Annotated in this window: 60 protein-coding genes and 4 pseudogenes (1 of these 64 running past the window's edge); 38 read left to right on the top strand and 26 right to left on the bottom strand. The window is 71.4% G+C overall.

What is annotated here, in order from left to right:
- Positions 1-358 precede the first annotated feature (358 nt).
- Positions 359-433: pseudogene (locus LDL48_RS44980) on the top strand (hypothetical protein); the annotation flags it as partial.
- Between the two features lie 29 nt (positions 434-462).
- Positions 463-1,452 carry a transposase gene (locus LDL48_RS02575; RefSeq protein ID WP_225253306.1) on the top strand — a complete coding sequence of 330 codons (990 nt, stop codon included), beginning with the start codon at positions 463-465 and terminating at the stop codon, positions 1,450-1,452.
- 228 nt (positions 1,453-1,680) lie between these two features.
- Here LDL48_RS02575 and LDL48_RS02565 read toward each other — a convergent pair.
- A pseudogene (locus LDL48_RS02565) lies at positions 1,681-1,896 on the bottom strand (BON domain-containing protein); the annotation flags it as partial.
- On the opposite strand from LDL48_RS02565, the gene LDL48_RS02560 reads away from it, so the two are divergent.
- From LDL48_RS02560 to LDL48_RS02535, 6 genes are all read left to right on the top strand, one after another.
- A complete protein-coding gene (locus tag LDL48_RS02560; RefSeq protein WP_225253305.1) occupies positions 1,820-2,515 on the top strand; it encodes a cation transporting ATPase C-terminal domain-containing protein in 696 nt (231 codons plus the stop codon). The pseudogene LDL48_RS02565 and the gene LDL48_RS02560 overlap by 77 nt on opposite strands.
- 42 nt (positions 2,516-2,557) lie before the next feature.
- Positions 2,558-3,709 (top strand): low temperature requirement protein A, encoded by a 1,152-nt coding sequence (locus tag LDL48_RS02555; protein ID WP_225253304.1) that lies wholly within the window; start codon positions 2,558-2,560, stop codon positions 3,707-3,709.
- Positions 3,710-4,122: 413 nt separating this feature from the next.
- On the top strand, positions 4,123-4,479 hold the full coding sequence (locus tag LDL48_RS02550) for a tautomerase family protein (protein ID WP_225253303.1): 357 nt from the start codon (positions 4,123-4,125) through the stop codon (positions 4,477-4,479).
- 98 nt (positions 4,480-4,577) lie between these two features.
- Positions 4,578-5,714: a sensor histidine kinase gene (locus LDL48_RS02545; protein WP_225253302.1), complete on the top strand. Its 1,137-nt coding sequence runs from the start codon at positions 4,578-4,580 to the stop codon at positions 5,712-5,714.
- A complete protein-coding gene (locus LDL48_RS02540; protein ID WP_225253301.1) occupies positions 5,711-6,385 on the top strand; it encodes a response regulator in 675 nt (224 codons plus the stop codon). Before LDL48_RS02545 ends, LDL48_RS02540 begins: the two co-directional genes overlap by 4 nt.
- A gap of 60 nt (positions 6,386-6,445) precedes the next feature.
- Positions 6,446-7,225, top strand: coding sequence for a CPBP family intramembrane glutamic endopeptidase (locus tag LDL48_RS02535; RefSeq protein WP_225253300.1), 780 nt, complete (start codon positions 6,446-6,448; stop codon positions 7,223-7,225).
- A gap of 16 nt (positions 7,226-7,241) precedes the next feature.
- Here LDL48_RS02535 and LDL48_RS02530 read toward each other — a convergent pair.
- Positions 7,242-7,334: pseudogene (locus LDL48_RS02530) on the bottom strand (ATP-binding domain-containing protein); the annotation flags it as partial.
- Between the two features lie 330 nt (positions 7,335-7,664).
- On the opposite strand from LDL48_RS02530, the gene LDL48_RS02525 reads away from it, so the two are divergent.
- A complete protein-coding gene (locus LDL48_RS02525) occupies positions 7,665-8,288 on the top strand; it encodes an integrase (protein WP_225253299.1) in 624 nt (207 codons plus the stop codon).
- Between the two features lie 137 nt (positions 8,289-8,425).
- On the opposite strand, the gene LDL48_RS02520 is transcribed toward LDL48_RS02525, so the two are convergent.
- The 4 genes from LDL48_RS02520 to LDL48_RS44375 form a co-directional block, all read right to left on the bottom strand.
- Positions 8,426-9,856 (bottom strand): trypsin-like serine protease, encoded by a 1,431-nt coding sequence (locus LDL48_RS02520; protein ID WP_225253298.1) that lies wholly within the window; start codon positions 9,854-9,856, stop codon positions 8,426-8,428.
- A gap of 2,077 nt (positions 9,857-11,933) precedes the next feature.
- On the bottom strand, positions 11,934-12,086 hold the full coding sequence (locus tag LDL48_RS02515) for a hypothetical protein (protein WP_225253297.1): 153 nt from the start codon (positions 12,084-12,086) through the stop codon (positions 11,934-11,936).
- Positions 12,087-12,328: 242 nt separating this feature from the next.
- Positions 12,329-13,054: a GAF domain-containing protein gene (locus LDL48_RS02510; RefSeq protein ID WP_225253296.1), complete on the bottom strand. Its 726-nt coding sequence runs from the start codon at positions 13,052-13,054 to the stop codon at positions 12,329-12,331.
- 37 nt (positions 13,055-13,091) lie between these two features.
- Positions 13,092-13,796 (bottom strand): GAF and ANTAR domain-containing protein, encoded by a 705-nt coding sequence (locus LDL48_RS44375; protein ID WP_225253295.1) that lies wholly within the window; start codon positions 13,794-13,796, stop codon positions 13,092-13,094.
- A 302-nt stretch (positions 13,797-14,098) separates the two neighbouring features.
- On the opposite strand from LDL48_RS44375, the gene LDL48_RS02500 reads away from it, so the two are divergent.
- Together LDL48_RS02500 and LDL48_RS44975 are read left to right on the top strand one after the other, a co-directional pair.
- Positions 14,099-14,521 carry an STAS domain-containing protein gene (locus LDL48_RS02500; RefSeq protein ID WP_225253294.1) on the top strand — a complete coding sequence of 141 codons (423 nt, stop codon included), beginning with the start codon at positions 14,099-14,101 and terminating at the stop codon, positions 14,519-14,521.
- Between the two features lie 9 nt (positions 14,522-14,530).
- Positions 14,531-14,692: an ANTAR domain-containing protein gene (locus tag LDL48_RS44975; RefSeq protein ID WP_372472028.1), complete on the top strand. Its 162-nt coding sequence runs from the start codon at positions 14,531-14,533 to the stop codon at positions 14,690-14,692.
- 26 nt (positions 14,693-14,718) lie between these two features.
- On the opposite strand, the gene LDL48_RS02495 is transcribed toward LDL48_RS44975, so the two are convergent.
- The 4 genes from LDL48_RS02495 to tal all read right to left on the bottom strand — a co-directional run bounded on the left by LDL48_RS02495 (position 14,719) and on the right by tal (position 19,562).
- Entirely contained in the window at positions 14,719-15,699 is a 981-nt protein-coding gene (locus LDL48_RS02495; protein WP_225253320.1) for a diacylglycerol/lipid kinase family protein, read from the bottom strand.
- Between the two features lie 83 nt (positions 15,700-15,782).
- Entirely contained in the window at positions 15,783-16,079 is a 297-nt protein-coding gene (locus LDL48_RS02490) for a hypothetical protein (protein ID WP_225253293.1), read from the bottom strand.
- A gap of 144 nt (positions 16,080-16,223) precedes the next feature.
- Positions 16,224-18,422 carry a transketolase gene (gene tkt, locus LDL48_RS02485; RefSeq protein WP_225253292.1) on the bottom strand — a complete coding sequence of 733 codons (2,199 nt, stop codon included), beginning with the start codon at positions 18,420-18,422 and terminating at the stop codon, positions 16,224-16,226.
- A 39-nt stretch (positions 18,423-18,461) separates the two neighbouring features.
- The gene (tal, locus tag LDL48_RS02480) at positions 18,462-19,562 is read right to left on the bottom strand and encodes a transaldolase (RefSeq protein WP_225253291.1); all 1,101 of its coding nucleotides are present in this window, start codon (positions 19,560-19,562) and stop codon (positions 18,462-18,464) included.
- Between the two features lie 924 nt (positions 19,563-20,486).
- Between tal and LDL48_RS02475 the strand changes: the two genes are divergently transcribed.
- Positions 20,487-21,170: an alpha/beta fold hydrolase gene (locus LDL48_RS02475; protein WP_308016426.1), complete on the top strand. Its 684-nt coding sequence runs from the start codon at positions 20,487-20,489 to the stop codon at positions 21,168-21,170.
- A 288-nt stretch (positions 21,171-21,458) separates the two neighbouring features.
- Positions 21,459-22,715, top strand: coding sequence for a PP2C family protein-serine/threonine phosphatase (locus tag LDL48_RS02470; protein WP_225253289.1), 1,257 nt, complete (start codon positions 21,459-21,461; stop codon positions 22,713-22,715).
- A gap of 279 nt (positions 22,716-22,994) precedes the next feature.
- Here the strand turns inward: LDL48_RS02470 and LDL48_RS44970 are convergent, their stop codons facing one another.
- The 3 genes from LDL48_RS44970 to LDL48_RS02455 form a co-directional block, all read right to left on the bottom strand.
- Positions 22,995-23,354 (bottom strand): hypothetical protein, encoded by a 360-nt coding sequence (locus tag LDL48_RS44970; RefSeq protein ID WP_372472025.1) that lies wholly within the window; start codon positions 23,352-23,354, stop codon positions 22,995-22,997.
- Between the two features lie 249 nt (positions 23,355-23,603).
- Entirely contained in the window at positions 23,604-26,729 is a 3,126-nt protein-coding gene (locus LDL48_RS02460) for a helicase HerA domain-containing protein (protein WP_225253288.1), read from the bottom strand.
- Between the two features lie 13 nt (positions 26,730-26,742).
- The gene (locus tag LDL48_RS02455) at positions 26,743-27,366 is read right to left on the bottom strand and encodes a hypothetical protein (protein WP_225253287.1); all 624 of its coding nucleotides are present in this window, start codon (positions 27,364-27,366) and stop codon (positions 26,743-26,745) included.
- A gap of 317 nt (positions 27,367-27,683) precedes the next feature.
- Here LDL48_RS02455 and LDL48_RS02450 point away from each other — a divergent pair, with 317 nt between their 5' ends.
- The 4 genes from LDL48_RS02450 (at position 27,684) to LDL48_RS44170 (ending at position 33,491) form a co-directional block, all read left to right on the top strand.
- Positions 27,684-28,001, top strand: a complete 318-nt coding sequence (locus tag LDL48_RS02450) for a CU044_2847 family protein (protein ID WP_225253286.1) — start codon at positions 27,684-27,686, stop codon at positions 27,999-28,001.
- 12 nt (positions 28,002-28,013) lie between these two features.
- Positions 28,014-32,069, top strand: a complete 4,056-nt coding sequence (locus LDL48_RS02445; RefSeq protein WP_225253285.1) for a trypsin-like peptidase domain-containing protein — start codon at positions 28,014-28,016, stop codon at positions 32,067-32,069.
- Between the two features lie 270 nt (positions 32,070-32,339).
- The gene (locus tag LDL48_RS02440; protein ID WP_225253284.1) at positions 32,340-32,846 is read left to right on the top strand and encodes a hypothetical protein; all 507 of its coding nucleotides are present in this window, start codon (positions 32,340-32,342) and stop codon (positions 32,844-32,846) included.
- 249 nt (positions 32,847-33,095) lie between these two features.
- On the top strand, positions 33,096-33,491 hold the full coding sequence (locus tag LDL48_RS44170; protein ID WP_272492989.1) for an NAD(P)H-dependent oxidoreductase: 396 nt from the start codon (positions 33,096-33,098) through the stop codon (positions 33,489-33,491).
- Positions 33,492-33,629: 138 nt separating this feature from the next.
- Here LDL48_RS44170 and LDL48_RS02430 read toward each other — a convergent pair whose 3' ends face one another.
- Positions 33,630-34,694, bottom strand: a complete 1,065-nt coding sequence (locus LDL48_RS02430; protein WP_225253283.1) for an LLM class flavin-dependent oxidoreductase — start codon at positions 34,692-34,694, stop codon at positions 33,630-33,632.
- Between the two features lie 120 nt (positions 34,695-34,814).
- On the opposite strand from LDL48_RS02430, the gene LDL48_RS02425 reads away from it, so the two are divergent.
- Both LDL48_RS02425 and LDL48_RS44965 read left to right on the top strand, forming a co-directional pair.
- The gene (locus tag LDL48_RS02425; protein ID WP_225253282.1) at positions 34,815-35,018 is read left to right on the top strand and encodes a hypothetical protein; all 204 of its coding nucleotides are present in this window, start codon (positions 34,815-34,817) and stop codon (positions 35,016-35,018) included.
- Positions 35,018-35,401 carry a nitroreductase family protein gene (locus LDL48_RS44965; RefSeq protein ID WP_225253281.1) on the top strand — a complete coding sequence of 128 codons (384 nt, stop codon included), beginning with the start codon at positions 35,018-35,020 and terminating at the stop codon, positions 35,399-35,401. Before LDL48_RS02425 ends, LDL48_RS44965 begins: the two co-directional genes overlap by 1 nt.
- Here LDL48_RS44965 and chrA read toward each other — a convergent pair.
- The 5 genes from chrA to LDL48_RS02395 form a co-directional block, all read right to left on the bottom strand.
- Complete coding sequence (gene chrA, locus LDL48_RS02415) at positions 35,382-36,815, bottom strand: chromate efflux transporter (RefSeq protein ID WP_225253280.1); 1,434 nt, start codon at positions 36,813-36,815, stop codon at positions 35,382-35,384. The genes LDL48_RS44965 and chrA overlap by 20 nt on opposite strands.
- A gap of 16 nt (positions 36,816-36,831) precedes the next feature.
- A complete protein-coding gene (locus LDL48_RS02410) occupies positions 36,832-37,266 on the bottom strand; it encodes a chromate resistance protein ChrB domain-containing protein (protein ID WP_225253279.1) in 435 nt (144 codons plus the stop codon).
- Positions 37,263-37,778, bottom strand: a complete 516-nt coding sequence (locus LDL48_RS02405; RefSeq protein ID WP_225253278.1) for a Chromate resistance protein ChrB — start codon at positions 37,776-37,778, stop codon at positions 37,263-37,265. The genes LDL48_RS02410 and LDL48_RS02405 overlap by 4 nt, the downstream gene beginning before the upstream one ends.
- A gap of 132 nt (positions 37,779-37,910) precedes the next feature.
- On the bottom strand, positions 37,911-39,605 hold the full coding sequence (locus LDL48_RS02400) for a cellulose binding domain-containing protein (RefSeq protein WP_225253277.1): 1,695 nt from the start codon (positions 39,603-39,605) through the stop codon (positions 37,911-37,913).
- A 20-nt stretch (positions 39,606-39,625) separates the two neighbouring features.
- Positions 39,626-40,645 (bottom strand): LacI family DNA-binding transcriptional regulator, encoded by a 1,020-nt coding sequence (locus tag LDL48_RS02395; RefSeq protein ID WP_225253276.1) that lies wholly within the window; start codon positions 40,643-40,645, stop codon positions 39,626-39,628.
- Positions 40,646-40,893: 248 nt separating this feature from the next.
- Here LDL48_RS02395 and LDL48_RS02390 point away from each other — a divergent pair, with 248 nt between their 5' ends.
- Positions 40,894-42,111 (top strand): glycoside hydrolase family 27 protein, encoded by a 1,218-nt coding sequence (locus tag LDL48_RS02390; RefSeq protein WP_225253275.1) that lies wholly within the window; start codon positions 40,894-40,896, stop codon positions 42,109-42,111.
- An 83-nt stretch (positions 42,112-42,194) separates the two neighbouring features.
- Here LDL48_RS02390 and LDL48_RS02385 read toward each other — a convergent pair whose 3' ends face one another.
- The 3 genes from LDL48_RS02385 to LDL48_RS02375 all read right to left on the bottom strand — a co-directional run bounded on the left by LDL48_RS02385 (position 42,195) and on the right by LDL48_RS02375 (position 44,233).
- Positions 42,195-42,485, bottom strand: a complete 291-nt coding sequence (locus LDL48_RS02385; protein ID WP_225253274.1) for a hypothetical protein — start codon at positions 42,483-42,485, stop codon at positions 42,195-42,197.
- A gap of 146 nt (positions 42,486-42,631) precedes the next feature.
- Complete coding sequence (locus LDL48_RS02380) at positions 42,632-43,174, bottom strand: hypothetical protein (RefSeq protein WP_225253273.1); 543 nt, start codon at positions 43,172-43,174, stop codon at positions 42,632-42,634.
- Between the two features lie 138 nt (positions 43,175-43,312).
- Complete coding sequence (locus tag LDL48_RS02375; protein WP_225253272.1) at positions 43,313-44,233, bottom strand: glycosyltransferase; 921 nt, start codon at positions 44,231-44,233, stop codon at positions 43,313-43,315.
- A gap of 442 nt (positions 44,234-44,675) precedes the next feature.
- Between LDL48_RS02375 and LDL48_RS02370 the strand changes: the two genes are divergently transcribed.
- The 12 genes and pseudogenes from LDL48_RS02370 to LDL48_RS02315 all read left to right on the top strand — a co-directional run bounded on the left by LDL48_RS02370 (position 44,676) and on the right by LDL48_RS02315 (position 74,051).
- Positions 44,676-44,888 carry an MbtH family protein gene (locus tag LDL48_RS02370; RefSeq protein WP_225253271.1) on the top strand — a complete coding sequence of 71 codons (213 nt, stop codon included), beginning with the start codon at positions 44,676-44,678 and terminating at the stop codon, positions 44,886-44,888.
- 35 nt (positions 44,889-44,923) lie between these two features.
- The gene (locus tag LDL48_RS02365) at positions 44,924-52,846 is read left to right on the top strand and encodes a non-ribosomal peptide synthetase (protein WP_225253270.1); all 7,923 of its coding nucleotides are present in this window, start codon (positions 44,924-44,926) and stop codon (positions 52,844-52,846) included.
- On the top strand, positions 52,847-60,583 hold the full coding sequence (locus LDL48_RS02360; RefSeq protein ID WP_225253269.1) for a non-ribosomal peptide synthetase: 7,737 nt from the start codon (positions 52,847-52,849) through the stop codon (positions 60,581-60,583).
- Positions 60,584-60,596: 13 nt separating this feature from the next.
- Entirely contained in the window at positions 60,597-62,396 is a 1,800-nt protein-coding gene (locus LDL48_RS02355; RefSeq protein ID WP_225253268.1) for a carbamoyltransferase family protein, read from the top strand.
- Positions 62,393-65,809, top strand: a complete 3,417-nt coding sequence (locus tag LDL48_RS02350; protein ID WP_225253267.1) for a non-ribosomal peptide synthetase — start codon at positions 62,393-62,395, stop codon at positions 65,807-65,809. The genes LDL48_RS02355 and LDL48_RS02350 overlap by 4 nt, the downstream gene beginning before the upstream one ends.
- On the top strand, positions 65,806-67,044 hold the full coding sequence (locus LDL48_RS02345) for a cytochrome P450 (RefSeq protein WP_225253266.1): 1,239 nt from the start codon (positions 65,806-65,808) through the stop codon (positions 67,042-67,044). The genes LDL48_RS02350 and LDL48_RS02345 overlap by 4 nt, the downstream gene beginning before the upstream one ends.
- Positions 67,041-68,294 (top strand): MFS transporter, encoded by a 1,254-nt coding sequence (locus tag LDL48_RS02340; RefSeq protein WP_225253265.1) that lies wholly within the window; start codon positions 67,041-67,043, stop codon positions 68,292-68,294. Before LDL48_RS02345 ends, LDL48_RS02340 begins: the two co-directional genes overlap by 4 nt.
- Positions 68,291-70,006 carry a condensation domain-containing protein gene (locus LDL48_RS02335; protein ID WP_225253264.1) on the top strand — a complete coding sequence of 572 codons (1,716 nt, stop codon included), beginning with the start codon at positions 68,291-68,293 and terminating at the stop codon, positions 70,004-70,006. The genes LDL48_RS02340 and LDL48_RS02335 overlap by 4 nt, the downstream gene beginning before the upstream one ends.
- Positions 70,007-70,058: 52 nt before the next feature.
- Positions 70,059-71,107: pseudogene (locus LDL48_RS44960) on the top strand (AMP-binding protein); the annotation flags it as partial.
- Entirely contained in the window at positions 71,084-71,629 is a 546-nt protein-coding gene (locus LDL48_RS44955) for an AMP-binding enzyme (RefSeq protein WP_372472027.1), read from the top strand. The pseudogene LDL48_RS44960 and the gene LDL48_RS44955, both read left to right, overlap by 24 nt.
- Positions 71,630-71,667: 38 nt before the next feature.
- The gene (locus LDL48_RS02320) at positions 71,668-73,047 is read left to right on the top strand and encodes a cytochrome P450 (protein ID WP_225253261.1); all 1,380 of its coding nucleotides are present in this window, start codon (positions 71,668-71,670) and stop codon (positions 73,045-73,047) included.
- Complete coding sequence (locus LDL48_RS02315) at positions 73,044-74,051, top strand: terpene synthase family protein (protein ID WP_225253260.1); 1,008 nt, start codon at positions 73,044-73,046, stop codon at positions 74,049-74,051. The genes LDL48_RS02320 and LDL48_RS02315 overlap by 4 nt, the downstream gene beginning before the upstream one ends.
- 49 nt (positions 74,052-74,100) lie before the next feature.
- Here the strand turns inward: LDL48_RS02315 and LDL48_RS02310 are convergent, their stop codons facing one another.
- Positions 74,101-75,042 carry an alpha/beta fold hydrolase gene (locus LDL48_RS02310; RefSeq protein WP_225253259.1) on the bottom strand — a complete coding sequence of 314 codons (942 nt, stop codon included), beginning with the start codon at positions 75,040-75,042 and terminating at the stop codon, positions 74,101-74,103.
- Between the two features lie 167 nt (positions 75,043-75,209).
- Here LDL48_RS02310 and LDL48_RS02305 point away from each other — a divergent pair, with 167 nt between their 5' ends.
- Together LDL48_RS02305 and LDL48_RS02300 are read left to right on the top strand one after the other, a co-directional pair.
- Positions 75,210-76,346 (top strand): sensor histidine kinase, encoded by a 1,137-nt coding sequence (locus LDL48_RS02305; RefSeq protein WP_225253258.1) that lies wholly within the window; start codon positions 75,210-75,212, stop codon positions 76,344-76,346.
- A gap of 7 nt (positions 76,347-76,353) precedes the next feature.
- A complete protein-coding gene (locus LDL48_RS02300) occupies positions 76,354-77,046 on the top strand; it encodes a response regulator (protein WP_255627032.1) in 693 nt (230 codons plus the stop codon).
- 50 nt (positions 77,047-77,096) lie between these two features.
- On the opposite strand, the gene LDL48_RS02295 is transcribed toward LDL48_RS02300, so the two are convergent.
- The gene (locus LDL48_RS02295; RefSeq protein WP_225253256.1) at positions 77,097-77,933 is read right to left on the bottom strand and encodes an SDR family NAD(P)-dependent oxidoreductase; all 837 of its coding nucleotides are present in this window, start codon (positions 77,931-77,933) and stop codon (positions 77,097-77,099) included.
- A gap of 140 nt (positions 77,934-78,073) precedes the next feature.
- Between LDL48_RS02295 and LDL48_RS02290 the strand changes: the two genes are divergently transcribed.
- On the top strand, positions 78,074-78,673 hold the full coding sequence (locus LDL48_RS02290) for a TetR/AcrR family transcriptional regulator (RefSeq protein ID WP_225253255.1): 600 nt from the start codon (positions 78,074-78,076) through the stop codon (positions 78,671-78,673).
- A 264-nt stretch (positions 78,674-78,937) separates the two neighbouring features.
- Positions 78,938-79,285 carry a hypothetical protein gene (locus LDL48_RS02285; RefSeq protein ID WP_225253254.1) on the top strand — a complete coding sequence of 116 codons (348 nt, stop codon included), beginning with the start codon at positions 78,938-78,940 and terminating at the stop codon, positions 79,283-79,285.
- A gap of 148 nt (positions 79,286-79,433) precedes the next feature.
- On the opposite strand, the gene LDL48_RS02280 is transcribed toward LDL48_RS02285, so the two are convergent.
- Both LDL48_RS02280 and LDL48_RS02275 read right to left on the bottom strand, forming a co-directional pair.
- The gene (locus LDL48_RS02280) at positions 79,434-79,925 is read right to left on the bottom strand and encodes a hypothetical protein (RefSeq protein WP_225253253.1); all 492 of its coding nucleotides are present in this window, start codon (positions 79,923-79,925) and stop codon (positions 79,434-79,436) included.
- 17 nt (positions 79,926-79,942) lie between these two features.
- Positions 79,943-81,100: a NucA/NucB deoxyribonuclease domain-containing protein gene (locus tag LDL48_RS02275; protein ID WP_225253252.1), complete on the bottom strand. Its 1,158-nt coding sequence runs from the start codon at positions 81,098-81,100 to the stop codon at positions 79,943-79,945.
- A gap of 285 nt (positions 81,101-81,385) precedes the next feature.
- On the opposite strand from LDL48_RS02275, the gene LDL48_RS02270 reads away from it, so the two are divergent.
- Positions 81,386-82,267, top strand: coding sequence for a DUF4394 domain-containing protein (locus tag LDL48_RS02270; protein WP_225253251.1), 882 nt, complete (start codon positions 81,386-81,388; stop codon positions 82,265-82,267).
- Between the two features lie 322 nt (positions 82,268-82,589).
- Positions 82,590-82,896, top strand: the start of a protein-coding gene (gene lanKC, locus LDL48_RS02265) for a class III lanthionine synthetase LanKC (protein ID WP_225253250.1). The gene runs 2,318 nt beyond the window's last position; only the first 307 of its 2,625 coding nucleotides appear in the window; it begins with the start codon at positions 82,590-82,592; its stop codon lies beyond the right edge, outside the window.

The following is an 82,896-nucleotide window of genomic DNA, read 5'->3' as shown; positions in this document are numbered from 1 at the left end:
GATCCAACAACTCGAAGCGCTGGGCCTACAGGTCACCCTCACCCCCGCCGCCGCCTGAACACCTCTCCACCACCCGGGCCACCCCGGGCCATCACCCATGCCCCCACTCAAGTTGGTTTCCGGTCAGGCTCGGTCAGATGGCTGAGGTGGCGGCGTTCAAGTAGCGTTCTACACACGGTGATGGCGCTGCGTGGTGATCCGTGGGTGATCGGATGTCGGCGCCGTTTCAGCACGGGCGCGGCTATGGGCGTGTCTCAGATGGATAGTCGTTGATCTGCGGCATGATCTTCGGTTCGTGACGGATGACATGATCCGAACCTGGGCGCCGGATGACTCCTGGCAGGTCGTGCAACCGTAGATCCCCGAGCCGGCGAAGCGGCCGCAAGGCGGTGGGAAACGCCGGGCCGACGACCGGGCGGTCCTCGCAGCGATCGTGTACCTCGTCCAAGCAGGCTGTTCCTGGTGGAAACTACCGGCCGAGTTTTTCGGCTCAGCCGCGCCACGGCGCATCGCCGGTTCACCGAGTGGACCGCAGCCGGGCTGTGGGAACGCCTACATCACCGATTCCTGAATCAGCTCGGGGTCATCGGAGAGATCGACTGGTCGCGGGCCGTAATGGACTCCATCGCCGTCCGCGCCGAAAAAGGGGGGCCGCTCACCGGCCCGAACCCCGTCGACCGGGGCAAACCCGGGTCGAAGATCCACGTCCTGTGCGACCGCCGCGGCACACCCCTGACCGTGCTGATCTCCGCCGCGAACACCCACGACTCGCAGCTGATGGTGCCCCTGCTGGACTCGATCGCCCCGATCCGCGGCCGGCGCGGCAGGCCAGGGCACCGACCCGCGAAACTGCACGCCGACAAAGCCTACGACCAGCCTGTACCGCTCGGAAACAGGGTTCGGGGGTTGACCTGCGGTTCTGTGCGTCGCCGGTTGCTCGATGGACGGCAGGCTGACTGGCATGGTGGTGTCGTTCGGATACCTGGTCCTACGTCAGGTGCTGCAGTTGATCGTGCTGAGCCTGCGCGGGGCGAGCGGACGATGGAGATCGAGATACTGGTCCTTCGCCATCAGGTCGCGGTGCTGCGCCGTCAGGTCACACGACTGGATCTGGAACCCTCCGACCGGGCGGTGCTCTCGGCCCTGGCTCGGCTGCTGCCCAGACCGCGATGGGCAACGTTCCTGGTCACCCGGCCACCCTGCTGCGCTGGCACCGCACCCTGGTCGCCGGTAAGTGGACCTATCCCGACGCCGGCCGGGCCGTCCATCCATCCGAGCGGGGAGTGGGTGGCGCAGCAGGCCCGTAACCTGATGCTGGACCTGGGGGAGCGGGCCGGGCAGTTCCGGTTCCCTGGTCCTCCGGGGCCAGCCGTCGTCGGCCTCGCCTCGGCGTGGATCTGCCGTAGGAAGATCCTCAACGGACTGATGAACAAATACTCGCAGGCAGCGTAGCCCGAACCGCAATTTCGAGCGGTACACGCTGCGGCTGCAGAACACCATCGACATCACGACCCTGGTCCTGGTCGGCGTGTTCCAGCTTGCCGCCGCACCGGTCGCCGCACACATGGTCGGCCGGGCGGTGTATCGACGGGGTGAGCCGTCGACTCCCAACACGATCAGCGGGTGGTTCATCGCTTATCTCCCTTGGTGGCTCGCACACGGGCTCGGCGCGGCCGGCTATCAGGGGTCGAAGGGGTGGGCGCTGAACGGGTGCGTACGGCCGAGCCGGGAACCCGCCAGCTCGGTGTCGTCGAAGTCGTGGCCGAGCTTGTCGACGACGGACACCACCGCGGGAGTCTGCGAGACCAGCCGCACCGTGATGGCCGCGGTGGTGCGCCGGCCCACGGTGCCGGTGAGCGTGACGACCCCGTCGCTGACGGAGGCGCGTACCTGCCCTGCCGACCAACGTCGGCGAAGGCCTGATCATCCTCATCGCGGTACTGGCGTTCCCGATCGTCGACGGGCATCCGGTGCTACCCGTCGAGCCGGTCCAGATTCTCTGGATCAACCTGGTGGCCACGGTGGCGCTGGCCTGCCGCTGGCGTCGGAGGCCGCCGAGCCGGAGGTGATGCGCCGCCCGCCGCGCTCGTCGGGCGAGCCGCTGCTCACCCGCTTCGCGGTGGTGCGGACCCTCTATGTCGGCGTGCTGATGAGCGCGACGGCCGTCGTGCTGTTCCTGCTCACCGCCCCGCTGGGACACACCGATCCGGAGGCGACCGCGCAGGCCCAGACCCTGGCGGTCACGTCCGTCGCCTTCTTTCAGATCTTCTACGTCCTGACGTGCCGCACCTTCGTCGTCCCGGTCCGGTCGATCGGCTGGCTCTCCAACCCGTCGATCTTCACCGGCATCGGCGTCCTGTTGATCCTGCACGCCGGCTTCGTGCACCTGCCCGCCGCGCACGCGGTCTTCGGCACGGCTCACCTCACACCGGCGCAATGGGCGCTGGCGGCCGCCGCCGGAGCCCTGGTCGTCCCAGTGGTCGCGGCCGAGAAACACCGGCGCCGCCTCGGTTGATCCCGGCGGTGCGCAGTAGGCCCTCTACCGAAGGGACCGACCATGACCTCGCCCTCATGGAGCCGCCTGAGGCCAATGAGAGCGCGGCCGGCCGATGAGCCGCACCGCGCCGTCACCCCGCTGGAGCTGCTCTTCGACCTCTGCTTCGTCGTCGCCGTAGCCCAGGCGGCCGCCCCGCTGCACCACAGCCTCGCCGGCAATCATGTCGCCGATGGGCTGCGCGCCTACCTGACGATCTTCTTCTGCATCTGGTGGGCGTGGATGAACTTCACGTGGTTCGCTTCGGCGTACGACACCGACGACGACCTCTACCGAGTGACGACGCTCGTGCAAATCGCCGGGGCGCTGGTGCTGGCGGCGGGGGTCGCACCTGCCTTCGAGCGCGACGACTATCGCGTCATCACCGCGGGCTACGTGGTGATGCGGCTGGCGCTGGCATCGCAATGGCTCCGTGCCGCCAAGTCCGACCCGCCCCGCCGTCGCACAGCGATCCGCTACGCGGTCGGCGTGATCGGTCTGCAGGGCTGTTGGCTGCTGTGGCTGCTGCTGCCCGGGGAGTGGACACTCGGCGCCTTCCTCGTGCTGGCTCTGGCCGAGTTGGCGGTGCCGATCTGGGCGGAGCTGGCACCGGGCGGTCCCACCATCTACCACCGGCACCACATAGCCGAACGCTACGGCCTGTTCACCCTCATCGTTCTGGGCGAGGCGGTCGCCGCCGCCAGCATGGCCTTCCGCAGCGGGCTCGACGAGACCGGCCGGCACACGCCCGAGCTGCTGAGCCTGGCGGTCTCCGGCCTGGTCATCGTCTTCGCGCTCTGGTGGCTCTACTTCGACCAGCCGGTCCGCTGCCGGTTCGGCTCGCTCCGAGCGTCGACGGCCTGGGGCTACGGGCACTACCTGATCTTCGCGTCGGCCGCCGCCGTCGGCGCCGGCCTCGCCGCGGCGGTCGATCATGTCACCCACCACGCCGACGCCTCCGCAACGCTGAGCGGTTTCGCGGTAGCCGTGCCAGTGGCGACCTACCTGCTTACTCTGTGGTCGCTTTTCACATGCCCGCACCAGCGTCCTCGCACCCGCTGGATGTTGCCGGTGACGGTAGTACTGGCGCTTGGCACACCGCTGCTGCCGGGCTCGGTCGAACTGCTGGCCGCGCTGCTGGCCGCGCTGGTCCTCCTGACGGGGCCGCGTCGATGACCTCGAACGGCGCTGCTGTCCGAGCAGTGCCAAGGCCGCGTCCACACCCAACCACGAACCTGAACCCATTGACATGGATGTCCCGGAGCGGGCCAGGTATCGCCAGGTCGGCGTGCTGGCCCGCCACGCCATACTGTCCCCAGCGGCGGGCGCGCGTTGTTCGTCGATGCCCCAGTTCCGGTCGTACCTGTGCCGGCCCGACGCGAATCCGGGCACGTTTTCAGTCTGTTCGAAACGTCGACCGTCGCCTCGGCGGCACGAAGGCAAGGTCGGCGGCGTGCTGGCCGCTTTGACGGATCCGAACGATTCTGCGCGCTCCCATTCGGCGCCGCGGCTGTCCAACGGCCGCACCCCCGACCCGGACGCCCCCGGGCTGCGGTTCGACGCACCCCCTCGACCGGCAGGTGGCGCACGTGCCGGTCGAGGCGCCGGGCGCCCAGGAGCTCATCGACGCCGTGACCGACGCCTACGCCGACGTCTACGGCGAGCGCGCTCGCGCGACCACACTCGTGCTGGTCGACGAGGTCATCGAGGGCGGCTGGGGGCTCGGCGGCAACGTCCTGCTCGGCCGTGGCTGGCCCTGCCGGAGTGCGGCGGGTGGACACCCCGCCACACTCCGGCTCTCCCCACCGAAGAACCCCGGAGACCCCATGGCGCCGACCGGCCCCGCACTGCAGGTTCCCGGCAGCCACCGCGATCTACTCACCGCGGCCACCGTCGCGATGAGCACCCTCAACGCCGACGATACTGTCCGGACCACTGCCGTCTAGCTGCACCTGAACGCGGATGGCGTACTGCGCACCTCGCTGGCCGAACCTCACCTTCTGCGCCCCTGGGCGCACTTAAACACCAAGCTAAGATCGACGACGTGGTTTCCTTCGCTCCGAGCCGAAGCGCCACGTTCCGGGCGCTGGCGCGGTGGGTGACGGCCCGGCACCCGCGGGTCTGGGACGGCGCGATCGCGGTCGTCTGTTTCGTCGCCACGGTGGCCGAGCGCGGGGCGATCAGCGACCGCCGCCCGGTCGTGCTGGTCTGCGCGTTGGTGTCCGCGCTGCCGATTGTCTGGCGAAGGCGGGCGCCGTTCACGGTGGCCCTGGTTTGTGGCCTTGGCGCGGTCGGAGTGATCGCGGCGCACGGCGAGGTGAACTGGCCGTACGGTCAGCTCGTCGCCACGTACACGGTCGCCGCGAGCAGCCCGGTCGCCGCGCGTGCCGTCATCCTGGCGGCCACCGCTGCCGGAATCGTCTTCAACCAGCAGGCCTACGACAAGGATCCCGGCTCGATCCTCTACACCGGTGGGGTGTTCGCCACTGCGTTCGCCCTCGGCATCGGCGCCCGTGCACACCGGGACCGGATCGCGCTGCTGGAGGAGCGGGCGCTGCGGCACGCCGAGGAGCGGGCAGCCGCGGCCGCGCGGGAACGGGAGAGCATCGCCCGCGACATGCACGACATTCTGGCCCACTCGATCAGCCTGATCGCGGTGCAGGCCGAGGCCGGGCCGCTGCTGACGCACCGCACACCTGACCGGGCCGCCCGTTGTTTCGACACGATCTCTGAGACCGCGCACGACGCGCTGGCCCAGTTGCGAAACACGCTCGGCGTCCTGCGCGCCGGTCCGCCGCCGGACCTGGTGGGTATCCCGGCTCTCGCCGAACGCGCCCGCGAGACCGGTCTCGCCGTCGCCGTTGCCGAGCACGGCACGCCGGTCGAGGTCGGGCCGGAGGTCGCCGCGGCGGCCTACCGGGTGGTGCAGGAGTCGTTGACCAACGCCGTCCGGCACGCCGACGCCGAAGCTGTGACGGTCGAACTCGGCTGGTCCCCGGCTGGGCTGCGGGTCGAGATCGCCGACGACGGCCGAGGTGTCAACACCGTCCGCTTCGGGAACGGGCTGACCGGCATGCGTGAACGGGTCGTCGCTTGCGGCGGCGGATTCCACGCGGGTACGCCCGCCGGCGGCACCGGATTCGTCGTCACCGCCGCTTTCCCGATTCGAGGGCACCGATGAGCGGCCAGTTGCGCGTACTCGTCGCCGACGACCAGGCCCTCGTCCGCGACGGCTTCAGCGTGATCCTCGACGCGCAACCCGATCTGACGGTCGTCGGCGAAGCCGGCAACGGCGCGGAAGCGGTCCGCATCGCCCTGGAACTCCGGCCGCACGTGGTGCTGATGGACGTCCGCATGCCCGTCAAGAACGGTATTGAGGCCACCGCGGAGATCTGTGCCGCCACCGAGGCCCGGGTGTTGATGCTGACGACCTTCGACCTCGACGAGTACGTCTACGACGCGCTGCACGCCGGCGCCAGCGGCTTTCTGCTCAAGAACATGCGCCGCGCCGAGTTGGTCAGCGCCGTTCGGACGATCGCCACGGGGGACTCACTGCTGGCACCCAGCGTCACCCGCCGCCTGATCACCGACATGATCGAACGGAACCCGCCCACGCCGGGTACGGCCCGGCCGCTGACATTACTGACCCCGCGCGAGACCGACACGCTGCGACTGGTCGCCAGGGGTCTTTCCAACCTTGAGGTGGCCGCTGAGCTGCACGTCAGCGAGAACACCGTCAAGACGCACGTCAGCAACATGCTCACCAAGCTCCATCTGCGGGACCGGGTGCAGGCGGTGATCGCGGCGTACGAGTCCGGCCTGGTCGTGCCGGGACATCATCCTCAGGAATGAGGCGACAGATCACTCACGCCGGTGATCCGCGAGGGGTTGTCCGACCGGAAAGCTGTCGGCATGCTCCGTTTCCTGGCCTGCACGTTCGGATTCAGCTGGGGCCTCTGGGGTGTCTGTCTCCTGGCCGGTGACACCTCCGAGCCGCTCTTCACCGTCCTCTTCACGATCGCCGCGTGCGGCCCGAGCCTCGTCGCCGGGCTGCTCGCCCTCACCGGGCGCCCCGGCACCCGGCAGGCCAGGCTGGCCGCCACACCGCGCTGGCTGCCGGCCGCGCTGCTGGTCGGGCTCGCGCCCGCCGTCGGCGCTGCGGCGCTGGCACCGCTGGCCGGCAGTTCGGGGCTGGATCTGGGCCTGTTCGCCGGTGCGGCGGCCGAGACCGGCGGCTGGTTGCCGTACGTCGGGCTCGCGCTCATCACCGGTCCGCTGGCCGAGGAGTTCGGCTGGCGCGGATATCTTCAGCCGCTGCTGCGCCGCAGGTTGTCGGCCGGGGTTACCCCGTTCGTCCTCGGCCCGATCTGGGGCCTCTGGCACGTGCCGCTGTTCCTCCTGGTCGGCACCAGACAGCACGACATGGGGCTGTTCACGGTCGAGGGGCTCGGCTTCTTCACGATCGTGGTGCTGCAGTCGGTGGGCATGCTGTACGTCACCGAGCGGCTGCGCGGCGGGGTGCCGGCGGCCGTGCTCGTGCATCTCACCTTCAACATGTCGATCGTGTTGGTGCCGCTGGATTCGCTGCCGGTGGCACTGATCTATCTTGGCCTCAACGCCCTGATGGCGCTGGTCGCCGGTCACCTGACCACGCGCTCGCCGGACAAGGCCCGGCTAAGGGATGTCTCGTAACCCGGTGATCGTCCGGGTAAAGCAGGTTGCGTTGCAGCATCATCCAGGCGCTGGTAGTGATCGGGATGACCACCGCCGGGTACTCCGAGCCCTGTGAGCGGTGAATCGTGTGCCGTGCCAGAACCTGTCGCACGCGGTGTGAGCTGGGGCTTTGAGGTGGTGCCGCAGGGTAGCCGGATGGTGGTTCGGTTTGTGTATCTGAGCATGGTGCGGATGTTCAGCTGGCTGCCGCAGGCCGCCCGCGGCGAGTCCGCGATGATCGCGGAGCTGCTAGTCCTACGGCACGAGGTAGCAGTGCTGCGCCGCCACGCATCAGCGACGATCTTCATGACCTGGTGTTGCGGCTGGCCCGGAGAACCCACGCTGGGGACACCGGCGCATCCAAGGCGAACTCGTCGACCTCGGCCGCCGCATCGGCGCCGGCACCATCCGCTGTATCGTGACCGGCTCCCGGGTCGGTCCGGCCCCGCGCGAGTTCGACACCAGCTGGCGGGCATTCCTGCGGGCGCAGGCATGCGGGCTGCTGGCGACCGATTTCTTCCACGTCGACACTGTCATGCTGCGACGCCTTTACGTCCTGTTCGTCATGGAGATCGCAACCCGACGGGTGCACATCCTGGGTGTCACCGCCCACCCGACCGCGGCGTGGACCACCCAGCAGGCCCGCAACTTGGCCGCGGATCTCGGCGAGAGAGCGACCCGGTTCCGGTTCCTGATCCGCGACCGTGACACCAAGTTCACAGCCACCTTCGACGCCGTGCTCGCCAGCGAAGGCATCGACGTGGTGACGACCCCGGCAAGGACGCCTCAGGCGAACACGTTCGCGGAACGCTTCGTGCGCAGCGTCCGGGCCGAGTGCACCGACCAGGCCCTGATCTACAGCGAACACCACGCCCGAACGGTGCTACGCCGACTACCAGGATCACTTCAACCGGCACCGGCCACACCAGAGCTTGGACCAGCATCCACCCAACTTCGACCCCGACGTCGTGGTCGCGACCGGCCAATCCGGCGACGACGGGTTCAGGGCGGCGTGATCAACGAGTGCAGACGGGCCGCTTGATCGACCCGCATAGCCCAGTTCACAACTCATGAAACGGTATTGGCGCGGTACAGGCCGAATTCGCGGTCGATCGGCTGTGGGGCGCGGTGGCCGCTCCGGCCGGCACGGGCTTCCCGGCCGGAGCATCCGCTGCTACCTCAGGCCCCGGGTCCGGGGACGGGTGTGGTTCTGTCGAAGGCCCAGTTGCCGGCGCCGGAGCCCCAGACCTGTCGGTTGAAGGGGGTGCCGCCGGCGGCGACGCGGTCGAAGAGCCAGAGTCCGGTGGTGGCGTTGTCGTAGTTGTAGAGGGCGGCGATGTCGGTTCTGCCGTCGTTGTCGAAGTCGCCGGTGACGGGTTTGGCGCGGGCGGGATCCCAGGCTCCGGGGCCGGAGTCCCAGGTGATGCGGTTGTGCGGTTCGCTGGGGGTGGCGACGTGGTCGAACAGAAACACCCTGACGTGTCCGTTGCCGTAGTGGTACATCGCGGCGATGTCGGCTGTGCCGTTCCCGTCGAAGTCACCGGCGAGCGGTGTGGTTCTGTCGAAGGTCCAGTTGCCGGCGCCGGACTGCCACACCTTCCGCGGCTCCGGCGGGGTGGGGGCGCCGACGTTCTCGAACAGCCACAGCGCGGTGGTGTCACCGCCGTTGTCGTACAACGCGGCGATGTCGAGCCGGCCGTCTCCGGTGAAGTCGCCGGACATCGGTTTGGTGCGGGCGAAGTCCCACTGGCCGGTGCCGGACTCCCAGGGCTTGCGGGGCGTCGCGCTGCCCGGGCCGGCCACGTCGTCGAACAGCCACAAACCCGTCCGGGCGCCGCCGTAGTCGTAGAAGGCGGCGACGCCGCGGAACCGGGTCGTCTCGGTGACCCATCCGGTGAGGTCGTCGAGGCGCGACTGGGTGGCGCCGCGCCGGGTTTCGTCTTCTCGATAGCAGCCGCCCTGCCAGGATCGGTCGTTGATCGCGACCAGCTCGACCCGGTTGTCGGTCTCGCGGAAGGCTGGTCCACCGGCGTCGCCCTTGCAGATCGCCGCCGTGCCCTGGCCGGTGACGTCCAGGCCGGCCGGGTGGACGGCGTCGACGGTGAACTGTCCGGTGTGCAGCAGGCCCGGCACCCATTCGGTGGCGGTGCGGCCGTAGCCGGCGACGCGCACTACCTCGCCGGTCGCGGGTGGAGCGGTCGCGATCGGAACCGGCGCGATGTCGGTGACCCGGGTCGCCAGCTTGGCCAGGACGACGTTGCGGTCCGACCGGCCGACCAGATCAACCACGGCGACCTGGTGGCCGGCACTCGTGGACAGGTTCGTCCGGCCCACGATGGCGGTGAACGCGACCTTAGGTGCGCCGCTCGGGGCGGTCTGCCCGTTCGCGATGTTCTCCGGAAAGCAGCTCGCCGCGGTCAGCACCCACTGCGGATCCACCAACGCTCCGGAACAACTTCGCGCCGTGCTCTCCACCTTCACCGCGAAGCCATAACGGCCCTCCGCGACCGGGTTTCCACCCGACACCGCCTGGGCCGCGCTCGGCCCGAACAGGCCCGCCGCGAGCATGACGACCAACGCGCCAGCCGCCCGCACCCGTCTTGCTGCCATCCCGATCCTCCCGGACTGTCCACGGTGGGGAGACGCGAGATGCTCGGCCGACAGTCCCCCCGATACGTGCCGGCCGCGGCGACTCTACCAATCCGCACTGTCCCGGCATGTCCGTCAACCGACCGGAAAGCCCGGGCCCGACCTTGGTCCAATGATCGAGATCGGCGGATCGACCGGCGCGAGGCTCGGCTTCATCATGCCACCATGGCCGACTGCCGACCTGGCCAGACGTCGCGGGGCAGGCTCGTGGAACCCCGGTGGACCGGGCGGGGCGCCGCAGATGGCATCGGGCGGCAAGACCGCACAGTGTCGCGAGTGCGACTCAGGCGTGCCGCCTGAGGCGCAGGATTCGTTGATGACGTCGCCCGAGCAGGAAGCCCGAGGGACCGGTTACCGCCTCTACGGGCGGCGTTCTCTACGGGCGGCGTTCGGACGCGGCGGTCGTCGGGTCCGGCCGAGATGGGCGGGCGGACCGACGACCTCCGCGCCTACGTCCGCGATGCCGGCCGAGGCGAAGCCGCTGAGCATGATCCTCGAGGCTTTCCAGGCCCGCCTCGCAGCCGTGACCGCAACGGAAACGACAGGGGCTTAGGCATTTGAAGAGTTCGAGTACGCCGGCGCGGTGACCCTCCTGACCATCCACCGAAGCAAAGGCCTGGAGTACCACACGGTCATCTTCCTCGGCCCGACGACGATCAGTGGTGGGCGCACCGTTACGACCCCGACGGCTCCACCGCGGCCTTCTTCGTCGGACTCTTCAGAGCGGACCACCGACTAATCTTTACCACCACGACCAACCGAACTTTAAAGATCGCCGATCTGTACGAAATTCTGACCGAGGCAGGAGTGTCAGAGCGACGCTGGACCTGACCCTCTGCCTCCGGATTCAACGCTTGTGCGGCGCCAGACTTGGGAAGCTCGAATAGATGTACGCTGTGAGCGAGGTGATGCGATTCTGATCCGCGTGCCCCTGGCGCCGGGGGAGAGGTGCGTTTCTCGTAGGCTTTCAAGCGGTCCCTAACTAAATCGCAATGCGCTCACCAATCCTGGCATACGACACCTGTGTCGGCGCACCGTAAATACCTCACTCATCGCCGCCAAATGGCTCGCGTATTGAATGGCAGCAGCCGCGCTTGATTGGCCGTCGTCACACGCCTGGTCGCGGCGGTGATCACCTCTCGAGGATTAGTTGAAATCGGACAGCATAGACATGTCGTTCTGTCCGATTCTGCGTACATTAAAGCATCTACTGGCACACTGCTTAACCGAATTGTCTGGGGGTCAGGGGGTGGCAGGTTCAAGTCCTGTCAGCCCGACCGGGTGTGACCAAGGGATACGCCGTGGGAGGCATATCCCCTGCGATCGTCGAGGGGCGTTGTTGTCGCCTCGCTGTGGCGGGCCTGCACGCAACCTACGCCCGTTCAGGCCCGCTCTGGCGTCGGCGGCGTCCAGCGCCCCGCAGGCGGCACTGACGCCACCGTCGGCAGCATCCCGGGCGGCGCATAGTCCGGCGATTCCAGGCTCGGCAGGTCGACGGCGAGAGCGCAGGTGCGGTGCCGTGCGTTGAGAAGCTTCGGGCAGCGGGCACCGAGTTGCCGGCCGTCGCTGTCACGGCAGGCGCAGCAGCGGTAGACCCGGCCACGATGCGGATTCGGCCTCATCACGTCATCGTCGGTAGAGGCGAATATCTGTCGCCTCTACCGGCTGCGACAACATCGCGACAACCCCACATGTCACCCCTGCGTGTGACCGCCGTACTTGTGACCCGGTCAAGGGTGCCGAAGCCGATCTCGGCTCCTGCTTCGTAGCGCCAGTTGGTCCGCGGACCGGCTGCCCGGTGAAGTCCTGGGTCCGGCGCAGGTCGCCGTCGGTGGCATCGAGCATCTCGGTGACGGCGGTGTCCGCAGACGGCATCACTGTTCGTAACACTGACAACGCCAGGTCCAGCGGCATGCCGGCGCGCTGGCAGGACCTGCCCGACGGGGTCAGCGCCCACCGGACGGGGCATAGGAGGGAGCACGACAACGGGCCGCCGGCTTCGGCCGGCTCGAACCACGATCACCGGCCATTCGTACCGTCAGGTGAACTCCCGCTTGTCACGCATGACGCGCACCGTTTCGGGGGTCACGGCGCTGTCATCGGTCAGCTCCAACACCGCCGTGCAGCGCTCGTTGCCCGGCAGGAGGGCCAGTGGAGCGCCGATCGGCTCATCGACGGACAACTCGAACACCGCGGCCGGGTGGCACTCACCATCTTGCGGCTCCGGCCCGCACCGCCACCAGCGCACCGTATGTCTGCACACCAACCAGCCGGTGGATCGGCTCCCGCAGACAGCCGGTGCGATCGAGCAGTGTGCCGGCGTCGAGTTCGGCCGTCAGCTCCCGCTCGGAAGCGGATCCGGCCCGTCGTCATCGCGCACGCTCTGTCTTCGTCGAACCGCGTTCGCTCCCGCCCACGCTACTCAACGCCCGGTCAGCTGGGTTCGGGGAGGATGTACTGGCCGGCGACGATGGAGTGGGCGACGTCGGTGAGCTTCTTGTTGTTGCCCCGGGCGTAGGTGCGGATGCGGATGAACGCCTCATCGACACTGATCTGGTGAACCTGGGCGATGGCGCCTTTGGCTTGTTCGATGACGATGCGGCTGTTCAGAGCGCCTTGGAGTTGTTCGGTCAGGACTTCGCCGCGGTGGATGGCGCGTTCCTGCAACAACGCGATCGCGGCGACATCGGCGAGAGCCTGCACGATCGGAACGTCGGCACCGTCGAAGTCGCCGCCGGTGGTGTCGCCGAAGACGTTCAAGGCGCCGATGGTCTGGCTCCGGAGTCGCAGGGGAAAGGCGTGCACGGAGTGGAATCCGGTGGCGGTGGCGCGGGGAGCGAAGCGGGGCCAGCGGGAGGTGGCTTCGCCCAGGTTGACGTTAATCACGGGATCCCCGGTGCGGAATGCCTCCTGGCACGGTCCTTCGTGGGTCTGCAGTTGAAACAGTTCGAGAAGTTTGGCGTTCTCGCTGGAGGCCGCCATGAACTCGAGACGACCGTCCTTGTCGGCCAGGACCAGGCCGACGGCGGCTGCACCGACCAGCTCGGCGGTCCGGTCGGTCAGCATGTGCAGGAAGTCGATCAGGTCGAACTCGTCGACCAGGGTGTCTGCGAACTCGACAAAGGTTGTCGCGAGCCGTTCGGCGGAAACGGTGGTCATGCCTGCCTCCCGGCATCGATGCGTGGATCTGCCGAGATCATGGGTGATCCCGGCTGAACTGAAGCTTGCGGTTCAGGACGTCGCGGGCGATCTCGCCCATACCGCGGTTCTCGGCGTAGGCGTGCGCGCGCATCCTGGCCATGGCCTCACCTATCGTCCCTCCGATCTGCACCATCACCATGCCCTGGGCCTGGAAGATCTCCGCCCGGTGCTCGATCTCGTCGGCAACCCCGGCACCACTGCTGGCCTCGTGCTGGTCGAGCAGAGCTTCCATGGTGATGTCGGCGAAGACCATCGCGTCGCTGAGCTGTTCATCCGACAGTGGCCCAGGGTGATCCCGGAGAACGTCAAGGGCCCCGAGTCGGGCGGCGCCCATCTGGAGCGGGAACGCGAAGACGGCGCAGAAGCCGCCGGCGTGAGCGGCCGGGCCGTACATCGGCCAGCGGGCAGCCGAACCATCGGTGAGATCGGGGATCAGGACCGGGCGGCGGGCTTCGAACGCATCGATGCACGGGCCTTCGCCGAGGACGAACTGGAGTTCCTCGATCTGCTCACAGTGTGGGTCGGAAGCCGCGCAGACCCCGCGTACACCGTCGTCGGTCAGCACGCTGATCCCGGTCCCGGACGCTGACAACGTCTCAGCCGCTGTCCGGCAGACGCGCTGAAGGTAGTCGGTGGTGGTGTGGGATTGACCGGGCTGCGCTGCGATAAGGTCCCTTATGACGGAGGCGCGGTCACGCACGACGGGAGCCTCGGCGGGGCAGCGGCAGAACGCGCCGGCCCGACATCACGGTGCGGAATATGGGAGAATGGGAAACCGGCACGGCTGCACCTCTACGGCGGATGAAGTAACCGCCAAGGGGCCAGGGCAGCTGGAAAGGATGATCCGATCCTGGTGACAGCTTACTCGCCCTGACGGGTTGAGATTTGTGGACCACGTGAGGACCGGTTGCGCCTGGCCGGACCAGAGTAGTCTGACAGGGCGGCCCTGCCGATGGGTCGTTGCCCCGGACCCGGCATGTGTACGCCACCTAAGGCGGGACCATGGCCATCCACGCCGCTGACAATTCCATGGATTCCGACGACGGTGCGTCGGTCACCTACCGCATGCTCCCTGGTGGTGATCGCCAAGCGCAGATTTGCCTGGCCGGTGACATCGACATGACGGCGTTGGCTGTCCTGTCCGGAACTATCGACTGGCTGACCATGGTAGAGCCGGTCAGCGTGCTGGTTGACCTCACCGGGGTCACCTTCGCTTGCTCTACGCTGCCCAATTTCGTCGTACGGCTCCGACACGTCCTGCCCGGCGGCGTCGAACTCATTCTATGGCAGCCCGGACCGACGATCATGCGCATTTTTCGGATCACCGGTATGGGCGCTATCGCGACCGTCCACGAGGGAACCGCCGAGCGTGCGCGAGCGCCCGTGGGAGGCGATTGCTTCTCAGGTATCGGTCGAGACCTCTGACAGTATCGGCTGGGCGCCGATCAGGCGTTCGCGGTACTGGTACGCGCCAGTCAGGACACGAACACCAAACTTGTCGACGTGGTGCCGGTCCTCACCACCACCGGAGACCTCACGGGTGCCGGGTCCGACGGTGAACGTCTGCGCCAGGGGTCATCACGTCGCCGACCGTGACTCGGCACGGCCCTGTGCGGCGGAGATCAGACGAGACGGGTCGCGTTCTCCGGTGTCGTGCGGGCGTCGCGAGCGGCCGTGCCGACGTCGCGGGCGAGGTCGGGGTCGGCCGCGGGTTGCGGTACGCAGAGCAGCAGGGCCTCCGGCCGTACGGTCACCGTCAGGTCCTTGCCGGGTTCGATGAGGTCACCGTCGAGCTGGCGGGGCTGGGCCCGTCGACTGCTGATCTGTACACGGGTGGCGGTGTAGGTCTCCATGCTCGGCACGCGCTGTTTGCGGCGCAGCACACCCCAGCCGAGAGCGGCCCAGTGCCGTAGGGTCCGCGGGCTGAGGATCGCGACATCCAGCAGGCCGTCGTCGGGCTGGGCGTCGTTGAGCAGCCGCATCCCGCCCTGCAGCCGGCCGACGTTGCCGACGATGACGGTGCGCGGGCGGCGGGTGAAGGCCGGTTTGTCGTCCAGGGTGATGCGCAGGTGCATGGGGCGGTCGCGGAGGTGCTTCGCGGCGCCGGCGGCGTAGGCGAGCCAGCCGATGTGTTTCTTGGCGGTGTCGTTGGTGGCATCGAGCATGTGGGCGTCGAAACCCATGCCGGCCATCACCGCGAAGCTCTGCTCCCCGACGACGCCCACGTCGACGCGGCGGCGTCCGCCCTGCAACACGACCTCGAGGCCGGTGGCCAGGTCACCGGAGAGCCCGAGGTTGGCGGCCAGCAGGTTGCCGGTGCCGGCAGGCAGAACGGCCAGGGCGACCTCGGAGCCGGCCAGAGCGGTCACGCAGGCCATGACCGTGCCGTCGCCGCCGCAGGCGAAGACGAGCTCAGCGCCGTCGCGGACGGCCTGGGTGGCCTGGCCGGCGCCGGGGTCGTCGACGGTGGTCTCGAGCCACATCGGCTCAGGCCAGCCCTGGGCGGTAAGGGCGTCGGTGATGGTGCGGCGCAGGTCGTCGAGGTCGGGCACCTTCACCGGGTTCACGACGACGGCGGATCGTAGGGGACCGGACACGGTCATGACATCCACGGGAAGGTCCTTCGCAGTCGGGGAAAAGCGACCGCCGCCGACCCGCGTGGGGTCGACGGCGGTCGTCAGTACTGTCAGGCGTCGTTGTGCTCGCGGCTACCGGACTTCGCCAGGCCCCGGCTGACCAGGTAGCCGATGGTCAGCAGCACGATGTAGAACCAGGCGCGGTCGGCGCGGAAGTAGTCGCCGCCGGAACCGTTGTCGCCGTTGCCGTTGCCGTCGACCACCAGGGAGGCGATCAGGACGGCCACCGTGATGACCACGTAGGCGATGAACTCGGTGGTCTTGAACGCGGCCTTGGTCTCGGTCGAGCGGCGGCGCAGCGTGCCGTTCGAGGAGGTGTCGGTGCGGTTGGTGGTGGTGCTCGACATGGATGTCTCCAGGAGCTGTTTACGCGTGGACCTCATACCGCTCAAGCGGCACAGGGTTGATACAGGAAGCTCCGGATGGCAACCAGAATTCGTTGCCTTCGATGAGAGAATGCCCGGGGTGGGCCTTTCCAAACAGGATGTGGGTCACTCTGGTCGGTCGCCCGTGCCACCTGTGGTGGGGGAGGCGGTTTGCTGGTCTCCGCCGGGGCGGACCGGCCCCGTGGTGGCGTGGATGCTGTCGCGGGCTGCCTGGGCGACGGCTTCGGCGGTGATGCCGAACTCCCGGTAGAGCCGTTGGTAGTCGGCGGAAGCGCCGAAGTGCTCCAGGCTGATGATGCGTCCGGCGTCGCCCACGATGTCGCGCCAGCCCTGGCCGATGCCGGCTTCGACGCTGACGCGGGCGCGCTGGGCGGGCGGGAGCACCTCGTCGCGGTAGGACAGCGGCTGCTGGGCGAACCACTCCCGGCACGGCATCGAGACCACCCGGGCGGCGACGCCGTCGTCGGCGAGCAGGTCGCGCGCATCCAGGGCGATCTGCACCTCCGATCCGGTGGCGATCAGCAGCACGGCGGCGTCGTCCTCCGCGCCGGCCAGGACGTAGCCGCCGCGGGCCGCGCCGCCCGCTGCGGCGTATCCGCCGGGTCCCCGGTCGAGCACGGGCAGATTCTGCCGGGTGAGGATCATTCCGGCGGGCCGGTCGGTGTGTTCCAGGACGGTACGCCAGCAGACGGCGGTCTCGTTGGCGTCGCCGGGCCGGACGACGTCGAGGCCGGGGATGGCCCGCAGCGCGGCGAGGTGTTCGACGGGCTGGTGGGTGGGACCGTCCTCCCCGAGGCCGATGGAGTCGTGGGTCCACACGTAGGTCGCGGGCAGCTGCATCAGCGCCGCGAGCCGGACAGCGGGGCGCATGTAGTCGCTGAACACGAGGAAGGTGCCGCCGTACGGGCGGGTCAGGCTCTGCAGAGCGATGCCGTTGAGGATCGATCCCATGGCGTGCTCGCGGATGCCGAAGTGCAGGGTCCGGCCGTACGGGCCGCCGGACCAGTTCCGGGTCTGCCGCTCGGCCGGGATGAACGAGGGTTCGCCGGTCATGGTGGTGTTGTTGCTCTCGGCCAGGTCCGCTGAACCGCCCCACAGCTCCGGCAGCACCGGGGCGAGCGCGGAGAGGACCTCGCCGGACGCCTTGCGGGTCGCCATGCCCTTGGCGTCGGGCGCGAAGGTCGGCAGGGCCGCCTCCCAGCCGTCGGGCAGGTGCCGCTTGAGTAGCCGGTCGAGCAGTGCGGCCCGGTCCGGATGGGCGGTGCGCCAGGCCTGGAAACCCGGCAACCATTCCTGGTGTACGCGGGCCCCGCGCGCGACGACCGTACGGGTCTGGGTCAGCACGTCGTCCTCGACGGTGAACGAGGCGTCCGGGTCGAAGCCGAGCAGCCGCTTGGTCGCGGCGATCTCGTCGGCTCCGAGGGCGGACCCGTGGGCCTTGCCGCTGTTCTGCAGGGTCGGGGCGGGCCAGCCGATGACGGTGCGCAGTTTGATCAGTGACGGCCGGCCGGTGTCGGCCTTGGCGGCCTCGATCGCGGCGTGCAGGGCGTCGATGTCCTCGACGTAGTTGCCGGTGCGGGTCCAGTCGACGGTCTGCACGTGCCAGCCGTACGCGGCGTAGCGGGCGGTGACGTCTTCGCTGAACGAGATGCCGGTGTCGTCCTCGATGGAGATGTGGTTGGCGTCGTAGAACACCACCAGGTTGCCCAGCTGCTGGTGCCCGGCCAGGGAGCTCGCCTCGGCGGTGACACCCTCCATGAGGTCGCCGTCGGAGGCGATGACGTACACGTGGTGGTCGAACGGGCTCGCACCCGGCGCGGCGTCCGGGTCGAGCAGGCCGCGCTCGCGGCGGGCGGCCATGGCCATGCCGACTGCGCTGGCCAGGCCCTGGCCGAGTGGCCCGGTGGTGATCTCGACGCCACGGGTGTGCCGGTACTCGGGGTGTCCCGGTGTGGCGGCACCCCAGGTGCGCAGGGCGCGCAGGTCGTCCAGTTCCAGGCCGTAGCCACTGAGGTAGAGCTGGGTGTAGAGGGTCATGCTGGTGTGCCCGGCCGACAGCACGAACCGGTCCCGGCCCAGCCATTGGTCGTCGTTCGGGTCGTGCCGCATGATGTCGTGGAACAGCAGGTAGGCCAGCGGAGCCAGGCTCATCGCCGTACCCGGGTGGCCGTTGCCGACCTTCTGCACCGCGTCGGCGGCCAGCAGCCGGGCCGTGTCCACGGCCCGGACATCGAGCCCGTCCCAGCCCACCGTGTCGGCAACCGGAGCGGTGACCTGCCGGTCGAGCTGATGGATCTGGGTCATGTCGATGTCCTTACTTGTGGGATGACAGGGGCGGGCCGGTCAGGACTGGACGAGCTCGGCCCGTTTGCCGGCGATGCCCTCGAAGAGTTTGTCGAACGACGCGACGAACGCGTCGACGCCTTCGCGTTCCAGCACCGCGGTGACGTCGTCGTAGTCGATGCCGGCCTCGGCGAAACGCTCGAACACCCGCCGCGCCTCGTCGAGGTCGTCGGTCAGCGTGTCGTCGACCTTGCCGTGATCCAGGAACGCCTCGACCGTGGCGCGGGGCATGGTGGTGACGGTGTTCGGGCCGATGAGTTCCTCGACATAGGTGACATCACGCCGATCCGGGCTTTTCATCGAGGTTGACGCCCACAGGCACCGCTGCGGGGACGCGCCGGCGGCCTGTAGTTCGTCCCACTCAGCTCCGGTGAAGATCTGCTGGTACGCCTGGTAGGCGAGCTTGGCGTTCGCGATGGCCAAGGTGCCCTTCAGCTCGGCCGGGCCGTCCTGAGCGTCGAGGCGCCGGTCGGCTTCGGCGTCGACGCGCGAGACGAAGAACGACGCCACCGAGGCCACCGTCTGCAGGTCGCCGCCGGAATCGCGCAATCGGTGCAGCCCGCGCAGGTAGGCCTCCGCTGCTGCCTGGTGTCGTTGCAGCGAGAACAGCAGTGTGACGTTGACAGCGATTCCGCGGGCGATGGTCTCCTCGACAGCAGCCAGACCTTCCTGCGTGCCGGGGATCTTGATGAACAGGTTGGGCCGGTCGATCAGCCGGTGCAGAGCGACAGCCTCCTCGACGGTGGCCTCGGCGTCGTGAGCCAGATGCGGATCGACTTCCAGCGACACCCACCCATCACGTGCGGATTCACCGCGGTCGTACACCGGCCGCAACAGGTCACACGCGGCGCGTACGTCGTGCTGCGCCAGGGCGAGGAACACCTGCTTCGGGTCGTCCTGGGCGCGCAGAACCTCACGTAGCTGCTCGTCGTAGGCGTCACCGTCAGCGATCGCAGCCTGGAAGATGGTGGGATTGGAGGTCACCCCGGCCATCCCCTCGGCGACCAGCCCGGCAAGGTCACCGTCACGAACGAAGGCCCGGGACAGATGATCGATCCAAGGACTCTGGCCGTGGTCGGCCAGGGTCTGCAGCGAAGTCATGGTGCTCCTCGAGTCTTGGTGCACGATCGGTTCATCGGTCTCGTCACGTCGACGCCACGACTGGCTGACGGGCGACACCTTTCCCGCATATGTGTTTCCGGCCGCGCAACCGGTACCGGCGAGTTGCCAGGGTCCGCTGAGCAGGCGAGAGAAGTCACGTCGGGCAACTGACTCAACTGGTGGTGCGGAGCGGAGATGTCTGCTCCGTGGATGCCCTTCAGGAATATTCGCAAACCCCACAATGATGGTCGGCTCGACAAACCGGTCGCCTGTCCTAAGCGCCGGGCGACAGGCGACGGCCCGTTTGCTCCTTCGATTCAGGGGTATCCACCGGGAGCCGCGATCTCGCTCCACCGGTGACGCGGCGGCCGTCCAGACTCCGCGGCCTGTCATCAGGCCACGTCTGCCCGCAGGGAATCCGTTGCGCAGCAGGCTAGTTCCGAGGAGTCGCGCCATGGGGAGCATCGATCATCCAGGGCGCGGACTGAACTATCAGATCGAACATGACCTGTTCCCGGCGATGCCCACCCCGAACCTGCCCAAGGCGCAACCTATCGGCAGGCGCTGCACCACCTGCATGCCGTCGGTGCCCCGCCGCGCGCGGCGCGACACGGCCGGGCAATTGCCGCCGCTCGTACACCAGCTTCTCGCTGATCCGCAGAGCTTTTTTCCGCGAGGGGGACAGTCCTGCGGGCGCCGGCCGGAGGGGGGTTTCCGGCCGGCCCGCAGGACTGCCCCACGTCTGACCCAGGGAGCCTCACCATCGCCATCCGGACACGCACGAGCCGGCCGGGGAGCCTCGGTGCTCGGGACCGCCGCGCAGCTCTGGCCGCTCCGGCCGAAGCGGACGGCTTCATCAGCCGCACGCACGACATCAACAGTCTTCTGCTGCACCTACGCGAACGCCCGGGTGACCCGGACGCGATGCCGTGGATGCTGCTGCACGGTCTCGCGGTGTCACACCGTTATCTGATGCCGACCGCACGCCGTCTCGGACCAGGCTCGGTGTACGTCCCGGACCTGGCCGGCTTCGGATTGTCCGGTAAGCCGGCGACCGCGCTGGACGTCGGTGCGCACGCCGCGACCATCGCTGATCTGATCGACCGGCTCGGCACCGGTCCCGTGCGGCTGCTCGGCAATTCCTTCGGCTGCCAGGTCGCCGTCGAACTGGCCATACGCCGCCCGGACCTCGTGGCCGCGCTCGTTCTGACCGGACCCACCACCGATCCTGCCGCTGCTACCGCGTGGGGCCAGGCCGGGCGGCTGCTGCGCGATCTGCCGCACGAGGACGTCCGGCAGACGGCCATTCTCGCCCGTGACGTCCGGGACGCCGGCGCGCGTCGCATTCTCGCGACCTTGCATCACGCGGTGACCGATGACATCTACGGCAAACTCATGGCGATTCGCGTGCCGGTGCTGCTCCTGCGCGGCAGTAAGGACCCTATCGCCCCGCAGGCCTGGCTCGACCGGATGGCCGGCAGCCTGTCCAGGGCGACGGCGGTGACCATCGGCGGAGCCGCCCACAATGTCGTGTCCACCGCCGGCGCCGAGGCGGCCGCCGCGATCCGGCGTTTCGTCGAGTCTCCACACGAGCACCCGGCCGCGTGACGGCGCCCGACTAACCCGTCCGTCGTTCAGAGGCTGAAGTCCCGGATCGACCAGGAAGGCCTGATCCGTTGGGCCTCGCGAGGCGCAGGGCCGACGGTGCGGCGGTGGGTCGTGGTGGAGTCGGCACCGTCTGCGACCAGGGCTCAGCGGGTCAGCTTCGTGGTCGGCGGGGATCCGAGCGCTGGGCCGGTCGGTTGCCCACGACAATGCTCTTTCCGACACGCGCTGGTGGTGCCGGCGACGGGTTCTGTGAGCTGTCCTTGATCGATCAAGCATATGCTGCGTCACGTGACCGATAGCGCGATGAGCGGTAGCGACCTCGACGGCGTGCTGCTGGCGGTGGAGAAAGCCGCGCCGGTCGACGCGGTCGAGGCGGTGACCCGCACCATCGGCAGGCACCTGGATGCAAAGTGGGTGTCGTTCCTCGTCGCGGACATGAGCGGTCGCGCCCTGGTCCGGCTGGTGCACCTCCCGACCGACGAAGTCACTGGCGGCCGCCGGCAGGGCCAGGACGTCGCTCAGGTGATCCCGTTCGACGGTGGCCCGCAGGAACAGGCGCTGCGCACCCAGCAGGTCCTGGTCGAGCAGGTCGATGACCGTTTCGCGGTGCGCGCGCCGGTCACCCAGCGCGGGGAAGCCATCGGCCTGCTGGAGCTCGCGTTGCCGGCCGCGCCGGATGAGACGGTGGTGCAGCGGATATCGCACGCCGCGCACACCCTTGCTTTCGTGGTGATCGCCAACCGGCGACACACCGACCTGTTCGAATGGGGTCGGCGCACGACACCGTTCACCCTGGCTGCGGAGATCCAGCGGCGGCTGCTGCCCGAGGCGTTCACCTGCGAGGCCGACTCGTTCTCCCTGTCGGCGTGGCTGGAGCCGGCGGCCAGCATCGGCGGGGACACCTTCGACTACAGCCTGGCTCGTGACGAGCTGCATCTGAGCATCACCGACGCCGTCGGCCACGGTGTGGACAGCGCGCTCACCGCGACCCTGTGCGTCGGCGGGCTCCGCAATGCCCGCCGTCGCGGCGCGACCCTGCTGGAACAGGCGCAAGCCGCCAACCAGGCGGTCATCGCCAACCGGCCGGCCGGGTCCCTGTTCGCCACCGGGCTGCTCGGCCGGCTGAATCTGGCTACCGGGATGCTCAATGTGGTCAACGCCGGGCATCCGGCGCCGTTCCTGGCTCGCGGCGGAGCGGTGCGTCCGGTGGCACTGGCGGTGAACCGTCCCTTCGGAGTGCTTGCCCAGAAGCCGTACCGGGCGGACCAGCTGCAACTAGTGCCCGGTGACCGTCTCGTGTTGCTCACCGACGGCATGCTGGAACGAGGTGCTGCCGCCCTCGATCTGCGCTCCCGATTGCCGGATCTGACTCGGCTGCACCCGCGCGAGGTCGTCCGCGTCCTCGGCGACGGCGTCCTCGAGGTGGCCGGTCCCACTCTGCCCGACGACGCGTGCCTGCTGGTCCTGGACTGGTACGGCGGCCACGGTGATAAGCGGTCCGCCACCGCCGGGGCCGACTCTCACCGAGCCAGCACTGATCGCTAACCGCAGCCCTCCAAGAATCGCAGTCCCTGAAGGCTGGTCAGCCACGAATCGCCGCTTGGTGACCCCTTGACTCGGGTGCTGTGACGGACCGGGATCGGTCATTGCGGGGAATGCCGCCTCGGACCCGACCCTGGTGGACGGCTGCCCCGGCATCCACGTCGGACACCACCAGCACGAGACGAATGACCGCCCAGCTGAAGTCTGCCCGCCAGGCAGGGTCGGAGGGTCGTACACCGGATGGTTCGGCGATGCCACCGGGCATGTACGCGGACGTTGGCATCAGTTCTTCGATTCGTCCGGCACCGCGTCGGCCCGGCACCGGGCGCGGACGAGCGCGATCACGATGGCGGCGGTGCGCTCCCGATGGGTACGGCCGTCGGGTAGCCGGGCCTCCGGGCTGAGGTAGCTGCGCGGGCGACCTGGGTGACCTTGTCCAGGTGATGGACCGTGATCTTCCCGTCCCGGTCGGCCCGGTTCCATCCGCTGCGGCGGAACACTCGCCAGCGTGGGGGGAAAGATGCAGGCGCCGACCCGCTCGATCCGGTCCTCGGCGCCGTGGTGGGCCGCCGGGAGCGAGCTTGCCAGCACCTCGGGGAGAAACGGCTGATTCGTCATGTGCGGCCGCGGATCGACCACCACGACCCGCGCTTCGTCGCGCCGGAGCCTCTTCTCCAACTTCCAGGCCGTGTAGAAGCCGGCCTAGCCGCCGCCCACCACCAGAATCGTCTTCACGTCAGTGGTGGCCGGGCAACACCCCGATCCGTGACAGCAGGACCCGGTGTCACACCTCCGGCGGCTGCGCTGTCCTGATCGGCTCATGCACGACGCACGACAACCTCATCTCACCGCAATTCACGTACCGCCTGTCACCGTCCACTCGCGAACCCGTCAGGGTGCCGCGCGCTCAACGACCTCTTCGCTCGTCAGAGGGCTCTTTGGGTGATGTGAGAGACAGAAGGGTGCCTGCATGCGTACGAACCGTGAGCCTTCCACCGCGGCGTAGAACTCGCCCCGGCCGAGCCGTCCGACGTCCGTGATGCTGCTGCCCTTGGCCCGGGCGATCTCCTGCGCCGCGTCGATCTGCGCCATGCTGGTGAGCAGCCCGAAGAACTGGGTGGCGGCGTTGCCGGGGATGCGGTTGTGGAGACCCTTCGGCGCTTGAGTGGCGAAGACCAGCCCGAGGCCGTACTTACGGGCCTGGGAAGCGAGTACCAGCGTGCTGTGGGTGCACGCGGTCATCGCGCCGGACGGAGCGAACGTCTGCGCCTCGTCCATCACGAACAGCCCGCCCAGGGGACGATCGCCGGCCGGGTGACGCCTGATCCAGGCGAACAGTGCCAGTTGAAGCTGATTGACGAAGGTCTGGCGCTGCGCTTCCTCGGGCAGGCCGACAAAGCTGATCACCGAGACCCGCGCGCGCCGTCCGGCCGTCGGCGTCAACAGGTCGCCGGGATCGACCGGTGCGCCGGCGCCGGCGAACAACGGGTCGTTGATCATGGCGGCGGTCAGCAGTTGCGCCATCTTGCCGGCGAGCTTCACGCCGTCCTCGCCGAGCGCGGTCATGTCCTCGGACAGGTCGGTGAGCAGGCCGATGAAACGCCGCAGGTCGCTGGATCCGGTGCGGGCAAAGCGGGTCAGCGCCTCTCGCAGCACGGCCTTGCTGAGCCGGGCCCGTTCGGTCTGGCTGTCGGCCCGCGCGTGCGGCGCCAGTGCGGCGACGCCGGCGTCGATGCCCGCGCTGAACACGTCCGGGTCGTCGCCGATGCCGGCGAAGTCCGGGAGGGGCTGAAAGCTCAGCGGCCGCCCGCTCTGACGCCGCGGTGTCCAAATCACCACCTCGGTGTTCGTGTGGTACTCGTCGGCCAGCTCCGCATCGCCGGGCCACCACGACTCCGGCGGCTCCGGGGAGCGGTCGCCGAGCCGGGCCAGGTCGTTGTTGGGATCGAGAACGATCGCCGAAACGCCCCGCAGCGCGCACTCCTCCACGAGGCGCCGGATGAGCACGGTCTTGCCGGAACCCGAGCCCGCGAAGATGGCCGTATGCCGGCGAAGCGCTTCCAGCGCGACTGTCACCCGGCTCCCGTCAGCGGCCGCGCCGAGCGGCACCGCGTCGTCCGATCCGCCGGCCCCCGGCTTCTCCACCTCGGCCGCCGCGGTGGCCGCCCGGACGGGTACCGGCCGCTCAGCCGGGCTCTCGTCCAGCGCCTCGCGGAGCACCGCGATCGTCGCGGTGAGCCCACGCTTCTCGAACCAGGGTCGCAGCGTCTCCTCACCGTGCCGCCGGATGAGTTCCCGCAGAGCGATGAGTTGCTTGATGTCGTCCTCGCCGAAAGGCAGGCTCCGGCCGCCTGCCTGCCGGAAGCCCTCCAGCACTTCGCCGGTGCGCCGCCCGCTCGACCACTCGGGTGTGCGCAGCAGGAAGAGCTTGCGCTTGGTCACCCCTTCGGTCAGCCCGGCGCCGGTGACGGCGTTGCGGATGCGGTTGAGCGCGGCGATGGGCTGCCTGGCGCTGATCGCCCGGAACGACCAGTGTTCCTCGTCCTCGTCGGACTCGCCGCCGACGTCCTGGCGGAGCCGTGCGTGCAGCACCGGTTTGCCACCTGTCGGCGGGTCGATGCTGTAGGACTGCCCGGCCGGGCCGCGCTCGGCGATCCAGGCGGTGAGCCCGGCCCGCAACAGGCCAGGCACGACGAGGTCCTCGGTCTCCGGGGCGAGCGCGTCCGCGGGGTCGGCTGCCGCGACGAGCGCTGGGAAGTCGTGGTCGTAGCCGGCCCAGGCGGCGGTGGCCGGCGCCGGTGACATGGCCGGCGAGAACTCCGGCCCCGTGCCGTCCGGCACGCTCACGAGCCGCCGGAGTTCTTCGATCACGTCGTCGGCCAGGCATTTCCGGACGTGTTTGTCGATCGTTCGCAGTAGTTCACGCGGGGTCAACTGCATGTCGTCCGTGAAGGCCGCCGGATCGACGGGCCACGTCGGGTGCGGCGGTGTGAAATCAGCGCCGGCGAACTTGTGAGCGAAGCGCCGCTCGATGAGTTCGCGTCCCAACGCGGCGGTCGGGATCTCCTTGAGCCAGACGGCTTCGCGGAACCGGTCCTGCACCGTGTCCGTGGCCTGGAGTTTGATCTCCTGCCAGGTCCGGGGGAGGCAGGAGACGACAGAGAGGGTACGGCGGGTGTTCTCCCGCAGGGTCATGAGCCCGCCGGCGATCTGTTCCAGCAGTAGGGAGGTCTGCCATTCGTTGCGGTCGTCAGCGGCGGTCGACTTGACCGACTGCCGGATCAGCAGGTCGATCTGGTCGACGGCGATGACGGTCGGTCCGGTCAGGGCGAGTAGGCGGGAGACATCCCGGACGATCTCCTGGGCCGAGCGCTTGCCGCGGCGCATTCCCCAGGCGGCCCGGCTGCCCGCCTCCTCCTCGTCGTTGCACCGCAGGAAGCAGTCGCCCACGTCCTGCGCGCGCAGCGAGCTCGACGCCTGCAGCACCAGGGCGCGGGCGGTGTCCTGGCATTCGATGCCGACCTGGCGATGGTGTTTACGCAAAAGATCGACGAACGCATCCAGTGCCGGGCGGGTGATCTCGTACTCCCCGATCACCGCTCGACGTACCGGCCGGGGTATCTCCAACTCCTCGGCCAGCTGCTTGAGGAAGAACGTCAGCTGGGTTTCCCCGTCGGCTCGGGGTCGCGCGAACCCCTCGACCATGTGCTGGGCGGTGCTGCGCCAGAACGCCTTCGACTCGAACAGTTCGACCAGGAAGAAGTAGCCGCCCTCGGCCTGGACCCGCTCGCGCACCGTACCGAGCAGGTGGGTCTTGCCGGTGCCTCGCTGGCCCTGGAGAGCGATCCCGATGGGGTTCTCCTCGCCTTGCGCCTCGGCCACACCGTCGAGGACGAGGTCGACGACGTCTCGGTGGAGGCCCTCGACGTGGTAGGGCGGCTGCCGCCAGACGTCGTCCGGCGTCGGCGCCCAGCTCAGCCGCAGCGCGGTGAGAGCGCGCCGTTCGTCGGGGTTCATCGGCCGTGGCCCGTCACGACACGATAGCGATGAGGTGACGTTCCTGGTTGCCGATGCTGACGGCACCTGAGCGCTCGCGCGGGGTCAACGCCTTCTGGTTGGACTCGGGCGTGATGTGGACGTCGGGGGACCGGTTCATCCGGATGAGAGTCGCGTCGAGCTCGGCCCGCCCCACATCGGGCAGGGCGTCCCGCACGTCGGCCAGCATGACGTGACCGCCGGGCCGCCGGGCCAACCCGGCGTAGGCCTTGCGGACCTGCTCCTCGACGGTGTGCGAGGCCGCCGCCGGGACGACCCGGCCGAGGTCTCGGAGCTGGAACAGGGCCCGGGGTTCGATCCCGGACCGCTCGATCAGCCGGTGCAGGAAGTCGAGGGTGGTGTAGAGAGTGAGGCCGATGGTTCCGGTCTTCTCCGGTTGCGCCGCGGTCAGCTCCCGCAAAGCGCGATCCTGCCCGTTCTGCGTCAATTCCAGCTGCATCGGCTTGCCGGAGACCTCGATCAGGCCACGTTTGACGAGATCATTTCTCTTGTCCGCCTTGAGGCTGTTGCTGACGGCGGTATTCGGCAGTGATTCCGCCCTGATCATCAAGGTCAAAAGAACGAAGCGCTGCACGGGGGTGAGATCATTTTCCGGCATTCGTCGCTCCTCAGCGGGCAGGGCAAATCGATCACCGCCGCAGGCAGGAGCGGCCGATCACGCACCGGCACGATTTTGCCGATCCCTCGTGTACAGCGCAAGCGACGGGGGCACCGGTTGCCAGTTTCCGACAACCGCTCGTTCGGCGATATCTATGTGGCCAGTTCAGCGCATTGATCAAATATTGTCGCCAAGGTTCTCAAAAAGGATCATGGAATGGCGGTTGCGAACTGCGTGACAGCCCGGGCAGCATAGCGGCGACGTGAATCCGGGCCCGGCGTCGCCTTGCCGGTACGGCTCATTTCCAGGGGGTGCCGGTGTCGTCGGAGATCGTGACGTATGAGGTGGACGGTGCGACGATCGCGCAATTCGAGATCGATCCCGTGGACGGCTTCCACCCCGCCGGTGTGGGCGACGTGGCGGGGCGCGTCCGGACGGCGGCAGCACCGGCCATCGAGGCCGCCCGGGAGATCCTCATCCAGGCCCGTGCGCTCGCGCCGGACGGCGTGGAGGTCAAGTTCGGCGTCAAGGTGACCGGAACGGCGAACTGGCTGGTGGCCCGCGCGGCGACCGAGGGCAACTTCGAGGTGACACTCTCCTGGCGGCCGGACACCGCGCCGACCGGCCGCCCCTGATCGGACCTCGTCATGAACCTTGCACCCACCGACGCCTCGTGGACGGTGGCGATCCACACCGGCGAGCGCTCGAGCACCGCGATCGGCACCGGTGTCGTGTTGGGTCCGACGCTGGTGCTGACCTGCGCGCACGTCGCCTGCCCGGGCGGGGAGCTCCGGGCCGATCTGTGGGTCTCGTTCCCGAAGTCGGGTGAGGGCTTCTGGGTGCGGCGCCGGGTGGCGCGCTGCCGGGACGACGGATTGCCGAGCCACGAGATCGACCTCGCCCTGCTGGAACTGGCCGAGCCCGTGCCCGGCCGGGTCCGGCCGGCGAGGTTGCGATGCCTGCCGGAGCATGCCCTGCTGCAGCGGTCGTGGTGGGCGTTCGGCTTCCCGAGCGGCTCCGGTGACGGCAGCAGCGCGTACGGCCGGGTCACCGACGGGCTCTCCTGGGGGAAGGTGCAGCTCACGAACGAGTCCGATGCCGGCCTGGCCAAGGGATTCAGCGGCGCGGCGCTGTGGTCGCCGGACTATGAGGCCGTGGTCGGCATCGTCGAGCAACACAGTGACAAGGGCCACGGCCGCGCACAGACCTTCCGATACGCCGACGAGCATCTGCCCGCGATGGGGCTGGCATTGATGGCGGCCTGGCGTGCCGGGGACGCCGACGACGCGGCGCTGGCTGCCTGGGGGTGGACCCTCACCACCGACGCCGAGGCCGGTCAGCACTGGCTGCCCCGGGCCCGGGGTGTGGCGGTGCGATCCGAGCGCGGGTTCCGGTTCCGCGGCCGCGAGGCCGCCCTGCTCAGACTGAAGGAGTGGCTGGACGACCCGGTCGCCTCCGGTCGCCCGCTGGTTGTCACCGGCTCTCCCGGCGTGGGTAAGTCAGCCGTGCTGGGCCGCGTCGTCACGACCGCCGACCCGGAGATCCGCGCGGGGCTCCCGGCCGACGACACCGCCGTGCGAGCGACGACCGGATCGGTGTCCTGCGCGGTCCACGCGAGGGGCAAGAGTGCGCTGGATGTCGCGGTCGAGATCGCCAAGGCGACCGGGGCCCGGTTGCCGCGGACACCGGACGAGTTGCCGTCCGCACTCCGTGACCACCTGGCCGGGCGTGACGTCAGGTTCAACCTGATCGTCGACGCGCTCGACGAGGCCGTGACTGCCCAGCAGGCCCGGCTACTCCTGTCCGCGGTGTTGCTGCCACTCGCCCGCATGTGTGCCGGAGTCGGAGTCCAGGTCGCGGTGGGCACGCGGCGGAGCGACGACCTGGGCAACATTCTGGACCTGTTCGGCACGGCCCCGGGCCGGGACGTGATCGATCTCGACGAGTCCGCCTACTTCGCCGAGTCCGACCTGGTCGAGTACGCGCGCGCCACCCTGCAACTGGTGGGCGACGAGCGGCCCGGCAACCCGTACGCGGAAGTCTCTGTGGCGTTGCCCGTCGCCCGCCGCATCGCGGCGCTGGCCCGGGCCAACTTCCTGGTCGCGGGTCTTCTGGCCCGAACGCGAGCGCGCAACGACACGGTGGCGCTCGATCCGTCGCAGGTGCAGTTCGCCGGCGGGGTCGGCGCGGCGATGGACACGTATGTGGACACGTTGTCCCCGGCGGGGTCGGCGTCGGCGCGATGCGCCCTCACCGTGCTGGCCTACGCGGAGACCCCGGGGCTGCCGCTGTCACTCTGGCGGGCGGGCGTGCAAGCCCTGGGCGCCGAGGTCTCCGAGGCCGAGCTGGCATCGTTCGTCCGTACCTCGGCGGCGAACTTCCTGGTCGAGACGAGTGGCGACCGCGAGGTCAACTACCGGCTGTTCCACCAGGCGCTGAACGACGAGCTGCGCGCCGCTCGGGAAGACACCCGCCGCGACGAGAGCCACCTGGTCGATGCCTGGATCGAGGCGGGCCGCGCGACCGGATGGACGCAGGCCCCCGTCTACCTTTTGACCAGCCTGGCCGAGCACGCCGCGCGCACGGGCCGGCTCGACCGGCTGCTGTGCGACGACGGCTATCTGCTGCACGCCCGGCTGGACCGGGTGGTACGGGTCGCCGGGTGCGCGGACGGTCCACGGGCTCGCGCGCGCATCCAGTTGCTCCAGCTGGCGCCGGCCGCCATCAGCGCCGCCCCCGCTGAACGCGCAGCCCTGTTCTCGGTCGCCGACACGATGGACGGGCTCGGCTGCGACCTCGATCTGCGCGCCGCCGGCCACGTGCCGTACCGGGCGATGTGGGCGCATACGCACCCCCGCGAGGAGCGCACCCTTCTGGAGGGCCACGCCGAGGCCGTGTTCGACGTCTGCCCGGTGACGGTGGACGGGCGCACGCTGCTGGCGTCCGGCGACGACAACGGCACGGTCCGTCTCTGGGATCCGCGGACGAATCAGTCCGAGCAGGACTGGCAGTGCCACGAGGACGGCGTTCGCGGCATCTGCTCGGTCCGCGCCGGCGATTCCCAGTTGCTCGCCACGGCGAGCCTGGACGGCACCATCCGCCTGTGGGACCCGCTCAGCCGAGCACTCGTCGGCGAGTTACGCGAGCACGGGGAATGGGTGCGCAACATCTGCACGATCCCCCTGCCTGACGGTGACCTGCTGGCCTCGGCCGGCGACGACGGCACGGTAAGGATCTGGGTACCGGCCACGGGCACGCTGTTGCACACGCTCGACGACCATGCAGGCTGGGTCACGGCTGTCACCCATGTCCCCACCGGTGGCCGCGATCTGCTGGCGTCCGCGGGTTACGACGGCACGGTACGGCTGTGGGATCCGCTGACCGGCGCGCCGCTGGCCAAGATGACCGGACATGACGGCTGGGTGACGACCCTGCACGCGCTCCGGCGGTCTCCGGGCCGGGCGCTGATCGCGTCGGCCGGTTACGACGGCACGGTGCGGCTGTGGGATCCAGAGACCGACGGGGAGGTACGTCGCTTCGACACCCCCAGCCCGGTGACCGATCTCTGCACTCTCGACACCGCGGGCGGCCGGCTGCTCGCCGCCACCGGGGAGGACGGGATCATCCGGCTGTGGGACAGCACCGACTGGTCCGAGCGCGAGCCGCTGACCGGCCATTCGAGCTGGATCCGAGCCGTTTGCGAGCTTCCGACCGATGACGGCCCGGTGCTGGCCACCGCGGGTGGCGACGGTACGGTCCGCCTCTGGGACGCCGACGCGCCGCGCCGAGGACCGATCGCGGACGCGCGGCAGCTGAAGGCGGTCACCTCGCTCTGCATGGTTCCCGGCGACGACGGCCCGCTGGTCGCGTCCGCCGGCGGCGACGACGGGATCCGGCTGTGGGACCCGCTCACCGGCGAGCAGAGGTTCGAACTGCGGGCTGAGTCGGGCACCGTCGCCAGCGTGTGCGTGGCCGACGACGAGGGAACCCCGGTTGTCGCGGCCGGCAACAGCAGCGGCGCCGTCGAGCTCTGGGACGACTGGTCGGCGCCGCCGGGCGAGCAGATGCGGGAGCACTACGACGCGGTGAACGCGGTGTGCGTCGTGCGGGAGAACGGCCAGGAACTGATCGCTTCGGCCGGCGAGGACATGACGGTCCGGCTGTGGACCGTTCACGACCGCGTCGTGCGCGGCCGCCTCGCGAGTCACAGCGAGTGGGTTACGGCGCTGACGGTGGTGTCCCGAGAGGGCCGCGTGGCACTGGCGTCGGCCGACAAGACCGGCACCGTACGGCTGTGGGACCCCAGCGGCACCCTGCACTGGGCATCACCGGGCCACCAGCTCATGGCGGTGAACGCCCTGTGCTCGATCGTCGTGGGGAAGCGAGAGCTGCTGGTCTCGGGCGGCTCCGACCGGTCGATCACGCTGTGGGATCCGGAATCCGGCCGTCCGGAGGCGACTCTGCTCGGCCACGAGCGCGAGGTCACCGGCGTCTGCCGCATGGCCTACGACGGCCGTGAGGTTCTGGTCTCCTCCAGCCTGGACCGCACCGTGCGCCTGTGGGATCCCGCCACCGGCCGCCTGATCCGGGCGATCCAGGTGTATCACCCGGCATTGAGCTGCCTGGCGGCCGGCGACACGCTGATCGTCGGCCTGGACCACGGCCTGCTCGCCCTGCGGATCACGCCATCCGGCGACGGTTAGGCGGGCATCTCGTCCTCGGCCCTTACCTTGACGCCGCTCGGCGTGTCCTTGGGCCGGTCAGGAGTGCATGGGCGGCGTGGTGGTTGCGGCCCGCAACCTGCCCTGGGCCCATGCGGAGCAGAACGCGCTACCGTACATCGGCAAGAATGAGGTGGACCCCGATCGCCGGTGAGGTCTACAACGCGAATCCGGGACGAGGATCGGGACGTTCGAGTGGTCGATGCTGAACCTGCTGTCCAGAAGTTCTTCGAGCGTGCGGGTGAGGGGCAGGTGAGCATGTTCGTCGCCGCATGTGCGGAGCGAATGGCTCAGCTCTTCACCGGCCCGGTCGGTGCCGACACGGCGCGTTCTCCGGATGTCGACACGGTGATCCGCTGCCTGGACCTGCTCTGGCAGTACCCCTCCGGCACTGCGTGGGGTGAGATCGCCGAGGCGATGAAGCAGTTCCCGGAGCTGACCGGTGACGAGCAGTCACCCGGCCTGTTGGCGTACGCCGACGACGCGGCCGCCGCGGTCTACTACGCGGTGAAGTACCGGAAGGATGGTGATCTGACATCGGTGGCGAGCTGTTCCAACAGCGCACTCAACTCGGCGGAGTACATCTCGGACCTGCTCGACGACGGCGTCGACCGGTATGAGATCGAGGTACAGAACCAGCAGGCCGACATGGCAACGCTGTCCGGTGCCGACGCTTCCGGCGACGACCTCGTTCGCTCGCTGCGGGAGCGTGCGCGGGAATCGTCCAGGACGAGGCTCACCGAGTTGATGTCAGCCTGATCCGACCCGTACCGGACGAACGACGGCAGCAGGCCTGCACGGGCCCGCCGCCGTCGCCGTGTACCGCTCGAAACCGGGTTCGGGGGTTGACCACGGGTTCTGTGCGTTGCCGGTCGCTGCACAGGGCGCGCTCCGCGCAGGGACGCCATGGTCACGTCCGGTGGCTACGGGCGGTGGTGGTCCCTTCTACCGATAGCGAATCGGGCTTGTGCGCGGCGCGATGGCCTCGCGGTGGGTGAGAGATTCGCCATGCGGCGTGGCCATGCGGAGCCGGTCCTGGTCGACGTCGCCAGGCTGATCCCCGGTCTGCTGACGCCGGGCGACGGCGCCACCGGTGAGGCTCTGCTGGAGGTTCAGGACGCGGCTCTGCTGATCGTTGCCACCCCGGCCTGCAAAGGGTCCTACGCGGGCGTTCTCAAGGCGTTGCTCGACCAGCTCCCGGCCAACGCGCTGGCCGGCGTCGTGGCGGTCCCCGTCGTGACGGCCGAGACCCAACCGGTGGCTGATCTCGCGGAGACCTTCCTCGCCCGGCTGCTCGGCGAACTCGGCGCCGACGTCGCCGATTTCGGCCTGACCGCGACCAGGTCCGAACTGAGCGACCTATCCTCCGTCGCGGACCAGTACGTGTCGGCCTTCGACCCCTGACGGGTCACCGCGGCCGGGTCTCTGGGACGCCGTCGCCCATGGAACTCCTTCGCCGTGCCCGGTTCACCGGCCACCTGCCGGCGATGCAGGACGAACTCGCCGGTTCGTCGACGCGGTGGTGCCGATCTCGCGCTTCGCCTAGTCCCGCAGCAGTGGCAGCAACTGGTCGCCCTGACGGCGGATCTCCCGCAGGTACGGGGTGTCGGAGAGGACGAAGTGGGTGATGCCGAGACTCTGGTAGCGGCGCAGCGACTTGGCCACGTCCTCGGCCGACCCGACCAGCCAGGTGGTGGCGGCGCCACCCCCGCCGACCTTGCCGGGCGTGGTGTACAGGTTGTCGTCGAGGACCTCGCCACGGGCGGCCAGGTCGAGCAGCCGCTGCTGGCCGACGGCGGCGCGCCGGTGCGGGTTCTGGGCCGCGACACCGTTGCGCCCGGCCATCTCGGCGACCTTGGCCTCGGCGTCGGCCCAGGCCTGTTCGGTGGTGTCGCGCACCAGGGTGGTGACGCGCAGACCGAACTCCAGCGGGGCGTGTTCGCGACCGAGGTCGCGGCTGAGCTGCTGAAGCCGCTCGATGCGCTCGCGGACGCCGTCGAGCGGCTCGCCCCAGAACAGCTGCACGTCGGCCTCGGCGGCGGCGACCCGCTCGGCGGCCTCCGACGCGCCGCCGAAGTACAGCCGCGGGTGACGGCGGTCGCCGCGCACGAGTGGCCGGGGCGTGACGGTGGAGCCGGTCACCCGGAAGTGCTCGCCGTGGTAGGTGACGTTCTCCTCGGTCCACAGTCGTCGCACGATCTGCAGGAACTCCCGGGTACGTCCGTAGCGGTGCGCCTGATCGCCCTCGCTGTCGCCGTACGCGGCGAGGTCGTCCTGACCGGAGACGATGTTGACCAGTACCCGGCCGCCGGTGAGGTGGTCGAGCGTGGCGGCGGCGGAGGCGAAGTTGGCCGGACGCCAGTAGCCGGGTCGGATCGCGATGAGCGGTTGAAACGTGGTGGTCCGCGCGGCCAGGGCGGTGGCGACGGTGAACGTGTCGGGCCGGCCCCAGCCGGTGCCGAGCAGGGCACCGCCCCAACCGTGGTCCTCGAGTGCCCGTGCCTGGCCGGTCAAGGTTTCGAGGCTGTTGTGCCCGGCCGTGACGGGTTCGCCGCGGTGTCCGGGCGTGACCTGGTTGGGGATGTACCAGAGGTATTCGTTGCGCATGTGGGGCCTCCCGGACCGAAGCGGATGCGTCGATGACACCGGCCGACGGCTGCCAATCGCTCAGCCGCGTGGACCACATTACCTGTAATGCCTATAGAGCCTATAGGTATGTTGGACTTCATGCAGACGGTGCTCCTTCACTCGGGGCGCGAGGTCGACCTCGCGCTCGTCGCCGGTGCGGTCTCGGCCGGATTCAGCGCGTCGACCCGGGCGCTGATCGCCGAACGGCCGGGCACCCCGCGCGACCGCATCCACCGCGGCGCCGCCGGCTCCGGGCACCGGCTGCCGCTTCCCACCCGCGCGGCGCAGGCGGCGGTGGCCTGATGCCCACGGACCTGATCCGCCCGCAACTGTCCCGCCGCTCGGTGCGCCGCTTCGCCAACCGCGACGTCACCGACGACGAATTGAGCACCCTGGTCGCGGCCGCCCAGGCCGCGCCCACCTCCCCGCGTACGACGAAACCCTCGCCGCCTACCACGGCCGGTACGGGTCGACCGGAACCTGGACCGGCCGGGTCCTGCCCAGGCTCCGCGGTCCGGAGTCGATGGCCGGACGGCACACGCTGCGGCAGGCGCTGGAACACCTCGGCCTGGCGTCACGGTGAGCAGGTGCCGGCCAGCTGGTGGCCTCCTCCTCCAGGCGGGCTGCTGACCGCGGTCCCCGTATCTGGCGGCGGAGCACTTCCGTTCAGGCGAGTCCCTGGGTGACCGGCAGCCCGATGAGGGCGGCGGCCAGGCCGAGAGCGGCGCTGACGGCCAGGACGCGCAGCACGGACCATTGGAGCGTGAAGATGAGCACCGTGGCGATGGCGGTGATGGCGACGGGTACCGGCTGGATGGTGCCGGGATCCGGCAGCTCGACTTGCAGCGGCCCGTGGGTGATGGTGCGACTGGCGCCGAAGAGGGTGTGCACGGCGAAGTAGAGACCGAGGTTGGCGATGACGCCGACGACGGCGGCGGTGATACCGGTCAGGGCCGCCGACAGTGACCGGTTGCCGCGCAGGCGTTCCACGTAGGGGGCGCCGAGCAGGATGAACAGGAAGCACGGCACGAAGGTCACCCAGGTGGTGAGCAGGGACGCGACGACGCCTGCGGTCCAGGGATTGAGGTTGCCGGGGTGGTGGTACGCGCCGAGGAACGCGACGAACTGAACCACCATGATCAGTGGGCCCGGGGTGGACTCCGCCAGGGCGAGGCCGCGGACCATGTCGCCGGTGGAGAGCCAGCCATAGTCCTCGACCGCGCGTTGGGCGACGTGGGCGAGTACGGCGTAGGCGCCGCCGAAGGTGATCACGGCGGTGCCGGAGAAGAACAGCCCTTGCTGGGTGTAGATGCTGCCGATTCCGGTGAGGGCGGCGACCACGCCGACCGGCACGAACCAGACGGCCACGCCGACGGTGAGGATCACGGCGGCGCGGCGGCCCGACGGCCGGTCGTGGTGCAGTGCGTCGTCGGCGATCAGCGGTGCCGGCCCGTCCTCGCCGCCGGCCTTGTGCCCGCCGGTGGTGGTGATCAGCCCCGGCCGCCATCGGTGCAGTGCCCACCCGGCGAGCGCGGCGGCCGCGACGACGATCGGGAACGGCACCCCGAACACAGCCAGGGCGGCGAACGCGGCGACCGCGAACCCGACCAGCACGGGATTGGCGAGCGCGCGCGTGCCGACGCGCCACACGGCTTGGACGACGATCGCGATGACGGCCGGGGCGAGGCCCGCGAACAGCGCGGTGACGACGGTGGTGTCGCCGAAGCCGACGTACACCGCGGACAGAGCGAGCAGCGCGACGAGTCCGGGCAGCACGAAGAGGATGCCGGCGACCAGGCCGCCCCGTAGGCCGTTGAGCAACCATCCGACGTAGATGGCCAACTGCTGGGCTTCCGGGCCGGGCAGCAGCATGCAGTAGTTCAGGGCGTGCAGGAACCGCTTCTGCCCGATCCAGCGCCGCTCGTCGACGAGGTGGCGCTGCATGACGGCGATCTGCCCCGCCGGGCCACCGAAGGTCTGCAGGCTGATGGAGAACCAGGCCCGGGTCGCGGCGCGGAACGGCACCACGTCACCGCTCACGGCCGGCGGCTGCGGGGCGCCGGCCGGGTCGGCACTCATGTCGGGGTCGGTGGTCGTCATCGCGGGCTCTCCCGGATCAGGCGGGTGGGCGGCCGAGCAGCAGCACCCGGCGGTAGTACTCGTACAAACCATCGAAGACCGGGCCGGTGAGCTCCAGGACGCGGTGGTCGTCGGTGAGCACCAGCGACAGCCCGCGCAGCACGACGTCGAGACCGGGGGCTTCGGGGGCGTCGTAGCGACCGTCCTCGATGTCGGCCTCGTGCACGATCTCGGCGAGCTTCCACAGCACCGGGTCGTGCAGGTCGTAGCGGCGCAGAATCGTCTCGAAGGTGCAGTCTGTGCCGTGGTGCGACAGGTCCACCCCGCGCATGTCGAACGGAGTCGCGTCGGGCGGCACCTCGTTCGGGTCGGCGACGAACACGAACTCCGGCCGCGGGTCGACGTGGCGGCGGATCAGCCAGGCGCACGCCGCCCGGTCGATGTGCACCCCGGCGCGGGTCGCCCACTTCACGACCGGGCTCCCGGCGCCGGTTCGGCGATCGAGCCGGGCTCTCGCTCGACGGCGTCCGGGTCGGTGAGCCGGCGTACCGCCAGCTGGGCGGCGTCGCGCTCGGACGGTGGAAAGAAATCACGGCGGCCGATCCGGCGCAGCTCGTTGCGCAGCCGGCGCACCGCCGCCTGGCGCTCCGCGCCGCTCAGGGTCGCGGCTGCGTCGGCGGCCGCGGTGACGGCGGCGTACTCGCCGCCGCGGGCCGCGGCCATCTGGGCGGCGAACTCACGTTCCGCCGCGGTCGAGGCCGGTCGGGCCAGCCACACGCTCGCCGTGCCACCGGCGGCGAGCACGTCGTCGGCGGCCCACTCCAACTGCTCGCGGGTGCGGGCGTCGGCGGGCAGCGCCACCAGGCCGTCGCCGAGCTGAGCGACGCCGAGCTGCTTGAGCTTGCGCCAAATGGCGATCCGTGGTGTCGATGGCTCCCGCGGCACCCGGTAGGCCAGCAGCACCCATTCACCGGTCGGTACCACGCCATCACCCACTCGCCGATGTAACCACGGTTACATCGCTCTGTCCAGGCTGGGCGCCGGGTGACCGGCCGCGTCGACATCGCGGCCGGTACGACGCCCGGGACGAATACTCCGCGCCGCTGGGCGCTTCGCTCAGGTCGCCGTGCAGGTCAGCGTCGGCGTGGTGGAGGGACTATCCGAGCCGAGCAGGCCGAACGTGGCCCCTCCGCCGGGTGGAATGGCGCCGTTGTGGGTCGCGTTGGTCACGGTGGCGGTGGTGCCGCTGGTGGTCAGCGAGCCGTTCCAGACCTGGCTGATCGACTGTCCGGAGCCCATCGTCCAGCTCACCCGCCAGCCGGTGATGCTCGCCGTGCCGGTGTTGGCGACCCTCACCTCGGCCTGGTGTCCGCCCGGCCAGCTGTTCGCCACCCGGTACGAGGTGGCGCACGCGGTTTCGGGCACGGGCGGGCCGGACGGCGGCGGGGACGGGGTGGATGGCGGCAGCAGGGTGATGGTGTACGCGTCGTTGACCGCGTTGTTGGCGATGGTCACCGTGGTGGCGTTGCCGTTGAGCGTGGTCACCTGGTCCTGCACGGTGGCCGGGCTGCTGACCGCGCCGCCGTTGTTGTGCGGGATGCGCTGCACCAGGACGCGGACCCGGTTGTCCGCGATGATCCCGGCGGTGCTGTCGAGCGCTCGCAGGGAGACGGTGAGGTTCCCGGTGGTCCGGCCGCCACCGACGAGTACCTTGCCGACGCCGATGTCCCGGGTGGCGTAGCCGTCGTAGCTCCCCGACGGCGTGGTGGTCACCGCGGTGCCGGTCTGTCCGGCGTAGAACTGGTAGACCCACCACTCGCCCTTGGTCTGGTACTGCCCGGCGGAGTCGTGGGTGAGCAGGTTGCCCAGGTCGTTGTGCAGGTTGCCGCCGCTGGCCCAGTTGGCCCGCAGCCCGTCCGCGCCGGCGCGTTCCAGCCGGGTGAGGTACCAGGCGCCGTCGGCGGGATTCTGCTCGTTCGCGGCGCCGTACTCGTTGATCTGATAAGGCCGGGGGTGTGGGATGCCGCGGGCGTCGAGCGTGGCGTCGGCGGCCGCGACGTTGGCGACCGGGTCGCTGGGCAGGGCGTGCCAGCTGAAGATGTCCGGCACCGCGTTGTTCGCCTTGACGTAGTCGAGGTACTGGGTCCACCAGGAACCGTTGGCGGTGCTCGGTACGCCGGCGTGGCTCGGGCCGACGATCAGAGTGCCCGGCAGGTCGGCGCGCAGCCTCTGATAGGTGCGCCGCCACAGCTCGAAGTACTGCGACTGCGGACGGTCCCAGAAGATTGAGATGTTGGGTTCGTTCCAGATGTCCCACTGGACCGGTACGCCGGTGGCCTTGACGTCGGCGATCACCCGGGTCAGGAAGGTGTGGTAGTCGGTCCAGTCGCCGTTGTCGCCCGGGTAGCGGCCGATGCGGGCGCCGTCGGCTCCCCACAGGTCATGGGGGAGCAGGACGAACGTGCCGCCGAGGGCCTGGGTGCGCAGCATCTGTGCGCGGGTGGCGTTCCACCGGCGGTCGTATCCACCGCCCTGCCAGCCGCCGCCGGGTAGCTGCGCGCCACCGGCACGCATGGCCCGGAACTTGATGTCGGTGAAGAATCGGTCGGGCGGGTTGGCGCCGTTCTCGGTCATGCCGTAGATCCAGCCGGACGCCCGGTAGGTGGGCGCGGTGGTCGCGGCGGCGAAGTTGACACTGATGGCCTGATCGTCGGCGAGCGCCGGTACCGGTGCGGCGAGAACGCCGGCCGCGACCAGGACGCCGATCAGGAGACGACCTACGCCGGTGCGAGACGGGGACGGGACGCTCACAGTGCCTCCACGATGAAGAATCAGGTACGGGGGAGTGGCGCAGGGGCGGTGCTGTCGCGCAGCGAGATGGGGGGCGCGAGGAGCAGGTGGCGGACCGGGTTCTCCGGCGCGGCGATCCGCTCCTGGAGCAGTTCGACGGCGTGGGCGCCCATGGTCAGGGCGGGTACGTCGGCGGCGGTGAGCCGCGGACGGAATCTCTCGGCCAGGTGCGCCGCGGCGACACCCGCGACGGACAGCTCGCGCGGTACGGCGACACCGGCCCGCTCGATGCCGCGCTGCAGGCCCGGCAGGGCCGCTTCGTTGATCGTGACGATGCCGGTGATCTCGGGATGGCGCTCGCGGAGCTGCGCGAAGCACTCCTCGCCGGCCGCGGGGTCGTCGGCGCAGGGCAGGTCGATGCCGGTCGCGCCGCGCTGCCGGACCGCCTCGGTGAAAGCCGTCTGGGCGCGGTGCGCCGGGCCGTACCCGGTGGCGGCCAGCTCGGCGGAGCGATTGATCAGCGCGATCTCCCGATGGCCCAGGTCGGCCAGGTGATGCACGCAGCGGGCCACCAGCGCCGCGTAGTCGACGTCCACCCAGAAGGTGCCCTCGGGGTGCGCGGTGCGGCCGATCGTCACGAACGGCAGTCCCGCCTGCTGCAGGAGGGTGACGCGTTCGTCCTCCAGCCGGATCTCCATGAGGATCACCCCGTCGACGCGCCGGCCGGAGATCAGCCGCTCGAACGACCGGTCGTGGTCGCCGCCGGACGGCGACAGCAGTACGTCGAGGTCGGCGCGTGCGGCGGCTTCCACCACGCTCGCCACGAATTCCAGCTGCGTGTCGGTCAGTCGCAGGCTGGCCGGCGGCACGACCAGCCCGAGGGTGCGGGTCCGGCCCTCCTTGAGTGCTCGCGCCGCGGCGTTGGGCCGATAGCCGACCTCGTCGATGACCGCCTGGATGCGCTGCTTCGTCGCCGCGCTGACCGACCGCCGGCCGCTGAGCGCGTAGGAGACCGTGCTGCGCGACACCCCGGCCCGGCGCGCGATCTCACCGATGTTCATGCGGATCTCCCACTGTCGAATCGGTTCGCATCGCAGGGTAGGCATCGGTCGTCCTCGATGTCAATGTGACCGCCGGGGAGGGTTCGACGCGATGCTCGAATGCGGACTGCGGAATGGCCGAGACTGCAGGGTGGGAGAATTTCTGACGTTAGAAATCCACCGACACCGATATCTGGTCTGAGGCGAATCGATTCGGTAACGTGCGAGGTGGTGCCGGAGGACGTGAGTCACACGACGGAGGGTTGCTGATGCGCACCGTTCCGGTGCCGGCCGCGCCGAACAACGTGGTGACCACGCCGCCGATGGGCTGGGCGTCCTGGAACACTTTCGCCGCCAGAATCGACTCCAACGTGATCCGGGCGCAGGTCGACGCCATCGTCTCCTCGGGACTCAAGGACGCCGGCTACGAGTACGTCAACATCGACGAGGGCTGGTGGCAGGGCACCCGCGACCCGGCCGGCAACATCACCGTCGACACCGCCGAATGGCCCGGCGGGATGGCCGCGATCGCCGCGTACATCCACAGCAAGGGCCTCAAGGCCGGCATCTACACCGACGCGGGCCGCGACGGTTGTGGCTACTACTACCCGACGGGACGTCCGGCCGCGCCCGGCTCCGGCAGCGGAGGCCACTACGACCGGGACTTCCTGCAGTTCTCCCGGTGGGGCTTCGATTTCGTCAAGGTCGACTGGTGCGGTGGCTACGACGAGCGCCTCGACCCGCAGGCCACGTACACGCGGATCGGCGACTCCATCGCCCGCGCCACCGCCCAGACCGGCCGGCCCATGGTCTTCGCCATCTGCAGCTGGGGCAACGGCAGCCCGTGGAACTGGGGCCCCGGCCTTGCGACGATGTGGCGCACCAGCCAGGACATCATCTACCACGGCCAGAGCGCCTCGATGGACCGGGTGCTCGCCAACTTCGGCTCCGCGCAGCACCCCACCGCCCAGAGCCCCGGCCACTACAACGACCCCGACATGCTCGTCGTCGGCATGCCGAACTTCACCGCCGGGCAGAACCGCACCCACCTGGCCCTGTGGGCGATCTCCGGTGCGCCGTTGCTGGCCGGCAACAACATCGCCACGATGAGCGCCGAAACCCGGGCCATCCTCACCAACCGTGAAGTCATCGCCATCGATCAGGACCCCCTGGGCCGGCAGGGCGCCAAGGTCGCCGAGGACGACACCGACCTGCAGGTGTACGGCAAGACTCTCGCCGGCACCGGAAAGCGGGCCGTCCTGCTGCTCAACCGCACCGGTGTCACCGCCGACATCACCGCCCGCTGGTCCACGCTGGGGCTGACCGGTTCGGTGGCCGTGCGCGACCCGTGGACCGGCACCGACCGGGGATCCTTCGCCACCGGATACACCGCGAGCGTGCCGGCCGAGCAGGCCGTGCTGCTCACCGTCACGGGCGCGGAAGGGTCGAGCCCCGGCGGCCACACCGGCCCGATCGTGGCCGGGTAGTCCGGCCGACGCCGGGGCATCGACACCAGCACCGCCAACGGCGCGTAGGCGCAGTCCGGGACGTGGTGGTGACGGCCCGTCACTCAGGCGTGGAGATCGCGGCGGCGGCAGCAGCCGACGATGCCGAGGGTTGCCAGCGTGGTCATGACGGTCGTGATGAGCCAGTTCGGTGCGGTTCGCGTGCCCGACTTTCCGACGGCCCGGTCGGCACGACCAGCGGCCGGCCCGTGGCGGGGCACTCCACGACCAGCGCATTCAGGTTGAACACCACGCTGAGCATTCCGTGCGTCCGGGATCTCGAGCGTGACACCGTCGACCGCCGGGGCGCCACCGTAGCCGAGCTGGATGTCGTGCACTGTGAGGCGAGCGGCCATGGACATCTCCCGGTCAGGCGTTGGCGCGGTGGAGAATCAGCAGGAGGGCGACGGCCCCGATACGGCCGTGACGGCGCCGACGGGCAGTGCGGCGCCGAAGGGGCCGCTGCGGGCCAGGGGGTCCGCGGCGACGACGAGAGCAGCGATCAAATCAGCTTGGAATCCGCGTCGAATAGTGCAGCTTGTGCCTGAGCGATGAATGCCTGAGTTTCCTGACTGAGTGCCTCTCTCGCCGCTCGTACCTCCGCCCTGATCGCATCCGGATCCCGCAGCTGCAAGGCGCGATCGAGGTCATCTCCCAAAAGATCAAGAGCGGCCTGGAGGCGATCGACCGATTCCCGGATCGACTCCGGACCTTCGAGGTAGACCACGTATCGACGACGGGCGAGTTCGCCGCCGACCGCGTTTCTCTCGGTGCGGAATTCGATCAAGGCGGTTTCGTCCCCGGCGGCTGCCCGGTGAACCAGATCTCTGACCCGCCAGCGCACCTCAGCTACGTAGGTGAGCAGATCAACGTACGCGGAGCGGCGCAGATCCCTGGCCCGCTCCCGGCGTTGGTTCTCCGCGTTGGTCGTGACATTCAGCCGCGCGGCGTTGATCGTCGCTCTACTCGTGAGCCAGCTTGCCGTCAATGCGGCGGAAGCGGTGAGGATTCCGGTAACCAGAGCCACCATCACGGTCTGCTGCATACCGGCATTGTGTCGCTCCGGGAAAGGAGCGCCACGGCCGCACCAGAGGACGGCATCGGCCGTACGCGGCTCCCGTCAGCCGGTCGATGACGGCGCGGGGGACCGTGAGCCCTCCGACGCCGGCGTCGAGGATCTCGGTCACCGGTCGGCGGTGGACCGCGCGGGTGCCGGCGCGTCCAGGTTGGGGATGGCGTATCGCTCGATCAGCTCGTTGAGCGCGAAGAAGCTGATCATCGGCTCGATGGCCAGCAGCCGGGTGATCGGCGTGTCGTACTTGCGGGCGATGTACCGGTAATTCACGGCGGCGGCCGCCTGCAGCACGTCGTCGACCTTGTCGTGCGGATAGTGGATGGCGGTGGCCCGGCGTTCGAGCTGGATCCGGGCGCCGGCCCGGTAGAGGCGATAGCCCAGATCCACGTCCTCGCCACCCCAGCGCTGGAACTGCTCGTCGAAACCGCCCACCTCGCGCAGCATGTCGGTCGCGGCGGAGGCGTTGGAGGTCCAGTACATCAACCAGGGAGCGGGCAGCCCGCCGAAGTCGTCGCCGTAGCGCCGGTAGAACGCGTCGCGGTGGTCGAGTGCCTCGCCGGCCCGGGTGAACGCGTCGATGGCACTGTCGGGGTCGTTGAGGTCGAGCGTCTCGAGCACCACGCGCTCGTCCTCGTTGTTCAGGTTGTATCCGAACACGTAGCCGCAGAGGGCGACCGGCCGGGGCTCCCGGAGGTGCCGCTCGACGTGCGCCGACAGGCACCCGGTGTGGGCGATCACCCCGGAGTCGAGGAAGACGCACAGCGGCGCGCGGGCATGGGTGATGCCGGTGTTGCGCGCCCGCGCGACCCGGTACCCGTCGTCGGGCTGGAAGTGATAGTGGATGTCGAGCCGGTGCCGGTATCCGGCTACCACCTCTGCCGTGTCGTCGGAGGAGCCGTCGTCGACGACCACGACCTCGTACGACCGCGCCGGCAGGTCCTGCCGGACCAGCGAGTCGAGCGTGTAGCTCAGCAGCCGGGAGCGGTTGTAGGTGGGAACGATGACGGTGCAGCACGGGGCTTCGGGCATGGCGGGCTCCTTACCGGGTCGTCGAACAATCGGGGAAGGGCGTCCTCTTCACCGTCGTACCTCGCCGGCGCGGTGTTGGTTCCGCCGTCGCGCCGTTCGAGCCGGCCGGTCGCGCGGTCGGCCCAGCTTCGCGGAGGGCGTTCATCGAATCTGCACAGACTCCGCTGCCGGCGGCCCGGGACTTTCGGCAGGGTCGCCAGGCGAGGGCCGGCGGTCGGTTGCTGTCCCGGGCGTGCCGGCGGGTGCGGGCGGCGACGGCGGTGATTCCGGCTGTGCGCCGTCCTGCTGCTGACCGAGGGCGCGCGGCGAGGCATGCAGGATCCGTGCGTTTCCGGTGAACGACGCGCCGCAGACTCCTCCCGGCCGTTCGGCGGACTCCACGTGAGTTCCTCCCGGGTGACCGCCGCGCAACCTCCGATTCCCCATCGAAAGCGAGACCGACATGGCAAATCCGTTCGATGACGAGGACGGCGTCTTCCTGGTGCTGGTGAACGACGAGTCGCAGTACTCGCTCTGGCCGGAGTTCGCGGAGGTCCCGGCGGGCTGGACCGTGGCCCGCGGGCCGGGCAGCCGCGCCGACAGCCTCCGGTACGTCGAAGAGAACTGGGTGGACATGCGACCGCGCAGCCTCGCAGAGGCCATGAACCCCGCCTGACCGACCCGCTTTTCGATCCTGGTAGGAGGACCCCGATGCGTGCCGACGAGCAACTGTGGCCGATGAGCTACGAGCAGGAACGTCTCTGGTTCATCGACCGTTGGGCTCCCGGACTGGCGACCTACCACGTCCCGGTCCGGTGGCGGTTGCGACCGGGGATCCCGGTGCCGGAGGTCGTCACCGCGGTCCGTGCGGTCCTCGTCCGCCATGGTGCGCTGTTCACACAGTTCGCCGAGGTCGACGGTGCGCCGATGCAGCGGCTGCCGGCTGTCCGGGACGTGCCGGTGGCGGTGCACGACCTGACCGGGGTGCCGGTGCGCGGCCGCGGTCAGCGGTGCGACGAGATCGCCGGCGCGCTGGCGGTGGCGCCGTTCGACCTCGCCCACGGACCGCTGGTGCGGATGGCGGTCATCGGCGACGCGACCGGTGCTACCGAGATCTGCGTGTGCTTTCACCACATCGCGATCGACGGCCTGTCGCTGGAGATCGTCGAACGGCAGGTGGCCGCGGCGCTCGCGGGCGCACCGCTGCCGGCCGCGCCGGACGACCGGTACCTGGAGCACTGTGTCGAGCAGCGACGCCGGCTGGCCGGACCCGAGGCCGCCGCGCTCCTGGCCCGCCGGGCCGGCGAGTTGCGCGACGCGCCGGCGGTGCTCGAACTCGGTCGCGACCATCCCCGGCCACGGAATCTCACCGACCGCGGCCGGACGCTGCGGTTCGATCTGGGGCCGCAGGTGCGCGAACGGGTGGTGGCGTTCGCCCGCCGCCACGGGAGCACCCCGAACCTGGTCCTGCTCGCGGCGTTCACCGCGTTCGTACACCGGCAGAGCGGCCAGACCGACGTCGTGATCGGGGTTCCGGTGTCCGGACGCAGCGATCCGGCCCTGCACGACGTCGTGGGCCTGTTCGTCAACACCGCGGTGCTGCGGACCGATCTCGGCGGGCGCCCGACGTTCATCGAGACCGTCACGCGGTCCCGGGCGTCGTTGCTCGACGCGCTGGAATCCGCCGAGCTGCCGTTCCAGTTGCTGGTCAGCGAACTGCTGCCGGAGCGCACTCCCAGCCACGCCCCGCTGGTGCAGGTGCTGTTCGCCTTCCACGAGAACAGCCCGGCGGCGCACGACGCCGCGCCGGTCCTGCGGCGCGAGTTCGTGCCGACCGGAACCGCCAAGCTGGACCTGACGCTCACCGTCAACGACACCGGCGAGCGGTACGAGGTCGAGCTGGAGTACGGCACCGACCTGTTCCTGCGGACGTCGGCCGACCGGTTCTTCGATCACTGGTCCCGGCTGCTGGACACGGCGCTGGATCAGCCGGACGTGCCGGTGGACGAGCTGTGCATGGCCGGTGCGGACGAGCGCACGGCGGTGGCGCGCTGGTCGGCCGGCAGCCCGGTCGAGGTCGAGCACGACGGACTCATCCACGACCTCGTCGGGTACCAGATCGGCCGGCGCCCCGACGCCACCGCCGTGGTCTGCGGCCCCGACCACCTGACCTATCGCGAACTCGGGGAACGCTCCGATCGCGTCGCCGGCCACCTGCGTGCCCACGGCATCGGGCCGGGCGACCTGGTCGGCGTCTGCGTCAGCCGTTCGCTGGCTCTCGTCGTCCACCTCCTCGGCGTCCTCAAGGCCGGCGCCGCCTACCTGCCTCTCGACGTCGACTACCCGGCCGAGCGCCTCGCCTTCATGCTCTCCGACGCCGGTGTCAGCACGGTCATCGGCGCCCCGGAGGCAGCCGGCGAACTGCCCGACGGACCCTGGCACGTCCACCACGGCCACCCCGACGGATCCCTCACCGCCGGCCACCCGCCGGCCGGCGGACCCACCGCCCGCCGTACGGCCACCGGCGACGACCTCGCGTACGTCATCTACACCTCCGGCTCCACCGGGCGGCCGAAGGGCGTCGAGATCACCCACCGCAACGTGGCCCGGCTGTTCGCCTCGGCCCGGCTCAGCTACGACGTCGGCCCCGACGACGTCTGGTCGATGGTCCACAGTGCCTCGTTCGACGTCTCGGTGTGGGAGATGTGGGGTGCGCTCAGCACCGGTGGCCGGCTCGTCGTCGTCCCGCACCGGACCACCAGGAACCCCGACGAGCTGCACGCGCTGGTGCGCGAACAGGCCGTCACGGTGTTCAGCCAGACGCCGTCCGCCTTCGTCCAGTTCGAGGCCGCGGACGAGCGGGCGGCCGGCGCGGCGCGGCTCGCCGTGCGGTACGTGATCTTCGCCGGCGAGCCCCTGGACCACGGCAGCGTCCGGCGCTGGGCCGGGCGCCACGGCTGGGACCGCCCGCGGCTGGTCAACATGTACGGCATCACCGAGACCACCGTGCACAACACCTTCCGCGTGGTCACCGCGGCCGACCTGGACCGGGCCCGCACCCAGATCGGCCGCCCGCTGGCCGACCTCGACATCCACGTGCTGGACGAGCGGCTGCGGCCGTGCCCGGTCGGCGTGGTGGGGGAGATGTACGTGGCCGGCGCCGGCGTCGCCCGCGGGTACCTGCGGCGCCCCGGGCTGACCGCGGGCCGCTTCGTCGCGGACCCGGTCGGCGGGCACACCGGCGGCCGCCTCTACCGCAGCGGTGACCTGGCGCGGTGGTGCCCGGACGGCACTCTCGAGTACGCCGGCCGCGCCGACACGATGGTCAAGATCCGCGGTTTCCGCGTGGAACTGACCGAGATCGAGGCCGTCCTCAGCCGCCATCCCGGCATCGCCCGGGCGGCTGTCTCGTTGCGGACCGACGACACCGGCACCCCGCAGTTGGTCGGCTACCTGGTGGCCCGGCCGGAGCAGGACATCACGCCGGTACGCGCGTGGCTGTCGCAATGGCTGCCGGAGTACATGCTGCCGACCCGGTTCGTCGAGCTGGCCGAGATCCCGCTGACCCCGAGCTGTAAGACCGATCACCGGCGGCTGCCGGCGCCGGGCACCGATCGTCCCGGCGACGCGGGCGAGTTCGTCGCGCCGGTGGGCGACGTGGAGCAGCGGCTGGCCGGCATCTGGGCCGAGGCGCTGGGGCTGGACCGGGTCGGCCGGAACGACAACTTCTTCGGCCTCGGCGGCGACTCGATCCGCAGCATCCGGGTGCTCGGTGCGGCCCGGGCCGCGGGGCTGACGTTCGGGCTGCAGGAACTGTTCCACCGGCCGACGGTGGCCGGTCTGGCCCGGGTGACCACGGCGTGCGACCGGCCGGAGGCCACCGGACTCGGCCCGTTCGAGCTGGTGGCCGAGGCGGACCGGGCGGCACTGCCGGACGGCCTGGAGGACGCGTACCCGATGGTGGCCCTGCAGGTCGGGATGGTCTACGAGATGTCCCGCGACCCCGAGCGGTTGCCGTACCACAACGTCGACAGCCTGACCGTGTCGGCGCAGTTCGACGCCGGGGCCTTCCAACGCTCGGTGGACCACGTGGTGCGGCGGCATCCGATCCTGCGCACCGCCCTGGCCCTGACCGACTACAGCGAACCGCTGCAACTGGTGTACGCGCATGCCGTCATGCCCGTCGGCGTGGACGACCTGCGGACGGCGGACCCGGCGACGCAGGAACGGGTGATCCGGGATTACGTGGAGGAGCAACGGGTCACGCCGTTCGACCACGCCCGGCCGCCGCTGTTCCGGATGCACGTGCACCGCCGCAGCGACGACGTCTTCCAGTGGACGCTGACCGAGCACCACGGCGTGTTCGACGGGTGGAGCCTGCACTCGACGCTGAGCGAGATCCTCCGCGTCTATCACGACCTCCGGACCGGCCGGCTCCCGGACGGCACACCGCCGGTAGCGCACTACCGCGACTTCGTCGCGCTCGAACGGGAGGCGGTCGGCTCGGAGACCGCGCAGCGGTTCTGGCGCGACCGGCTGGCCGACCACCCGGACACCCGGCTCCTGCCGTGGCCGCGGACGGAGCCGGCCGAACTGGCCGACGAGGACCGGTTCAGCCGGGAGTGGTGGTACGCCACCGAGGCCCGGCAGCGGTACGGCGCGCTGGAGACGCTGCTGCCGGACGACCTGTGCGAGGCACTGCGGGCGCTGGCCGGCCGCTGCGGCGCCCCGATGAAGACCCTGTTCCTGGCCGGCTGCCTGCGCACCATCGGGTACGCGACCGGATCCCGGGACGTCCTGATCGGCGTGACGGCGAACGGGCGCCCGGAGGAGAACGGCGGGGACGACGTCCGCGGCCTGTTCCTCAACACCCTCGCGTTCCGGCAGGCGCTGCCCGACGGAACCTGGACCGACCTGATCGACCAGGTGTTCGCCGCCGAACGCGACATGCTGCCGCACCGGCGCTTCCCGATGGCGCAGCTGCAACGCCTGCTGGGGGTGGACCGCCTGGTCGACGTCAACTTCGTCTACAACCACTTCCACGTGATGTCGAAAGTGCTGTCCGGCGACGTGGCCAGAATCCTGGACGACAAGATCAGCAGCTTCACCTCGGTGCGGGCCGAGCCGACGAACTTCCCGCTGAACATCGGCGTGGTCCGGGATCCGTCGTCCAGCCGGGTCCTGATGGCGATGGACTTCCACACCGACGCCCTCACCATCGACCAGGTGCGCCTTCTGCGCGACTACTACGTCCGGGCCCTGTGGGACATGGTGGAGGCGCCGGACGCGCGCTACCTGACCCGGCCGCTGGCCGGCGCGGCGGAGCGGGCGGCAGTGGCGCGCTGGTCGGCCGGCACCCCGGCCGGGGCCGGGCGGCCCGGGCTGGTCCACGACCTCGTCCAGCACCAGATCCGCCGGCGCCCCGACGCCGTCGCCGTCGTCTGCGGATCCGACCAGATCACCTACCGAGAACTCGGCGAGCGCTCGGACCGGGTCGCCGCGAGCCTGGGCACCGGACCGGGCGACCTGGTCGGCGTCTGCGTCAGCCGTTCCCTCGACCTCGTCGTCCACCTCCTCGGCGTCCTGAAGACCGGCGCCGCCTACCTGCCTCTCGACGTCGACTACCCGGCCGAGCGCCTCGCCTTCATGCTCGCCGACGCCGGCGCCACCACCGTCATCGGCACCCCCGAACACGTCGGCGGACTTCCCCGTGGCCCCTGGAACGTCCACGCCGGAGCCCGCCCCACGGGCCGTCGCCCGGCCACCGGCGACGATCCCGCCTACGTCATCTACACCTCCGGCTCCACCGGGCAGCCCAAGGGCGTCCGGGTCCCGCACCGCGCCGTCACCCGGCTGCTGCGGTGGGGCGAGCAGAACCTCGATGTCGGCCCGGACGACGTCTGGTCGTTGTTCCACAGCGCCTCGTTCGACTTCTCGGTCTGGGAGGTGTGGGGGGCGCTCACCACCGGCGGCCGGCTCGTCGTCGTGCCCTACTGGGTGTCGCGCAGCCCCGACGACTTCCACCGGCTGCTGACCGGGACCGGCGTCACCGTGCTGAACCAGACGCCGTCCGCCTTCGCGCAACTGGAGGCGGTGGACGCCCGTACGGCCACGCCGAACCGCTTGCGCTGGGTGGTGTTCGGCGGCGAGGCGCTCGACCACGCCAGTGTCCGGCGGTGGACCGAGCGGCACGGCTGGGACCGCCCGCAGCTGGTCAACATGTACGGCATCACCGAGACCACCGTGCACGTCACCGCGCGGAGGCTGACCGAGGACGACGTCCGGGGTGACCTGACCCGGATCGGCCGGCCGGTCGCCGGATTGAGCGCGCACGTGCTCGACCCCGTACTCCGGCCGGTTCCGGTCGGTGCGGTCGGCGAGCTGTACGTCGGTGGTGACCGGCTGGCTCTCGGATACGCCGGGCGGCCGGGACTGACCGCGCACCGGTTCGTCGCCGACCCGTACGCCGGATCCGGTGGCGGGCGCCTGTACCGCACCGGCGACCGGGTCCGGTACCGGCCCGACGGCGAGCTGGAGTACGTCGGACGTGCGGACGACATGGTCAACCTGCGCGGCTTCCGGGTGGAGCCGGGCGAGATCGAGAGCACCCTGACCCGGCACCCGGACGTGGGCTCCGCCACCGTGACGGTCCGCGAGGACAGCGCCGGCCGGCCCGCCCTGGTCGCCCACGTGACCCCGGGACGGGCCCGCCCGGCGGTCGCCGAGGTGCGGGCCTGGCTGCGGGACCGACTGCCCGAGCACATGCTCCCGGCCCACCTGACGGTGCTGGACCGGCTGCCGCTCACCCCGAGCGGCAAGGTCGACCGCCGGGCCCTGCCGGCGCCCGAGGTCGACGCCGCCCCGACCGGACCGGCTCCGGTGACCGCCGCCGAGCGAATCCTGGCCGGCCTGTACGCCGAGGTCCTCGGACTTGACCAGGTCGGCGTCGAGGGCAGCTTCTTCGAGCTCGGCGGCGACAGCATCATGTCGATCCAGCTGGTCAGCCGGGCCCGTCGCCAGGGACTGGCGATCAGACCGAGGGACGTCTACGAGCTCCGCACCGTGCGCGCGCTGGCCGCGGCCGCGACCGCGGTGACCGCCCCGGCCCCGGCCGCGAGCGAGACCGGCGCGGTCCCGCTCACCCCGGTGGTGGCCCGGGCCCGCGATCTGGGCGGCCCGATGGACGCCTTCAGCCAGACCGTCTTGGTCCGGGTGCCGGCACCCACCACCGCCGACCACATCCGGGCCGCGCTGCAGGTTCTGCTCGACCACCACGCCGCCCTGCGGATGGTCGCCCGGGTCGGCCCGGCCGAGCCGTGGCAGCTGGAGATCCCACCCGCCGGATCGGTCCGGGCCGAGGACTGCCTGCAGGTGGTGGACGTCGCCGGACTCGGTGACACCGAGCGGGCGGCCCGCGTCCGGGCCGAGGCGGACGCCGCCCGGAACCGGCTGCGGCCGGCCGCCGGGCGCCTGGTGCGGGCCACCTGGTTCGACGCCGGGCCGGCCGGGCCGCACCGGCTCGCGCTCACCGTGCACCACCTGGCCGTCGACGGTGTCTCGTGGCGGATCCTGCTCGCCGACCTGGAGGCGGCCGGCCGGGAACTGGCCGCCGGCCGGACGCCGGTGCTCGACCCGGTACAGACACCGCTGCGGGCATGGGCGCTCGCCGTTGCCGGCCGCGCCGATCCCGCCTGGTGCCGCACCGAGGCGCCGCGGTGGGCGCGGCTCCTGGACCGGGCGGAGCCGCCGATCGGGTCCCGCCCGCTGGATCCCCGCGCCGACGTCTTCGAGCGGCTGCGCACGGTGTCCCGGGACGTGCCGGCGGCCACCGCCGCGGCCGCCCTCGGCAGCGCCCCGGCGGCGTACCACGCCGGCGTGGACGACGTCCTGCTCGCGGCGCTGGCCCTGGCCGTGCCGCACTGGGCGGCCGGCCGCGGCCGGGACGCCGCCGGCCCGCTCGTCGTCGACCTCGAGGGGCACGGGCGCGACGGCCTGGTCCCGGAGGCCGACCTGTCCCGCACCGTCGGCTGGTTCACCAGCATCCACCCGGTCCGCCTCGACCCCGGCCCGGTCGACTGGGCGCGGCTGAGCCCGCCGGAGGTCGCCGCGGCGGTCAAACGGGTCAAGCAACAGCTGCGCGCCGTACCGCCCAGGGCCGAGTTCGGCGTGCTGCGGCACCTCGACCCGGACAGCGCGGCCACGCTGGCCCGCTTTCCCGCCCCACAGGTGGCTTTCAACTACCTGGGCCGGTTCCCGGCCGGGGACGCCGCCGGCCCCGGCGCCTGGACGCTGGCCGCCGACGAACTCGGGCTGCAGGGCGGCGCGGACCCCCGCCAGCCGGTGTCACACAGCCTGGAGATCGCCGCCGTCACCTACGACGGAACCGCCGGGCCCCGCCTGCGGACGACATGGAGCTGGCCGGACGGCCTGTTCGAGGAGGCCGAGATCAGCGCCTTGGCGCAGGACTGGGTCACCGCTCTGGCCGCGGTGGTGGCCGCCGCGTCAGCACCGTCCGCGGGGGGCCCGACGCCGTCCGACCTCACTCTCGCCGGCCTGACCCAGGACGAGATCGACGACATCGAGCACGAGATGTCGCTGGACGACGAGATGTCCGCCGAGCAGAAGGTGATGTGAATGAGCACGTCGACGGTCGAGGACATCCTCCCGCTCTCCCCGCTGCAGGCCGGCATGCTGTTCCGCTCGTCCTTCGACACGTCCGGCCCCGAGGTGCAGACCGCCCAGCTGATCCTGGACCTCACCGGGCCGCTGGACGTGGCGGCGCTGAAGGCAGCGGCGGCCCAGCTGCTGCGCCGGCATCCGAACCTGCGGGCCGGTTTCCGCGAGCGCCGCTCCGGCACCCCGATCCAGATCGTCCCGGCCCGCTCGGCGCCGGCCTGGACCGAGGTCGGGACCGGCCTGGACCCGGCGGCCGATCCGGCGCCGGCGATGGCCGCGCTCACCGAGGCCGAGCAGGGGCTCCGCTTCGACCTGCGCCGGCCGCCGCTGATCCGGTTCCGGCTGATCACACACCACGGTCAGCGCCACCGGTTGGTGATCACCTACCACCACATCCTCTTCGACGGCTGGTCGAGTGCCCTGGTCGTCCGTGAGCTGCTGGAGCTGTACCGGCTCTCCGGCGACGACAGCGGACTGCCGGCTCCGGTCCCGTACCGGCACTTCCTCACCTGGCTCTCCGAACAGGACCGGACCGCGGCCGAGCAGGCCTGGCGGGAGGCGCTCGCCGAGCTGGGCGACAGCACCCACGTCGCCCCGATCGACCCGGATCGCGCGCCGCTCTGGCCGCGCAGCCTGCACCACCGGATGTCCCCGGACCGGACCGCGGCGCTCGCGGCCTGCGCCCGGCGGCACGGTCTCACCGTCAACACGCTCGTCAACGGCGCCTGGGGCCTGCTGATCGGCCAGCTGACCCGCCGCGACGACGTCGTCTTCGGCGCGGCGGTGGCCGGTCGGCCGGCCGGCCTCGCCGGAGCCGAGAGCATGGTCGGCCTGCTGATGAACGTCGTGCCGGTGCGCGTCCGGATCCGCCGACCGGAATCACTGGCGACCCTGCTCGGCCGCATCCAGCGGGACCGCGCGACCCTGATGGAGCACGACCACCTGGGTCTGGCCGACATCCAGCGCGTCGGCGGGATCGGTGAGCTGTTCGACACCTGCATCGCGTTCGAGAGCTTCCCGGCGGCCGGCGCACCGGACCTCGGCCCACTGGACGTCTCCGTCGGCGCGGCCGACGCCGGGCACTACCCGCTGATCCTCAACGCCTCGATCGGTACCGAGCTGAACCTGCGGCTCTCGCACCGGCCGGACGTCGTCGACGACGACACCGCCGACCGGTTGCTGGCCCGTCTGGTGCGCCTGCTCGAGCAGCTGCCGGCACTGATGCCGGTGCCGGTCTCGCGGATCGACCTGTTGACCGGTACGGAACGCCGGCAACTGGACTCCTGGGGCCGCCGTGCGCGCCCGCGCCCGGCCGCCACCCTGCCGGAGCTGTTCCGGGCGCAGGTCGAGCGCCGTCCGGAGGCGACCGCCGTCCGCACCGGCGGGCGGACGGTCAGCTATCGCGAGCTGGACGCCCGTGCGGACCGGCTGGCGCGGGTCCTGACCGACCGTGGGGCCGGCCCGGAGCGGTTCGTCGCCCTGGCCCTGCCACGCAGCCTGGACCTGGTCGTCGCGGTGCTGGCGGTGACCAGGGCCGGCGCCGCGTACCTGCCCGTCGACCCCGGCCATCCCGCGGCGCGGGTGCGCCGGCTGCTCACCGACGCCGCCCCGGCCTGCCTGCTGCACTCCGGTCCGACGGTCGCGGCCGTCGCCGTTGGCACCGCGGCCGAGCTCATGGTGCCGTCCCTCGACCTGGCCGGGGTGGGCCTCGACGACCCGGCGGAGCCCCTCGCCGGCCATCCCGACCCACGACCCGACCACCCCGCATACGTGATCTTCACGAGCGGGTCGACCGGACAGCCCAAGGGCGTCGTGGTCACCCACCGCGGAGTCGCCGACCTGGCCGCGACCCAGGCCGAGCACCTCGAGGTGGACGAGCAGGCCCGGGTGCTGCAGTTCGCCTCGCCGAGTTTCGACGCCTCGTTCTGGGAACTGTGCATGGCGCTGACCTCCGGCGCGTCCCTGGTCATCCCGACCGAGCCGGTCCTCGCCGGCGACGTCCTGGCCACCTGCATCCGCGAGCACCGGGTCACCCACGCCACGCTGCCACCGGCCGTCCTCGCCCGGCTCGCCACCCAGCCGCTGCCGACCCTGCGCTCCCTGGTCACCGCCGGCGAGGCCTGCCCGCCCGAGCTGGTCGAACGCTGGGCTCCGGGCCGACAGATGATCAACGCGTACGGCCCGACGGAGACCACGGTCTGCGCCTCGATGAGCGCACCGCTGGTGGCCGCCCCGCCCGGCCCCGGCCGGCCGGTGCCGATCGGCCGGCCCCTGCAGAACACCCGGCTCTACGTCCTGGACCAGGAGCTGCGCCCGGTGCCGATCGGCGTCGCCGGGGAGCTGTACGTGCGCGGCGGACTGGTCGCCCGTGGCTACCTCCGCCGGCCCGGCCTGACCGCCGGCCGGTTCGTGGCCGACCCGATCGCCGCCGACGGCGCCCGGATGTACCGCACCGGCGACCAGGTTCGCTGGCGATCCGACGGGCAGCTGGAGTTCGTCGGCCGGGCCGACGATCAGGTCAAGGTCCGCGGCCACCGGATCGAGCTGGGCGAGGTCGAGGCCGTGGTGATGCGCCATTCCGGGGTGGCGCATGCCGCGGTCGCGGTCCGGGAGATCGGTACGGGCGGACCGCAGCTGGTCGGCTACCTCGCCGGTACGCCCGGTGCCGCGGCGCCGGACCCGGAGGTGGTGCGGGCGTTCGTCGCCGCGCACCTGCCCGACTACATGGTGCCGCAGGTGTGGGTTGCGCTGGCCACCTTGCCGCTGAACCGGAACGGCAAGGTGGACCGTGCGGCGCTCCCGGCGCCGTCGGCCGCCTCCGCCGGGTCCGGTGCCCGCCCGGTGACGCCACCCACCGCGCAGGAACGCCTGTTGGCCGAGCTGTTCGGTCAGGTGCTCGGCATCCCGCCGGTGGGTGTGCACGACAGCTTCTTCGCGCTCGGCGGGGACAGCATCACGTCGATGCAGCTGGTCAGCCGGGCCCGGAGTGCGGGCCTGATGCTGCGGCCGCGGGACGTGTTCCAGCACCGGACCGTGGCGAAACTGGCCGAACTGGTCGGCGGGACCGCGCCGGCCGTCGCCGAGCTGCCCGGCGCCGAGCGCGGCGACGACGGCACCGGTGAGATCGTGCCGCTGCCGGTGATGCGCTGGCTGGCGGAGCGGGACGGGCCGGTCGACGGTTACCACCAGTCGGTCGTCGTCCGGGTGCCGGCCGCCCTCACCGAGACCAGCCTGCGCGCCTCGATGCAGGCGGTGCTGGACCGGCACGACGCGCTGCGGCTGCGGCTGGACCGGTCCGGGGACGGCTGGCGGCTGGACGTGGCGGCGGCCGGGTCCGTGTCCGCCGCGGACGTGGTACGTCGCGTGCCGGTCCGGCCGGAGACGCCGGCCGACGAGATCCGGGCCACCCTGGTCACCCAGGCGGCCACGGCCCAGACCGGGCTCGCTCCGGGGGAGCGGCGCATGGTGCGGGCGGTCTGGCTGGACGCCGGCCGCCAGCACCGTGGCTGGCTGCTGATCGCCGTGCACCACCTCGCCGTCGACGTCGTCTCGTGGGGAGTCCTCCTGCCCGATCTGGCCGCGGCCTGGGCCGCGGCGTCCACCGGCGGGCAGCCGGACCTGGCGCCGGTGTCGACCTCGCTGCGGGAGTGGACCCGGATGCTGGCCGCCGAGGCGGCCGGGCCGGCGCGGCGCAGCGAACAGCAGCTCTGGCGCTCGACCGTGCGCCCACCCGCGATCCGGGTGACCACCCGCCCGCTCGATCCGGCCGAGGACACCGTGGCGACTGCCCGGTCGCACCACAGCATCCTGGCTCGCGGGGTCACCGCCGCGCTGCTGGACCGGGCGGCGTCGGATCTGCGCGCCGGTGTCGACGAGCTGCTGCTGACCGCGCTCGGCGTCGCCGTGGCCACGGTCCGGGCCGGCGACGGCGGAGTGCTGGTCGACGTGGAGAGCCACGGCCGGGTGCCGCTGGCCGGCACCGACCTCTCCCGCACCGTCGGCTGGTTCACCACCCTGCACCCGCTCCGGTTCGACCCGGCCCGGCTCAGCTCGCCGATCGGCGCGCTGGCACACGTGAAGGACCAGGTCCGGGCGGTGCCGGACGACGGGCTCGGCTTCGGTCTGCTGCGGCACCTCGACCCCCGCACCGGGCCCGAGCTGGCCGCGCTGGAACGCGCCGAGATCTCGTTCAACCACCTCGGCCGGCTCTCCGGCAGCGGAACCTCGGACGACTGGGTCCCGCTGCCGGAGGTGGGCTTCGGCGGCGGCGCGGACCCGGCCATGCCGCTCGGGCACGCGCTCGCGCTCGACACCGTCGTCGCCGACGGGCCCGGCGGGCCGGAACTGCGCGCGGCGTGGCGGTGGGCCGGCCGGGCGGTTCCCGACGACGTGGTGCACCGGCTGGCCGACGCCTGGGTGACGGCGGTGCAGGCGCTGGCCGACCCGCGGACCACCCCGGCCGGGGGCTGGGTGCCGTCGGACTTCCCGCTGGTCGACCTGGACGGTCCCGAACTCGGCCGGGTCGCCGCCGAGCATCCCCACCTGACCGATCTGCTGCCGCTGGCACCACTGCAGACCGGCCTCCTCTACCAGTCCGCGTACGCCCGGGGGACGGGCGCCGACCCGTACACCGCGCAGCTCACCCTCGGCCTGCGCGGCCCGCTCGACGTGGCGGCGCTGCACCGGGCCGCCGACGACCTGCTGACCCGGCATCCCCACCTGCGGGCGGGCTTCCGGCAGCGGCCGACTGGAGATCCGGTCCAGGTGATCGGTCCGGTGGTCGGCGTCGGCTGGCGGGAGGTCGACCTCAGCGCGATGCCCACCGGGCTCGCCGAGGCCGAGGCCGATCGGCTGGCGGACGCGGACCGGGCGGACGCCTTCGACCTGACCCGCCCACCGCTGATCCGCTTCTGCCTGCTGCGCCTCGGCGCCGACCACTACCGGCTCCGGCTGACCCACCACCACATCCTGATCGACGGCTGGTCACTGTCCCTGCTGATCCGGGACCTGCTCGAGGCCTACGAGCACCGGCGCGGGGCGGCACCAGCACCGGCACCGGCCCCGGCGTTCCGCGACTACCTGTCCTGGCTCGCCGAACAGGACCGGGGAGTGGCCGAAGCGGCCTGGCGGGACGCGCTGGCCGGCGTCACCGAACCGACTCTGCTCAGCGCTCCGGCGCCGGGCACCGGCTCCGCCCCGGACTTCCCCCGGACGCTGTCGCTCGACCTGGACGAGACGCTCACCGCGGCCCTGTCCGCCCTGGCCCGCGACCGCGGCCTGACCATGAACACCGTGCTGCAGGGCGCCTGGGGCGTGTTGCTGGCCGGCCTCACCGGCCGCGACGACGTCCTGTTCGGGATGCCGGTCGCCGGCCGCCCGCCGGAGGTCCCGGACGCGAACCGGATGGTCGGCCTGTTCCTCAACACCATCCCGGTACGGGTCCGCACCGACCCGCGCGAGCCGTTCACCGGCCTCCTCACCCGGCTCCAGGACGAGCAGTCCGCCCTGACCCCCTACCAGCACCTGGCCCTGCCGGCGGTGCAGAAGCTGACGGACGTCCCCGGAACGCTCTTCGACACCCTGTACGTGTTCGAGAACTATCCGGCTGCGGTGGACGGCTCGGCGACCCTGGGGGAGGCCCGGATCACCGACATCGCCGGCCGGGACGCCACGAGCTATCCGGTGACGCTGGTCGTGGTGCCGGGAACGCGGCTGCACCTGCGACTGAGCCACCAGAGCGAGGTCGTGGACGAGGCCGCCGCCCGGGCGCTGCTGGACCGGCTGCACGGGCTGCTGCGCGCCGCCGTCGCCGGCCCGGACGAGCCGGTGGCCCGGTTGCCGCTCCGTACCGATGCCGAGAGCCGGCTGCTCGCACGGGTCAACGACACCGCCGGACCTGTCCCCACCGGGACGCTGCCGGAGCTGTTCCGGGCGCAGGCGGCGCGGACGCCGGAGGCCGTCGCGGTGCTCGCCGACGACGACGCCACCACCTATCGCGAGCTGGACGCCCGGTCGAATCGGTGGGCCGGCCTGCTCGCCGTCCGTGGCGCCGGCCCGGAGACCGTCGTCGCGGTGGCGCTGCCGCGTTCGGTGGCGAGCCTGACGGTGATCCTGGCCGCGACGAAGGCGGGCGCCGCCTACCTGCCGATCGATCCCGACCTGCCGGCCGGCCGGCAGGCGCTGATGGTCCGGGACAGCGACCCGGCCTGCGTGGTGGGCACCCGCGCCGTGCTGAGTGGACTGGTGGCGGCCGGCCTGGAGCCGCGGCGGTGCGTCGCGGTCGACGACCCGGCCGTGATCGCGGCGCTCGCGGCACGGCCGGACACCGAACCGCCGGTCCCGCTCCCCGACCCGCGCAGTCCGGCCTACGTGATCTACACCTCCGGCTCGACCGGGCGGCCCAAGGGCGTCGTGGTGCCGCACACCGGCATCGTCAACCGTCTCGCCTGGATGCAGGACGAGTACGGCCTGACGCCGGACGACCGCGTGCTGCACAAGACCAACCTCAGCTTCGACGTCTCGGTCTGGGAGATGTTCTGGCCCCTGCTGACCGGGTCGTGCGTCGTCGTCGCCGACGCCGAGGACCAGCGCGACCCGGTGCGCCTGGCCCGGCTGATCGACCGGCACGCGGTCACCACGGCGCACTTCGTACCCTCGGTGCTGAGCGCGTTCCTGGCCGAGACCACCGCGGCGCGCTGCGCGGGCCTGCGCCGGGTGATCTGCAGCGGCGAGGCCCTCGACGCCGACCTGGCCCGGCGGTTCCACGCCGCGATCCCCGCCGACCTGCACAACCTGTACGGCCCGACCGAGGCGTCGGTGGACGTCACCGCCTGGCCGGTGCCGCGCGACGACCGGCTGCCCGCCGTCCCGATCGGACGACCGATCAGGAACCTGCGCACGCACGTCCTCGACCGGTACCTGCGACGGGTACCGCCGGACGTCGTCGGCGACCTGTACCTGGCCGGGACCGGCCTGGCCCGGGGCTACCTGCGGCGGGCCGGACTGACCGCCACCCGGTTCGTCGCCGACCCGTTCGGCGGCCCCGGCGAGCGGCTCTACCGCACCGGCGACCGAGCGGCCTGGTCCCCGGACGGGCAGCTGGTGTTCCACGGCCGCGACGACACCCAGGTCAAGATCCGCGGCCACCGGATCGAGCTGGGTGAGGTCGAGGCCGCGCTCGCCGGTTGCACGGACGTCGCCGCCGCGGCCGCCGCCGTGCACACCGACGATCAGCGCCGCCCCCGCCTGGTCGGGTACGTGACGACCACCCCCGGCGGATCCTTCGATCCGTCCCGGCTGCGCGCCGAGCTGCCGGCGAGCCTGCCGGCGTACGCGGTGCCGGCCTCCTTCGTCCGGCTGGACGCGATGCCGCTGGGCGCCACCGGCAAGCTGGACCGCTCGGCGCTCCCTCCGCCGGAGGTTCCGGTCACGGCGCCGCAACCGGCCCCCGCGAACCCGCGGGAGCGGCAGATGTGCGAACTCTTCAGCCGGATCCTCGGCGTCCCGGCCGGGGTCGACGACGACTTCTTCGAGCTCGGCGGCGACTCGCTCCGGGTGATGCGCCTGATCACCGGGGCCGAGGAGGTGCTGGACACCGAGCTGACGATGGCCGACGTGATGCGCCGGCCCACTCCCGCCGCCCTGGCCGCCCTGGCGCCGGCCGCCTCCACGCCTTCCCCCACACCCGCGAACTGAGAGTGGTGACCCCATGCTGACACTGGGATTCAGCGGCCTCGACCGCAGCACGGCCTACAAGCGTGCCGTCCTCGGCACCGAGCGGAGCCGCGAGCACCGGATCCGTCAGGGCCTCGACTCGGCCGCCGCGCTCCTCGACGACACCGGGGTACTCGCTGCCTCGGCGCAGGAACGCTACGACGGGGTCAAGGGCACCGGCCGCTTCCCGAAGGACGCGATCGACGCCTGCCTGCGCGCGGCCGGCGCCACCCTGGCCGACGTCGACGTCGTCGCCCACGGCTTCCGGTACGAGCCGTCGGCGGTCTGGCAGCTCGACCACCTCTCGGCCGGCTGGTACGCCGACGTCTACGCGATGGACCTGCAACGGCAGATCCTGCGCGAGCACTACCCGGCCGAGGCCGGCTGGCCGAGGTTCGTGCACGTGCCGCACCACCAGGCCCACGCCGCGAGCAGCTACTACCTCAGCGGTTTCGACGACGCGCTGGTGGTGGTGGCCGACGGGATGGGCGAGCAGGAGTCGCTGTCGGTGCGCACCGGCCGCGGCCCGGACCTCGACCTGATCGCCAGCTACCCGATCATGAGCTCGCTCGGCATCCTCTACAGCGTCGTCACCCACTACCTCGGCTTCCAGTACGGCATGGACGAGTACAAGGTCATGGGACTGGCGCCGTACGGGGACCCGGGCCGGTTCCGGGCCGCCTTCGACGAGTTCGTCCGGCACGGGCCGGACGGCGGCTTCGCGGTGCCGCTGCTGACCGCGAACAAGTCGCCGATGGAGCGCGAGACCCACCAGGGCGTCGTCCGGCGGCTGGAGGAGCGTCTCGGCGCCGCCCGGGAACCGGACGCCGAGCTGGACCAGCGCTACCTGGACATCGCCGCCGCCCTGCAGTCCTGTCTCGAGACGACCCTGATGCACGTGCTGCGGGAGTTCCGCGCCCGCACCGGCCTGCGCCGGCTGTGCCTGGCCGGCGGGGTCGCTCTGAACTGCTCCGCCAACGGCGTGATCCTGCGCAGCGGGCTCTTCGACGAGGTGTTCGTGCAGCCGGCGGCCGGCGACGACGGCACCGCACTGGGCGCGGCGCTGGCCGCCGCCCGGGAGCGCCGGCCGGCCGCCCCGGGCCGGATGGACATGCCCTACTGGGGCGACGGGTTCACCGACGCCCAGATCGAGACGGCGATCAGCGACGCCGGCGGAGAGCTGGAGGCCCGCCGCCTCGGCACCGGCGAGCTGGTCACCGAGGCGATCGAGCTGATCACCGGCGGCGCCACGGTCGCCCTGTTCCAGGGGCGCATGGAGTTCGGCCCGCGGGCACTGGGCAACCGCAGCATCCTCGCCGACCCGCGCTCGCCGTCCATGCGGGCGCACCTGAACGAGGTGGTGAAGCAGCGGGAGGAGTTCCGCCCGTTCGCCCCCGCGGTGCCGGAGGAGGACGGCGCGACGTACTTCGCGCTGCCGCCGGCGTCCGAGCGTGCGTTCCGGCACATGTTGATGGTGACGCCGGTCCGCGAGGCGTACCGGGACCGGTTGCCGGCCGTGACACACGTGGACGGGTCGGCGCGGGTGCAACTCGTGAACCAGCGGTCCGCGCCGCTGTTCTGGGCGCTGCTGCGCCGCATGGGAGCGGTGACCGGCATGCCGGTGCTGGTCAACACGTCGTTCAACCTGCGCGGCCAGCCGATCGTGCGGACCCCGCGGGACGCGCTCGCCACGTTCGCGCGGTCGCGGCTCGACGCACTGGTGATCGGCGACTTCCTGGTCCGCCACCGCGAGCGGGCCGGCGAGCCGCGGCGTACGGCGGGAGACGCGGCATGATGGTCCAGGACGAGACACCGCCCGGCGGCGCCGGTTCACCGTCCTGGCTGGACCTGGCGTGCTCGGTTCTGGCCGAGGCCCTCGGCCGGGCCACGGTCGGGCCGGACGACGACTTCTTCGCGCTCGGCGGCCAGTCGCTGCAGGCCGTCGAGGCGGCCCTGGAGCTGCGCCGCCGATGCTCGGTGGACCTGAATCTGGACGTGTTGTTCACCTGCCGGTCGCCGAGCCAGGTGGCCGCGCTGCTGGCCGAGACGGTACCGGTGGCCCGGCCGACCGACATCTCGCCGGCCGAGGAGAGGCTGCTGTTCGTCGACCGCCTGCACCCGGGCACCGCCGTGTACAACGTCCCGGTCCGGTACCGCTTCCGGGGCCGGCTCGACACCGCGGCGCTGCGGGACGCCGTCGAGGAACTGGTGTCCGGGCACGACGCCCTGCGCACCTGCTTCACCGCCGACGGGGGCCGGCTGGTCAGCGCCACCGCCGACCTGCCGTGGACGACGCTGGACCTGACCGGCGAGGAGCCGGCCCGGGCCGCGGCGCGGGCCCGGGCCCACGTGGCCGAGCAGGCCCGCCGGCCGATCCCGGCCGACACGGTCCCGCTGGCCCGCGCCTGCCTGGTGCTCGAGCCGGGCGACCGGGCGACCCTGCTGCTCACGCTGCACCACCTGATCGCCGACCAGCACGCCCTCGACCTGCTCGACCGGGAACTCCAGGAGTCCTACGGGCGCCGCGCCGGGCTGGCCACGGACCTGCCCGGCCGGATCCGGCGAGGGCTGGGCACCCGTCCGGACCCGCGCGCGTCCGCCGCGTACTGGCAGCGCGAGCTGGCCGGCCTGCGCGGCCCGCTGAACCTGCCGGTCGACCGGGACCGCCCGTACGTCACCGGACCGGACGGCGATGTCGCCGAGGCCCCGCTCGACGCCCGGCTCGCCGAACGGATCAGCCGGCTGGCGACCGGCTGCTCGGCCACCGAGTTCATCGTGCTGCTGGCCGCGTACGCGGGCTTCCTGCACGACATCGAGACCCCGGCGGACCCGGCGGTGCCGTCGGACGTCGTCATCGGGGTGCCGATGAGCGGCCGGACGCCGGCCGACGAGGACCGCGTCGGGATGTTCGTCAACGTCCTGCCGGTCCGCGTCCGGTTCGCCGGCGCCCCCACCTTCCGCGGGCTCGTCGCCCAGGTCCGGGCGCTGGTCGGGGATGCGCTCGCGCACCAGCAGACCCCGCTGCAGGACCTGGTGGCACAGGTCCCGCACCGGCCCGGGACGGGCCCGCACCCCCTCACCCAGATCGGCATCTCCCACGTCGACGACCGGTCGTGGCGCTGGGCGCCGGCCGGCCTGACCGCGGAGCGGGACGTGCTCGCCACCGGCACCGCGAAGTACGACCTGCTCTGGACCGTCACCAGTGGACCGGCGTCGACCCGCTCGGCGCTGGAGTTCAGCCTCGACCTGTTCGGCCGCGATCGGGCCACCCGGCTGCACCGCCGTCTGCTGGACACCGTGGACCGGCTCACCGCCGACCCGGACGCGCCGATCGCCGACGTGCTGGCCCGTCCGGAACCGCCGGTGCCCGAGGAGCACGGCTACGTCCGCCAGCCGGTCGCTCCGGTGCACGACGTGGTGGCCCGGCAGGCGAGCAGCACCCCGGACGCGGTGGCGGTGCGCGAGGAGTCCCGGGTCGTCACGTACGCCGAACTCGACGCCGCGGCCGACCGGCTGGCCTCGGCGCTGGCCGCCGACGGCGCCGGGCCGGGCAGCCGCGTCGCGGTGGCGGCCGAGCGGGGTGCGGACGCGGTCATCGGCTACCTGGCGGTGCTCCGGGCCGGTGCCGCCTACCTTCCCGTGGACGTGCACCAGCCGGTCGCGCGCAGCCACGTCGTCGTCCGGCAGAGTGAGGCCCGCTGGGCGCTGTGCGCCCCCGGGCAGGAGACGCACGTCCCGGCCGGCGTGCGGATCCTGCCCCTGCCGGCCCCCTCGCCGGCCCCGGTCCCGGAACCACCGGACTCCGGCGGCCACCCGGCCGTCGGCGTCACCCATCCCGCCTACGTGATGTTCACGTCCGGCTCCACCGGCGTCCCCAAGGGCGTGGTGGTGCCGCACGAGGCGATCGGCCGGCTGGTACCCCGCTCGAACTACGTCCGGCTCCACCCCGAGGACGTCGTCGCCCACCTGTCCAACCCGGCCTTCGACGCCGCCACGTTCGAGATCTGGGGCGCGCTCAGCGCCGGCGCCACGCTGGCGGTGGTGCCGCGGGACGTCGCGCTCGCCCCGCACCGGCTCGCCCGGTTCCTGCGCCGGACCGGCGTGACCGTGATGTTCACGACGAACGCCCTGCTCAACGCGGTGGTCACGCATGCGCCGGAGGCGTTCGCCGGGCTGCGGGTGCTGCTCATCGGCGGCGACCAGTACGCACTCGGCCCGCTGCGCCGGATGCTCGCCGCCGGTCCGCCGCAGCGGCTGGTCAACGCGTACGGGCCGACCGAGAACACCACGTTCTCCGCCGCCCACGAAGTCGTCCCGGCCGACCTCGCGGACGGCGTGATCCCGATCGGCCGGGCGATCGACGGCAGCTGCCTGCGGGTCCTGGACGAGCGGCTCGAACCGGTGAGCGCCGGCGGCACCGGTGAGCTGTACGTCGGCGGCCAGGGGCTGGCACACGGCTACGTCGCCGATCCGGCGCGCACCAGCGTCACCTTCGTGGCCGACCGGTGGGCGGTCCGGGGCGGGCAACGTCTCTACCGGACCGGGGACGTCGTGCGGCTGCGAGCCGACGGGGCGGTCGTCTATCTGGGACGCAGTGACGACCAGGTCAAGGTCAGCGGATTCCGGATCGAGCTGGGGGAGGTGGAGGCCGCCGTGCGCGGCTGCCCTGGCGTGCACGACGGCGCGGTCGTCGCCGTGACCGGGCCGGAGGGCACGGAACTGGTCGCGGTGACGACCGGCCCGGCCGAGCCGGCGGCCGTGCGCGAGCACCTGCGGTCCCGGCTGCCGGGCTACATGGTGCCGGCCCGCCAGGTCCGCGTGCCCGGTCTGCCCCGCACCGCCAACGGCAAGCTGGACCGGGACGCGTTGTCCCGGACGGCCAGGGACGTACCGGCGGGCGAGGAGCCGGTGCCGCCAGCGCCCGGGAGCCCGTCCGGCGGACCCGGCGACCCGTCGGCCGCCCTGGTGCACTCGGCGCTCGCCGGCATCTGGCACGAGCTGGTCGAAGCCGGCGACCTGCGCCCGGACAGCGACTTCTTCACCCTGGGCGGCACCTCGATCAAGGTGCTGCACATGGCCGCCGCGGTGCACCGCCGGTTCGGGGTCGACCTGCGGGTCGCCACCGTGTTCCGGCGACCGGCCTTCGCCGAGGTCGTCGAGGAGGTCACCCGGCTGGTCCGGGCCGGCGCGGGGGAAGGCACCCGATGACCCGCCCGGCGGACCTGCCCGAGGGCACCGACCTCGGCGACCCGGATCTCTACCGCGACGACCGGCGGTTCGCCCGGTGGGGGTCGGCGGCCGCGGCGGACGCCGTGCGCTGGAGCCCGCCCGGCACCGCGCCGTCCGGCTTCTGGTCGGTGTTCTCCCAGGCCGCCTGCCGGGCGGTGATGTCGCCGGCCGGCCCGTTCTCGTCCGAGTACGGGATGATGATCGGCTTCGACCGCGCGCATCCCGACAAGGCCGGCGGGGACATGCTGGTGGTGGCGGACGGGCCGCACCACGACCGGCTGCGCGGCATCGTGCTGCCGTACCTGTCCCGGGCGATGGCGCAGAGCCTGCGGAACGGGGTCGAGGACGAGGTGCGCCGGCTGGTCGGCGACGCCGTCGACGCCGGCGTCGCCGACGTGGCCCGGACGCTCGGGCCGCTCGTGCCGGCCGGGGTGGTCTGCCAGATCCTCGGCGTTCCGGCGGCCGATCGCGACGAGCTGATCGACCTCACCAACCATGCCTTCGCGGGCGCGGACGCCACGTACGCCGCGATGTCACCGTCCGCCGCCCACGCCGAGATCATCTTCTATCTCTCCGAACTGGTCGAGCAGCGCCGCCGGCACCCCGGTGACGACCTGATCAGCGCGATCGCGGCCGACCCGCGGCTGAGTCTGCACGACGTGCTGCTCAACTGCGACAACGTCGTGGTCGGCGGGAACGAGACGACCCGGCACGCGCTCACCGGCTGTTTCGAGGCGCTGAGCACCGTGCCGGATCTGCTCGCCGGGTTGCGGGCCGACCCCGCCGCGGTCGACACCGCGGTCGAGGAGGTACTGCGCTGGACGTCCCCGGCGATGCATGTGCTCCGGGTGGCCACGGCCGACGTGGAGATCGCCGGTCAGCGGATCGCCGCGGGCTCCGCGGTGGCCGCCTGGCTGCCGGCCGCGAACCGCGATCCCCGGTACTTCACCGACGCGGACACGTTCCGGCCGGCGCGTTCCCCCAACCGCCATCTCGCCTTCGGCCACGGCGGCCACCACTGCCTGGGAGCCGCCCTGGCCCGGCTGGAGCTGCGGACGCTGCTGCTGGCGCTGGCCGAACGGGTGGAACGGGTCGAGGTGACGGAACCGCCACGCCGGCTGCGGTCCAACCTGGTGCAGGGGTACACCGGCCTGTCGGTGCACCTCGAACCGCTGCGCAACCCGCGGACCGCCCCCGTCGGGGCCGTGGGATGAGCGCCTTCGCGCATCCGGCCTTCCGGCGGCTGTACGTCGGCGACGCCCTGTCCGGGTTCGGTGACACGGCCCTGCTGCTCGCCCTGGGTGTCTGGGTCAAGGATCTGACCGGCAGCACCTCCGCCGCCGGTCTGGTGTTCCTGGCGATGGGAGCGCCGGCGCTGATCGCGCCGCTGGCCGGCCGGCACATCGACCGGGTACGCCGCAAACCGCTGCTGATGGCCACCAACGGCGTCGCCATGCTCGCGGTGCTGTGTCTGCTCCTGGTCCGGTCGGCGGAACAGATCTGGCTGATCTACCTGGTCGCGGTCGGCTACGGCTGCGTGTTCACCCTGGTCAGCGCCATCCGTGGAGCCCTGCTCAAGGACCTGCTGCCGGACGCCGAGCTGGCGTCGGCCAACGCGGCCTTCGGCACGCTGGGCGGCGTCACGCGGATCCTGGCCCCGCTGGCCGGCGCGGCGATCTACGCCACGGCCGGTGCGCACGCGCTGGTGGTGCTCGACGCCGTGACGTTCCTGGGTGCCATCGCGGCGCTCGCCACGGTACGGCTGACCGAGAGCAGCCCGGACCCGGCCACGGTGCCGTTCGCCGAGGAGGTGCTGGCCGGATTCCGCTTCATCCGCTCGGTGCCACTGCTCTCCGCCGTCACCGCGGTCAGCGCGGTCGCGTTCGGTGCGGTCGGCTTCCTCGAACCCACCATCTTCGCGGTGATCCAGCACGGCCTGGACCGGCCGCCCTCGTTCTTCGGCATGCTGGCCAGTGCCCAGGGATGCGGCGCGGTGCTGGCAGGACTCGTCGGTGCGCGCCTGCTCCGGCATCTCGGCGAAGCCCGGACGATCGGCGGCGCCCTGCTCGGGATCGCGCTCGGCAGCGGCCTGCTGATCGTCGGCTCGACGCCGGTGGTGGTCGCCGCGTGTACCGGCATCGGTGCCTCGGTGACCTGGTTCGCGATCGGCTGGAACACCGCGCTGCAACGGCATTCGCCGGCTCGGCTGCTGGGCCGGGTCTTCACCACTGCCGGGATGCTGGTGACCGTCCCGCAGACGGCCGCCATCGGCCTGGCCGCCGGGCTGGTCATGGTCCTGGACTACCGCGTCCTGCTCGTCGTGGTGGCGGTCGCGGTGGCCGGTTGCGGCCTGCTTCTGCTGATCCGCCCGGGGCCGGAACCGGTGGTTCTCCCGGCCGGATCCGGCCCGCCGATCGAGGACGCGGACGAGCCGGTGCCCACCCCGAGAGGAGCAACGTCATGAACCCCGCCGGTACCGTCGAGACGGTCTCCGAACCCGCCGTCCGGACGGTGTCCGTGCCGTTCCGGGCGGACCGGGGCGGCACCTGGCCGGTCACCTTCTCGCAGGGCAACGTCTTCGACTGGTTCGCCTGGGAGGGCAGCGGCGCCGTCTTCGGCCTGCACGCCGACCTGCCCGGCGGCTGCACCGTGGACGACCTCGCCGAGTGCCTCGGTGTCCTGGTGTCCCGGCACGAAGGGCTGCGCACGGTGTACCGGACCGAACCGGCCGACGCCCGGCAGCAGATCGTCCACGACGCGGGCCGGATCGACCTGACCGTCGTCGAGCTGGGCGCCGCGGCCCGGGACTGGGACCGTACCCGGGGGCCGTTCCGGCAGTTCGACCACGCCCGCGACTACCCGCTGCGGCTCGTCGTCGCCACCGATCACGGCCGGCCCGTGCGAGCCCTGTTCGAGTGCTCGCACGTCGCCTTCGACCTGGCCGCGGCCGGCCTGGTGGTGGACGAGTTCCAGGCCCTGCTGGTGTCGCCGGGCCGGCGCGAGGTCGGCGCCCGGCGCTGGCAACCGGTCGACCAGGCCGAGTACGAGGCCACGCCGCAGGCCGCCCGGCACGTCGCCCGGACCCTCGACTACTGGCGCCGTCAGCTGATCGACCTGCCGGTCTGCCTGCTCACCGTGCCGGCGCGGGCACCCGGACCGGCGCAGTTCCGGCTGGCCACCCTCCGGTCGACGCCGCTGTCCACCAGCCTGCACCAGGTGTCGCGCCGAAGCGGGGTGTCCCCGGCCACGGTGCTGGTGTCGGCGATCGCCGGGCTGCTGTCCTGGTGGACCGGCTCGGGTCCGGTACCGGTGGACGTCATCTTCAGCAACCGGTCACTGCCGAACATGGACCGGTACGTCGGAACGATCGCGCAGGCGGCGTTCGTGCCGTTCCGCCGCGACGAGACCTTCTACGGCACCCTGCGCCGCACCCACACGAACCTGTTCGAGGCCTACCGCTACGCCTACTTCGACGCCACCGCGATCGCGAACCTGGTGACGGAGATGGGCGTGCTGCGCGGCGCCCCGAGGCACCGCGACCTGGTGGTGAACGACATGAGCACCACCGGTGGGAACGCCTTCAGCGGCGGGCCGGACGCCCGCGGGGAGGCGCCGGAAACCGTGGTGCAGAGCGGCCTGCCGACGACGACGACCGACCCGGTCCGGCTGACCGTGCTGCGGGTCGAGCCCACCGTCGTTCTCGGTCTGACCCACGACGCCTGCCACGTCACCGACACCGAGGCGGCGGCCCTGCTGCACGGCATCGACCGGCTCCTCGGCGCGGCGGCCCACCACGACGTGGACATGTCGGCGCTCGGCGACCTGGTGGACCTGCGGCCGGTGCGGCGCGACGCCGGGTGGGCCCGGGTCGGTTCGGCCTGGATCGACGTGGCGTCCAGCGAACGGAGGTTCCGGCAGGCGGTCGGTGACGAGCGGGCCCGGGTGTTGTTGCGGCAGCGCGGGGACGGCACCACCGCGCTGGTGGGCTGCGCCTCGGTGGCCGACCCGGCGGCCGCCCTGAACGAGGTGCACGCCCGGTGTCTCGGCGCGCTCGGCGGTGGGCACGGCGTGATCGCGCCGGACGAGTACGTGTTGTGCCCCGCGCCACCGTCCACCCGCGACGATCTCGCCGCCTGGCACGGCTCGCCCGGCGTCGTCGCCGGCAGCGGGCGCTGAGGCTCGGCGGCACGTCCTTCGTTCTTCATCGGAAATCCAGGGGGTAGGTACTGTGCAATCGGCGAAGCCCACGGGCGACGAACTCGAGACGATCATCCAGCAGTTCCGTCAGCAGGCGCGGAGAACACCCGATGCGGTGGCGGCGTCGGACGCCGCCGGGACCGTGTCGTACGCCGAACTCTGGCGCCGCACCGAGGCGGTGGCCCACCTGCTGCGGGCTCGTGGGTGCCGGCCCGGCCGCCCGGTCGGCCTGTGTCTGTCACCGTCGGTGACCCGGCTGGCGTCGATGCTGGGAATCATGGGGATCGGTTCGCCGTACGTCCCGATCGACCCGGCCTTCCCGGACAGCCGATCCGCTCGATCGCCGACGCGGCCGCCGTCGAGTGCGTGCTCGTCGACGAGGTCACGGCCGAGCGGTTCGCCTCGATGCCGTACGACCTCGTCGACCTGCCGGCCACCCTGCCGGCCGACCGGCAAGCCGGGCCAGGGGTGATCGATCCGGGCATCGGCGACCTGGCCTACGTCCTCTTCACCTCCGGATCCACCGGCGAGCCGAAGGGCGTGGCGATCGAGCACCGCAGCGTGGCCAACCTGCTCGACGCGCTGGACGAGGTCCTCCCGCGGCCCGAGCCGGGCCGGGCCGAGCGCTGGCTGGCCACGGCCAACCTCTGCTTCGACCTGTCGGTGGTGGAGCTGTTCTGGCCGCTGACTCGGGGCATCCCGGTCGTGGTGGCCGCGTTGGAGTCGCTGACCGGCCGGGTCCAGGGCGGCGCCGCGTTCCTCACCGAAACGCTGACCGACGGACGGATCACCCACTTCTTCGTGACCCCGTCGCTGGTCCAGCTCCTGCTGCGGGACCGGAAGCTGGCCGCGGCGATCCGCCGGCTCCGGGTGCTCATCCTGGGTGGTGAGATCGTGCAGCCCGAGCTGGTCGCCCAGCTGCGGCCGGTGCCGCACGTCTTCAACCTGTACGGGCCGACCGAGGGCACCGTGGCCACGACGGTGCACGAGTGCACCGATCGCGACGTCGAGTACGTGCCCATCGGACCGCCGCTGCGCGGTATCGACGTCCGCGTCGTGAACGAGGACGGCGTGGACTGCCCGGCGGGTGAACCGGGGGAGCTGCTGATCGGTGGGGCCGGGCTGGCCCGGGGCTACCTCAACGACCCCGAGCTCACCGCCCGCAAGTTCCCCGTGCTGGGCCACGGGGAGAACCGCCGGCGCTGGTACCGCAGCGGCGACCTGGCCAGCATCGGCGCCGACGGGGTCGTCCGCTTCCACGGCCGGATCGACCACCAGGTCAAGGTCCGGGGCGCCCGGGTCGAGCTGAGCGAGATCGAGGCGGCGATCCGGTCGGTCCCCGAGGTCGACGAAGCCGTGGTCCTCCCGATCCCGGACCGGTCCGGGCGGGTGACCGGACTGACCGCGGTGGCGAAGTCGGCGGCGGCCGACCTCACCGGGGCCGCGATCCTCGCCGCGATCAGCGAAATCCTGCCGTGGTACGCGGTGCCGGGGACCGTGATCGTCGTGCCGGATCTGCCGCTCGCGGTGAGCGGCAAGGTCGACCGCCAGGCGGTGGAGCGCCGGCTGCCGGAACTGGCGCCGGCTCCAGCCGGCGGGTGAGCGCGCGAACCCCCAGCCGCGAAGACGAAAGGGTCACGATGGCGAAGACGATGCTTCCCGGCCGGGCCACCGAGGTGCCCACGGTCGGCCGGGCCGACGGTATCGGTGGCACCCTGGCCTTCCGCCGGGACCAACTGGGCTTCCTCGCGCGCGGCGTGCGGCGGCACGGTGACATCTTCCGGTTCCGCCTGTTGGGTATCCCGATGATCCTGGTGAACCACCCGGACCACATCCGGCACGTCCTGGTCGACAACGCGATGAACTACGACAAGGACGCGATGCTGTTCCGGGTCGTCCGGCCGGTGTTGCGGACCGGACTCATCGCGATCGCCGACTGGGACCACTGGCGCCGGCAGCGGCGGCTGATGGCACCGCACTTCACGCCGCGCGCCGTCGCCGGTTTCGCCCGCAACATGACCGACGAGATCGGGGCCATGCTCGGCCGGTGGGAGCGGGATCACCGCCCCGGCGACGTGCTCGACATCACCGACGAGGTCGGTCAGCTCGCCCTGCGCATCGTCAACCGGTCGCTGTTCAGCGCCCGGGTCGGCGACACCGCGCAGGGGTTCGAGCGGGCCTTCGGCGAAGCCAACGACATCCTCGGCGCGTTCTTCCGGTTCCCGTTCCCGCCGCTGAGCGTCCCGACCCCGCGCCGGCGCCGCCTCCGGCGAGCCATCGCCTCGATGGACGACTTCGTGTCCGGGTTCATCACCGAGCGGCTGCGCCGCGCCGACGCCGACGCCGAACCCGACCTGCTGACCCTGCTCCTGCACTCGGTCGACGCCGAGGACGGTGCCGGCATGGCCCTGGAGAACCTGCACCACGAGGTCCTCAACATCTGCATCGGGGCGTACGAGACCACCACCAACGCTCTGTCGTGGGCGTTCTACCTGCTCGCCCGTCACCCCGAGGTGGCCCGACGGGTCCGGGACGAGGGCGACGCGGTGCTCGGCGGACGGCCGGCGGACCTCGCCGACCTGCCCCGGCTGCCGTACACCCGGATGGTGGTGGACGAGACCCTGCGCATCTACTCGCCGGCGTACATGTCGATGCGGCACGCCCGTGCGCAGGACGAGATCGGCGGTCACCGGGTGCCGGCCGGCAGCAACCTGCTCATCAACAGCTACCTGCTGCACCGGCACCCCGACTTCTGGCCGGACCCGGACCGCTTCGACCCCGGGCGGTTCACCCCGGACCGGGTCGCCGCCCGCCCGAAGCACGCCTACGTCCCGTTCGGCAGCGGCGCCCGGGTGTGCATCGGCAAGCACTTCGCGCTCACCGAACTGGTCCTCGCGCTGGCCACGGTGAACCAGCGGCACCGCCTGGTGCTGCCGCCCGGTGCGCCGGAGGTCGAACCGGAGCCCTTGATCACCCTGCACCCGCGCGGCGGGATTCACCTGGCCTGGGAGCCCCGATGACATCTCGATCCCCGCAGTCGACCCTCGACCGGTTCCCCTTCGCGGTCAACCCGCACGCCGACCGCGCCCGCGCTCACCTCGGCGAGTGGGTGCGCCGTACCGGCCTGGTGCTCCGGCCCTCGGCACTCACCCGGTTCCGGCACGCCGACTTCGGCGGCTTCGCCGCGATGGTGCATCCCTCCGCGGACGCCGACCGGCTCGACCTGGTCGCGGACTGGTTCGCCTGGCTGTTCCTGGTCGACGACCAGCTCGACGACGGCGCCGACGGGCGCGCCCCCGACCGGCTCCGCGCGGTCGTCGAGCAACTGGTCGGCGTCCTGGACGGCGCTCGCCCGCCGGCCCGTTCCGCGCCGGTCGCCGCCGCCCTCGCCGACCTCTGGCACCGGACGTCGACGGGCGCGAGCGGCCGGTGGCGGCGGTTGTTCGCCGGTCATCTCCGGAGCTGCCTGGTCACCGCCGCCACCTGGGAGGCGGGGAACCGGCGCGACGGCGTCGTGCCCGGCGAGCGCGACTACATCGAGAACCGCCGCCACACCGGCGCCATCTACGTGTGCATGGACCTGATCGACATCGTCGAGGATCTCGACGTGCCGGACGCCGTCTACGACAGCGTGTGGTTCCGGGCCGCGCTGGACGCCGCGTGCGACGTGGTCTGCTGGACGAACGACGTGTACTCGCTCGAGAAGGAACACGCGCTGGGCGAGTTCCACAACCTGGTCTCCGTCATCGAGCATCACCACCGGACGACCCCGGAGGAAGCCGTCGCCCGGGTGTGCGCGGCCATCGAGACCCGCACCACCGAGTTCCTGTCCGCCGAGGCCGAGTTGCGCGACCGGTTCGCCCGCCAGGCCCACGTCATCGACCGCTACACCGCCGGCATGCGCAGCTGGATGCGCGGCAACGTGGACTGGTCCAGCCGTACCCCGCGGTACCGGAACTCCGGCGGCGCCCCGGGGCGACCGGCGGACTATCTGGAGAGTCTGCTCACCGGGCGCACCCGGTGACCCTTCGACACCGGGCTGACGTTCCGCACGCGGTCGCCGGGCGCCGGCGCTAAGCCCGGGCGAGACCGTCGACGATGTCCACCGTGGACGCCCAGCCGCGCGGGTCGGGCAGGTGGGTGGTGGCGATCGAGCGTACGTCGAAGCGGTTGTCCGGAGTGAGCCGGTCGGCCTCCCGGATGAAGCGGTCCTGCAGCGCGAGCGGGATCATCCGGTCGCGGGTGTGCCGGATGTAGGTGCGCGGGATGCGTCCCCAGGTGTCCCGGTGTGCGCGCGCGTCGTCGAGCGGGATCTGCGTCGACTCGTCCGGCTGCATGGTGTTGAGCAGCGCCAGGAACTCGGCGTCGGTGGCGTCCGCGCAGAGCGCCTCCTTCAGCTTCGCCAGCACCCGGGCTTCGGCGATGCGGAAGTTGCTGCGGGTCGCGCCGATCACCGCCGGATCACCCACCGCCGCGCCGCCGAGTTCGAGGATCATGCTGTCCGCGGCCTCCGGCTCCATCAGGTACGCGGCCATGCTCGGGAGGTCCACGCAGCAGAACGCCGAGCTGTAGACCAGCCGCTCGATCAGGTGCGGTACCGCGTTGGCGACCCGGTTGACGGTGGCGCCGGCCATGCTGCCGCCCCACAGGAGCACCGGTCCGTTGCGCGCGGCCCGGCGCACCGTGGCGACGGCCGCCTCGGCGTAGTCGTCCAGGGTGAGGCCGGCCATCGGGGAACGCTCGGTGGCGAGCGCCGCCAGGTTCTGCGGACACTGGTACGCCAGGCGGAACTGGCCGTCGCCCAGGCCGTGACCGGGCAGCTCGACGCCGACCGTCCGGTGTCCACGCAGGGTGAGTTCGTTGTCCCCGCCCGCTCCGCCGTTGGCGCCGGCGACGATCACGATCGTGGTCACGCCGCGCGGCCGGCCCGGATGCCGGTCGCCGGCGCCGGGCACCGCCGCTCCGGTGCTCAGAGCCGCGGCTCCGCCGAGTACACCACGCCTGGTCAGTCCCATGATGTTCTTCCCTCTCTGCCGTCGCGGCCCACGGGCCCGGGTGCCGCCGTGCGTTCCGCCTTCATTGGGCGCCGCGCGGCCGGTGCGGCGGTAGCGGAGGAGGTAGGCGCGGAAACCTACTTTCGTAGGCTCGGCGGTGCGGGACGGACACCGGTAGCGTCGGATCGGTGAGGCGGGTCCTGGTCGACGCTGCGGTGCTGAGCCTGCTGGTCGCGGCGGCCGTGACCGGGGGCCTGATCACGGCGCACATCGCCGGTTCGGGGGCGCTGGTCTGGGCGATCGTCGGGATCCAGCTGCTGACCTCGGTGGCGATCCTCGGCCGGCGGCGGTGGCCGGTCGGTACCGGGGTGCTGGCCGCCCTGTCCGCGCTGGTGCAGGCGCTGATCGCGTTCGCCGGGCCGCCCGGTGTGGCGGAGAGCCTGCTCTCGGTCAGCGCCTGGGTGCCGCTCATGCTGTCCGTGTCGGTCGACACCATCGTCGAGCGGGGCGTGCCGGCCCGGCGTACCGCCTGGGTCTGGATCCTGATCGGGGTCCTCACGGTCGTCAGCATGCGGCCGTGGGACCCGACGATCGGACTGGTGGTCAACGGGCTGCTGCACAGCGCGGTGGCGCCGCTCTTCGGGCTCTACCTGGCCGCGCGCCGGCGGAAGCTCCAGCTGCTGGAGGAGCGCGCGGAGCGGGCCCGGGGCGAGGAGCGTACGCGGCTCGCGGCGGAACTCCACGACCTCGTCGCGCACCGGGTCACCCTGATGACGTTGCAGGCCGGGGCGCTGTCGGTGAGCGCACCGGACGCCGCGACCCGGCAGGCCGCGGAGGAGGTGCGGGACAACGGCGCCCGCGCGCTGGACGAACTGCGGGAACTGGTCGGGGTGTTGCGCCGCGACGGCCGGGCCGCGGCGCCCGCCCTGCACGAGCCTCCGGCACCCGCCCTGGCCGACCTGGTCGACGACGCGGTGCGGGTCGGGCAGGCGGTTCGGCTGACGGTGGACGGCGCTCCGTCGCCGGAGATGTCGGGGGTGACCGGGCGGACGGCGTACCGGGTGGTGCAGGAGGCGCTGACCAACGCGCGCAAGCACGCCGCCGGTGCGCCGGTGCGGGTGGACGCGGTCTATCGCGCGGGCGAGGTGCGGATCGTGGTGCGCAACACGCGGCCGCGCGGACGATCCGCCCTGGCGGCGACCGGCGCCGGTACGGGACTGACCGGTCTGCGGGAACGGGTCGAGTCGATCGGTGGCTGGTTACGCGCGGGCCCGGAGGAGGGCGGCGGCTTCCGGATCGAGACGGTGCTGCCGGTGCGCGGGTGATGTCTGGATGCGCTCAGGGGGAAGCGCCGTGATCCGGGTGTTGATCGTGGACGACGAGCCGATGGTGTGCCGGCATCTGACGACGATCCTGTCGGCCGCCACGGACATCGAGGTGGCCGGCACCGCTGCCGACGGGGCTGAGGCGGCCGAGGCCGCGGTGCGGGAGCGGCCTGATGTCGTACTCATGGATCTGCGCATGCCCGGGGTGGACGGCCTGGCCGCGACCGCGCGGATCCGTGCGTTGCCGGATCCGCCGGTGGTGCTGGTGCTGACGACGTTCGACGCCGACGGGTACGTGATCGAGGCGCTGCGCGCCGGGGCCGCCGGCTATCTCGTCAAGTCGACGCCGCCGGGTGATCTGGTCGATCTGATCCGGGTCGCGGCTCAGGGGCACACCGTGCTGTCGCCGGTCGCCACCAGGGGTCTGGTGACGGCGTCGGCCACGGCGCGGGACGAGCGGGCGCAGGCGCTGGGCCGGCTGGACGGGCTCACCGAGCGGGAACGGGAGGTGCTGGCCGGGATCGGCGACGGACTGTCCAATGCCCAGATCGCCACCCGGCTGTTCCTCTCCGAGACGACCGTGAAGGGCTACGTCTCGCGGATGTTCGACAAGCTGGGGTGCGACAACCGCACCCAGGCGGGACTGCTCGCCAAGGCCGCGGGGATGACCGGCGGTCCGGCCGGTCGCAGCCCGAGGTAGGCGGCCCGGGCCGCCAGGAGGACGGGCGAGGCCGCCGGTACCGGGCGGTGTCATCGGGAGAGGACGCGGTCCATGAGCCGGGCGGGCAGGAGGCGATTGAGCGGCAGGGTGAGCGCGGCGTCCGAGCCGAGGCTGTAGCGGATGCGAGGTCGCCGGGTCGTGGTGATCCGCGCGATCGTCGTCGCCGCCTTCTCGGCGGTGATCGCGCGGTGCAGGAAGGCGGACTGGAACCGCACGGTAGAGGAGATCAACCGTCCGTAGAGGGCGGTGTGCTCCTCGTTCATCCGTGCGGCGAGTTCGAGGGCTCGCGGCCCGCTGTCGTCGGCCATCGGGGTCTGCACTCCGCCGGACTGGACGATCACGACCTGGATGCCCTGCGCGGACACCTCCCGGCGCAGGGCGTCGCTGGCCGACTCGAACGCGGCCTTGCTGCCGGCGTAGGCACCGTAGATCGGGAGCACGGCTTCCGCGCCGACGGAACTGATGTTGACGATCCGGCCCCGGCTGCGCCGCAACGCGGGCAACAGCGCCTGGATGACGGCGATGTGCCCGAAGAGGTTGACGTCGAAATGCTCGCGCCAGATGCCGAGCGGCAGCACCTCGACGGGAGCGTTGATTTCGATCCCGGCGTTGTTGATCACCGCGCGCAACGGTCGCCGGCGCGGATCGCCGGACACCCGGGCCGCGAGTGCCCGGACGTGTTCGCCGACGGTGATGTCCAGCATCACCGGTTCGATGCGTGCACCCCGGATCGCGTCGCCTTCCCGATCGCTACGTACGCCCGCGAGAACGTGATAGCCCCGGGACGCGAGCTTCCGGGCGGTGGCCGCTCCGATCCCGGTCGAGGCGCCGGAGATGACGATCAGTTCTTCCTCCGGCCGGGTCATCGTCGCGCCGCCGCATCGGTGGTGGTGGTCGTGCGTCCGTCGAGTGGCCGGATCTGCGCCGTGCCGAAGGAGGTCATGACTGAATGTTGTCATCGGCTACTTATGTTGTCAACGGAAACATCTCGACTAGCATGCGGGTCATGAGTAGCCGGACCGACCAGCGCCAGTACCACCACGGCGACCTCCGCGCCGCCCTCCTGAAGGCCGCCGAGAGCGGCCTGCGCGCTCACGGCGTGGCGCAGCTCTCCCTGCGCGACCTGGCGCGCGAGATCGGCGTCAGTCATGCCGCCCCGCGCCGGCATTTCCCGGAGCGCCAGGACCTGCTCGACGCACTGGCGAAGAACGGATACACGCGGCTGGGCGAGCAGATCCGTGACGCGGTCGCGAGGGGCGACGATGGTCTCGCCGCACGACTGCGCCGAGCCGCCTCGGCCTTCGCACACTTTGCGATGGACAATCCCGCGCTTCTGGAGCTGATGAACGCCACCAAGCACCGGCCCGGGGTGCCGCAGGTGTCCCGTTCCGCCGACGTGGCTTTTGGGCCGCTCGTCGATCTGATGCGCGAGGGGCAGGAACGGCGGGTCCTGCAGGGGGGCCCGGTCGAGGAGATCGGGCTCATCCTGTACGCGACGATCAACGGCCTGGCCACGCTCGTCAACGCCGGCCTCGTCGAGGCGCACCGGCTGGACGACCTGACCGATACCGCGGTGAACCAGTTCCTCAGAGGGGCCGCGCCGTGAGGCTACGCGCCCCGACGGGTCCGGTCTCGCCGCCGGGTAGCCCCACCGGAGCCACGCGGTGCGCCACGCGTGGACGCGGGGGCCGGGCAGAGCATCCGGCCCCCGCGCGTCTCACCCGGTGCAGTGGGGAACGATGAGGCTGGTGCCCAGGTCCGCCGAGACTGCGGAGGCAGGCGCCAGGCGCCTGGCCGGTACGGTGCCTACGGTACGTCCACGGGGGAGGAACAGGTGCGGATACGGGTACGGGTATGGACGGTTGCGGTGATGACGGCGGCGTCGCTCGTGGGGTGTGCCGGCGTGGCACCGGAACCCGCGGCAGAGCCGACGGGTGCGGCGCCGGTCGAGTCGGAGCCGTCTGCGGCCTTCCTTCAACCAGGGTGGCGCTTCTCTGAGAATGCATCGCAGACGTACCAGGAGGCGCTCGCCAAGATCGATAAGAACCTCGCGGAGGACGACAACGCGTTGCGCTATGCCGGAGAGATCTGCCACGGCATTCGACAGGGTAGGTCCGACGCCCAGGTGGTGGAGCACGCGGCCAGGCAGTTCGAGGTGGAGGCCTCGGTTGCGATGGCCATCGTCGAGGCGACGAAGAGTACCGTCTGCGCGAAGTAGGCGTGCCGCGCCCGGCGGATCGTGGCCTTGGCCGGCCGTGGCGACCCGGCTAGCCGGCTAGCCGGGTCGCCGTCGGTGTTCGCGTCGGGGCAGCGGCCTTCCGGTGGGTCGGACGCTGCCCGCAACGCTTGCCGCAGGGGTGCCGGCGTTACTGCCGATGACGGCGACCGGTGTCGTCGGTCGCCTTGTGTACGGTCGTGGACCGCCAGGGCGACGGCCACACGGCGATCCGGTGTTCCTCGACCACCGTGAACGGGTTCTCATTGCGTGGGTCGTCGCGACCCCGCATGTGGAACCTGATGCGGTAGCTGCCGGGTCCGGCATGGCTCACGGCGGGGATTCCCTGGACCGGAGCCCCGGGGTAACCGGCGAGCCGGGCGTTGTCCGTCGTGGCGCGGTAGCCCACGTCGGCCGCCTCGTCCCAACCGTCCAGCTCCAGGCACGGCTCTTCGTCGAGCAGGTCCACCGTGAGCCGGAGTGAGCCCGTGTTCGTGCCGGCGATGACGTGTAGCCCGCCGTGTTCGGTGACGCGTACCACGCCGTTGCGGTCCGGCCGGAATTGCGTTTCGCCGGCCTGGTTCTCGTCCTGGATGTAGTACTGGTTCTCACCGACGTGGACGGAGACGGAGTACCGCGTCATCCGGGAACCGTCCTCCGTCAGTAGTTGGACAGGGCGTACGGGTCGACGTGGTACTGCTCGCCGTTCAGCACCCGGTTGGTCTGCAGGAAGCTCGACAGTACGCCGCCCTGGGCGCTGTTGTCGGCACCCGGCACGGAATAGGCGCTGGACCCGGTGCCGCCTTCCCACGAGCGGGCGAAGGGGTACTCGTCGCACTGCTCGCCCGGGTTCGGAGTGAACCCGCCACACGCCTGCTGGCGGCGGATGTCCTCGTTGGCGTCGCTCGGGTCGTACCGAAGCGGTGTCCCGCCCGGCGCGCCCGGGTGGCCTGCTGCCTGCGCCTGCCGCACGTGGGTGGTGACCGCGCCCAGGCCGGCGTGCCGCACCGTCGGACGGTGCTGACCGAAGACGCATCCGCTGGCCGACCAGTAGGACACCCGGTCACACCGGATCTCGGCCGTGGTCAGCGTCATGGGCCGCTCCGTGCCGTCCACCGCGTCCTCGTGGTCGAACCACACCTCGTAGGAGGTGCGCGCGAACGCGTACGAGCCGGCGCCGGGCGTGGCGCTGAACGTGTGCCGGGACAGCGAGTTGTCGCCGTAGTCCCAGGTGACGGACGAGTCCTCGTAGGAGCCGGTGCAACCGTAGTCGCACGACGCGTTGACCTGGAAGGTCATGTCGTCGTCGTTCTCCATCTCGCCGTAGGACTCGCCCCGGGCAAGCCACATCTCGTCGACGAAGGTGAGGCCGTTCCAGCTCGCCGACGTCAGGAACTCGACCCTGAAGTCGGTCCGCCCGATGATCGCGCCGGTGAGCACGTCGTACATCTCGACGTAGCTGTCGAACCGTCCACACATCTGGCTGCGGTTCCACGCCCAGCCGTCGGAGACACCGGAGCAGAACGACGGCAGCGCCGCGGACCGCAGCCGGTCGAGCTTCGTCGCTTTCGTCGTCCCGTAGCACAGCGCACGGTCGACGTTGCGGGCCCGCAGCTGCGCCAAGCGGGACTTCATCGTGTCGCAGTCGGCGGACGGGGGAATGGCGAGTCGGCCGCCGGCGGGTGTGGTCTCCGCGGAGGCGGGCGCGGGAGCGGGCTCCGCGTTGGCGGGCGTTGTCCACCCGCCCAGCGTGATGGTGGCCGCGAGTATCGCGGCACCGACAGAGATCAGCGGTCGGATCTTTTCTCGTGACGACATGGTTCTCCCCGTGGTCGTGACTCGAAAGGTTGCCGCCCTGGACTCCAGGGCGGTAGCGCGATCGCCAGCCGACTATATCCATCGTCGATGATCAATATTGCCCCGCTTCTGGTGTCACCGCCGCCGGTGTCGGACCGATGTTGTGGGCGACCGTGCCCGCCTCGAATGGGGGACACCGGGCGGGTTCCACCCATCCGGTTCGCACCGGAGCGCCGAATCACCGCCGTCCACCGCTCTCGCGGGGGAGCCGCCCACCGGGCGGCTGCGGATTGCAGGAGGTCGGTCATGAAGAACTGGAAGATGATCAGTGTCTCGGGAGTCGCGGCGACGACCGTCGTGTTGGCGCTGACCGGGGCCGCGATCGCCGCCCCGTCGGGCACCGCGCGGCTGGCCGCGGTGGGTCTCACCGCCGACCAGAAGTTGGTGACGTTCACCCTGCAGGGTCGTGGTGATCGGGCGGCGGTCGCCGCGGTACGCGGGCTGGTCGGCGACCACCGGTTGATCGGCATCGACCGACGGGTGCAGGACGGCCTGCTCTACGGCGTCGGCAACGCCGGCGGCGTCTACACCCTGCGGTCCGCCGACGGAAGGGCGACCAAGGTCAGCCAGCTGACCGTCGCGCTCAGCGGTGCCGCCTTCGGCGTCGACTTCAACCCGGCCGCGGACCGGCTCCGCGTCATCAGTGACACCGGGCAGAACCTGCGCCACAACGTCAACGCCGGCGGTACGACCATCGCGGACACCACCATGACCTACCCGCCGGCCACCACCGCGGCCGGCGGTGTCACCGGTGTCGCCTACACCAACAACGACCTCGACGCGGACACCGGGACCACGCTGTACGACATCGACACCACGCTCGATCAGGTGGTGCTGCAGTCGCCGGCCAACTCGGGGCAGCTCAGTCCGGTCGGCAAACTCGGCGTGGACGCCGCGGGCGACGCCGGCTTCGACATCTACGCGTCGGTGCGCAAGGGCACGGCCACGGACGCCGTCGGCTTCGCCGTCCTGACCGTCGGCTCCCGGACCGGCATTTACCGGATCTCGCTGGTGACCGGCCGGGCGCACCACATCGGCACCGCGCCGAAGGCGCGGCAGCTCACCGACCTCGCGGTCGGGCTGGACCGCAACTCACCCGGCCCGGTCCGGCCGGGACGCGCCAGCTGACCGGCGGCTGACCGAACGACCGGGCTCGTCCCGGACTCTGCGCACGACGTGACCTGCGAGAGTGCCTCTCCGCCGAATGCCGCGATGCGGGATCGCCGGCCGGCGGAGAGCACGCAAGGCCGGAAACCACTGTCGGTACGGAGCCGGGCCAGGCGCAGCCCATGGCCACCGCCCCGGCGTCGCCGACCGGCGTGCGTACCGAAATTGGACAGTGCCGGTCGGTCCACCGCCGGACATTGTCGGACCGGGCGTGACCTGGTGGCCTTCTCGCCATTCCGTGAGACTCGGTCAGGGCAATGCCGTAATCGTCACGGGGTGGATTATGGATAGCGTCGGATACGAGTCCTATTGCCAGCCGGACTCCCTGTTCTACGAGTCGCCCGCGCGCCGCCCGGCGCCGGACCCGCCGTTCGCGGACGTGCCGGGCGGAATGCCCGCCGACTGGACCCGCGAGACCACGGGCGTGTGGACACACTGCCGTCCCCCGGCCGCCGAACTGCCGGCGCAGGGCTGGAAGGTGCACGTGTCGGCGTGCCGCGACAACGCCGGCAAGGTCCTGTCCGCGGTGTGGGAGCACTGCGTCGGTGCCGGGCACGCGTTCAAGTTCCTCGCCAACGCGGCGGCGCTGG

The sequence above is a fragment of the Jidongwangia harbinensis genome (assembly GCF_020216025.1).
GTDB classification, from domain to species: domain Bacteria; phylum Actinomycetota; class Actinomycetes; order Mycobacteriales; family Micromonosporaceae; genus Actinoplanes; species Actinoplanes harbinensis.
Note: the sequence above shows the minus strand (reverse complement) of the source record. Positions and strands in the feature narration are given on the sequence as shown.

Excerpts from the sequence above, each read along its gene's own strand:
- LDL48_RS02560 (WP_225253305.1), top strand. The coding sequence starts at position 1,820 with ATGGCCGCGGTGGTGCGCCGGCCCACGGTGCCGGTGAGCGTGACGACC.
- LDL48_RS02555 (WP_225253304.1), top strand. The coding sequence starts at position 2,558 with ATGACCTCGCCCTCATGGAGCCGCCTGAGGCCAATGAGAGCGCGGCCG.
- LDL48_RS02540 (WP_225253301.1), top strand. The coding sequence starts at position 5,711 with ATGAGCGGCCAGTTGCGCGTACTCGTCGCCGACGACCAGGCCCTCGTC.
- LDL48_RS02535 (WP_225253300.1), top strand. The coding sequence starts at position 6,446 with ATGCTCCGTTTCCTGGCCTGCACGTTCGGATTCAGCTGGGGCCTCTGG.
- LDL48_RS02520 (WP_225253298.1), bottom strand. The coding sequence starts at position 9,856 with ATGGCAGCAAGACGGGTGCGGGCGGCTGGCGCGTTGGTCGTCATGCTC.
- LDL48_RS02510 (WP_225253296.1), bottom strand. The coding sequence starts at position 13,054 with ATGACCACCGTTTCCGCCGAACGGCTCGCGACAACCTTTGTCGAGTTC.
- LDL48_RS02500 (WP_225253294.1), top strand. The coding sequence starts at position 14,099 with ATGGCCATCCACGCCGCTGACAATTCCATGGATTCCGACGACGGTGCG.
- LDL48_RS02495 (WP_225253320.1), bottom strand. The coding sequence starts at position 15,699 with ATGACCGTGTCCGGTCCCCTACGATCCGCCGTCGTCGTGAACCCGGTG.
- LDL48_RS02490 (WP_225253293.1), bottom strand. The coding sequence starts at position 16,079 with ATGTCGAGCACCACCACCAACCGCACCGACACCTCCTCGAACGGCACG.
- tkt (WP_225253292.1), bottom strand. The coding sequence starts at position 18,422 with ATGACCCAGATCCATCAGCTCGACCGGCAGGTCACCGCTCCGGTTGCC.
- tal (WP_225253291.1), bottom strand. The coding sequence starts at position 19,562 with ATGACTTCGCTGCAGACCCTGGCCGACCACGGCCAGAGTCCTTGGATC.
- LDL48_RS02475 (WP_308016426.1), top strand. The coding sequence starts at position 20,487 with ATGCCGTGGATGCTGCTGCACGGTCTCGCGGTGTCACACCGTTATCTG.
- LDL48_RS02460 (WP_225253288.1), bottom strand. The coding sequence starts at position 26,729 with ATGAACCCCGACGAACGGCGCGCTCTCACCGCGCTGCGGCTGAGCTGG.
- LDL48_RS02455 (WP_225253287.1), bottom strand. The coding sequence starts at position 27,366 with ATGCCGGAAAATGATCTCACCCCCGTGCAGCGCTTCGTTCTTTTGACC.
- LDL48_RS02445 (WP_225253285.1), top strand. The coding sequence starts at position 28,014 with ATGAACCTTGCACCCACCGACGCCTCGTGGACGGTGGCGATCCACACC.
- LDL48_RS44170 (WP_272492989.1), top strand. The coding sequence starts at position 33,096 with ATGCGGCGTGGCCATGCGGAGCCGGTCCTGGTCGACGTCGCCAGGCTG.
- LDL48_RS02430 (WP_225253283.1), bottom strand. The coding sequence starts at position 34,694 with ATGCGCAACGAATACCTCTGGTACATCCCCAACCAGGTCACGCCCGGA.
- LDL48_RS02425 (WP_225253282.1), top strand. The coding sequence starts at position 34,815 with ATGCAGACGGTGCTCCTTCACTCGGGGCGCGAGGTCGACCTCGCGCTC.
- LDL48_RS44965 (WP_225253281.1), top strand. The coding sequence starts at position 35,018 with ATGCCCACGGACCTGATCCGCCCGCAACTGTCCCGCCGCTCGGTGCGC.
- chrA (WP_225253280.1), bottom strand. The coding sequence starts at position 36,815 with ATGACGACCACCGACCCCGACATGAGTGCCGACCCGGCCGGCGCCCCG.
- LDL48_RS02395 (WP_225253276.1), bottom strand. The coding sequence starts at position 40,645 with ATGAACATCGGTGAGATCGCGCGCCGGGCCGGGGTGTCGCGCAGCACG.
- LDL48_RS02390 (WP_225253275.1), top strand. The coding sequence starts at position 40,894 with ATGCGCACCGTTCCGGTGCCGGCCGCGCCGAACAACGTGGTGACCACG.
- LDL48_RS02385 (WP_225253274.1), bottom strand. The coding sequence starts at position 42,485 with ATGGCCGCTCGCCTCACAGTGCACGACATCCAGCTCGGCTACGGTGGC.
- LDL48_RS02380 (WP_225253273.1), bottom strand. The coding sequence starts at position 43,174 with ATGCAGCAGACCGTGATGGTGGCTCTGGTTACCGGAATCCTCACCGCT.
- LDL48_RS02375 (WP_225253272.1), bottom strand. The coding sequence starts at position 44,233 with ATGCCCGAAGCCCCGTGCTGCACCGTCATCGTTCCCACCTACAACCGC.
- LDL48_RS02370 (WP_225253271.1), top strand. The coding sequence starts at position 44,676 with ATGGCAAATCCGTTCGATGACGAGGACGGCGTCTTCCTGGTGCTGGTG.
- LDL48_RS02365 (WP_225253270.1), top strand. The coding sequence starts at position 44,924 with ATGCGTGCCGACGAGCAACTGTGGCCGATGAGCTACGAGCAGGAACGT.
- LDL48_RS02360 (WP_225253269.1), top strand. The coding sequence starts at position 52,847 with ATGAGCACGTCGACGGTCGAGGACATCCTCCCGCTCTCCCCGCTGCAG.
- LDL48_RS02355 (WP_225253268.1), top strand. The coding sequence starts at position 60,597 with ATGCTGACACTGGGATTCAGCGGCCTCGACCGCAGCACGGCCTACAAG.
- LDL48_RS02350 (WP_225253267.1), top strand. The coding sequence starts at position 62,393 with ATGATGGTCCAGGACGAGACACCGCCCGGCGGCGCCGGTTCACCGTCC.
- LDL48_RS02345 (WP_225253266.1), top strand. The coding sequence starts at position 65,806 with ATGACCCGCCCGGCGGACCTGCCCGAGGGCACCGACCTCGGCGACCCG.
- LDL48_RS02340 (WP_225253265.1), top strand. The coding sequence starts at position 67,041 with ATGAGCGCCTTCGCGCATCCGGCCTTCCGGCGGCTGTACGTCGGCGAC.
- LDL48_RS02335 (WP_225253264.1), top strand. The coding sequence starts at position 68,291 with ATGAACCCCGCCGGTACCGTCGAGACGGTCTCCGAACCCGCCGTCCGG.
- LDL48_RS02320 (WP_225253261.1), top strand. The coding sequence starts at position 71,668 with ATGGCGAAGACGATGCTTCCCGGCCGGGCCACCGAGGTGCCCACGGTC.
- LDL48_RS02315 (WP_225253260.1), top strand. The coding sequence starts at position 73,044 with ATGACATCTCGATCCCCGCAGTCGACCCTCGACCGGTTCCCCTTCGCG.
- LDL48_RS02310 (WP_225253259.1), bottom strand. The coding sequence starts at position 75,042 with ATGGGACTGACCAGGCGTGGTGTACTCGGCGGAGCCGCGGCTCTGAGC.
- LDL48_RS02300 (WP_255627032.1), top strand. The coding sequence starts at position 76,354 with ATGCGCTCAGGGGGAAGCGCCGTGATCCGGGTGTTGATCGTGGACGAC.
- LDL48_RS02295 (WP_225253256.1), bottom strand. The coding sequence starts at position 77,933 with ATGACCCGGCCGGAGGAAGAACTGATCGTCATCTCCGGCGCCTCGACC.
- LDL48_RS02290 (WP_225253255.1), top strand. The coding sequence starts at position 78,074 with ATGAGTAGCCGGACCGACCAGCGCCAGTACCACCACGGCGACCTCCGC.
- LDL48_RS02285 (WP_225253254.1), top strand. The coding sequence starts at position 78,938 with ATGACGGCGGCGTCGCTCGTGGGGTGTGCCGGCGTGGCACCGGAACCC.
- LDL48_RS02280 (WP_225253253.1), bottom strand. The coding sequence starts at position 79,925 with ATGACGCGGTACTCCGTCTCCGTCCACGTCGGTGAGAACCAGTACTAC.
- LDL48_RS02275 (WP_225253252.1), bottom strand. The coding sequence starts at position 81,100 with ATGTCGTCACGAGAAAAGATCCGACCGCTGATCTCTGTCGGTGCCGCG.
- LDL48_RS02270 (WP_225253251.1), top strand. The coding sequence starts at position 81,386 with ATGAAGAACTGGAAGATGATCAGTGTCTCGGGAGTCGCGGCGACGACC.